We start from the raw sequence: 113,145 nt of genomic DNA on the forward strand, positions 1-113,145 counted from the left end.
TGGGATGGGAAGAAGGCAGCAAGGAGAAGGTGATCCTGCACGGCATTGTGGGCGCGGCCATTGCCGCACTGGGCGGTAGCGATGCGTTGTCGGGCCTGGCCGGTGCGGCGGCCAACCAATTGGCGTCAAAGGCGATGCAGGACTACCTGCGCGGCAATGACATCGACCCCAATTCAGTGGAAGGTCGACTGCTGATGGAGTTGGGCAGTGTGGCGGTAGGCGCTGCGGTCGGTGGAGGAAGTGGTGCGGCGTCTGCGTTGGCTGGGGAGCAGTTCAATCGGCAGCTGCACTGGGACGATTTTTTGGAAAAGTTCGAGGCTTGCCAGTCAGCTCCTGGGGAATCCGGCTGTGCGGCTATTTTGGAAATGGGTCAGGATACTGAGAGCTACCCAATATCGATGGCTTCGGATGCTGCAAAATATGGCGTTGTTGCAAATAAAAATAAAATAACAGGAGAGGTTGTTAGTTACACTATATTGGACGAGGCGGGGGTGCCTCGTTTAATAATGCAAAATGATGAGTGCAACTCATTTGTGGTGTCTGGTGTTGGGCCTTTGACGCATAGCTTTGCACCAAGCTATGGGTTGGATTATGGGTCGGCCTTCTTGCATGCGCTTAATGGTAATTATTCTGAGGCTGGTGCGGATCTAAAAAACGTTTTTTCCAGTGGGGATTACTGGAGGGATATGGCTATTTCCTTGACCATGAGCGCCGCGGCAATAAAGCCAGTCAAGGAGATAAAATTGGTGGGTGGCGCATATGAGGGGGGTGGGTTCAGGATAAGTAAGTCGTATTATGAAAGACTTTGGGGCGAGGGGCGGCCTGCTCCATTCCTGCAGGCAAAGGAGATATTGAATTCATCACCAAAGATTTCGCCTGATCCCAGAGGAATGACTGGATATTATAAGTTTGAATCATCTGGGTTGGAGATGACATATAATCCAAAAACAGGTGATATATGGCATATTCAGCCGGTAAGAGGGAAGTGATTGTGGATATTTTTGTTGAATTTTCGGAGAGCTTGGAACGGTATGTGAGTTCCCGGCTCTCTGTGAATCGGATTTTATGCGGTTTTAGGAGTGGGTTGGATAGAGAGTTTGATTTCATAAAGAAAAGTAGTGATTTTGATTCATGCGCTCAGTCTTTCGATGTGATTTTTTCTATTCAGAGGGCGCTTTCGACTGCTAAGTATAAATATAACTTTGAGTTAAGCGATTTTTTTGATGAGTTCGTATATAAATTCGATAGGGATGACTTGCCAAGCAGGGGGTATATCTATGGGGTGATAAAGGATAGTGCGGGAATAGAGGATGCTGTTTCTAAGGTGATGGTCTAAACAGAAGCTGTCGTGGGTGAAGGCTGGGTTAAGGCCTTTGAATGGCTTGGTCTGCTGTGGATTAATTAAAGAAGACCACCACCGCGCTGTGCCGCAGGTGTACCTGCGGGTGCACCCAGGCGACTTGGCCGACACTGCTGGCCGGCACCAAATCGCCTTGGTTGCCGGGCGCGATCCCACGCTCACCGCCGCCGGCGTGTACAGCTAGGACGGCGCCTCACCGTCACCGGCAGCCGCATCGAAGGCGACAACGTGACGCTGGCGGCGGCCAACGATCTGGTGCTGAAGTCCCAGCAGGAAACGCGCGAGCAGGTCGAGCGCAACAAGGCCAGCAGCGGCGAGGTCGGCGTGACCATCGGCAGCGAGGCCGGCATTGGCGTCTATGTCAGCGCCAGCGTGGCCAAGGGCAAGGGCGACGGCAGCGGCACCACCCACGCCGAAACCACGGTGGAAGCGGCCAATACCCTCACTCTGGCCGATGGCAGCACCACTGCCGCGCTGGTGCCGCAGGTGTACCTGCGAGTGCACCCGGCGACCTGGCCGACAACGGCGCCCTGCTGGCCGGCACTAAATGCCTTGGTTACCGGCCGTGATCCCTGTCCACCAACCGCAATAACGCACTGCGCGTCGCCTGCTCGGACAGCGCCAGTCCGGCATGTGCCACTGAACTCCAAAAGGCATATGCAGCCTTGGAGACGCAGCAGGTGGGGCAAGGCGAGTATATGGAGTGGTCGAGCAATAACCCTCTGGATCGCAGTCTTTGAGACAAGGGATGAATAGTCTGCTCGTCCCTCAATCTTCAGGAAAACGGGACATGGCGGACGCAACCAACGAGCCATCAAACAATAAACGGAAGGACTCTTTTTTCAATGTCGTGCTGACTTCGGGTGTGGTAATCGCCTTCGTGGCCTGGGTCTTCCAGATGCAGGGCATGACTTATCGTGCTGCATATCTCCGTTATTTCGGGCTGGACTATAACGATTTCCCCGCTTCGACCGTGGACCTTCAGTGGCTGGCCCTGCATGGATGGATGAGGATTTCGGTGCGTTGGTTGGAAGGGGTCGGGGCGGCCATGCTCAAGGTCATGTTGAACCCGGGGATTGCTGTCTTTGTCATTCTCTTGTTTGTTTTCTGGGCTTTTCTTTTCTTCTGGCGCTATCGGTTTTCTTTGAGGAGCGTATTTTCCGAACGGCTGTCTTCGAGGCTTGATTCCTTCCCGGCTGGGATCTTTTGGTTGGGGCGGCGATGCAAGGAGGTTCTGATCGTTGCGGCAGGAGTGGTTTTCGCATGTTCTGCGGTTCCGGTGCTGCTCAGCATCGTGCTGCTCGCCTCGGTGCTGATAGTGCTTTGGCTGATCGTGCCGTTTGAAAATGTGGGGCGCGACGCGGCGCAAGAGGTATGTGCCAGTGGGTTGCAGTCGTTGAATCGGCTGCATCTGTCCGGGGAGTCCGGGGTGTCGGGTGAGGTGCGGCAACTGGAGTGCTCGACCGAACGTTGCGCGGTTATCCACGATGGCGAGTTGTGGGTGATTCCGCGCGACTTGGTGGTGGCTGCCGAGGTCGTTCATGAAAAGGCAGAGGGAAGCCAGGCCGCAGACAACAGTTCAACGGATTTCTGCCGCTCCTGGCAGAGGGAGGCTACTCCGGAATCAGCTGGGACCGGTAAATAGAAGCTTGGACGGAATCACTTCCCCATAGGTGCGGCGCACGATGCTGCATTGCTGAAATGGAGGGATGGGGGCTCGGTCATGGCATCCCATGGCCGAGTCTTCGGTACAGGTTCATGGCGGTGGGGGCAGGGATGGTTGCAACCGCTACAATCAGGGCTTCCATTCTCTGGGGAAACCTGCATGCGTCTGAATCTTCTCGCTTTTTCCGTCGTCGCCGGGCTCGGCCTGGCGCAGACGGCCACCGCTGCCGAGGGCATGTGGGTGCCGCAGCAGCTGCCGCAGATCGCCGGGCCGCTGATGAAGGCCGGGCTGAAGCTGGACCCGCTGCAGCTGAGCAACCTGACCGGCGACCCGATGGGCGCGGTGGTGGCGCTGGGCGGCTGCACCGCCAGCTTCGTCTCGCCGCAGGGCCTGGTGGCGACCAACCACCACTGCGCCTATGGCGCCATCCAGCTCAATTCCACCGCCGAGAAGAACCTGATCAAGGATGGCTTCAGCGCGGCCAGCTTCAAGGATGAGTTGAGCGCCGGCCCGAACGCGCGCATCTACGTGCTGGACGACATCACCGATGTCACCCAGCAGGCCAGGGCCGCGATTGCCAGCGCCGGCAACGACCCGCTCAAGCGCACCGAGGCGCTGGAAGCGCTGGAGAAGAAGCTGGTGGCCGGGTGCGAGGCCGACGGCAGCTACAGCTGTACGCTGTACAGCTTCTCCGGCGGCAACACCTACCGCCTGTTCAAGAACCTGGAGATCAAGGACGTGCGCCTGGCGTACGCGCCCCCGGGCAGCGTCGGCAAGTTCGGCGGCGACGTCGACAACTGGATGTGGCCGCGCCATACCGGCGATTTCTCGTTCTACCGCGCCTACGTCGGCAAGGACGGCAAGCCGGCCGCGTTCTCGGCCGACAACGTGCCTTACCAGCCGAAACACTGGCTGAAGCTGGCCGACCAGCCGCTGGGCGAGGGCGATTTCGTGATGGTGGCCGGTTACCCGGGCCGCACCGACCGCTACGCGCTGGTCAGCGAGTTCGAGAACACCGCCGGCTGGACGTACCCGACCATCGCCAAGGCCTACAAGGACCAGATCGCGCTGGTCGAAGCGGCCGGCAAGGACAACAAGGACATCGCGGTGAAGTACGCCGCCAGCATGGCCGGCTGGAACAACACCAGCAAGAACTACGACGGCCAGCTGGACGGCTTCAAGCGCAACAACGTGCTGGCGCAGAAGCAGAAGGAAGAAGCCGCGGTGCTGGAATGGCTGCGCGGGCAGGGCGCCAAGGGCAAGCCGGCGCTGGACGCCTACGCGCAGCTGCAGGCGCTCGGCACCCAGGCGCGCAGCACCCAGCAGCGCGACATCACCCTGGGCATGTTCAACCGCACCGGTACGCTGGGCACCGCGGTGCGTCTGTACCGCCTGGCGATCGAAAAGGCCAAGCCTGATGCGCAGCGCGAGGACGGCTACCAGGAACGCGACCTGCCGGCCATCGAAGGCGGCCTGAAGCAGATGGACCGCCGTTACGTGCCGGCCATGGACCGGCAGTTCCAGCAGTACTGGCTGCAGCGCTATGTCGCGCTGCCTGCCGGCCAGCGCGTGCCGGCGTTCGATACCTGGCTGGGTGGCAGTGATGCCGCGGCCGTGGATGCCGCGCTGGCACGCCTGGATGGTTCGCGCCTGGGCGACCTGGCCGAGCGCATGAAGTGGTTCAAGGCCGACAAGGCCGCGTTCGAGGCCAGCACCGATCCGGCAATCCAGTACGCGGTGGCGGTGATGCCGGCGCTGCTGCAGATCGAGCACCAGAACAAGGTCAAGCGCGGCGAGGAACTGGTGGCGCGTCCGCTGTTCCTGCAGGCCATCGCCGATTACAAGCAGAGCAAGGGCGAGTTCGTCTATCCGGATGCCAACCTGTCCCTGCGCATCACCTTCGGCAACGTGAAGGGCTACACCGGCCTGGATGGCAAGGTGCAGCAGCCGTTCACCACCATCGAGGGCGTCGCGGCCAAGGAAACCGGCGTCGATCCGTTCGATTCGCCGAAGGCGCTGCTCGATGCGGTCAAGGCCAAGCGTTACGGCGGCCTGGAAGACAAGCGCATCGGCAGCGTGCCGGTGGACTTCCTGTCCGACCTGGACATCACCGGCGGCAACTCCGGCTCGCCGGTGCTGGATGCGCACGGCCGCCTGGTCGGCCTGGCGTTCGACGGCATCTGGGAGGCGGTGGCCAGCAACTGGGTGTTCGACCCGGTGATGACCCGCATGATCTCGGTGGACCAGCGCTACATGCGCTGGATCATGCAGGAAGTGGCGCCTGCGCCGCAGCTGTTGAAGGAACTGGAAGCCGCGTCGAAGTAAATCGCGCTCCGGTTTGATCGAGGACCCCGGACGGGCAGCCGTCCGGGGTTTTTGTTGCCGCCATCCCGGACGGAAAGCCTTCGGTCCATCGACGGGTCCATCGCGTGGTGCTCGCCCCATGGGACTTCCATGGCGATCATGCAGGGCAAACCCCGTGTCCACGAAGTGCGTTGCGGGAGCGCGCCGAAACGCAGGCGCGTCAGCGGTACGGTCCCGGCCCACGCCAGACCAGTTCGCCACGCCGGTACACGTACATCACCGTGACCACATCGCGTGCATCGCCGATGGAGCGCAGTTCCGGCGCGTCGGGCGCGAGCAGGCGGCATTTGCTGGAGCCGCGCCTGAGCGCGACTTCCGCCGGGCAGACCATCAGGTAGCTGGTGCCCGGCAGCGGGATGGACAGTTCCTTCATGCCCTGTTCCATCCACGTACGCAGCCGTGTCTCGGCCAGCAGGTCGTAGATGATCTGGTAACCGCCCACTTCCATGGCCGGCTCGCCGGCGGCCGCGTCGTTGCGATAGCCGTTGCGGTTGACCGGTCCGGAGGAGCGCCCGTCGTCGGGCGCGGTTTCCTTCGGCTGCCAGCCCGGCGGGCGCCCGGTCCAGGTCTGCGGCCGACGCTGGACGCTCTCCGGCGGGCTCGTGGCCGAAGCCTGCGCGGATTCGGCGGCTGGTTGCTCCTCGCTCCTGTCCTGCTTCTGTTCCGGTTCGGCCGGGGGCTCGATGTACCTGGCCTCCGGCACCGGCTTGCGTGTATCGGCCTGCCGGCGCGCCTTGGGTTTGGAGGGCTGCTTGCGGTCATCCACCGGCTTCGGCCCCGGCGGCTGGCGCGTCGTGGGCGGAGAGGGCGGTGCTTCGCCGACGAAATCCACTTTGACCCGGCCGCCGCCAGCCGTTCCCTGCGGGGTGGTCACCACCGGCGGGGTGGAGTTCAGCAGGAGCAGCAGCACCAGCAGATGCAGCAGCGCGCTCAGGACGGCGGCCGCCCACGGTTGCAGGCGTTCGTTCCAGGGGCGGCGGTTGGAATGGACGGAAACCGGGTCGCTGCTCATGCCACGTTGCGGGCGGAGGAAGTGCTGGCCCTCATGTGGGCGTCATGCCATGCGGCCGATGGGGTCGCCATGGTAACGCCTGTTGTTGGCCGCCACGCGTGCGTTGCAGGCGGCATCGGCGCGTTGCGTTCATTCGGGCATGCGCATCGCCCGCGGCGGCGTGGTGTCGCTGCCTTCCATCCAGCCGATCCAGTGGCCTGCTCCTGCGCGCGTGTCGGGTACCGCCAGGCCACGGGCGATGCCGGCGGCATCGACCAGCAGCAGGCGCGCATCGCTGCCGGCCGCATCGGTGGCGAACCGCACGCGCCTTGCCGGTGTTTCCAGCAGGTTGTCCACGGTCTCGGCCTGCAGGTCGCGCACGGCCAGCGGTTCCGACGGCGGGGTGCGGCCAAGCCAGTGCGTCTGCGGCCAGGCGAACATCTCGACCTGGGCCTGCCGCTGCAACGGCAGGGCGGCGGCGATCTCGGCGGGCACGTTCTCTCCCAGCGGCATCGCGCGATCCACCACGCCGATGGTGGCGGCCGCGGCGGTGTGCAGGGCTGCCTGGCGCATGCTGCCGGCGAGTTTCCCCGTCCAGGCCTGGCTCGGCAGCAACGCCAGTGCAGCGACCAGTACCATCGACAGCGCCCGGCGCGGGGACGACGCGCGCGTCACCGCTGCCAACAGCAGGCCTGCCCAGAACAGGCTGGACCACACCAGATAGCGTGGCGCCAGCAACTGGTCCGGATATGTCTGGAAATACGCATCCCGCACCACCGCCACCAGGGCACCGGTGGCGGCGGCGAACAGGGCGATGCCGATGCCCAGCCGTTGTGCGGGTGCCCATGGCGTCCGTGGCGCCTGCCATGCCTTGAGCAGTTGCCACGCCAGCACGGCCAGGCCCGCGAAGGCGATGGGGATGTGGGGAAACCCTGCCAGCATCACCGGCCCGAAACGCGCGTGGTATGCCGACGCGATGGGCGCCAGCAGCCCGCCCAGTGCAGGCGGCATGCGCCCGGCCAATGCAGGGTCCAGCGCCGGCCACACGGCATGGATCCAGGGGCCGGCCAGCCAGCGCAGCCAGGACGAGATCCATGAAAGTGGAGCGAACACCGGAGTACTGGCGCTGCTTCCGGTCAACTGCAGCGTCGCCAGCGTGAACAGGAGCCCGATGGAAAGCGCGGCCCACGCCGAGGGGCGCGCGCGGGTCAGCGCCAGCATGGGGAAGAAGGCCGCGAATGTCGCCACGCCACTGCCGAACGAGAACGCCGCGATGAAACCGCACAGCGCGGCGCCCATCGCCGCATGCGCACCGGGCTGCATGCGCCGCCCAAGCAGGTGCAGGCCGACCAGCAGCATCGCGGTCACGCTGTAGGCATGCACGGTTTCGTTGCCATGCCCGAGCGCGCGCTGGTTGCCCAGCCAGCACAGGCCCAGCACGAGCGCCAGCCAGGCCGCCTGGCGCTGCGTGGCGGGCAGTCCCGCCAGTTGCCGCCAGCACAGGGCCAGCGTGGCCAGCAGCAGCGCGATGCCGATGCCGATCTGCAGCCACTGTCCTCCCTGCAGCCACTGCAGTTCGGCCAGCCGCACCAGGCTGGGCAGCAGTTCGTGGTGGCCGTTGTCGGCGGTCATCACGTTCTGCGGGAACGGCGTGGACAACAGATGCGCCTGGAAGCGCCATTGGTCGGCATAAGGCACCTTGGGTGCCCACAGCATCACCATCAGTGCAGGCAGGAGGAACGCCGCCGCCGCGAGCCAGGGAGCGGCGCGGCGGACCTGGTCGGCCACGTTTTTCATGACGCCTGTCCCCGTGCCTCGCCCGTCGGTCGGCTTTGCCGCAAAAAGCGGCTGTCCTGCGGTTTTTTCATGCGCGCAATGCTAGCAGGCGGCCAAACGCCGCCACGGCCGCGGAACAGGAAAGACGGTGTCGTTGCGCCGCATCCCGGGGTGGTTGTTGCTGCGGCCTTGGAAACAGAAGGCCTGCATGACGGTGTGGCGTCCAGCAACGGGCGTCGCGCGGCAGGGTATCGGCCAGCCAGGGTTCCATGCGTCTTGATTCCCGGGAACATGCAGGGCGCCGCGGATTTCGTAACGCAGGCAACCGTACCCTGCGCCGCGGCGGCGACAGGCTATGATGCGTGCCCCGCCACGGACTCCCAACTGCATGCGCATCCTGCTTGCCCGCCACGGCGAAACGCCGTGGAACGCCGAAGGCCGCTATCAGGGCCAGATCGACATTCCCCTCTCGCCGGTGGGCGAGGCGCAGGCAAGGGCGCTGGGCGAACGCCTGCAGTCGATCGAGATCGCGCGCGCGGTGGCCTCGCCGCTGTCGCGTGCGCAGAGCACCGCGCGTGCCGCGCTGGGCAGCGCCCGCGAGTCGATGCTGCAGACCGATGCGGACCTGCAGGAAATCGCCCACGGCGAATGGGAAGGGCTGCTCGCCAGCGAAATCAACGACAAGGATCCGGCGCGCCTGCGCGCCTGGCGCGAGGAGCCGGATACCGTGCTGATGCCGGGCGGCGAATCGCTGCGGCAGGTCCTGGACCGCAGCTGGCGCGGCCTGGCCAAGGCCGCCGAAGGGCTGGGCGAGGACGATACCCTGCTGGTGGTCGCGCACGACGCGGTCAACCGCGTGATCCTGTGCAAGGTGCTGGGCCTGCCGATCGGCAAGCTGTGGACCTTCCGCCAGGCGCCGACCACGCTGAACCTGCTCGAAGGCCCGGATGTTGAACATCTGGAAGTGGTGCGCCTGAACGATTGCGCGCACCACACCCCGTTCTTCGGCGAGGCCAAGCACCGGGCGCTGTGATGGCGCGCCCACGGGCATGGGGACGCTGGTTGCCCGCCGCGCTGTTCGCGCTGCTGCCGTTGCCCGCGGTGGCGCAGCAGCCGGCCGATGCCTGCCCGCCGTTTCCCGCGCAGGAAAACCGCGCGCCGCACTATCTGCCGTCCGAGTTGTGGCGGCTGCTCGGTTACACGATCAATGTGATCATCGAGACCGACGCCTGCGGGCGGGTGACGGGCGCGCGCGTCGAACAGGCCTCCGGCGTGGCGGCATTGGACGCGGCGGCGCTGGCGGCGGCCCACGCCTGGACCGTGCCGCCGGCATACCGCGGCCAGCCGCGCTACCGGTTGCCGTTCGCATTCGAACCGTTGCCCGGGGACATGCCGGCGCGGACAGGGACGCGGCCACGCGATCCCTTCTTCGACGAACGCAGCGGCGGCCAGGTGCCGATGCCGGCGTTGGATGCCGATGGCATGCTGCCCGGCTACATCGCCGATCCGTATCCGATCGGCTTCCTGCAGATCCCCGAAGCGATCGCCGTGATCGGCCCGCTGGCGCTGTTCCGCCGGTACGGGCGGCAGGCGAATTTCTGGCTGCGCGATGAAGAAGGCCTGAGCCTGTTCCAGCTGGAAGGCGCGATGATGGTGCGCAACCGGCTGGTCAGCGATGGCCGCCATCGCTTCGTGGTCACCAGCGTGCTGTGCGGCAATGACCTGGAAGCCTGCCGCCAGTCGCTGGCGGAACTGCGCGCCGGCCGCGGTCCGCAGCGGCCGCAACCGGTCGCTGCGGGCCGGCCCTAGGCGCGGCATCCGGGGTCGCCGCGGCGCGGCTGTATCATGTGCGCCCCATCCGCGCCGCACGCACCCTGCGCCGGCGCGTGTCATCCGAGAGTTCCGCATGTCCTCCGTACGCCCCGCCACGCTCGAACAGTGGCTCGCCCATATCGACCGCCAGCATCCGCAGCCCATCGCGATGGGGCTGGAGCGCGTGCGCGAAGTGGCCGGGCGCATGGGCCTGGAGCGTCCGGCCCGGCACTGCATCGTGGTCGGCGGCACCAATGGCAAGGGCTCGACGGTGGCCTTCATCGAGGCCATCGCCCGTGCCGCCGGCTGGACGGTGGGCGCCTACACCTCGCCGCACCTGCTGGCCTACAGCGAGCGCGTGCGCATCGACGGCGCCGACGTGGACGATGCCGCGCTGGTGGCGGGCTTCAACGCCGTCGAGGACGCGCGCGGCGACACCGCGCTGACCTATTTCGAATACGGCACGCTGTGCGCGCTGTGGGTGTTCGCGCGCGCCGGGCTGGATCTGGCCGTGCTGGAAGTCGGGCTGGGCGGGCGCCTGGACGCGGTCAACATCGTCGATGCCGACGTATCGGTCATCACCACCGTGGACATCGACCATGCCGACTGGCTGGGCAGCGAGCGCGAGGCCATCGGCGCGGAGAAGGCCGGCATCATCCGCGGCTGGAAGCCGGTGATCCTGGGCGAGATCGATCCGCCGTCCAGCGTGCTGCGCCGCGCCTACGTGCTGGGCGCCAATGCGATCCGTTTCGGCAGCGATTTCTTCGCCGAGGCCGTCGATGCCGATACCTGGTACTGGCGTGACGTGTCCTTCCGCATCGAATTGCCACAGCCGGCGCTGTGGGCGCCGGTGCAGCGGGCGAACGCGGCCGCCGCCATCGCCGCGCTGCGCGCGCTGGACCGCCCGGTGCCGCGCACGGCATGGGCGCAGGGCGTGGCCGCGGCGCAGATCGCCGGGCGCCTGCAGCGCTTCGAGCGCGACGGGGTGGAAGTGCTGGTCGACGTCGGCCACAACCCGCAGGCTGCCGCGGCCCTCGGCGCCGCGCTGCAGGCCCGCCCGGCCACCGGACGCACCCTGGCGGTGTATGCCGCATTGGCGGACAAGGATGCGCCTGGCGTGGTCGCGGCCCTGCAGGCGCGCATCGACCGCTGGTACCTGGCCGGCCTGGAAGGCGCACGAGGGCAGAGCGCCATGCAATTGCGCGAGCGTCTGGCCGGCACCGCTGCCGCCAGCGCCGCCACCTGCGCCGATGTCGAACAGGCGCTGGCCGCCGCGCTGGAGCAGGCCCGTCGCGGCGACCGCGTGCTGGTGTTCGGCTCCTTCCATACCGTGGCCGAGGTGCTGCCGCTGCTGCGGCGGTGACCGGAAACCGCAGGAGCGCGCTTGTAGGAGCGCACTTCAGTGCGCGAAGCGGCTCTACCGGGAAGGCCTCATCGCGCACTGAAGTGCGCTCCTGCCTCCTACCTGTTCAGCTGCGGCGGCGTTGCCCGGCGATGGCGCCGCATATAATCGCCGGACTTTCCGCCCTGCCGCCCATACGCCTTGCCGTGGATACTCCCCTGAAACAGCGATTGATTGGCGCCATCGTCCTGGTGGCCCTGGCCGTGATCTTCCTGCCCATGCTGGTCAAGGGGCCGGCGCCGGACAGCGGCGTGCAGGACGTGCCGCTGCGCGCGCCAGACGCACCTGCCGATGGCCAGTTCGAAACCCGTGAACTGCCGCTGGTCGCGCCCAACGCGCCGGCCTCGGGCAGCGCCACCGGCATGCCGGCCGCGCTGCCTACGGCCGAAGCCGCATCCCCGGCAGTGGAAGCAGGGGCGTTGCCGCCGACCGCGGCCGCCGGCAATTACGTGGTGAATTTCGGTGCCTTCGCGACCGAGGCCGATGCCGATGCGGTGATCGCCCACCTGAAGAAGTCGAACCTGCCGGGCTTCCGCCAACAGGACACCATCAATGGGCGCCCGGCCTGGCGCGTGCGCATCGGTCCCTATGCCGACCGTGCGCAGGCCGAGCTGATCCGCCTGGAAGCGGGCAAGGTCCGCAGCGACGTGAACGCGCAGGTGGTGGTGCTCGACGCCGACAAGGAACCCGCCGCGCCGGTGGCCGCCCAGCCCGCTCCGGCAACGACGCCCGCACCTGCCGCGGCGACGCCGGCGGTGCGCAGCGAACCGCTGCCGCCTGAACCCGCCAGGCCGGTGGCCGCTGCGCCCAGGCCGGAAGCCCAGCCCAAGCCTGCCGCGCCGAAGCCGGAAGCACCCAGGCCCGCCGCGCCCGAGCGCACCGCGACCACCGTTTCCACCGCGCCGGCGGCCAGCAATGTCGGCTTCGCCGTGCAGCTGGGCGCGTTCGGCCAGCCGGCCGACGCCAACGCGCTGCGCGACAAGGTGCGTGCGGCCGGCTTCAGCGCCTTCGTCGAGCAGGTGCGCACCGACAACGGTGTACTCAACCGCGTCCGCGTCGGGCCGGTGGCCAACCGTGCCGAGGCTGAACAGCTCAAGGCGCAGGTCGCGGCGAAAGTCGGCATCGCCGGCATGGTCCGGCCGCATCCCTGATGCGGTTCCACGCCTGATGCCCCGGCAGCGCCGCCCGTGATCGACCTGCTGTTGCTGGGGCTGATCGTCGTATCGGCCCTGTTCGGGCTGATGCGCGGCCTGCTGGCCACCGTATTCGGCGTGCTGGGCTGGCTGCTGGCCGGCTGGGCCGCGTTCCGCTTCGGCCACGTCGCCACGCTGATGCTGAGCGGTGGCGCCGTGCCGACCATGGGCCAGTACGCCGCCGGCCATGCCATCGTCTTTTTCGGCGTGCTGCTGGGGGTTTCGGCCATCGGCATGCTGCTGCGCGGGGTGGTTGATTCCACCCTGCTGCTCAAGGGGCCGGACCGTCTGCTCGGTTTCGGCCTGGGTATCGTCCGCGGCGTGCTGCTTGCCGTGCTGGCAGTGCTGGTGCTGGGCTTCACCCCGATGGCCGATGGCGAGCAATGGCAGCGTTCGCAGGTGGCCTCGTGGCTGCGCCCGCCGGCCGACTGGCTGCGCGGCCGCCTGCCCGAATTGCCCGCCATGCCGGATCATCCGCTGCTGGACTTGGGCAAGGCGGTGCTGGCAGGCGATAATGCCGCGCTCAGCGAACATGAAGCGGGCAGCGGACTGCCGCAAGCGATGCCGGAAGGGGCCGAAGACGCCCGGCCGGCCGCGAACGGAGGCAGCCGCCAGGACCCGGCGAAGGCGTGGCCTTCCAACATCGATCCGGCGCAGGTGCGCCCGGATCACCCCGGTCCGGCGCGGACCGGGCCATCGGGCCAGGCACGGCCTCCTTCACGTTAACCGGGCCACGGCCCAGCGGAGATCGCGCAACATGTGTGGCATCGTCGGAATCGTCGGCAACCAGAACGTCGCCGGGCAGCTCTATGACGGCCTGACCGTCCTCCAGCACCGCGGCCAGGATGCGGCCGGCATCGCCACCGCGCACGGCACCCGCCTGCGGGTGGAAAAGGCCAATGGACTGGTGCGCGACGTGTTCGACGAACGCCGCATGGAGGTCCTGCAGGGCCGCATCGGCATCGCCCACGTGCGCTACCCGACCGCCGGTTCGGAAGGTACCGACGAGGCCCAGCCGTTCTACGTCAACTCGCCCTACGGCATCGCGCTGGCGCACAACGGCAACCTGATCAACACCGAAGCCCTGCGCCAGCAGGTGTTCGAGGCCGACCGCCGCAACATCAACACCGATTCGGACAGCGAAGTGCTGCTGAACGTGTTCGCCTACGAGCTGGACGCGCAGCGCATGCTCACCCCGGAAGCGGCGATCCGCGCCGTGGCCGGCGTGCACCGCCGCTGCAAGGGCGGCTATGCGGTGGTCAGCGTGGTACTGGGCCTTGGCCTGGTCGCTTTCCGCGACCCGCACGGCATCCGTCCGCTGGTGCTGGGCAAGCGCAACCATGCCGAAGGCGTCGAGTATGCGGTGGCCTCCGAGTCGGTGGCGCTGGACGTGCTCGGCTTCGAGCGCATGCGCGACGTCGCCCCCGGCGAAGCCGTGGTCATCACCGAGCGCGGCGAGCTGTTCACCGAGGTGTGCGCGACCAACACCCAGCAGACGCCGTGCATCTTCGAGTACGTGTACTTCGCGCGCCCGGACTCGATGATGGACAACGTGTCGGTGCACAAGGCGCGCATGCGCATGGGCCAGAAGCTGGGCGAGAAGATCCTGCGCCTGCGCCCGGACCACGACATCGACACCATCATCCCGATCCCGGACACCTCGCGCGACGCGGCGCTGGAGATCTCCAACGTGCTCGGCGTGAAGTACCGCGAGGGCTTCGTCAAGAACCGCTACGTCGGCCGGACCTTCATCATGCCGGGGCAGGGCGAGCGGGTGAAATCGGTACGCCGCAAGCTCAACCCGATCCATCTCGAATTCCGCAACCGCGTGGTGCTGCTGGTGGACGATTCGATCGTGCGTGGCACCACCAGCCAGCAGATCGTGCAGATGGCGCGCGACGCCGGCGCGCGCAAGGTCTACCTGGCCAGCGCCGCGCCGCCGGTGCGCCATCCCAATATCTACGGCATCGACATGCCGGCGGCCGAGGAACTGGTCGCGCACGAACGCAGCGTCGAGGACATCGAGAAGCACCTGGGCTGCGACTGGCTGGTCTACCAGGACCTGGAAGACCTGGAAGCGGCGGTGCGCGAAGGCAACCCGGAGCTGAAGGCGTTCGATTCGTCCTGCTTCGATGGCCACTACGTCACCGGCATCGAACCGGGTTACTTCGAGCGCATCCAGCAGCTGCGTTCGGACGAAGCCAAGAACAAGCGCCGCGCCTGATCCATGCAGGCGGCGGCCGCGGAGGCCGGCGGCATGCCGGCGGTGGATGACCTGCTGCATGCCGCGCAGTTGTGCCTGGCCGAGGCCGACCCGCTGCGCAAGGTGGCGCTGACCCGGCACTGCGCCGCGTTGTTCCGCGCCGGCACGCTGAAGCTGCCGGCGCATGCACCCGATCCCGAGCCGATCCGCATGCCCGGCCGGCCCGCGCGGCTGGTGCTGGTGCATCCGCGCGACCTGCCGCGCCGTGGCCTCGGCAGCGTGGAAGGACGCGCCGCCTTCATCCATGCCATCGCTCATATCGAACTGAACGCCATCGACCTGGCCTGGGACGCGGTGTACCGCTTCCGTGGCCTGCCGGGCAGCTTCCACGCCGACTGGGTGAGCTGCGCCGACGACGAGTCGCGCCATTTCCTGCTGCTGCGCGAGCGCCTGCTGGCGCATGGCCATGACTACGCCGATTTCCCCGCCCACAACGGCCTGTGGGAAATGTGCGAGAAGACCGCGCACGATGGCCTGGCACGCATGGCGTTGGTGCCGCGCGTGCTGGAAGCGCGCGGGCTCGACGTGACCCCGGCGATGATCGCCAAACTGCGTTCGCTCGGCGACGACGCCACCGCCGACGTGCTGGACGTGATCCTGCGCGAGGAAGTCGCGCACGTCGCCGCGGGTTCGCGCTGGTACCGCTGGTACTGCGAGCGCGCCGGCGTCGAGCCGCGCGCGCGGTTCAAGGAACTGCTGCGCGAATACGCCGGCGGCTACCTGCATGGCCCCTTCAATCTCGAAGCCCGCCTGCTGGCCGGTTTCGACGCGGACGAACTGGCAGATCTGGTCGAACAGGCGGGATGACGAAGCCGGACAGGGGCGATGCCCTGCCTGGCGCGGCGCATGATCGTGCTGCGCGGATCGCACGGTGTTTACCCGGTGCATGCGACGATGGCCGCCATCGTGTCCCGCCGCCCTGGAGAATCGCATGCATCCCTTCCGCCTCCTGTCGATGGCCTTGCCGATGGCGACGTTGATGGCCTGCAGTCCGGCCACGCCGGACGCCAATACGCCAGCACGTATGCCTGCACGCGAAGCCGCCGCCGCGCAGGCGGATACGGGCATGGCGGTGTTTCCGGCAAACCTGCAGGCGGCGGGCGTCGAGCCGTTCTGGGGTGTGAAGGTGGAAGGGGCGGCGTTGACCTACACAACGCCGGAAACGATGGAGGCGCCGCGCCGGCTGCAGGCCACGCGCAGTATCGATGCCGACGGCCTGCATCTGGCGGGCGCGGATGGCGGCATGCCGTTCCGGCTGGACGTGCGTCGCGAACCCTGTTCGGACGGCATGTCCGACCAGGAATATCCGTTCAGCGTGTCATGGCGGCTGGACGGCAGGACGGCGAAGGGGTGCGCTTTCGACCCGGCGTCGCCGCCACCGCCGCAGTGAGCCGCCGCATGTCCGGGCAGGCCGGGTGAAGGATCGGGTATGGTCGTGCCTTCCGTACACGCAGGGGGACATATGCGGCAACGTGAACTTGGTTATGGCCAGACGGGCGTGCTGGTGACGTTGGGGGTGATCGCGCTGGTCCTGGTCGGCGTGGGCTGGGGCGGGCCGCGGTACCGGGTGTACGCGCAGGAACTGCGCGGCAAGGCCGCGCTGGTCGAAGCCGAGAGCAACCGTCGCATCGCGGTGCTTGAAGCCGAAGCGGCACGCGACGCCGCCGTAGCGCTGGCCGCCGCCGAGATCGAGCGGGCCAAGGGCGTGGCCGAAGCCAACCGCATCATCGGCGACAGCCTCAAGGGCAATGAGGGGTATCTGCGCTACCTCTACATCGACGCGCTCAAGACCACGCCGAACCAGACCATCTACATTCCCACCGAGGCGGGCCTGCCCATCCTCGAAGCCCAGCGCAAGGCGTTGCCGGCGCAATCGGTGCAATAAGCCGCCTGTCGGGCCAGGGTGCGGGGCGATTTCAGCACCTACGGTGCCAATGCTTCCAGTCGGTATCCATCGGCATCCACGCGCAGCACAGATCCCTGTTCGTACCAGTCGCCGAGCACGATGCGGGTGCAGGTGGTTCCGCCGGCCTGCACGCTGTGCACGGCCGGGCGATGGGTGTGGCCATGGATCATCGTGTCCACGCCATAGCGGCGGAACGTGGCGACGACTTCGGCCGGGGCCACGTCGGTGACGGTTTCGAACTGGGCGCGGTCGCCTTCCTTCATCTCCGACTGGCGCGCCTGACTGGCCGCGCGCGCCTTCTGCGCGAAGGCGATGCGCGCTTCCAGCGGTTGCGACAGGAACTGGGCGATGAAGGCCGGGTCGCGGGTCTGCGCGCGGAATGCCTGGTAGGCGATGTCGTCGGTGCACAGCAGGTCGCCGTGCTGCAGCAGTACCGGCTTGCCGTACAGCGTGACCACGCAGGGGTCGGGCAGGATGCGCATGCCGGCGCGGCGGGCGTAGTCCTCGCCGACCAGGAAGTCGCGGTTGCCGCGGAGGAAGAACACCGGTACGCCGGCATCGGCCAGCTCGCGCAGCGCGGTCGCGACCGCATCGGCGGCGGTGGAGGGGGTGTCGTCGCCGATCCAGGCTTCGAACAGGTCGCCGAGGATGTACAGCGCCTCGGCCTGCCGCGCCTGCCCGCGCAGGAAATCCAGGAACAGTCCGGTGATGGCTGGACGGCTCGGGTCCAAGTGCAGATCGGAGATGAACAGCGTGGTCATGGCGGCCATTGTAGGGCAACGCCGCCGCCTCACCGGCGGGATGCGGCACGGGTCCGTGCAGCGTCCTGCGCCGGATGGGCGAGGCCAGCCAGCGGTTGGCCGGCGCTCCAGGTCAGAACGGCAAAGGCATCAACTGCAGCGAGGCGGTACCCAGCAGCAGGGCGATACCGGTCGCGGCCAGCACGTCGCTGGGATAGTGCAGGCCGAGCACGACGCGCGACAGCGCCACGCCGGCGGTGAACGGCAGCAGCAGCGGTGCCAGCCACAGGTAATAGGCCAGGGCGACCACGGTGAAGGACACCGCGTGCAGGGTGTGGCCGGAGGGAAAGCTGTACTCGTCCAGCGGCGCGACCCAGGCGCGGATGCGCAGGTCGGTGGCGAACGGGCGCGGGCGCCGGGTCCAGCGCTTGAGGGCCTTGTAGAGCGTGAGCGCGACCACGCCGGTGGCGGCCATGTGCGCCGACGCGCGCAGGCCGTCCATGCCGTCGGCCAGCACCAGCGCGCCCATCAGCAGGTACCAGAACACGCCATCGCCGAGGCGGCTGATGACCGCGAACAGGGTGCGGATGCGGCGACGGCGGCAGTAGTGGTTCGCCCGCCGGCACCAGCGGGTTTCGCGGGCGAGCAGGCCGTCAGGCGGCAGCAAGGGCATGGGCACGTCTCCGTTGCGACAGTTCGTGCAGCAGGGCCTCGAATTCGGCGACCACGTGGTCCGGGTGCAGCCGCTGCATCGCCAGGCTGGCGTTGGCGCCGAGCGGCGTGCGCAGGGCGTCGTCGCCGGCCAGGCGCAGCGCCGCGTCGATGAAGTTCTCGTCGTTGTCCACGGCCACGCCGCTGTACCCGCTCTGCAGATGTTCACGTGCGGCGCCATAGTCGAAGGCGACCGTGGCCACGCCGCTGGCCATGGCTTCCAGGGTGACGTTGCCGAAGGTCTCGCTGCGGCTCGGGAACAGGAACAGGTCGCCGCTGGCGAAGTGGCGGGCCAGTTCCTGTCCGCGCTGGATGCCGCAGAAGACGAAGTCGGGATTCTCCTGCGCCATGCGCTCGCGCAGCGGCCCGTCGCCGACCCAGACGAAGCGCGCGTCCGGGCGCTGCTGCTGGATCCGGCGGAACGCCTGTATCGCCAGGCCGAGGTTCTTCTCCGCGGCGATGCGGCCGACATGGATCACCGCCAGCCCGCGCGCGTCCAGTCCCCATGCCCGGCGCAGTTCCGCATTGCGTTGCCGCGGCGTGAACTGCGAGGCATCCACGGCGCGCGCGAGCAGGCGCGGGTGATGGAAGCCACTGTTTTCCAGGAAGCCCTGCAGCTCGCGGGTGGGCACCAGCGTGGCGTCGCCCTGGTTGTGGAAGCGGCGCATCCAGCCCAGCGCGACGGGCTGCAGCCAGGCCGCACCGTAGTCGGGCAGGTAGGTGTCGAAGCGGGTGTGCAGGCCGGTGGCGACCGGGATGCCGAGCCGCCGCGCGGTGCGCAGCGCCGACCAGCCCAGCGGGCCCTCGGTGGCGATGTAGACCGCGTCGGGACGCTGCCGGCGCCAGTGCCGCGCCAGCCGGTAGGGCAGCGGAAGCCCGAAGCGCAGGCCGGGATAGCGCGGCAGCGCCACGCCGCGCACCAGCAGTTCGTGCGGTTGCGCCGCGTCCTGCGGCTGGCGGGGACGCACCACGTCCACGTCGTTGCCGCGGGCGCGCAGGCCGCGCTCAAGGCCCTGCACGGTCAGGGCGACGCCGTTGACCTCCGGCGGATAGGTCTCGGTGACGATGGCGTAGCGCATGGCTCCTCCGTTTTGCCGGCAGCGTGCGCGCCGGGGGTGACCGGTGCATGTCGTGGCGATGACCGGCGGATGACTCCGTCGGCGCCCTGGGCCGGTTCGTCCTCGCGATACAGGCTTTCGTCGAAAGGGGCTTGACGCTTCGCCATGTATTAACTGTACTATTTCAAATAGTACAGATGGCGGAGGTGAACATGGCACGGACACGAGCGTTGATGATCCAGATCGCCACCGGCGATCCACGCCCGATCGGCAGGCAGATCGTGGATGCGGTGCGGATGAAGATCGCCACCGGCGAGCTCGATCAAGGCGACCAGTTGCCCAGCGTGCGCGGCCTGGCGCAGCAACTGATGGTCAACCCGAACACCGTGGCCAAGGCCTACGCCGAGCTGACCACCGAAGGCTGGCTGGAGTCGCGACAGGGCATGGGGCTGTACGTGGCCGCGCCCCGCCAACGGCTGTCCGACGCCGAACGCGGGCGCCGGCTGGACGACGCCATCGGTCGCTTCGTCAACGATGTGATCCCGTTGGGTTTCCCCCCCGACGAGGTGCAGACGCGGGTGGCCCGTGAACTCGAGCAACTGGTTCCGCGAAAGACCGCCTGAGCGCGGTTTCCCTCATCTGCGTTGCCCTGAGCGCAGCGAAAGGCCTGTTTGTCGAACTGCGATGAAGCAGGCTTTGCGGCGCCCGGGAAGACAACTCCAAGAGAGTTTTCCCATGCCCACCGAATTCGTCATCGAAACCCGCGCGCTTTCCCGGCGCTACGGCAACAAGCTGGCGCTGGACCGGCTGGATCTCGCCATCCCTCGCGGCCGCATCCACGCCATCGTCGGCGCCAATGGCGCCGGCAAGTCCACCCTGTTCCGCATCCTGATGGGCTTCATGCCGCCGAGCGCGGGCGAGGCGCGCATCCTCGGCAAGGACAGCCAGTCGCTGACCCCGGAGGATCGCGCGCGGATAGGTTTCGTCAACGAGGAACACACATTGCCGAACTGGATGCGCGTGTCGCAGGTGATGGCGATGCAGAAGCACCAGTACCCGCGCTGGAACCAGCAGGCCTTCGACGGCGTGATCGGCCACTACAACGTGCTGCCGGAGCAGAAGGTCGGCCAGCTCTCGCGCGGCGAGCGCGCCGGCTTCAACCTCGCGCTGGCGCTGGCGCAGGGCCCGGAGCTGCTGGTGCTGGACGAGCCGACGCTGGGCCTGGACGTGGTCGCCAAGCGCGCCTTCCTCGAATCGCTGCTGTATAGCAACGCCGCCGACGACTGCACGGTGATCTATTGCTCGCATCAGATGGAGGAGATCGAGCGCATCGCCGACAACCTGATCATCCTCGAACGCGGGCAGCTGAAACACATGTCCGTGCCGGAGGAGTTCACCGCGCGCGTCAGCCACTGGGTAGCCGATGTGCCGTTCAAGGGACCGGAGCCGCATACCGTGCCCGGCCTGCTGGAAGTACAGCGGCTCGACGGCCTGCACCACTACCTGGTGCTGGACCAGGACGCCGGCTTCGAGCGCTTCCTGCGTGCGGCCGGAGCGCGCAGCATGCAGTCGATGCCGGTCAGCCTGGACCGCGCCGTCAACGCCTTCCTGGCCAAGAACCACGCCGCGCCGCCCGCGGCCTGAGCGCGTCCCAGACAACGAGGACAACACGATGTTCGATTTCTTCAAAAGCGAGCTGCAGCGCTTCCGCCTGTGGGCTGCCGTCGCCGGCATCGTCAATTTTGCCGTGCTGGCCTTCCTGAGCCGCATGGTGGACATGGCGCAACAGCCAACCTTCGTCTACCAGGTGTTCGGCGCGGCGTACGTGGTGGTCGGCGCTGCGTTCGGCCTGTACCAGATGGGCAGCTACCGAAAGCCGAATCATTGGCTGAACCTGTTGCACCGGCCGTTGCATCGCTTGCGGATCGCGGGCGCGTTGACTGCCGCGGTGACGCTGCTGTTGCTGCTGGCGGTGGCGTTGCCGATCTTCCTGGTCGCGGCGTATCAGGACACGATGACCGCGCGCGTGGTCGATGCCCGCCACTGGCTGCTGGCGGTCGCCGGCGGGCTGATCGCAGTGTCCGGCTATCTGGCCGGGGCATATGCGATGGTCGGCAATCGCCGCTATTCGTTCGCCGGTTTCCTGCTGCCCAACCTCTTCCTGTACGCGCAGGCCACCGGCGTTGCGATGCTGGGCGTGCAGTGCGTGGCCGTCGCGTTCCTGGCTGTGTTGCTGGCGATCGCGTTCAAGCCGGATCCCGCCGCGCCGTCGCGCAATCCCGCCGCCGTGCTGGCAGTCGCATTGCCGGTGCAGGTGGGTGCGTATTTCCTGGTGTGGATGCTGGGCTACGGTGCCGAAGTGCTGTGGACGGTGGCAGGCACGCATCCGCTCAACATGTCGAAACCGCCTGCGGGCGGCTACATCGAGGCCGACCGCGCCGAAGGCAAGGACATTCTGCTGATGGGCATCGCCGGCAGCCGCGACCCGCAGGCGGCGCTGTGGCGCGAGCAGATCGCGTTGTCCGATGTGTACACGACCAATCCGCTGCGCAACCTGCCGGTGCAGGGCAGCATGACCAACCTGTCGCCGCTGGAGCTGGGCGACGACGAGAACAATCTGTGGATGGTGTACAGCCACGACCGCGCGCGCTTCGTCACCCGCGGCCTGCGCGACCAGCGCCGGATAGGCGAAATGGGCGTGGGCGAGGAACAGGCCGCGTTCCCTGCGCCGACCATGCCGTACGGCGCCACCTACCTGTACAACGCGCACGCGGCCTACCAGTACGACAGCGAGCAGCAGCGCATGTTCGAGCGCATCCGCCTGCCGCAGGGCGAGGTGATGGCCAGCCCGCCGGAGCCGGCCGGCGACAACCTGCTGGTACTCAGCGATCGTGCCGCCTATTTCTATCCCGGCCGCGAGGCGGGCAATGGGCTGGAGTTGCTGCAGCCGCTGATGCGCGTGCCGATGCCGGCAGCGGTGGGCAAGCTGGGCCGGATGGACGTGGTCGAACTGTTGGACGGCTACCTGGTGTCGTACACCTACACCTGGGGCGTGTGGAGCGGCGAACTGCAGCATCCGTTCCAGCAGGTGCTGCGCGTGGACGGCAAGGGCCATGCGCGGGAAGTGGCGCGCCGCGCCCTCTCGATCGATCTGCCTTCGATCTATACCAACCGCAACACCTGGCTGTCGCCGGTGATCCGTGCACTCTGCCTGGGCGCGGCGGACCTGTTCGCGGCGAAGGACCCGCTGCGTGCCGCACCCGAGCCGATGCCAGCGCCGATCCTGTGGCTGGCCGCCGCCTGCTGCCTGCTGTCGTTGCTCGGTGCGGTGTGGCTGACCGGCCGGCAGTCGCATTCCCCGCATGGCCGCTGGGGTTGGGTGCTGCTGTGCGGCGTGGTCGGCCTGCCGGCGCTGGCCAGCCTGTGGCTCATGTACCCGCGTCGCGAAACCCTGTCGATGGCCGCGCCTGGCGCGCAGCCGGTCGCCGCCTGAGCCGGAACGGAAAGGAACCAGACGATGACGACGTTCCGGACCCTGTGCGGCACGCTGGCGCTGTGCGCCCTGTTGCTTGCTCCTCGCACGCTGCCCGCGCAGGAGGCCGAAAGCCTGCGCGCCGCGGAAGCCGCGCAACGCACGCTGCCGCGTGCACCGCGACTGCCGCGCACGGCCTTCCTCGAGAATCGCACCCTGGTGGCCGCCGAGCTGTCGCCGGCCGGCGATGCCGTGGCCTATCTGCGCGAGCAGAAGGAGTCGCGCGCGCTGTGGCTGCTGCCGGCGAATGCCGGGAGCGGCAAGGCGCGCGTGCTGGTGGGCAGCACGCAGGCCGGGCAGTTGATGTGGTCGCGCGATGGTCGCTGGCTGTTCCTGCGCGCCTCGCGCGTGCTGACCATCGTCGGCGTCGATGGCCGCGGCGGCGTGCGCGTACCGCTGGGCGGCCCCGAACGGCGGCGGGTGATCAAGCTCGATCCCTCGCAGCCGGCCGCCGTGCTGCTGGGCGAGCGCGTAGCCGCCGGCAAGGGCGAGCGCTGGCGGGTGGTGCGCATGGATGCGCGCGGCAAGCGCACCCTGCTGCATGAGGATGCACGCTGGATACACGACGTCGCGCTGGACGCGCGGGGCCGTATCGTCGCGCTGGCGCGTTTCGAGGGCGACCACGACGCGCTGTACCGGGTGCGCGCGGACGGAGCGCTGCGCGAAGTGCTGCGCCTGCAGCCGATGGAGCGGCTGGACCTGCTGGCCGTGCACGCGGATGGCAGCCTGCTGATGACCGGCAATCCAGACAGCACGTCGCCCGGCGGGAATTTCCGCCGGGTAATGCGGCTGGATGCGCACGACAGACTGCAAACGCTGCACCAGGACCCGCGCGGCGAAGCCGACCTCGACGAAGTCGTGGTCGATCCGGGTACGCAGCAACCACTGGCGGCGAGCTATCGCAGCACCGTTGCCGCGACCTACGGCATTGGCGATGCGCGGGAGGTGGTTGCGGATATCGTGCGCAGGTTCCCGGGCCGCGACATCGGCCTGCAGGCCGGCGGCGGTCCCTCCGCGCTATGGCTGGTGAGCGAGCGCGCGGCGACGTTGCGTGATCCGCGCTGGTACCTGTACAACCCGCGTGACGGCGGGCTACGGCGCATCCTCGATGATCCCGGCATCACCAACGGTTCGCCGGAGGAAGCCGCACTGGCGCGCAAGATCGCCGTCAGCTACGTGGCCTCCGATGGCCTGCGCGCGCGCGGCTTCCTGGTGCTGCCGCCGGGCGTGGACGCCGCGCGCGCACCGCTCATCGCGCAGGTGCATGGCGGGCCGATCAACCATTTCCGCGACGGCTACGATGGCGTGGCGCAGTTCCTCGCCAACCGCGGCTATGTGGTGTTCCAGTCGAACTTCCGCGGCTCCACCGGCCATGGCCGCGCGTACACGTTCGCGTCGAATGGCGACTACGGCAATGGCCGCGTGCAGCGCGACATCGTCGAAGGCGTACGCTGGCTGCTGGCGCAGGGCATCGGCGACCAGGGCCGCGTGGGCATCGTCGGTCATTCCTTCGGCGGCTATTCCACGCTGCTTGGCCTGACCTTCCAGCCGGAACTGTTCAAGGTCGGCGTGGCTGGCGCCCCGCCGGCCGACCTTGGCTGGGCGATGCGCTGGCTGGTCGCGGCCGGCGAGCAGGGCGACCTTCCCGACCGGTCGCTGCAGCAGACCTTGCGCGCACTGTCGCTGGACGCCACCGAGCCGGCGGTGTTCGCGCGCCTGCACGCGCAGTCGCCGCAACTCAACGCCGCGAAGATGCGCCAGCCGCTGCTGGTGATGGCTGGTGGCGCCGACCGCACGGTGGCGATCCGCCAGGTGACGGACTACGTGGCGACGCTGAAGGCGCAGGGACGTCCCGTCACCCTGCTGGTCGAGCCGGGCGGCGGGCATTCGCCGGTCGATCCGCTTCCGCGCGAAGCCTATCTGTTCGGCATGGAGACCCTGTTGCAGGCGCATCTCGGCGGCCCGGCGCCGGAGCCGCCTGGCCAGCGCCTGCGCGCCTATCTGCGCGGGAACCTGCGGTCGGCGGGGCCGGAGTTCAGGACATGGGCGGAGAAGTCCAGCCCGGGCCAATGAGTCGCGCCGGTGAACGCACGGGCAGCGCTGCTGCGTGATGGGATCCATGTGGCCCGTGGAGGCATCTGGAGGAAGACCCCGCGGGACGATGCGCCGATCGCGCGCGGGCTCCGGATTTCATGCGATCCGGATGATCGCGCCGACCAGCGGCCGGCATCTGTCCGCAGTCGGTGCCGGTGCTGCCGGATCAGGCGACGAATGGGCGGAACGCGATGCCCAGGCCGACCATGCCTTCGTTCTCGCCGACGAGGTCGGCGCGCAGCAGCGGGCGCGCGTCGATGAAGGTCTTGTCCAGTACCAGCGACAGGGCGTTGCCGTCCACGCTCAGTTCCAGCGTGGGGATCGGGTCGTCCTCGTGCGAGCGGTGCAGCAGCACTGCCAGCCGCAACAGCGCGGCGGTACGCCGGGCCGGCAGCAGCAGGCGGTCGGGCAGGGCATCGAAGGCGGTCTTGGGCACGCCGCGGCGGTGGGTGCGGATCAGCGCGGCCAGCATCTGCTGTTCCTGGCGCGAGAAGCCGGCGATGTCCGAGTGCTCGATCACGTAGCTGCCATGGGTGTGGTAGCCGCTGTGGGCGATCATCAGCCCCAGTTCGTGCAGGCGCGCGGCCCAGCCCAGCATGCGGGCGTCGTCCGAATCCAGTTTCCAGCTCTCGGCGACCTGTTCGAACAGGCGCAGGGCGGTGGCCTCCACGCGCAGCGCCTGGGCGGCGTCGATGTCGTAGCGGCGGGTCAGCGCCGCCACCGATTCGTCGCGCGGGTCGTTGTCGCTGGCGCGGCCCATGATGTCGTAGAGGATGCCCTCGCGCATCGCCGCCTTGCTGACCAGCAGTTTCTGCAGGCCCAGTGACTGGAAGGCGGCCTCCAGCACCAGCACGCCGCCGGCAATGATCGGCCGGCGCTCGCTGGACAGGGTGGGCAGGTTGATGTCGTCGATGTGCCGGGCGCGCAGCAGCTCCTCGCGCAGCTGCGGCAGCGCCTGCGCGGTGATCGCGCCCTTGCTCAGCTTCATCGCCGCGCAGATCTCGCTGATCGCCTTGTGGGTGCCGGACGAACCCAGTGCCTCGTCCCAGCCCAGCGCCCGGTATTTGGCCGCGAACGGCTGGAACTCGGCGCCGATCTCGGTGAGCGCATCCTTCCAGCGCTTCTTGCTCAGCTTGCCGCCGGGAAAGAAGCGGCGCGTGCTGGCGATGCAGCCGGCCTGCAGGCTCTCGCGTTCCAGCGGTTGCATGCCGCTGCCGATGATGAATTCGGTGGAGCCACCGCCGATGTCGATCACCAGCCGGCGCTGGCCGGGCTTGGGCGGCTGTGCGTGGGCGACGCCCAGGTAGATCAGGCGCGCTTCCTCGCGGCCGTTGACCACTTCGATGGCGTGGCCCAGTGCGGTCTCGGCCGGCATCAGGAACGACAGCGGCGAGCGCAGCTGGCGCACGGTGTTGGTGGCCAGCGCACGCACGCGGTAGGGCGGGATGTTGCGGATGCGCTGGCCGAAGCGGGCCAGGCATTCGAGCGCGCGCTGCCGCGCCTCGGCCGACAGCCCGCCCTTGCCATCGAGCCCGTCGGCCATGCGCACGGTCTCGCGCAGGCGGTCGACCACCCGCAGCTGGCCGAGCAGATAGCGGGCGATGACCATGTGGAAGCTGTTGGAGCCCAGGTCGATGGCGGCCAGCAGATCGCCGTCCTGCAGGGGGGGGAAGGTCGGGGAGGACTGGGGCATGGCGGAATGGTAGTGGATGGCCGGGGGCGCGTGTCACCTTGCGCGCGAATCCGCGCGCAAGGTGCCTTCGTGGGAGCGGCTTCCGCCGCGAAGGGGCACTCCGGCAAAGCCCGGCGCGGGAGGCCGGGGTGATTGGCCGGGAAGCCCCTTTGCGGCGGAAGCCGCTCCCGCGGATGCGGCCGACGCCTACAGCGCTTCGAGCAGCGCCTGCTGCGCCGAGTGCGGCGGCTGGCCGGGTTGCGGCGTGCACTTGCGGTAGCGGCCGTCGGCCTGCAGTTCCCAGGCGTTGAGGTTGTCGTCCAGGTAGTTCTGCAGCACCTCGCGGTAGATGCGCCGCGACAGGTCGCTGTCGAGGATCGGGAAACAGGTCTCCACGCGCCGCAGCAGGTTGCGCTCCAGCCAGTCGGCACTGGCGCAGAACAGTTCCGGCGCGCCGTTGTTGCCGAACCAGTAGACGCGGCTGTGCTCCAGGAAGCGGCCGACGATCGAGCGCACCCGGATGTTGTCCGAGACCCCTTCCACGCCCGGGCGCAGGGTGCAGGCGCCACGCACGATCAGGTCGATCTGCACGCCGGCCTGCGATGCCGCGTAGAGGGCGCGGATCACCTGCGGCTCGTTGAGCGCGTTCATCTTGGCGATGATGCGTCCCGGCTTGCCGTCCAGCGCCAGCTGGGTCTCGCGCTCGATCCGCTGCAGCAGGCCGGCATGCAGGGTGAAGGGCGACTGCAGCAGGCACTCCAGCTTCATCTTCGAGGCCAGCCCGGACAGCTGCTGGAACAGCTGGTGCACGTCGTTGCCAATATCCGGATCGGCGGTGATCAGGCTCAGGTCGGTGTAGGCGCGCGCGGTGCCGCTGTGGTAATTGCCGGTGCCCAGGTGCACGTAGCGGCGCAGCTTGCGGCCCTCGCGGCGCACGATCAGCAGCATCTTGGCGTGGGTCTTGTAGCCGACCACGCCATAGACCACCTGCACGCCGGCATCCTGCAGGCGGTCGGCGAGGCCAAGGTTGGCTTCCTCGTCGAAGCGCGCGCGCAGCTCCACCACCACGGTCACGTCCTTGCCGTTGCGCGCGGCCTGGATCAGCGCCTCGACGATCCCCGAATCCTTGCCGGTGCGGTACAGCGTCTGCTTGATCGCCAGCACGTTCGGGTCCACCGCCGCTTCGCGGATCAGTTCCAGCACGGTGCTGAAGGAGTCGAACGGGTGGTGCAGCAGCACGTCGTCGCGCGCCACCATCTCGAAGATGCCCTCGGGTGTCTTGAGCACGCGCGGCGTCATCGGCGGGTACTTCAGGTCCGGCCGCTGCACCAGGTCATAGACCTGGATGACGCGGTTGAGGTTGACCGAGCCGTCGATGCGGTAGGCGGCGTTCTCGGACAGGCCGAAGTTCTGCAGCAGGGTCTGCACGATCGCGCGCGGGCAGTCGTGGGCGATCTCCAGGCGCACCGCCGGCCGGTAGCCGCGGTCGACCAGTTCATCGCGCAGTGCCAGCGCCAGGTTCTCCACTTCTTCCTCGTCCACCACCAGTTCGGAGTTGCGGGTGACGCGGAACTGGTAGGCGCCGCGCACGTCCATGCCCGGGAACAGTTCGTTGACGAAGGTGGACAGCACCGCCGAGAGCAGCACGAAGTTCTGCGTGCCACCCAGCGATTTCGGCAACTGGATGATGCGCGGCAGCGAGCGCGGCGCACGCACCAGCGCAAGGTGCCCGGCGCGGCCGAAGGCATCGGTGCCCTTGAGCACGACGACGATGTTCAGCGATTTGTTGAGGATCTTCGGGAACGGATGCGAGGGGTCCAGCCCCAGCGGCGAGAGCACCGGCATGATCTCGTTGCGGAAATAGGCGCGCAGCCAGCGGCGCTGGCGCGCGGTCCAGGTCGAGGGCGAGAGGATGCCGATGCCTGCTTCCTGCAGGGCTGGGCGCAGCACTTCGTTCCAGCAGCGGTACTGCTGCTCCACCAGTTCGGCGGCGCGGTCGTGGATGGCGGTCAGGATTTCCTGCGGGCTCAGCCCGTCCGGTGCCGGCGGCAGGCCGAATTCCTGCGCGTGGCGCACCGCCGCCGCGCGGATCTCGAAGAACTCGTCCAGGTTGGTGCAGGAAATGCAGAGGAAGCGCAGCCGCTCCAGCAGCGGCACCTGCTCGTCCATCGCCTGCGCCAGCACGCGGAAATTGAAGTCCAGCTGCGACAGTTCGCGGTTGATGTACAGCGCCGGCTCGCGCAGCGGATCGTTGCTGGAGGCCGCGGGTGCTGGGGACGGAGCGGGAGCGTTCATGCCGGGAAGTCTTCCGTGGACGGGGACGAGGGGAGGGCGCTGCGAGGGCGCACGTGTTCGGCATCGAAATGACAGGCGAAGGTGCTGCCCTGGCCGACTTCGCTGCGGATTTCCAGGCGCGCCTGGTGCAGGCCGAGGATGTGCTTGACGATGGACAGGCCCAGGCCGGTGCCACCACTCTCGCGCGAACGGCTGCTGGATACGCGGTAGAAGCGTTCGGTCAGGCGCGGCAGGTGGTTGGCGGGAATGCCGTAGCCGGTGTCGGTCACCGCCAGCACCGCACCCTTGCCTTCGCGCGCGAAGGTCAGGGTGATGCGGCCGCCGGCCGGGGTGTAGCGCACCGCGTTGGTGACCAGGTTGGAGAACGCGCTGTGCAGTTCCTTGTTGGAGCCGGCCAGGTCGATGCCGGCGCTGTCCTCGACGAGGATCGCATGGCGGCCCTGGCTGTGCGCCTCGGCCTCGCGTCGCAGCGAGGCGAGCATCGAGGTCATCGCCACGGTTTCCAGTTCGGTGTGCTGCTGCGATTCAAGCCGCGACAGGGTGAGCAGGTCTTCCACCAGCTGCGCCATGCGCTGGGATTGCTTGCGCATCTCCGCCAGCATCGGCCCGGTATCGGGGAAATCTTCCGGGTCCATCATGTCCAGGTAACCGTGCACCACGGTGAGCGGCGTGCGCAGCTCGTGCGAGACGTTGGCCACGAAGTCGCGGCGCACCTGTTCCAGGTGCAGCAGCTTGGTGACGTCGCGCGCCACCAGCAGCCAGTGATGGTCCGAGTACGGGATCAGGCGCAGGTGCAGGCGGATGCCAGGATCGACCGGCGAATTGGCGTCGAGGATCGGTTCGGCGTTGCGGCCGCCAGCCAGCCAGTGCGCCAACGGCAGCGGCAGCAGGCGTTCGACCAGCGGTGCGTCCATGTCGGCCGGATGCTGCAGGCCGAGCAGCGCGGTGGCCGCTTCGTTGAACCACTGCACGCGCTGGGTGTTGCGGTCCACCACCACCACCGCGTCGGGCAGCGCCGCCGCGGCGGCGCGGTAGCTGCGCAGCATGTCGATCAGGCGTCGCTTGCGCGCGCGCATTTCCTGCTGGTTGCGGTGGAGCAGGCGATCCAGTTCGTTCCACACGCCGGTGCCGCTGGCCGTTTCCCAGCGCTGGCGCGCGGTCAGCCGCAGCAGCACCTGGCGCAGCCGCCAGTAGTGCCAGGCCAGGACGCCCAGCGCCGCCAAGGCCACCGCCAGCGAGGGAAAGCCGAGCAGGGTGCCGATCAGCAGGGCCGACAACAGCAGCACGGCCACGGTGGCCAGTGTCTTCAACCAGGCGGATCGGAATTGGCGGGGCATTGCGCTCTCGGGTGTTGCGGATGGATCCATCGGAACTGTGACCGGTTATAGCAGGAAGCATCGGGGCCGGCCGCGGCCCGGAACTCAGATCGAGGCCGAGAAGCGGTAGCCGGCGCCACGCACCGTCTGCACCATGTTTTCAGCGCCGAACGGTTCCAGCGTCTTGCGCAGGCGGCGGATGTGCACGTCGATGGTGCGTTCCTCCACGTACACGCTGCCGCCCCACACGTGGTCCAGCAGCTGCGAGCGGGTATAGACGCGCTCCGGGTGGGTCATGAAGAAGTGCAGCAGGCGGTACTCGGTCGGGCCGATCGAGACCGGTGCGTCGCCGGCGAACACCCGGTGCGCGGCGCCGTCGATGCGGATCGGGCCGATCGCCACGCTGCCGTCCTCGTCGTCGTCGCGGGTGCGGCGCATCACCGCGCGGATGCGCGCCAGCAGTTCGCGCGCCGAGAATGGCTTGACCACGTAATCGTCCACGCCGGCTTCCAGGCCGCCGACACGGTCGTTCTCCTCGCCGCGGGCGGTGAGCATGATGATCGGCACGTCGCGGGTCAGCGCCTCCTTGCGCCAGCGGCGGGCCAGTTCCAGCCCGCTGGTGCCGGGCAGCATCCAGTCCAGCAGGATCATGTCCGGCACGCGGTCGGCGATGGCGGTCTGCGCCTCCAGCGCGTCGCCGGCATGCACCGGCTCGTATTCCCCCTTGCGCAGGGCGAAGGCGACCATGTCGCGGATCGCCGGTTCGTCATCGACGATAAGGATGCGTTTCTGCACGAGTTGCCTGCCGTAAAGCCCATCAGGACCGGGATGTGCCCAGTAGACTACGGTTTGATGACGGGTTTGTGACAGCGTGCCGGCGGTTTCGCTGGCCTGGTTGCCTGATACGGAGTCCGGCGCGGAGGGGGGAACCCGTTTGCCGATGCTGGAGAGGGGCTGGGTTTGGGATACGGTAAGCGCTCGCCGACGTCGGAGCTGGGGGCTCGCATGCGGATATTGGGACAAGGTGGGGTGCTGTTGCTCGTGCTTGTGGCGGCATCTGCCGCAGCGCAGTCATCCGACAGGAAGCCGCTGGACAACTGGAAGCCGAAGCTGCAGGGAACTGTGTCGATGGAGGCTCTGGCTGGCATGCCTGATTCTTCCGCAGGCTGCTTGCTGGTGGGATACCACATCCTCATGGATGGCTCGGTCGCGAAGGTACGGGTGATGCAGGGGGCCTATACCTCGGACGTGCCACCACAGGCCCGGGACGTGTTCTCCGAGCGGGCGGTGGCGGCGGTTGCCGGATGGGCTTTCAGCCCTAAGCAGCGTTCCGCGGTTGCCATGTTCGGCTGGGAGGTGGTGGGGTTTGCGTCGATCGATGGGCGTCTGGCTCCGGTGCTCGGGGCGGAATCCCAGGACCGCCGGGTGCGCGCCCAATGCGAATTCGCCGACCTGGCATCATGGGGGGAGCGCAACGCTCTGCCGGTGGATTCCCCCGGGATCGTCCGCGACGGTCGCACCTTGGTCCCGTCGCCCGGTGAGCCCAACGGCGCTTTCTGGCTTGTGAAAGGCGAGGCTTCGCCGCCGCGCTATCCCCGCCAGGCTGTGGTAGAGGGGGCGCAGGGCTGCGTCGTGGTCGGGGCCGTGATTGGAAACGATGGCCGGCCCGATCAGTTCAGGGTCATGCGATCCCGCTTGAGTCTCAAGGGGCCGGCGGCCAAGGCGCTTGAAGATGCCGCGTTGTATGCGGTTTCGCAGTGGAGGTTTTCTCCCGGGCCGGACAATCCGCGGCGCATGCCGGCGCTGCTGCAGTTCCCTGTGACCTATTCGCTCGACGGCGGCTCGATCAGCAGCAGTTGCGAAGCCATCGAAGTAAGGAGCCCGTCGTGATTCCAATGCTCAGCGGCGCTGCATGTCCGGGTCGCGCTCGCCCAGTCGGCGCATCTCCAGCACGGTGGGCATGATCGCCTCGATCCGTGCATCGACCCGGGAGCGGCTGATGTAGTCCAGGTCCGGCTGCTTGAGCAGCGCCTGGAACTGGAGCAGCGCCTGCTCCGGGCGCCCATTCAGGTAGGCGGCCTCGGCATAGGCTTCGCTGGCGCGGACGGTGTCGCCGGCCAGTTCGCAGGCGCGGGCGAAGGTGCGCTGGAACACCGGGTCGTCGCCGGCGCGGGCCAGCAGCGGTCGCAACATGGCCTGGGCGCGCTTGCCGGCCTCCACGCCGCCCTGCTCGTTGAGCACCTGTGCGTAGGTCAGCGCTACCGGCCGGCTCTGTGGCAGTTTCTGCAGCAGGGCGTCGAAGCGGCGGTTGGCCTCTGCGTGGTGGCCGGTGCGCGACTCGGCCTCGCCCAGCGCCAGGTTCACCCACAGGTTGTCGGGGTGCTCGGACTGCAGCTGCTGCAGGTCCTGCAATGCCTGCTGGACCGCGTTGCCGCCGTCGCGCAGCTGGGCGATGGCCACGCCGTAGCGCTGCGGATCGCTCAGGCCGTTCTTCTGGCTGCGGCGCAGGTCCTGGTATTCGCGCACCAGTTCGGACGGGGTGGGGGCACTGAGCACGCGCAGGCGTTCGCGCGCCCAGTCGAACTGGCCGCTGGGACCGCGTGGCAGGCCGAGCGAAGGCAGCGACAACTGCATCGAGCCGGGCAGCAGCGGGTTGCCGCTGGCCTTGATCGGGTCGGCACTGGGCTCGGTCGGGTTCACCCGTTCCTGGCGTACGCCGGTGGGCGTGGCCGTGGTCAGCAACACCGTGTCCTTCTTCATCTGCTCGGCACGGGACTTGGCTTCACTGATGCGGGTGACGGTGACCGGATGGGTGCGCAGGAAATCCGGCGTGGAATAGCCGCCCTCGTTGCCACGCATCGCCGCCGACATGCGCTCGAAGAAGCCGGCCATCGCATCGACGTCGTAGCCGCTGCGCGCCAGCGTGCGGATGCCGAGGCGGTCGGCTTCCGATTCGTTGGAGCGGGTGAAGTCGATCTGCAGCTGCTGCATCAACCCCATGCCCGAAGTGATCGCCGCCATGGTGGCGTCGCCGGAGGAGTTGCCGCCGGCCTGCTGTGCGGCGATCACCGCCGCCAGCATGCCCAGCAGGATCGGGATCTGGTCGCGCTGCGCCTTCTCGACGCTGCGCAGCACGTGCTGCTGGGTGACGTGCGAGATTTCGTGCGACAGCACCGCCGCGACCTCGTCCTCGCGCTCGGCGGTCAGTACCAGGCCCGCGTTCATGCCGATATAGCCGCCCAGGGTGGCGAAGGCGTTGATCTGCCGGTCCTTGAGCATGAAGAAGGTGAATTTCTGCTGCGGCTGGGCACTGTTGGAACCCAGCCGGGTGCCCATGGCCTGCAGCCAGTCGTCGACCAGCGGATCATCGACCAGGTAGCCGTAATTGCGCAGCTCACGCAGCATCATGCCGCCATACTCGGCCTGCCGCGCCGGGGTGAGCAGTTCGCCGGCTGACGAACCGATGTCCGGCAGCCTGCTTTCCTGGGCCCGGGACAGGGGCGTGGCCAGGGCCAGGGCGACGGCGGTGGCAAGCAGCAGGGTACGCAAGCGTGAAGCTCCGGTAGGGCTGGGCGGAGGATGACGGGGAAGCAGGGGGCGGGTGTGAAGCACAGGTTAACCCGCAGTGTTCCAGCGTTGGCCGGTGTGATCCGGCGCGCAGCTACCATATAGGGACAATATTTCCCGCGCGGAGTTTCCCGTGAGCAGCCAGACCCCCGAGATCACCCTCTATTCCACCGCCGTGTGCCCGTACTGCGTGGCGGCCAAGAACTTCCTCAAGAGCAAGGGCAGGACCTGGAACGAGGTGCGCATCGACCTGGACCCGGCCGAGCGCGAGAAAATGATGGCGCTTACCCGCCGCACCAGCGTGCCGCAGATCTTCGTCGGCGATGTCCACGTCGGCGGCTACGACGACATGATGGCGCTGCACCGCGCCGGCAAGCTCGAGCCGCTGCTGGCGGGCGAGGGCGCATGAGCGGCGGCGACAAGGACCGCCTGGCCGAATTCACCGAATTCCGCCAGCGTATGAACCAGCGCATCCTGGCCGAGCCGAACCAGGTCGTGCGGCGCTTCTTCGCGCTGGACACCCAGACCTACCAGGCTGGCGCGCTGGATGTGAAGACCAAGGAGCTGCTGGGACTGGTGGCGTCGCTGGTGCTGCGCTGCGACGACTGCATCAGCTACCACGTGGCCCAGTGCAAGGACGCCGGAGTCAGTCGCGAGGAGTTCTTCGAGACCTTCTCGGTGGGCCTGGTGGTCGGCGGCTCGATCGTGATCCCGCACCTGCGGCGCGCCGTGGACTTCCTGGACCAGCTGGAGTCCGGGGCCGCGGAGGCACCGGCCGGGCACGACCACGGCTGAACCTGCGACCTTGGTCCAGTTGGGGCGGGGCCGGCGGATCAGGCATAATTGACAGTTGAAACTTTTGCATGCGTCTGATCCCGGGCAGCCGGCCGGCGTGCGCTCCCCCCTCACTGTTCGGAACCCAAATCATGACGCAGACAATCACCGTCATCCGCGGCGATGGCATCGGCCCGGAAATCATGGACGCCACCCTGTTCGTGCTGGACAAGCTCGGCGCCGGGCTGTCCTACGAGTTCGCCGACGCCGGCCTGGCCGCGCTGGAAAAGCACGGTGAGCTGATCCCGGCCGGCACGCTGGAATCGATCAAGAAGAACAAGGTGGCGCTGAAGAGCCCGCTGACCACGCCGGTCGGTGGTGGCTTCAGTTCGATCAACGTGGCCCTGCGCCGCCAGTTCGACCTGTACGCCAACGTGCGCCCGGCCATCTCGTTCCCGAACACCAAGTCGCGCTACGAGAACGTCGACCTGATCACCGTGCGCGAGAACACCGAAGGCGCCTACCTGTCCGAAGGCCAGGAAGTGTCGGCCGACGGCGAGACCGCGTTCTCCGGCACCCGCATCACCCGCAAGGGCTCCGAGCGCATCGTGCGCTACGCCTTCGAGCTGGCCCGCAGCACCGGCCGCAAGAAGGTCACCGCCGTGCACAAGGCCAACATCATCAAGTCGACCTCGGGCCTGTTCCTGAACGTCGCCCGCGAAGTGGCCGCGAACTATCCGGAGATCGAGTTCCAGGAAATGATCGTGGACAACACCTGCATGCAGCTGGTGATGCGCCCGGAACAGTTCGACGTGATCGTCACCACCAACCTGTTCGGCGACATCATTTCCGACCTGTGCGCCGGCCTGGTCGGCGGCCTGGGCCTGGCCCCGGGTGCGAACATCGGCGAGGGCGCGGCCATTTTCGAAGCTGTGCACGGCACTGCGCCGGACATCGCCGGCAAGGGCATCGCCAATCCGTGCGCGCTGCTGCTGGGTGCGGCGCAGATGCTGGACCACGTCGGCCAGCCGGAGAACGCCGAGCGCCTGCGCAAGGCCATCGTCGCCACCATGGAAGCCAAGGATTCGCTGACCGGCGACCTGGGCGGCACGGGCGGCACCATGGACTTCGCCAGGGCCATCGCCAGCCGCCTGTAATCGGCGGCCGATGGGTCAACAGGAAGAAGGGCGCCGATGGCGCCCTTCTTCATTCATGCCTGTCGCTTTCTGTTCTATCCGGTCGCGATCTGCGTCGCTTCTGCAGGAGCCGCCGGGCAATCAGTTGCGCGACTGCAGCTTGGACAGCAGGCGCAGGAATTCGATGTACAGCCACACCAGCGTGACCATCAGCCCGAACGCGCCATACCACTCCATGTACTTCGGTGCGCCGGCTTCCACGCCGCTCTCGATGAAGTCGAAATCCAGCACCAGGTTCAGCGCAGCGACCACCACCACGAACAGGCTGAAACCGATGCCGATCAGTCCGGAGTCGTGGATGAAGGGAATGCGCACGCCGAACAGGCCCAGCACGATGGTCGCCAGGTAGACCAGTGCGATGCCGCCGGTAGCCGCCACCACGCCGAGCTTGAAGTTCTCGGTGGCCTTGATCAGCCCGCTGCGATAGGCGAACAGCAGTGCGAACAGGGTGCCGAAGGTCAGCAGTACCGCCTGGAACACGATGCCGTGGAAGCGCGCTTCGTAGATCGCCGAGATCGTGCCCAGGAACAGGCCTTCGGCCAGCGCATAGAGCGGCGCGCTCACCGGCGCCCAGGTCTTCTTGAAGATGGTGACCATCGCCAGTACGAAGCCGCCGATCATGCCGCCCCACAGATACAGCCGCGCGCCGCTGGCGAGTTCGCCGGTATCGGTCAGCGTGTGGTTCCATGCGAAGGCCGCGGTCAGCACGGCCAGCAGCAACAGCAGGCCGGTCTTGTTGACGGTGCCGTTGAGGGTCATCGCATCGGCGCGGCGCGAAACCACGGTGCCGCTGCCGAGGTCGAGGAAAGTGGAGTCGGAAAGAGCGGGATTGCCGCTGCGCATGAGGGGCTCCTGGAGAGGGCGGGAATGCCGGCAGCATAACCAACCGCTGTTGCGATGAAATCCGCCGTTGACAGACTGCTCCACAGTTCCGACAATAGCCGACCTTTCGGGGGGAACCTCGGGAGATTCACCGCCGGGGTATAGCGCAGTCTGGTAGCGCGCCTGCTTTGGGAGCAGGATGTCGGGGGTTCGAATCCCTCTACCCCGACCATCCGATGCGACCAGCGCGTGTTGGAGTGCGACGATCCGGTCAGAGCGCCCGTAGCTCAACTGGATAGAGCACCGGCCTTCTAAGCCGGCGGTTACAGGTTCGATTCCTGTCGGGCGCGCCAATCGGCGCAAGCGGTGGGTTGCAGGTTTTCAGTGGTGGCTGTAGCTCAGTTGGTTAGAGTACCGGATTGTGATTCCGGTGGTCGGGGGTTCGAATCCCCTCAGCCACCCCACTGAACAGAAAAACGCCGGGATGTGCATTCCGGGGTTGAAAGAACTAAAGGGTGCAGGTAACATTCGCCCCCTGATTTTCAGGGCCGTTAGCTCAGTTGGTAGAGCAGTTGACTCTTAATCAATTGGTCCAAGGTTCGAATCCTTGACGGCCCACCAATCGAGACAGCCACCTGGTACGCCGGGTGGCTGTTTTCCTCTCTAAGTGAGGATCCTGCGTTTTCAAGCAGGAGTCCGGTGTTGCAGGCAGTAGTGCGCACCGTTGTTTCAGGGCTGTTAGCTCAGTTGGTAGAGCAGTTGACTCTTAATCAATAGGTCCAAGGTTCGAATCCTTGACAGCCCACCAGACAAGGGCATCCGCTATGGCGGGTGCCCTTTTCTTTGCCTCACCGCCTGGCGAGGCGGCCTGAGCCGCAGATGCGATCCGCTGCCTGGCAGTCGGCGCTGCCATTCCTGGCGGGTTGCCTTGTGGGTCATTGCCTGCGCCGCGAAGGTTGTTCAGGGAGTTTTTTGCCCGCAGGTCTGCAACAATGCCGGCCGGACGCGAAAGTGGCGGAATTGGTAGACGCCCTGGATTTAGGTTCCAGTGCCGCAAGGCGTGGGGGTTCGAGTCCCCCCTTTCGCACCATCCGTGAGTCGGCCGGATGGTCCTCGGGCATACCTGTCCGGCGGCAGGCTGGAAGCGCCAGCCGGAATCGGCGAAACTACAGGGCTGCGGCGGAATCATGTCCGTCGGAAACCGTTCATCTTCCACATCGTACCGGGGCCTGGGCGCCACCGGTGGCAGGAGTCCACATGCAAGCTTCGATCGAATCCACCGGCAACCTGGAACGCCGTCTGACCTTCTCCCTGCCGGAGGAGCGCCTGCAGAGCCACATCAGTGGCCGACTCGGCGAGATCGCCCGCACCGTGCGCATCAAGGGTTTCCGTCCGGGCAAGGTGCCGGCCAAGGTGGTCGAGCAGCGTTTCGGCCAGCAGGTGCGCGCCGAAGCGATGGACGGCCTGCTGCGCGAGACCTTCGATGCCGCGCTGCGCCAGCATGAACTGCGCATCGCCGGCAACCCGCGCATCGACAAGGCCGGCGAAGGCGAGTTCGATTTCGTCGCCACCGTCGAACTGGTGCCGGATTTCGGCGATGTCGACGTGACCAAGCTGACCGTGGTGCGCCACACCGCCGAAGTCACCGATGCCGACATCGACCAGATGATCGAAAACCTGCGCCAGCAGCGCCGCAGCTGGAAGGCGGTCGCGCGGGGCGCGCAGGAAGGCGACCTGGTCGCGCTGGAAACCTGGTCGCAGGCCGGTGACGAGCGCCTGCCGGCCGAAGGCGCCGAGCAGGGTACGATCATTGTTGGCCAGGGCATGATGTTCGAGCAGATCGAGAAGGGTCTGGTCGGTCTGGCCAAGGGCGAAGAGAAGACGCTGGACGTCGAGTTCCCGGCCGATTGGCGCGTACCGGCGCTGGCCGGCAAGAACGTCAAGGTCACGGTCAAGGCCACCGAGGTGTCCGAGCCTGTGGTGCCGGAGGTCGATGCCGCCTTCATCAAGAGCTTCGGCGTTAAGAATGGCGGACTGGAGCAGTTCCGCGCCGACATCCGTTCGAACCTTGAGCGCGAGCTCAAGGGCGCGCTGATGAACCGCCTGCGCCGTGAAGTGGGCGAGCAGCTGATCGCCGCCTATGCGTCGGTCGAACTGCCGCCGCGCCTGGTCGAGAACGAAGCCCGCGCCATGCTGGCCCAGCAGATCGATGCGATCCGCCGCCAGGGCGGCAACCCCGGCAACGTGCCGGCCGATGCGCACGAAGGCTTCAAGGACGCTGCCTCCAAGCGCGTGCTGGTCGGCCTGCTGGTCGGCGAAGTCGCCCGCAAGAATGATCTGCGCCTGGATCCCAAGCGCCTGAACGAAACCATGCGCCTGATCGCCTCGACCTACGAAGAGCCGGAGCAGGTCATTGAGATGTACCGCAACGACCCCCAGTTGATGGGTGGCCTGCAGAACCGCGTGATGGAAGAGCAGGTGATCGACTGGATCGCCGAGCGTGCCCAGCACACCGGACAGGCGCTGTCGTTCCAGGAAGCGATCCGCCCGTAAGGCGGTCGCTCATCCGCCCCGCGCTCCGGCGCGGGGATGTTCCCCGTCAAACACAGGTGCCTCACATGGACAACCGAACCACAGCCTTGAACATGGTTCCGATGGTGGTCGAACAGACCAGCCGCGGCGAGCGCGCCTACGACATCTATTCGCGCCTGCTCAAGGAACGGATCATCTTCCTGGTCGGCCCGATCGACGACCACGTCGCCAACCTGGTGGTCGCGCAGATGCTGTTCCTCGAGGCGGAGAATCCCGAGAAGGACATCCACCTGTACATCAACTCGCCCGGCGGCGTGGTGACGGCGGGTCTGGCGATCTACGACACGATGCAGTTCATCAAGCCCGACGTCAGCACGATGTGCACCGGCCAGGCATGCAGCATGGGATCGTTCCTGCTGATGGCCGGCGCCAAGGGCAAGCGTTTCGCGCTGCCGAACTCGCGGGTGATGATCCACCAGCCGTCCGGCGGTGCGCAGGGGCAGGCGACCGACATCGAAATCCACGCGAAGGAAATCCTGTACCTGCGCCAGCGCCTGAATGGGCTGTACGCCCAGCACACCGGGCAGCCGCTGGATCGGATCGAGCGCGACATGGAGCGCGACCGTTTCCTGAGCGCGGAAGCGGCGAAGGAATACGGCCTTGTCGACCAGGTCGTGGACCGTCGTTCGGAAGAGTCGATCCAACCGGCGTGACCGGTACAAGTAGCCGAAAACACGGCGTTTTCTGCAGGGTCGGAACTGGACTGGCGTCCATCCGGCCCTGTGCTATTCTCGAAATCGAACCCCCTGTTCATGGGGGGGTAACTGGGTAAGCGAAGCATGAGCGAAGACCGGCAAGGTCGTTCCGGAGACAGCGGCAAGATTCTTTACTGCTCGTTCTGCGGCAAGAGTCAGCATGAAGTACGCAAGCTGATCGCGGGTCCGAGCGTGTTCATCTGCGATGAATGCGTGGAGCTGTGCAACGACATCATCCGCGAGGAACTCGAGGAAAAGGCGCAGTCGGCGCGCAGTTCGCTGCCCAAGCCGCGCGAGATCCTCGAAGTCCTGGACCAGTACGTGATCGGCCAGAATCGCGCCAAGCGCACGCTGGCGGTGGCCGTGTACAACCATTACAAGCGCATCGAGAGCCGTCAGAAGAGCGACGACGTCGAGCTGTCCAAGTCCAACATCCTGCTGGTCGGCCCGACCGGCTCGGGCAAGACGCTGCTGGCCGAGACGCTGGCGCGCCTGCTCAACGTGCCGTTCACCATGGCCGACGCCACCACGCTGACCGAAGCCGGTTATGTGGGCGAGGACGTGGAGAACATCATCCAGAAGCTGCTGCAGAAGTGCGACTACGACGTCGAGAAGGCGCAGCAGGGCATCGTCTACATCGATGAGATCGACAAGATCTCGCGCAAGAGCGAGAACCCCTCGATCACCCGCGACGTGTCCGGCGAAGGCGTGCAGCAGGCGCTGCTGAAGCTGATCGAAGGCACCGTGGCCAGCGTGCCGCCGCAGGGCGGGCGCAAGCATCCGCAGCAGGAATTCCTGCAGGTGGACACCAAGAACATCCTGTTCATCTGCGGCGGCGCGTTCGCCGGGCTGGACAAGGTGATCCAGGCGCGTTCCAGCGACGCCGGCGGCATCGGCTTCGGCGCCAAGGTCAAGAGCAGCGAGCGCAAGCAGGAAGTGGGCAAGGTGCTGGCCGAGGTCGAGCCCGAGGACCTGATCAAGTTCGGCCTGATCCCCGAGTTCGTCGGCCGCCTGCCGGTGGTGGCGACCCTGGAGGAACTGGACGAAGCGGCGCTGATCAAGATCCTGACCGAGCCCAAGAACGCCATCACCAAGCAGTTCAAGAAGCTGTTCGAGATGGAGAACGTCGAACTCGAGTTCCGCCCGGACGCGCTGTCGGCGATCGCCAAGAAGGCGCTCAAGCGCAAGACCGGCGCCCGTGGCCTGCGCACCATCGTCGAGTCGGTGCTGCTGGACACCATGTACGACCTGCCGTCGCAGGAGAACGTGAGCAAGGTGGTGGTCGACGAGTCGGTCATCGAGCACAAGTCCGAGCCCTACGTGATCTACCAGACGCCGCCGGCCAAGGCCGCCTCCGGCGACTGAACAGGCGGCATGGAGCGCCCGGTCGAAGGTATGTGAAGTCCGGTTCAGGCGCCCCTCTCGACGCCACTTGCATCACCCAGCCGATGGCCCCATAACGGGGCCATCGGCTTTTTTCATGGCCGCCCCGAATCCAAGTGGAGCCCCCCATGGCCAAGTCCCAAACCGAAGTCCTCGACCTGCCGGTCCTGCCGCTGCGCGACGTGGTGGTGTTCCCGCACATGGTCATCCCGCTGTTCGTCGGGCGCGACAAATCCATGCAGGCGCTGGAGCGGGCGATGGAGGCTGACAAGCGCATCCTGCTGGTCGCGCAGAAGTCGGCCGAGACGGACGACCCCACCGCCGCCGATCTGTACACCGTCGGCACGCTGGCGCAGGTGCTGCAACTGCTGAAGCTGCCCGACGGCACCATCAAGGTGCTGGTCGAGGGCCTGGCGCGCGTGGCCGTGGAGAAGATCCGCGAGCAGGACGGCGCACTGCAGGGCGCCGGCACCGAACTCGAATCGGACGAATCGCGCGAGCCGCGCGAGATCGAGGCGATCGCGCGTTCGCTGATGTCGTTGTTCGAGCAGTACGTAAAGACCAACCGCAAGCTGCCGCCGGAACTGCTGCAGACCCTGAACGGGATCGAGGAACCGTCGCGGCTGGCCGACACCATCGCCGCCCATATCGGCGTGCGCCTGGCCGACAAGCAGAAACTGCTGGAAACGCTGCAGGTCGGCGACCGGCTGGAAATGCTGGTCGGCCTGGTCGATGGCGAGATCGACGTGCAGCAGCTGGAAAAGCGCATCCGCGGCCGCGTGAAGTCGCAGATGGAGAAGAGCCAGCGCGAGTACTACCTCAACGAACAGATGAAGGCCATCCAGAAGGAGCTGGGCGACCTGGACGACGCGCCGGGCGAACTGGACGAACTGGCACGCAAGATCGCCGAGGCCGGCATGCCGAAGGCGGTCGAGACCAAGGCCAGGAACGAACTCAACAAGCTCAAGCAGATGTCGCCGATGTCGGCCGAAGCGGCCGTCGTGCGCAACTACCTGGAGTGGCTGCTGGGCGTGCCCTGGAAAAAGCGCACCAAGGTCCGCAAGGACCTGAAGGCCGCCCAGGACACGCTCGATGCCGATCATTACGGCCTGGACAAGGTCAAGGATCGCATCCTTGAATACCTTGCAGTGCAGTCGCGGGTGAAGCAGATGAAGGGCCCGATCCTGTGCCTGGTCGGGCCGCCGGGCGTGGGCAAGACCTCGCTGGGCCAGTCCATCGCCAAGGCGACCAACCGCAAGTTCGTGCGCATGAGCCTGGGCGGCGTGCGCGACGAGGCCGAGATCCGCGGCCATCGCCGTACCTACGTCGGCTCGATGCCGGGCCGGATCGTGCAGAACCTCAACAAGGTCGGCAGCAAGAACCCGCTGTTCGTGCTCGACGAGATCGACAAGATGTCGATGGACTTCCGCGGCGATCCGTCGTCGGCGCTGCTGGAGGTGCTCGACCCCGAGCAGAACAACGCGTTCAACGACCACTATCTGGAAGTGGACCTGGACCTGAGCGAAGTGATGTTCGTGGCGACCTCGAACTCGCTCAACATCCCGGGCCCGCTGCTGGACCGCATGGAGGTGATCCGCATCCCCGGGTACACCGAGGACGAGAAGCTCAACATCGCCGCGCGCTACCTGGTGCCGAAGCAGCTCAAGGCCAATGGCCTGAAGGTTGAGGAGCTGGCCATCGAGGAGGATGCCATCCGCGACATCGTGCGCTACTACACGCGCGAGTCCGGCGTGCGCAACCTCGAGCGTGAAGTCGCCAAGATCTGCCGCAAGGTGGTCAAGGAAATCGCTTTGGCCGGCCCGCAGCCGGCGAAGAAGGTGGCCAGGAAGAATGCGAAGAAGCCGAAGGCGCTGGTGATGGTCGACGCGGCGAACCTGGACAAGTATCTGGGCGTGCGTCGCTTCGACTTCGGCCGTGCCGAGGAAGCCAACGAGATCGGCCTGGTCACCGGCCTGGCCTGGACCGAAGTGGGCGGCGACCTGCTGCAGATCGAATCGACGCTGATCCCGGGCAAGGGCGCGGTGACGCTGACCGGCCAGCTGGGCAACGTAATGAAGGAGTCGGCGACGGCGGCGCTGTCGGTGGTGCGCGCGCGTGCGCAGACGCTGGGCATCGACGTGGACTTCCTGCAGAAGCACGACGTCCACCTGCACGTGCCCGATGGTGCCACGCCGAAGGACGGCCCCAGTGCCGGCATCGCGATGGTCACCTCGCTGGTGTCCACGCTGACCAAGGTGCCGGTGAAGGCCGATGTCGCCATGACCGGCGAGATCACCCTGCGCGGCCGCGTCACTGCGATCGGCGGCCTGAAGGAGAAGCTGCTCGCCGCACTGCGTGGCGGCGTCCGTACCGTGATCATCCCGGAGGAGAATCGCAAGGACCTTGCTGACATCCCGGCCAATGTGACCCGCGACCTGGACATCATTCCGGTGAAGTGGATCGACGAGGTGCTGGACATCGCCCTGGAGGCGCCGCTGGCGCCCAAGAAGGCGAAGAAGAACGGCCAGCGCGTCGCGGTGCGGGGGCGGCCGAAGGCAGCCCCGGCGGCGCGCGTCAAGCATTGATGATGAACGCAAAACGCCTTGAAACCCGCGTCGTTATTGGCTTTTCGGCTTGCGTGGGTAGGGGGGCGCTGGTATAAAAGTGCGACTCACGCGCCCGCTCGACGAGCGGGCGACGTGTTTGCAGGATCTTACGGTTGCCGCCGCTGCTGTAACGGGCGACGACCAACCCAATCTATTCCGCGGGTTGCCGCATAGGGAGTTTTACATAATGAACAAGACCGAATTGATCGATGGCGTTGCCGCTGCTGCTGACCTCTCCAAGGCCGAGGCCGGCCGTGCGGTCGATGCCGTCGTCGCCGAGATCACCAAGGCGCTGAAGAAGGGCGACGCCGTGACGCTGGTCGGCTTCGGCACCTTCCAGGTCCGCGAGCGCGCCGAGCGCACCGGCCGCAACCCGAAGACCGGCGACACCATCAAGATCGCTGCTTCGAAAAATCCGGCTTTCAAGGCTGGTAAAGCCCTGAAGGACGCTGTAAACTAAGCGGCTCACCGGGGGTGCTTAGCTCAGTGGTAGAGCGTCTCCCTTACAAGGAGAGGGTCGGGGGTTCGAAACCCTCAGCACCCACCACGTAGAAGCACCGTCGAGCAGTATTGAAAGTGGAGCGGTAGTTCAGCTGGTTAGAATGCTGGCCTGTCACGCCGGAGGTCGCGGGTTCGAGTCCCGTCCGCTCCGCCAGTTTCAAGAAGGCCCCTGAGCGATCGGGGGCCTTGCTTTCTCTCCATTCATTGAGTGGGATGAAAGCGAACAATCAAGTGCGGAGCGGTAGTTCAGCTGGTTAGAATGCTGGCCTGTCACGCCGGAGGTCGCGGGTTCGAGTCCCGTCCGCTCCGCCAGTTCCACCCGTCATCGCATGCGATGGCGGTCGGTCGAGAAAGTCGGCCGGCAACAGTTTCAATATGCGGAGCGGTAGTTCAGCTGGTTAGAATGCTGGCCTGTCACGCCGGAGGTCGCGGGTTCGAGTCCCGTCCGCTCCGCCATTGATTCGAAGCCCCGGGCCAGAAGCCCGGGGTTTTTTTTTGCCCCTGGGACAGGGCATGGCCGGCGCATCCGGGATGTCGCCGGCACGGCAGGAGGTTTCCGCCGCCACCGGTGCACGCCCGGGCCGGCTGGGAGTCAGGCGGGAAGCGGGTTACACTGCCCGGCTCGCCAATCAGGCCTTGATTTTTCCCATGCTGCAGAAACTCCGCGACAAGACCTCGGGCTGGATCGTGACCGTGATCCTGGGGCTGCTGATGATTCCGTTCCTGTTCGTGATCGACAACAGCTATCTCGGCGGTGTCGGCGCGCAGAACGTCGCCAAGGTGTCCGCACCGCCGTCATGGTGGCGCTCGGCGCCGTCGTGGTGGCCGATGTCCTTCCTGTGGAACCACCACGAGATCAGCGTCGAGGAATTCCGCACACGCTTCGAGCAGGCGCGCATGGAAGCCCGCGAGCAGCAGGGCGACAACTTCGATCCGCGTCATTTCGAGACGGCCGAGAACAAGCTGGCCGTGCTCGACCAGATGATCGACGAGCAGGTGGTCCGCCTGGCCGCTGACGATGCGCGCATCGTGGTCGGCGACGCGGCCGTGCGCAGCTACATCGCCAGCATCCCGGCGTTCCAGCGCGACGGCAAGTTCGATCCGGAGCAGTACCGCCTGGTGCTGGCGCAGAGCCAGCCGCCGCGTACGCCGGCGATGTTCGACCAGGTGGTGCGCACCAGCCTGCAGCAGTCGATCATCCCGACCGCGCTGGCGCAGTCGGGTTTCGCCACCAAGGGCGAGAGCGAGCGGTTGCTGAAGCTGCTGGGCGAGACGCGCGACGTGGAATTCGCGATGCTGCCGGCGCCGGAAGCGGATACCTCGGCGGTGGACGACGCGCAGATCAAGCAGTGGTACGACACGCACGCGCGCGATTTCCTGCAGCCGGAAAGCGTGTCCATCGAATACGTCGAACTGGATGCCGCGCACATGCCGGCGGCCGCGCCTGCGGACGAGGCGGCCCTGCGCCGCCGCTATGAAGAAGAGAAGGCGCGCTTCGTGAAGCCGGAGCAGCGCCTGGCCTCGCACATCCTGATCAGCGCCGGCAGCGATGCCGCTTCGCAGAAGGCCGCCGAAGCCAAGGCCGCCAAGCTGGCCGAAGAGGCCAAACAGCCGGGTGCCGACTTCGCCGCGCTGGCCAAGGCCAACTCCGATGATCCGGGCTCCAAGGCCGAAGGCGGTGATCTGGGCTGGGTCGAACACGGCCTGATGGTGAAGCCGTTCGAGGATGCGCTGTTCGCCATGCAGCCGGGCCAGATCAGCGGCCCGGTGAAGACCGAGTTCGGCTATCACGTGCTGAAGCTGCGCGAGGTCAAGGGCGGCGAGGGCCGTCCGTTCGAGGAAGTGCGCGACCAGCTCTCGGCCGAGCAGATGCAGGCCGACAACGAGCGTGTGTTCAACGACCTGAGCGGCCGTCTGGTGGACCAGGTCTACAAGAACCCGACCGTGCTGGACTCGGCGGCCAAGGAGGTGGGGCTGCCGGTGCAGACGCTGGGGCCGTTCACCCATGCGACCGCCAGCGGCATCGCCGCCAACCCGGCGGTGCTGCGCGCGGCGTTCTCCGATGCACTGAAGGAAGACGGTACGGTCAGCGACCCGATCGAACTCGGCCCGAACCACAACGTGATGATCCGCGTGACCGCGCATACGCCGGAGCAGGCCATCCCGCTGGCGCAGGCGCGCGAGAAGGTGATCGCCGCGGTGCATGCGCATCGCGCCGAGGAAGCGGCGAAGAAGGCCGCCGATGCGCTGCTGGCCAAGCTGCAGGGCGGCCAGACGCTGCAGGCGCTGGCCGAGGGCGAGAAGCTGCAGCTGCTGCCGATGCCGGGCCTGCCGCGTACTGCGCCGATGCCGACTGCCGCCGCCAACCGCGCCGTGTTCAGCGTGGCGCCGCCGGCCGATGGCAAGCCCAGCTACGGCAAGGTGGAACTGGACGACGGCCGCTATGCGGTGTTCGCGGTGACCAAGGTCACCCCGGGCGACCTGAAGGAAGTGCCGGAGCCGCAGCTGGCAATGCTGAAGCAGCAGCTGAGCCAGATCGACGGCGCGGCGGCGGCCAAGGCCTTCGTGGACGGCCTGCGCAAGCGCTTCAAGGTGCAGGTGCAGGAATCCCAGCTCTGAAACGCAGACCGAACCCGGGCCTTCCATGAGGGATCCCCGGTTTCCATGAAGCAGAAAGCCCGGTTCGCAGCCGGGCTTTCCTGTTTCTGGCCCCTGGAGAGCCTGAGCCGCGTCAGCGGCCTTCTTCGTAGCGCAGCACCATGCCGGGCTTGAGGACCGCGTTGGCGTCCAGGTTGTTGCGGGAAAGCAGGGTCTTGACCGGGATGCCATAACGGCGCGCGATCGACCACGCCGATTCGCCGTTGCGGACCGTGTGGCGGCGCCCGGCGCTGCCGGTGCCGGCGGCCGCCACGGTGGTGATGGCGACATCGACCGCGGCAGGAGCCGGGAGTGCAGCCACGCTGGTGGATGTCGCCATGGCCAGGTTTTCGGTGTCGATGCCCGTATCCGGCAGGGCCGGCGCCAGCACCCGCGTGCCGGCACGCTTGCCGGTGACCGCGGGGTTGAGCCGGGCGACGCGCGCCGGGTCCAGCGCGTTGCGCGCCGACCAGTCGGCCAGGGTGGTGCCGGCGGGCAGCGCATGCCCGCGCAGGACCGGCACCGGGCGGTCAAGCGCCGCCATCAGGTCAGGCTCCTTCTCCGCCTGTTCGAGCACGCAGGCCAGGGCGTGCAGCTTCTCGACATAGGCGTGGGTGATCGGAGACAGGCCCGGCAGCTCGGCCGGGCGTGCATTCTGTGCGTTCATGCCGCCGCGGCGCAGGGCCTGGAGAATGCGGTACTCGCCGGCGTTGTAGGCCATGACCGCCAACTGCCAGTCGCCGCCGAACATGCCGTACAGCGTCTTCAGGTAGCGCACCGCGGCGCGGGTCGAATCCACTGCCGAAAGCCGGCCGTCGTAGCCGCTTTCCATCGGTACCCGGTGGTTGCGCGCGGTGGTGGCGATGAACTGCCACAGCCCGGCCGGACCGCTGGCGTTGCGCGCGCCGGGGCGGTAGCCGCTTTCGACGAAGGGAATCAGCGCGAACTCGGTGGGCAGGCCGGCGCCGCGCAGTTCGTCCACCACATAGCCGAACAGCGGCAGGGCGTCATCCTCGACATTGCCCAGTCGCGACGGCGCGTGCGCGAACTGCTTGCGCCAGCGCGGGCTGGTCGCGTCCGCATCGCATTGCGCCACGGCCAATCCCTCGCGGAAGCTTGCGAATATCTGGTGGCCGTTGCGGGTAAGCGGTGCCGGCAGCGTGGCCGGGTCGGTCGGCAGGGCCGCGAGCGAGGCGATGTTCTGGGTCAGGCCGGCGCTGGCCGGCAGCGACTGCGCCCCGGCGGTGACGCCGGCACCGGCGCCGAGCAGCAGCCCCAGCGCCAATGACAGGCTGCGCCGCTTCACGCGCGGAAACCGTCTTTCCAGCGCCGTAATTCGGCGAACACTTCCACTTCGTCCACCGGCGCGCGGCCCAGCCGCGCGGCAACGGCCTGGCGCACGGGTTCGGCATGCGTGCGCAGGAAGGGATTGCATTCCAGTTCGCTGGACAGCAGCGAGGGAACGGTCGGGTGGGAACGGCTGCGCATGTCCATGGCTTCCTGTTGGCGGCGGTGCAATGCCGCGTTGGTGGGATCGACATGCCGCGCGAACACGGCATTGCCCAGCGTGTACTCATGCCCGCAGCAGACCCGTGTCTGCGCCGGCAACGCCGCCAGCCGCTCCAGCGAGGCCAGCATCCGGGCGGGCGTACCTTCGAACATGCGTCCACAGCCCAGGCTGAACAACGTGTCGCCACAGAACAGATGACCGTGGCCATGGAAGGCGATATGGCTCCGGGTGTGCCCGGGAACGGACAGCACGGTGAAATCGAAGCTGGCGGATTGTACCCGGTCGCCTTCGCCGACTCTTTCACACTTCAGATGAATTCGTTCATCTTCCGGGGCGAAAACCGGCAGGGCCGGCCACCGTTCCCGTAGTTCCGCCACACCGCCGATGTGGTCGTCGTGGTGGTGGGTGAGCAGGATCGCCGCCGGCTGCATGCCTTGTGCGGCCGCATCGAGCACCGGCTGCGCCTGGCCGGGATCGACGAAAAAGGTGCCTCCATCGGGCGCCTGCAGCGCCCAGATGTAGTTGTCCTGGAATGCAGGCAGGGCGGTCAGTCGCATAGAATTGGACCATGCCTGCCGCCCCGTTCCCCCGTCAAGCTGCAGTCTCGGCCTGGTTTGAGAAGGCTGGAGCAGAGGCGATGCGGGTCGCGGAGCAGCGCCATCTGCTCGATCAGGTGCGGAGTTTCCCCGCGCAGCCCTGGTTGTGGCTGGCTCCCTGTGCGACCTGGGTGCCGGAAGAAGCGCCCAGTGGGCGCGGGGTACGGCTGCATCGTGCCGCCGATGGGAAGGGGTGGGGAGGGGATGTGTGCTGCGCCTTGCCGCTGCCGCTGCCTTCGGAGGCGGTCAACGCCATTGTCCTGCAGCACGTCGCCACGGTGGAACTGGAGCCGCTGTTGTCCGAATGTGCGCGCGTGCTGATGCCGGGCGGCCGGCTCTGGATGACTCTGCTCAACCGCTACAGTCCCTATCGCGCGCGCTGGCAATGGCAGGGAGCACGGCCGCCATCGGCCACGCACTGCCAGCTCCAGCTGCAGCGGGAGGGGCTGCGGGTCCGCTCGGTACGCCACTTCGGGCCGCTGTGGAGCGAGTCCGGGCATGCCGGCGGCAAGGCGTTGCCGGGATTGCGCGCGATCTGCGTGCTGGAATTCGAGAAGCGTGCCCCGGCCTTCATCGGCCCGGAAGCCGCCCGGCCGGTCGGCTGGCGTGGGCCGGTGGCGACCTGACGCTTCATTCAACGGAACGACATGAAATCGATTGAAATACATACCGACGGCGCCTGCCTCGGCAACCCGGGACCGGGCGGCTGGGCGGCGCTGCTGCGCTACAAGGCGCATGAGCGCGAACTGTCCGGTGGCGAAGCCCATACCACCAACAACAGGATGGAACTGATGGCGGCCATTGCCGGACTGGAGGCGCTCAGCGAGCCCTGCGAGATCATGCTGCAGACCGATTCGCAGTATGTGCGCCAGGGCATCACCGAGTGGATGTCCGGCTGGGTGCGGCGCAACTGGAAGACCGCAGGTGGCGACCCGGTGAAGAACCGCGACCTGTGGGAACGCCTGCATGCCGCCACCGGGCGGCACCAGATCGAGTGGCGCTGGGTGAAGGGGCACAATGGCGACCCGGACAACGAGCGCGTGGACCAGCTGGCCCGCGATGCGGCAATCCGCGTGCGCGACGGCGCCGCGAGCAACTGAGGCAGGTCATGCGCCAGATCGTTCTTGATACCGAAACCACCGGCCTGGAGTGGAAGAAGGGCAACCGCGTGGTCGAAATCGGCTGCGTGGAGCTGCTCGAGCGTCGTCCCAGCGGCAACAACTTCCATCGCTACCTCAAGCCCGACTGCGAGTTCGAAGCCGGCGCGCAGGAGGTCACCGGCCTGAGCCTGGAGTTCCTGGCCGACAAGCCGCGCTTCGAGGAGGTCGTCGACGAGTTCCTGGCTTATGTGGACGGCGCCGAGCTGATCATCCACAACGCCGCGTTCGACATGGGCTTCCTCGAAAACGAGATGACGCTCCTGGGCCGGAGCAAGCTGGCCGAACGGGTGACGGTGACCGATACGCTGGCGATGGCGCGCGAGCGCTTCCCCGGCCAGCGCAACTCGCTGGATGCGCTGTGCAGGCGCCTGGGCGTGGACAACTCGCACCGCCACCTGCACGGCGGCCTGCTCGATGCGCAGATCCTGGCCGATGTCTATATCGCGCTGACCTCGGGACAGGAGGAAATCGGCTTCGGCCTGCCTGAGGCCGAGACCGCGGGCGCTGCGGGCGTGGTGCAGGCTTTCGATGCCGCGGTCCTGTTGCCGCGCCCACGGGTGGTGACCACCGCGTCGGAACTGCAGGCGCACGAGGCGCGCCTGGAGCGCCTGCGCAAGAAGGCCGGCCATGCCTGGTGGGATGGGGAGAAGCAGGAGGAAACGGTCAGCGCGTAGATGCGGGGCTTGCCCCGCATGTTCGTGGCAGGCGACGCCAGGACGGCCCCGTACCGGGCGAGCCCCGCACCTGCGGAGCGGGCGCCGGCATGACCGGGTTGCTCAGTGGCAGCGGACCAGGATGGCGGTGATGTTGTCCGAGCCGCCGCCGTCCAGTGCCGCGGCCACCAGCGTATCCACGCATTCCTGCGCGCTGCTGTCGGCCTGCGCCAGCGTCTGCGCCAGGCTGTGGTCGTTCACTTCCTCGGTCAGGCCGTCGCTGCACAACAGCAGCTGCATGCCCGGTCGCAGTTCTCCGGTCATGGTGGCCACGTTGAGATGGGCCGGGTCGGTCACGCCCAGTGCCTGGGTGACGACGTTGCGGTGCGGGTGGGCGCGGGCCTGCTCGGCGGTCAGCGAGCCCTGGGCGATCAGTTCCTGCACATAACTATGGTCCTGGCTGAGCTGGGCCAGCTTGCCGTCGCGCCAGAGATAGGCGCGGCTGTCGCCGACCCAGGCCACTTCGAAGCGGTTGCCCTGTACCCGCGCGGCGACCACGGTGGTGCCCATCGGCAGGCTGTCGTTGCGCCGGCGCGAGGCGCGGATGATCTCCTCGTCGGCGATGCGGATGGCCTGCGGCAGCGCGGTGCCGCTGCGGACCTCGCGCACGATGGTCTCGCGCGCCAGCGCGCTGGCGACTTCGCCGCAGGCGTGGCCGCCCATGCCATCGGCGACCAGCCACAATCCCAGTTCGCCGTCGCCGTAATAGGTGTCCTCATTGAGCTGGCGGCGCAGGCCGACATGGCTGAGGTGTCCGAATTCGATCATGGGCGCCCGCAGGGGGCCGTTTCCAGCGGAAAGGTTTTTCATGATCGCGTTCACGCAGGTGCACGGCAAGAGCCGGCGCGTGCCGGCCGGGGCGGCCGATCAAGGGGCGGGGCAAGGGAGCGGGAGGGCAGCAGGCCGGCGTGGCACAAAAAAACAACTTGTCCGCGTTGCCAAGGCCTCGTATCATTCGCAGCCCGGTTCGCCGGGAACCACCGGGAAGGTGGCAGAGTGGTTGAATGTACCTGACTCGAAATCAGGCATGCGTTTATAGCGCATCGGGGGTTCGAATCCCCCCCTTCCCGCCAGATTTGAAAACGGCCCCGATGGGGCCGTTTTCGTTTCCGGGCTCATGGGCGGCACCGCGCCGCTGTGCCGGCTGTCCGCCCCCGCCGCTACACTGCCTCTTCCGCTCCCCTGGTGTCCGTCATGTCCGAAATCCTGGTGCCCGTTTCCTTCGGTGAACTGCTCGACAAGATCTCGATCCTCCAGATCAAGTCCGAGCGCATGAGCGATGCGGCCAAGCTGGCGAACGTGCGCAACGAACTGGCCGCGCTGGAGCGCACCTGGAGCGCGCACCCGGCCGCGGCGCGGGAGATCGATGGCCTGCGCGCGGAGCTGAAGGCGGTGAACGAGCGGCTGTGGGACATCGAGGACGACATCCGCCTCAAGGACAAGGCCCAGGCCTTCGACACCGGTTTCGTCGAGCTGGCGCGCAGCGTGTATTTCCAGAACGACGAGCGCGCTCGGATCAAGAAAGCGATCAACCTCGCCTTGGGTTCGGGCTACGTGGAAGAGAAGTCCTACGCGGATTACCGCGCCCGCTGAGTCTTGGCACCAGGTCGAGCGAAGCCGTCGGGAGCGATTTTCCGGTAGAGCCGCCATCGCGGCTGGAGTCGCTCCTGCGGTCCTTGCCGCCATGCGCTTCAGCCGGGCCGGTCGGCCACGTAACGCTCGAACGCGGCGATGGCATCGTCCACGGTGATCAGTTCCATCACCCCGTCGAACTCGATCTTCGTGCCCCATTTCAGCCCGGCGGCGGGCTTGTGCAGGAAGCGGCGCGCCGCGTCGTCGTAGCGGTCCACGCAGTAGCGGCGGTCCGAGTACGGGCCGCTGCGCTCGGGGTTGCTGGCCGCGTGCAGGCCCAGCACCTTGGTGCCGACCGCGTTGGCGATGTGCATCGGACCCGAATCGGGCGTCACCAGCAGATTGGCGCGGGCCAGCAGGGCGGGAAGCTGCTTGAGCGTGTCCCGGCCCACCAGGTCCAGCGCCGGCGTGCGCATCGCCGCCAGGATCGCGTCGGCGGTGCGGCGTTCCAGATCGCTTCGGCCGCCGCACAGCACCACCCGCCAGCCGCGCGCGGCGGCATGGTCGGCGACCGCCGCGTAGCGGTCGGCGTACCAGTTGCGGCGTTCGTGGCTGGAGCAGGGCGAAATCATCAGTACCGGGCGGCCGTCGTCGTCCCATTGCGCGCGCGCCCAGTCGTGGGCGTCGGCGGGCGTGGCCAGGTCCCAGCTGACCGTGGTCTGTTTCATCCCCAACGGCTCGCAGAAGCTGCCGATCGCGTCGAGCACATGGATGCCGGGGCGGTCGGGGATGCGCTCATCGATGAACAGCCCGTGCAGATCCTTGGAGCGCGAGCGGTCGTAGCCGATGCGGCGCTGGGCGGGGATGAAGGCCGACAGCACGTTGGCGCGGAAGGCGACCTGCATCTGCAGCAGTGCGGCGAAACCCGCGGCGGGCAGCTCGCGGCGCAGCGCGCGCATGCCGGCCAGGCCGGACTTCTTGTCGTAGACATGAAACGTTACGCCGGGCAGCCCTTCGAGCAGGCGATGCCCGGCCTTGTCGATCACCCAGTGCAATTCCACGCCCGGCCGGGCCTGCTGCAGCGTCCGCACCAGCGGGACCACGTGGGTCACGTCCCCGAGCGCGGACAGGCGCAGGAGACACAATGGGGAGGACGCTGAAGGCATGGTGTTGTTAGACTCGCGGTGAATGGTCGCTTTCGACGCCACTGAAGCGCTGACGCCTTGCCGCGAAGGCCGCGGCTATGGCGCCATTCTGTTCGACCGCCAACATCTGCGGCAAGCCGAAACCACCTTGTTTTCGCCTGCGCACTGGGGCGGCAGGGCGCGCCCGGTGGGCGAGGGCGGGCGTGGCGGGGCGTGGTTCGTGGATGCGCCGTTCGGGCACTGCGTGCTGCGCCACTACCTGCGCGGCGGTGTCGCCGCCCGGCTCAGTCGCGACCGCTACCTGTGGCAGGGCGCCCACCGGACCCGCAGCTTCGCCGAGTTCCGGCTGATGCGGAAGCTGATCGCGTTGAAACTGCCGGTGCCGCGGCCGCTGGCGGCGTTCTACATGCGCCAGGGTGCGACCTACCGCGCGGCGATCCTGATGGAGCGGCTGGACGGCGTGCGTTCGCTGGCCGACCGGGCGCTGGTTGCCGGGCGTGGTGCGCCGTGGGAGGAAACCGGACGCCTGATCGCGCGCTTCCATCGTGCCGGGCTGGACCACGCCGACCTCAACGCACACAACATCCTGTTCGACGCCAGCGGTCACGGCTGGCTGATCGACTTCGACCGCGGCGTGCTGCGCATTCCCGCCACGCGCTGGCGCGAGCGCAACCTCAAGCGCCTGCTCCGTTCGCTGCTCAAACTGCGCGGCGAGCGCAGCCGCGAGGACGTGGAGAAGGATTTCGCGCGCCTGCGCCGCGCCTACGATCTGGCCTGGAACCGGGGCGTGTGATGGCGTGGTCCCTGCGTTTTCTCGGCGTCGGCAACGCCTCGGCGGTCGAACTCGGTTCGCCGATGGCGGTGATCGAGCGCGATGGCCAGCCGTGGCTGACCATCGACTGCGGCGGCGAAGGGCTGACCGCCTACCAGGCCCGCTATGGGGCGATGCCGGACGCGCTGTTCGTCACCCATGTGCACCTGGACCATGTGGCCGGGTTCGAGCGCCTGTTCGTCGATGCGTATTTCAATCCGCGGCGGCGCGGGCGGGTGCGGCTGTACGTGCCTGCGCCGGTGGTGCCGCTGCTGCACCGGCGCGTCGGCGACTACCCCAACGTACTGGCCGAGGGCGGCGCCAATTTCTGGGATGCGTTCCAGCTGATCGTGGTCGGCGAGGCGTTCTGGCATGACGGTGTGCGCCTGGAGGTATTCCCGGTCCGCCATCACTGGCCGGAGACCGCCTGGGGCCTGCGCCTGCAGGGCGCGCTGGTCTGGAGCGGCGACACCCGGCCGATCCCGGAAATGCTGGCCCGCCATGCGGACGATGGCGAACTGGTCGCCCACGACTGCGGCCTGCATGGCAACCCATCGCATACCGGCGTGGACGACCTGGAGCGCGAGTACCCGGCCGAGCTGCAGGCGCGGATGGTGCTGTACCACTACGCCAGCGCGGCCGATGGCCAGGCGCTGCGCGCGCGCGGCCACCGTGTGGCCGATCCGGGGGAATGCGTGCTGCTGGCCGAGCCGACCGCGCCGCGGGCGGTGCCGTTCCCGGGCTGAGCCGCTGCCGGGCTTGCCCGTGGTTGCCGGCATCCGTCCAGCAGAGGGTTCCCATCGAATCGCCGTGAAGCGGGACGCGCTGTCATGCGTATACGGCCTGTGCTGCCGTCGGCGAGCCCTGTGGAAGGCGTGGAATGCAGAAAAGGCGGTGGCCCCGCCGGCTGACCTCGGCGCCCGCGTCGATCGATACCGTTGCTGCCTTCCGGCCCTGGCGGGATTTTCGACCTAGCGTCGCGAGGGGCCGACGGGGCCACCATAGACGCGGGCCGCGCATCGCGCGGCCCGGGTTTCTCTGTTCCGGGCGGAAGCCGGAATCGTGAATCTGGCGGAGAGAGGGGGATTCGAACCCCCGAAGCGCGGTTTAGACGCTTACACACTTTCCAGGCGTGCTCCTTCAACCACTCGGACACCTCTCCGTGACCTGCCGCCACCCGAAGGCGCTGCAGGGGCGCAGATTCTATAGGGCCGGCGCGGCGGCCACAAGTCGAATCTGCCCACGCCGGACGCGGAAGGGCATCCGGCGTGGGGTGGGCGCGTCAGTGCAGGCGGAACACCGCCACCATCCGCGCCAGTTCATCGGCCTGCTCCTGCAGCGAACGCGCCGACGCGGCGGCTTCTTCCACCATGGCCGCGTTCTGCTGGGTGGCACCGTCCATATGCACGACGGTCTGGTTGATCTGCTCGATGCCGGCGCTCTGCTCCTGCGATGCGGCCGAGATCTCGGCCATCAGGTCGTCGACGCGCCGTACCGCGGCCACGATCTCGCGCATGGTGTCGCCGGCGTTGCCGGCCAGGGCCGCACCCTGTTCCACCCGCTGCGCCGAATCGCCGATCAGGACCTTGACCTGCCGCGCCGCGTCGGCCGAGCGCTGGGCCAGTGCCCGCACCTCGCTGGCGACCACGGCGAAGCCGCGCCCCTGCTCGCCGGCGCGGGCGGCCTCCACCGCGGCGTTGAGCGCCAGGATGTTGGTCTGGAAAGCGATGCCGTCGATCACGCCGATGATGCTTTCGATCTGCCGCGAGGCGGCGGTGATGCCGTCCATCTGCCCGACCACCTGCGCCACCACGTCGCCGCCGCGGGCGGCGACATCGGCCGCGCCGGTGGCCAGTTCGCGCGCCTGCTGCGAGGACATGGCATTGCTGCGCACGGTGGAGGTCAATTCCTCCATCGAGGCGGCGGTTTCTTCCAGGCTGGCGGCCTGCTGCTCCGAGCGCGCCGACAGGTCGTCGTTGCCGGCGGCGATGTCGCGCGCGGCGCTGCCGATGGCGTCGACCGCGCCACGCACGCCCTGCATGATGCCGGTCAGGCGTTCGACGGTGGCGTTGGTGTCATCGCGCATGCGCCCGAACACACCGCGGTAATCGGCAGTGATGCGCTGGGTGAGGTCGCCCTGCGCCAGTGCGCCGAGCACGCGTTGCACGTCGCCGATGGTGCCGGCATTGGCATCGAGCATGCCGTCCATGCCCTCGGCCAGCCGTCGGAAGAAGCCGGTCTTGCCCTCGATGCCGACGCGCTGCGACAGGTCGCCGGCCGCGGCGGCGTCGATGACGCTGGCCACTTCCGTTTCCACCGCCACCTCCTGGCTGCGGTCGCGCCATTCCACCACCATGCCCAGCCGTTGGCCCTCGGCCGAGATCACTGGAGCGATGGTCTGGGCGAATACCGCGCTGCCGAACACCAGTTCGGATTGCTGCTTGTCCGTGGCAATGCCGCCATCGCCGGCCCGCGCCTGCAGGCACGACAGTGGCTGGCCTTCGATCCGTTCCAGATCGGCATGGGGCAGGTGACCGGCGAGCTCGGCGCGATGGCGCGCCAGCAGGCTGCGCATGGCCGGATTGGCATAGGCGACCTGGCCGTGCGCGTCGGCGATCAGCATCGCGGTGCCGGCATTGTCCAGGGCGATGCGCACGCGCAGGTTCTCGGCGGCGATGGCGCGTTCGGCGTCCAGGCGCGCCTTCAGGTCGGCCTGCATCTTGCGCAGTGCGCGCGAGACCTGGCCCACCTCATCGTCGCCGCCGCTGGCGATCGGGTAGTCCAGCTGCCCGGCCGCCACCGCATCCACGCCCTGCACGATGCCGCGCAGCGGCGTGCCGACCAGGCGGCGCAGCAGCAGGGCCACCACCGCTACCAGCAGGATCACGCTGACCACGCCCACCACGATCACCCGGTTACGGATCTGCGCCACGCCGGCCATCACCACGTCGACAGGGGCCGAGACCATGAGGGCGAAGGCATCGGACGAGCGCCCCACGGTGACCGGCACGTAGATGCGGAACACCTCTCCGCCGACAGCTGCGTCAACGGTGCGCTGGTGCACGCTTTCACCCTTCGCCAGTCGCGCCAGCACCGGCGCCAGGTCCGCGGCGAACGGCTTGCCCAGGCTCTGCTGCTCCGGCGCGGCGAGCACGGCGCCGGTGGGCGAGAGCAGGCGCACCACGCCACGCTCGTAGGGACGCACCTTGGCAAGGTTGGCCTGGATCGCGTCCAGGGTGATGTCGGCGCCGGCAACGCCGAGGAGGCGGCCGTCGCGGACTACCGGCACCATCAGGCTGGTCATCAGTACATCCGCGCCGGTTTCGTCCAGGTACGGCTCGTACATAAGTTCGTCGCCACGCTTGCGCGCGGCCACGTAGTAGGGCTCGGCGTTCTCGCCCTGCAGCTTGAGGTCCTGCGCGCTGCCGACCGGTTCGTGCAGGGAGGTGCTGCCGGAGGCATCGCGGGTCCAGTAGATCGAGACGCGCCCGGAGTCGTTGCTGGCCAACTGGTCCGGGTCCAGGCCGGCGATGACGGCCTGCAGCCCGGCGGCGTCGGGTTCGCCATGGGGCCACGGGCGTGCGAACTGGGCATCGCGACCGTCGAAGGCTTCCGGCTCGAATTCCAGCCAGTAGCCCAGCACCGAGGGATCGGCACCGGCGTAGCGCCGCACCAGGCCGGAAACCGCGCCGCGGCTGGCATGGGCGCCGTCCATCAGCGACAGGGTGGCGTCGCTCAGCCCACGTACCCGGGACAGGGTCTCGGTCGCGTTGCCGCGCACCTTGGCGGCCTCGGCCCGCGCCAGTTGCTCCAGCCCGTCCAGGGCCGTGGCTTCCTGCACCGCGGCGGCCTTCTGCTGGATCAGCCAGGCCGCGCCGGTGAAGCAGGCTGCGGCCACCAGGCCCAGCACCAGCGCGGTGCGCGCCACGATCGATTTCAGCCCTGTCGCCTGTGCCCGCATGATCCTGTCTGTCCCCGGTGGAGTGGATGCCCGCCCGCCTGCAGGCGTGGACCTGTGGCTTGCCCCATCCGTTCATATATCGCCATCGCCGCCCGAACCTTGAGCCAGCCGGCGTGGGGCGGGCGCGGCAGGGGCATGGCACAATGGCGGCTCAGATGAAGACGGTTGCCTGATGTCCTATCTCGTCCTCGCCCGCAAGTGGCGCCCGAAGCGTTTCGCCGAGCTGGTGGGCCAGGAACACGTGGTCCGCGCGCTGAGCAACGCGCTGGACAGCGGCCGCGTCCACCATGCCTTCCTGTTCACCGGTACCCGTGGTGTCGGCAAGACCACCATCGCCCGCATCTTCGCCAAGTCGCTGAACTGCGAGCACGGCACCAGCGCCGACCCCTGCGGCCAGTGCGCGGCCTGCCTGGACATCGACAGCGGCCGCTACATCGACCTGCTGGAGATCGACGCCGCGTCCAACACCGGCGTGGACGACGTGCGCGAGGTGATCGAGAACGCGCAGTACATGCCTTCGCGCGGCAAATACAAGGTCTACCTGATCGACGAAGTGCACATGCTGTCCAAGGCGGCGTTCAACGCGCTGCTGAAGACGCTGGAGGAGCCGCCGGAGCACGTGAAGTTCCTGCTGGCAACCACCGACCCGCAGAAACTGCCGGTCACCGTGCTGTCGCGCTGCCTGCAGTTCAACCTCAAGCGGCTGGACGAGGAGCAGATCCGCGGGCAGATGACGCGCATCCTCGGCGCCGAGCAGATCGAGTTCGAAGACGGCGCGATCGCGCAGCTGGCGCGCGGCGCCGACGGTTCGCTGCGCGACGGCCTGTCGCTGCTGGACCAGGCCATCGCCTATGCCGGCGGCGCGTTGAGCGACGACGTGGTGCGGGCGATGCTCGGCACCGTCGACCGTACCCAGGTGGCGGCCATGCTCGATGCGCTGGCGGCCGGCGACGGTGCGCGCCTGCTGCAGGTCGTCGCCACCCTGGCCGATTTCTCGCCGGACTGGAGCGGCGTGCTCGATGCGCTGGCCGAAGCCCTGCACCGCATCCAGGTGCAGCAGCTGGTGCCGGGCGCCGCGGCGCCTGGCGATGGCGTCGATGCGGCGGCGTTCGCCTCGCGGCTGCGCCCGGAAGTGGTGCAGCTCTGGTACCAGATGGCGCTCGGCGGTCGTCGTGACCTGCATCTGGCGCCGAGTCCGCGCGCCGGTTTCGAGATGACCGTGCTGCGCATGCTGGCGTTCCGCCCGGCCGGCGCGGTGCCGGCGGTACCGGAAGGCGAAGGTCCGGGAACGGGGGCGCTCTCGCCATCGGCTGGCGGTTCCGCGCCTGCCGTGGCGGCGGCTGCCATGGCCGCACCGGTGCAACTGACGGAGGTTGCACCGACATCCGGATCAACTTCCGCTTACACCGTTTCGAAGCGGGAAGGCGCCGTGCCTGTGGAGGTGCGCGAGCCGCAGGTCGAACCGAAGCCGCTTTCCCCGCCGCTGGCAGCAGAGCCCATGCAGGCCCGCCGCGACGACGATCTGCCGCCGTGGATGGAGGAAGAAGCCGCCGCCATGCCGGCGCGCGATGACGTTGCCGAAGCGATGTCACCGCCGCGCCAGGCGCCGCCGTCCCCGTTCCGTGCCGAAGGCATCGCCATCGCACCGCCAGCGCCTGCTGCGGTACCGGCTGGTAAACCGCCGCGTGCGCTGGAGAACGCCGAACAGTGGCTGGACCTGATCGCCGCCAGCGGCCTGTCCGGGCCGTCGCGCGAGCTGGCTGCCAACGCCGCCTTCGTCGGCTATCGCGACGGCGTGCTGCGGCTGGCGTTGTTGCCGGGTTTCGAATACCTGCAGTCCGAGCGTTCGCTGGGCGCGTTGGCGCAGACCCTGGCGCAGGCGCTGGGCAGCGCGCCCAGGATCGTGATCGAGACCGGCAACGCCGAGGCCGAAACGCTGCACGAGCGCGCCGACCGCCAGCGCGGCGAACGACAGAACGCGGCCGAAGCCGTTTTCATGGCCGACCCCCAGGTGCAGCACCTGCTTGCGCAGGGCGCCCGGGTCGTGCCCGATTCCATCCGTCCCTTTGAAGAGTAAGCAAGCATGCGCGGCAACATCGCCCAACTGATGCAACAGGCCCAGAAGATGCAGGAAAACCTGCAGAAGGCCCAGGAAGAACTGGCCAAGCTGGAAGTCACCGGCAGCGCTGGCGGCGGCATGGTCAGCGTGACCCTCACCGGCACCAAGGAGTGCCGCAAGGTACGCATCGACCCGTCGGTGCTGTCCGACCAGGAAATGGTCGAGGACCTGATCGCAGCGGCGTTCAACGATGCCTCCAACAAGATCGACAGCGAATCGCAGAGCCGCATGGGCTCGGCCACGGCCGGCATGAAGCTGCCGCCGGGCATGAAGCTGCCGTTCTGATGACGGCGCGCCGGCCTTGCCCGGCCGCCTGTTCCACCCACGCCGCGAAGCCCACGGGCTTCGCGCGTTCGTTTCGACGATGAGCACGACGCGATGAGCCTGCCGCTGCTGGAACAACTGATCGAAGCCTTCCGGGTGCTGCCCGGCGTCGGCCAGAAGACCGCCCAGCGCATGGCCTACCACGTGCTCGAGCGCGCGCGCGACGGCGGCCTGCGCCTGTCGCAGGTGTTGGCCGAATCCATCGAACGGATCGGTCATTGCGCGCAGTGCCGCGATTTCAGCGAGACCGGTATCTGCCCGCTGTGCGCGAGCGCCAGCCGCGAACGGCAGACGCTGTGCGTGGTGGAATCGCCGGCCGACCGCCTGGCCATCGAGCACGCCACCAGCTATCGCGGCGTGTACTACGTGCTGCAGGGCCGGTTGTCGCCGCTGGACGGCATCGGTCCGCGCGAACTCGGCCTGGACCAGCTGGAGGCGCGGCTGGCGCAGGGCGAGGTCGCCGAGCTGATCATCGCCACCAACTCCACCGTCGAAGGCGAGGCCACCGCGCACTATCTGGCGCAGCTGGCACGCCGCCACAAGGTGCGTCCAAGCCGGTTGGCGCAGGGCCTGCCGCTGGGCGGCGAACTGGAATATGTGGACCGCGGCACGCTGTCGCACGCCTTTGGCAGCCGCAGCGAAATCGCCGAGTAGCGTCCGGGACGAGGCGGTAAGCTGTAGGCCGTTTCCCGCAACGAGCCGCCGCATGACCGACACGATTTTCGGCAAGATCATCCGCCGCGAGATTCCCGCCACCATCGTCTACGAGGACGAAGACGTGCTGGGCTTCAAGGACATCGCGCCGCAGGCGCCGGTGCATGTCCTTTTCATCCCGAAGAACGAGGTCATCCCGACCCTGGACGACCTGCAGCCGGCGCAGGCGCACCTGATCGGCAAGCTGGCGCTGGCCGCGGCCGAATATGCGCGCCGCGAAGGTTTCGCGCAGGACGGCTACCGCATCGTGATGAACTGCCGCGAGAACGCCGGGCAGACGGTGTTCCATATCCACCTGCACCTGCTGGCCGGCGCGCCGCTGGGGCATTTCGGTGCGGCCTGACCGGCCCATTGCCGGTGCGGAACGCTGGTTCCGCCTGATGGGAGAACTGACGATGCGGCGATCTGTCCGCGGATACCTCTGCCTGGCGCTGTCGATGGCCGCATCGGCTGGCGCGATGGCCCAGGCACCGCTGGAACCGGTCGTGGCGACGGCGGCATTCCAGCGCATGCAGGCGCTGTGCAAGGCCGATGCCGGGAAGGCCTGGGGCGTGGACTTGTGCGGTCCCACCCTGTTGGCGGACCCGGCTACGCGGCGATTCATGGCGAACATGGACGGATTGGAAACTTCCTTCGAGCGGGACGGGACGATCTTCCGCGGGCATCTGCCCGATACGGTTCCGCTCGCCAACACCGCGGTGAAATGGAACGGGCGCACCTGGACCATGCTGATGCTGCCCCTGCCGCAAGGGGAGCCGGCGCTCTCCATCCTGCTCATGCACGAAGCCTGGCATCGCATCCAGGGGCAGGTCGGCCTGGCGGCGGTCCACGCCGACCAGGAGCAACTGGAGACGGAGCAGGGACGGTTGTCGCTGCGCCTGGAGCTGCGCGCGCTGGCGGCAGCTGTCGCCGCCACGGATCCGCAAGACCGGCTCCGCGCGACACGTGATGCACTGACCTTCCGCGCTTGGCGGCAGGCGCGGTTCCCGGAGGCGCAGCAGGCCGAGGACGCGATGGAGCGGCACGAGGGCATCGCCGAATACACCGGCCGGCTCCTGTCGCAGGATGCCGCGATGGCCGCGCATCTGGCCGATCACCTGCGCAAAGGCGACGGCGTCGCCGCCTACGCCCGTTCCTTCGCCTATTACACGGGCCCCGCATATGGGGTACTGCTGGACAGCGCGTCGCCGGGCTGGCGGACAGCCTGGAACCGGCGCGATGGTTTGCCGGCGATGCTTGCATCGGCCTTTGGCCTGATGGTTTCTCCCGACGATGCGGCCTTCGCGCAGAGCGGAGCGCGTTACGGCATGGACGGGATACGGGCCGAAGAAGACGCCCGGGCCGTCAGGCAGGCCACGGTCGTGGCGGCATTGCGCGCCCGCCTGGTCGATGGACCGGTGCTCGTGGCGCCGGTGAACGGCGCCAGTTTCAGCTTCGACCCCAACAAGGTGACGCCGCTGCCACCGGAGGGCGCGGCCTATGCAACCATCCGCGCGGCAACGGCCTGGGGAGTGCTGGACGTCGAGAAGGACGGCCTGCTTTCGGCGGACTGGTCGCGCCTGTCCGTGCAGTACACGGGCGCGGAGGCGACTGCCGGTGGCCTGAAGGGGGATGGCTGGTCGTTGGTCTTGAAGCCGGGCTGGGCGCTGGTGCCGGGCGCGCGGGCTGGCGACTGGACGATCCGCGCGCAGGACTGATCCAGGGCCAGGGTCTGTCCTCCTGGATGCGCATCGCCGATACAAGAACAGACGCCGCCCGGGGGCGGCGTCTGTTCTTCGTCACGCATGCGGGATCAGGCCCGGCCGGTCACCACCAGCCGCCGCGCCAACCCCAGCCCCAGCCGGGACCCCAGCCCGGGCCCCATGGGCCATACGGGTAGGCCGGCACCACTTCGACCTCGCGCTGCACCGGCCACAGGTACACCACGTCGGCGGCGATCTTCGGCAGCGGGTAGTCGTAGTCGCCGATCTTGGTGGTCTGGTAGCCGTCGATGCGGCCGATGAAGGTCACGTCGCGGCCCGGCTCGAACACCGCCGGATCGTAGAAGCCGGCGCGGCAGGCGAGGAAGCGGCCGTCGCTGGCATCGGCGGAGGTGCTGCTCGGGCGGCCATTGCCGTTGAGCGGGCGGGCGATCATCTGGAAACAGGTCTCGCCCTGGCCGGGAAGCGTCTCGATGATGCGGCCGCCCCAGCGTACCGGCGTGCCGGTCTGCTTCTGCGCGACGGTATCGCGCGGGGACACGGTGCTGAACTGTCCCTGCAGCGGCTTGGGAGCGGTGGCACAGGCGGCCAGGGCCAGGCTGGCGGCGATGGTGAGGAGGATGCGGGTCTTCATGTTCGTGCTCCGGTTCGTACTCCGGGTTGAGGGCGGTGCCTGTGCAGGTCACGCAATAATGAAGCGAGGTCCGACGAGGCGCCAGCGTAGCGCGCCTCGCTGAAACGCTGGCTGAGTGCATTCAGGCCGCTGCCGGGCCGCACCGCTTCCACGCGCGCGGCCCAGTCGCCCGCCGGTTCGTGCGGTTGGCGGCCCAGGCCGAGACGGGCATAGCGGCGATCGAGCCGGTGCCAGGCACGCAGCAGCGGATCGCGTTCGCGCTCGCCCCGCGCGAGCAGCCAGGCCATGGCGGCGACAGCGATGAGCGCGAAGGCGGCGAGCAGCCCGGCCAGTTGCGCCGGCTCCAGGTGCTCGATGCCGAAGGGGCGCAGCAACTGCTGCTGGCGCCGCGCATCGAAGGACAGGACCATGCCGTTCCAGTTGCGGCGCAGCCAGTCGCCGGCCTGCGCGAGCTGCAGCCAGCGCGTGCCCATGTCCAGCCCGCCGCCGGCGGCATCGCCCCGTGCCAGGCGGTCTTCCAGTGTGTCGCGGATCCGTTCGGGCGCCACCGCCGCGGTCGGGTCGACGCGGGTCCAGCCACGCTGCGGCAGCCAGACCTCGGCCCAGGCGTGCGCGTCCATCCTGCGCACCAGCCAGTAGCCGCCATAACGGTTGCGGGTGCCGCCGGCATAGCCGGTGACCACGCGCGCAGGGATGCCGGCCCCGCGCATCAGCACCACGAAGGCCGAGCTGAAGTGCTCGCAGAAGCCGGCTTTCCAGTCGAACAGGAACTCGTCGGCGCCGTGCCGGCCGGGCAGTGGCGTGCTCAGGGTGTAGCTGAAATCACGGCTGATCCATTGCATCGCGCGGCGGACGATGGCCGCATCGTCGGTGCCGGCCTCAAGGCGCCATTGCCGGGCCAGCGCCAGCGTGCGTGGATTGAAGCCGGCGGGCAGTTGCAGCGCCTGTTCGCGCAGGGCGTGCGGCAGGTCCGGCTGGAAGCGCGCCGGCGGCGCGGAGCGAAGATGCCAACGGGTCAGCGCGTTCAACGGACGGGCGCTCACCAGGGTGTAGTCGGCATCCAGGCTGGTTTCGTCGGGTGCGGCCAACGGCAGGTCCAGTGCCACCAGTTCACGCCGCTCGGTGGGTTCGTACTCGATCTGGTAGTCCCACTGCAGGGGTGCCGCGGCGACAGGTGGCGGTGCTGTGCGGCGCTGGCTTTCCAGTCGCGTCCAGGTACGTCCATCGAAGCGGGTCAACACCGGCCCACGCCAGTAGCGCTGCTCGGGCATGGGCACCGCGCCAGCGAACTGCACGCGCAGCGCGGGGCTGTCGTCAGCCATCAGGTCCAGCCACTGTCCCGGTGCCATCGTGTCCGACAGGCCGGGTTGCCCCACCGCCCGCTCCGGGATGCCCCACAACGGTGTCGGCAGGCGCGGCAGCAGCCAGAAGGCGGACAGCGCCAGCGGCAATGCGACCACCAGCAGCCGGCCGACCGTCCGCAGCTGGAAGGCGACCGGCCGCGGCGCCGTGCCGGTTTCGGCGTCGGCCAGGCGTTGCAGGCCGAGCAGGGCGCAGGCCACCGCCGCCAGCGACAGCAGCAGGGTGCTGGGCCCCTGGTCGAGCAGGAAGGCGGCGAACGGCGCGAACAGGGCGAAGCCGAGCAGGCTGCGCGCATCGCGCAGGGTGCGCAGTTCGCTGGACTTGATCGCCAGCATCGCCGCCAGCAGCGCGCAGCCGGTGTCGCGGCCCGGCGAGGCGCCCATCTGCCAGTAGATCGCCACCAGCATGGTGACCACCAGCAGCAGGCGCAGCGGCATGGGAATCCGGCGTTGCCAGGACAGCGCCGCCACCAGCAGCGCCGCGATGGCGAACACGCCGGCCAGCGTACCGGGCAACTGCAGCAGCAGCGGCAGCAGGGCCAGCGCGGTGGTCAGCAGCGCCCAGCCGCGTGCGGCCGGATTCAGTGGCGGAAGAGCGGGGTCGTCGTTCATGGCGCACATCCATGTGCGCCACCCTTCGGGCGGCTTTGCCGTGAAAAACGCCTGTCCTGCCGTTTTTTCATGGCGCACATCTGACCGCCATGGATGGCGGGAATGCCGGTTTTGCAGGAGCAAAAACCGGCCCTGCGCCACCCTTCGGGCGGCTTCGCCGTGAAAAACGGCTGTCCTGTCGTTTTTTCATGCGTCGGGCATCAGCGCCAGCGCGCGCAGGCACTGGTGGCGGTGGGCATCGCCGGTGCCCGGCCCCAGCGGCGGCTGGCCCGGTAGCAGCAGACGATAGCGGCGGCCTTCGCGTTCGGCCTCGTCCACCCAGCGCGCCAGTCGCGCGATGCGGCGCTCATGCGGCAGCGGGCCGAGCGCGTGCCAGTCCAGCAGCAGTTCGGAGCCGGTGGGACGTTCGTATTCGCGCACCAGCAGGGTGTCGCGGCGGGCGGAGTGCTTCCAGGCGATGGTGCGGCGCGCATCGCCCTGCCGGTAGGGGCGCAACTGCTGCAGTTCGTCGCCGAGCGGATGTTGGCGGGTACGGGTGGAGGCGCTGCCGGTGTCGGGCAGCGGCGGAGCTGGATGTTCCGGGGCGGGATAGACCAGTGCCGGTGCCGCCGGCCAGACCCAGCTCCAGGCGCGTACCAGCCCCAGCGGCTGGGTGGTGGACAGGCGGATCCGCTGCAGGTCGAGCCAGCCGCGGCGGGTAGTGGGCAGCCACAGGTCGACCTCCGTGCGGTCGGTCTCCGCGAGGTCGGCGCAGGCGTTGGCCGGGCCACAGGCCACCTGCAGCCCGCGACGCGGTCGGCGGTCGTCGCGGGCCAGCGCCAGCCGCAACCGCAGCGGTGTGCCGGCGGCCACCGGTTCGGCCGACGCGGCGTCCATGCGCAGTCCAGCCAGCTGCAGGTGCGCCTGCAGCGCGCTGGCAAGCGCCGTGGCGGCGAGCAGCAGGGCCAACAGCAGCGCCGGATTGTTGTTGTAGTTCAGCGCACCCAGCAGCATCGCCGCCAGCAGCGTGGCGAGGAACAGGCCGAAGCCGGTGGGCAGGACATAGATGCGATGGCGGTCGAGCGTGACCGGCAGCGACTCGGGCCGGCGCGGTCGCGCGAGCCGTTGCAGGGCCAGCAGGCGGGCGCGCAGCCAGGCGGGCACGTCAGTCGACCTGGACGCCATGCAGGATCATGCCGGCCAGGGCGGCGCCCGAGGACGACTCCGCTTCGGCGACGAGTCGATGCCCGGCCACGGCGACGAAAAGCGCCTGCACGTCCTCCGGCAGTGCATGTTCCCTGCCGGCCAGCAGTGCATGCGCCTTGGCTGCGCGCAGCAGGGCGATGCCGGCGCGCGGCGACAGGCCGACGCGGACGCCCGCCTGCTGGCGGCTGCGCGCCAGCAGGCGCTGCACGTAGTCGACCAGCGCGTCGCTGGCATGGACCTGTTCGACCGCCATGCGCAGGTCGCGGATGTCCTGTTCGGCCAGGCTGGGCAGCGTCTGTGCGATCAGCTCGCGACGGCTGGCGCCGGCCAGCAGGGCGCGTTCGGCGCCGGCGTCGGGATAGCCGAGGGTAAGCCGCAGCAGGAAGCGGTCCATCTGCGAGTCCGGCAGCGGGAAGGTGCCGGACATGTCCACCGGGTTCTGCGTGGCGATCACGAAGAACGGATCGGGCAGCACGTGGGTGGTGCCGTCCAGCGTCACCTGCTGTTCGGCCATGGCTTCCAGCAGCGCGCTCTGCGTGCGCGGCGGTGCGCGGTTGATCTCGTCGGCCAGCAGCACGTTGCTGAACACCGGCCCCGGATGGAAACGGAAACCGCGGCTTTCCGCCTCGTAGATGGAAATGCCCAGCACGTCGGCGGGCAGCAGGTCGGAGGTGAACTGCACGCGCTGGAACTGCAGCCCCAGCGTGGAGGCCATGGCATGGGCGAGGGTGGTCTTGCCCAGACCGGGCAGGTCCTCGATCAGCAGGTGCCCGCCGGACAGCAGCGCGACGAACGCCAGCCGCACCTCGGCGCTCTTGCCCAGCAGCAGGGCGTTGACCTGGTCCTGCGCCTGCTGCAGAGCCTTGAAGGCGACATCGGTTAGCATTCTTCGCGACGGCATCGGCGCCATGGTCGTCTCGGATCTGGGGTCGAAGGGAGTGTAAGCGGCAATGCAGGTGGGTCAGCGTGCGCGCAATGCGTTCGTCGTGCTCTGGGTGGCGATCACGGCGCTGAAGGCGGTAGTGGCCGCGCGCCTGCCATTGTTCGTCGACGAGGCGTTCTACTGGCAGGAAGGCCGGCATCTGGCGGCCGCCTATTCGGACCTGCCGGGGCTGACCGCATGGATGACGCGGCTCGGCGAGGAACTGGCCGGCCATCACGCCTTCGGCGTACGCCTGCCGTTCCTGGCAATGGGCGCGCTCCTGCCGTGGATGGTCGTGCGGATATCGACGCGCTGGTTCGGAGCGCGGTTCGGCTGGCAGGCCGGCTCGCTCACGCTGCTGATGCCGCTTTCGGCGACGCTGGGCATCCTGGCGGTGCCCGACGTGCCCATGGCGTTCGCCGCCGTGCTCTGCCTCGGCGCCGGCGCCCGCCTGCTGCGCACTGTCGATGCCGGCAGCGCGTTGATGCTGGCGTCCGGACTGGTGCTGGGGGCGTTGAGCCACTATCGCTTCATCGGCGTGATCGGGGTCGGCTTCATCGCGCTGCTGCTGTTGCCGGAAGGACGGCGCGCGCTGCGCGATGCGCGGATATGGATGGCGCTGACGGTCGGCATCGTCGCCTGGTTGCCGCTGCTGGCCTGGAACCTGGACAACCAGGACGCGGGCCTGAAATTCCAGCTGGTCGAACGCCATCCCTGGGCGTTCCAGGGCAGCGGGCTGTGGTTCCTGGCCATCCAGCCGCTGCTGGCGACACCGCTGTTGTGCATCGCGATGTGGCAGGCGTGCGTGGCCGGCATCCGTCCGGTGCCGGCAGGCCAGCATCGCGTGCAATGGCGCTATTTCGCGCTGGTGGGCGGCGTCTCCACGCTCGCCATCTTCCTGCTCGGGTTCTTCACCGACGTGGAACGCATCAGTTTCCATTGGCCGTTGCCGGGCTACTTCGCCCTGCTGGTCGCGGTGCCGCTCATCCTTGGCCGCTGGCCACGCCTCTGGCGGCGGCTCGCCTGGGCACTGGCGCTGGCGGGCGTCGCCTGCGCGTTCGGCTATTACCTGACGGCTGCTTCGCCGGCGCTGCGCGAACAGCTGGCCGGCAACAAGTTCTACCCGCGCAATTTCGCCGGCTGGCAGCCCTTGGCCGATGCGGTGCGCGAAGAACTGGCCGGCATGCCTGGGGATGCCCAGTTGGTGGCCGGCAGTTTCAAGGTCGGTGCCGAACTGGGATTCCTGCGCGACGATGCGTCCATCCATGTACTGCCGCATCCGCTCAACGACAAGCACGGGCGCACCGCGCAGTTGGCGTTGTGGAAACTGATCGGAGAAGACCACCCGAATCCGCGGCTGCTGGTGCTGGCAACAGGCGACCAGCGCTATCGCGACCTGCTGGCGCGCTACCACCAGGTATGCGCCCTGGTCGGGCCGCTGCCGCCACCGCGCGTCGTGTCCACCGACCATGGCTATCAGCGTTTCCTGCTGTTCCGGCTGCCGGCCGGAAAACAGCCGGGTTCCTGCGTCACGCCGGCGATGGCGTGGGTCGATGCGCCGCTTCCCGATGCCGTCGCACGGGGTGTCATGGACGTGAGAGGGTGGGCGTTCAAGGATGGCGTCGGATTGAGCTCGGTCGAAGTGCTGGTGGATGGCAGCGTGGTGGTCCGGGCCGATTACGGGTTGGACTATGACGTCACCGGTTTCTGGAACATCTCCACCGATCCGAACCATCCCCGCGTGGGCTTCGGTGCGCGCCTGGAAACGGACGGCATGTCCCCGGGCAGGCATTGGCTGGGGCTGCGCCTGCACGGCGCCGATGGCAGTGTCGAGGATTGGTGGGAGCAGCCTTTCGACGTCCCGGACCGCTGAGTGTGGCCGTCGCGTGCTGTCTTCAGGGCAGGATGCGACCCGCTTCGCGCAGCAGCCGGCACAGGGAAATCAGCGGCAGCCCCACCAGCGCGGTGGGATCCTTGCTATCGATTGCCTCGAACAGCGTGATGCCCAGTCCCTCGCACTTGAAGCTGCCGGCGCAGTCCAGCGGCAGTTCCGTATCGACGTAGCGTTCGATCTCGTCCGCGTGCAGCGTGCGGAAAAGGACCCGGGTCAGGTCGGTGGCCTGCAGGTGCCGTTCGCCGTTGCTCATGCAGACCGCGGTATGGAACAGCACCTCGCGGCCCGACATCGCGGCAAGTTGCGCGCAGGCGGCTTCGCGGGTGCCGGGTTTGCCGAGCGGCGCGCCCTCCAGTTCGGCAACCTGGTCCGAGCCGATGGCCCACGCGCCCGGGTGGCGCGCGGCGACGGCGGCTGCTTTCGCCCGTGCGAGCCGTACGGCCAGTGCGGAAGGCGGTTCGCCGGGAAGCGGGGTTTCGTCCACCTCGGGGGCCGCGCAGCTGAACGGCACCCGCAGTCGGGACAGCAGTTCGGCCCGGTAGCGGGAAGTAGAGGCGAGGATCAGGGCTGACATGCGAGAATACCGGCGTGGAAGCCGCCGCCGAGTCTGCGTTGCCGGTGCCGCCGTGGCAATGGCCGGCGGGGTGGATTTGACAGCGGGTAGGCCTGTCCTTAACATTCTGCAGCTTATGTCCGCGAACGTGCCCGAATTGCTGGATGCTTGGCGGATGGTCGCAGCGCGCAGGCGCTTCGAAGGCCGTGTGCCGTTGTCCGCACTGGCACGCCTGCAGGGGCTGGTCGCCGATGCCGAAGGAGAGTGCAGCTATGCGCTGGAATTCGGCCGCGACGAGGTCCTGCGGGTCGCCTATGTCGAACTGACCATCGATGCCGCGCTGCCGCTGGTCTGCCAGCGCAGCATGCAGCGTTTCCTGCTGCCGGTGAACATGGTGCAGCGGCTGGGCCTGGTCCGCGACGAAGACGAGGAACAGGCGCTTCCTCCGGATTACGAAGCGCTGCTGGTGCCGGAAGACGGCAACCTGCGGCCGCTGGATCTGGTGGAGGACGAGCTGGTGATGGTGGTGCCGGTGGTGCCGGTGGCGCCGGGAAGCGAGGCGGTCGAACGCGACTTCTCCGCGACCAGCGAGGAGCTGGGCAAGGCCAATCCGTTCGCGGCATTGGCGGCACTGAAGAAACAATAGCAGCCGGTTGTCGTCGGCGGCTGCGGCGAAAGCAAAACCAGTGCCGGATGTCCGCATCCCGCGCACTGCAACGACGAAACGAACGAACCGAGTTTGGAGCAATCCCATGGCTGTGCAGAAATCCCGTGTTACCCCGTCCCGCCGCGGCCAGCGCCGTTCGCACGATTCGCTGAGCGCAAAGCAGCTGTCCACCGACCCGACCACCGGCGAAGTGCATCTGCGTCACCACATCACCGCCGACGGCTTCTACCGTGGCAAGAAGGTGATCACGACCAAGACCTCGGTCGTCGAAGAAGATTGATTCGCGTCGGGCCGCCACCGCGAGGTGGCGGCCCCGCACCGATTTCTTCCGGGGCCGCCGCAGCGCGGGCCCGCGCAACAGGAACCAGCATGAGCAAGCGGATCTACTCGAGGATCGCGGGCACCGGTAGCTATTTGCCCGAAAAGGTGTTGACCAATGAGGATCTGACCAAGATCGTCGACACCAGTGACGAGTGGATCCAGTCGCGAACGGGCATCCGCGAGCGGCATGTGGCGGCCGATGGCGAGACCACCGGCGACCTCGGCTACAACGCCGCACTGCGCGCGCTGGAAGCAGCCGGCATCGAGCCGTCGCAGCTGGACATGATCGTCGTGGGCACCACCACGCCGGACCTGATCTTCCCGTCCACCGCCTGCCTGATCCAGGCGCGCCTCGGCGCGGCCGGCGCGGCGGCGTTCGACGTCAATGCGGCATGTTCGGGCTTCCTGTTCGCCCTGAGCGTGGCCGACAAATTCATCCGCAACGGCGATGCCAGGCATGTACTGGTGATCGGTGCGGAAACCCTGACCCGCATCGTCGACTGGAACGACCGCACCACCTGCGTGCTGTTCGGCGACGGTGCCGGCGCCGTCGTGCTCAAGGCCGACGAGGACACCGGCATCCTCAGTACCCATCTGCATGCCGATGGCAGCAAGAAGGAGCTGCTGTGGCATCCGGTCGGCGTATCCACCGGGCTGGACAAGCCCGGCAAGCTGACCATGAAGGGCAACGACGTATTCAAGTACGCCGTCAAGGCGCTGGACTCGGTCGTGGACGAAACCCTGCAGGCCAACGGCCTGGACAAGTCCGACCTGGACTGGCTGATCCCGCATCAGGCCAACCTGCGCATCATCGAAGCCACGGCCAGGCGCCTGGAGATGTCGATGGAGCAGGTGGTGGTGACCGTGGACAAGCACGGCAACACCTCGGCGGGCTCGGTGCCGCTGGCGCTGGATCACGCGATCCGTTCCGGCAAGGTCGAGCGCGGCCAGCTGCTGCTGCTGGAGGCCTTCGGCGGTGGTTTCACCTGGGGTTCGGCGCTGCTGCGCTATTGATATGCCGGATTGGCCGGGGGCATGAGGCTCCCGGCGCGGCCCGATGGCCGCTGTTTCCGGGAGGTGCCGTCATGGCTGAACCCATTCTCATCGAAGGGCAGCGCGCATGGCTCAAGCATTATGGTGAAAGCAGCCGGGCACTGGCCCTTGGGCTGCTGAGCTTCGTCGCGCGCGGTTTCCAGCTTGATGCCCTGCGGCCGCCGCCGCATCGTGGTGGTGCGCAGGCGCGCGAGATCGAGGCGCGGCGTCTGGTCGAGCTCAAGACGCAGGGCGTCAATGTTCCCGACGTGATCGGGCAGGGCAAGGCCGCGCTGGTGCTCGAGCATACCGGCGCTTCGTTCAATACCTGTCTGCGCAAGGCCGATGTGGCCGGGCGTGACCGCCTGGTGGCCGCCGCCATCGACGCCATCGCCCGGGCGCACCGTGGTGGCGCGTATTTCGGCCAGCCCTTGCCGCGCAACATGACCTGGGACGGGCAGCGCGTGGGCTTCATCGACTTCGAGGAAGATCCGCTGGAGGTCATGGACCTGGACCAGGCGCAGGCGCGCGACTGGCTGATGTTCGGTTACGGCGTGGCCCGGTATTACGAGAGGCGCCCGCAGGTGCTCAGGGCGATGCTGGCTGACGCGATGGAAGGAGCGGACCGGCCGGTGGTCGAGCATGCGCATGAGGTGACAGGTCGCCTGCAGCGGCTGGCCGGCCTGCTGCGGCGTGCCGGCAGGTCGGGGCGCGCGCTGGCCCGTGCCATCCTCGTCGTGCACGGGGCCACCGCCTCCGGTCTGGTCGCCTTGGCGGTGCTGTCGCTGGACTGGCTTGCCGACGGCGAACTGGACCTGCTGGCACTGCTTGCCTGAGCGGGTCGGGAACGGCCTGCATACGCGCCAGTACAGACGGGCGGGGGCATTCACGCTTATGATGCGCCGCTTCGATTCATGCAGCAGATGACCGCGTGACTGACTCCCGACTTGCTTTCGTATTCCCCGGCCAGGGTTCCCAGTCGCTGGGCATGCTTGCCGAACTGGCCGAATTGCATCCGCAGGTGCGCGATACCTTCGCCGAAGCGTCGGATGGAGCAGGCGTCGACCTGTGGGCGTTGTCGCAGGGCGGCCCGGAAGAGCAGCTCAACCGCACCGAATACACCCAGCCGGCCCTGCTGGCCGCGGGCATCGCGGTGTGGCGGCTGTGGAGTGCGCAGGGGGGGGCGAAGCCGGCGCTGTTGGCCGGGCACAGCCTGGGTGAGTACACCGCACTGGTCGCGTCCGGCGCGCTGTCGCTGCGCGACGGCGCGCACCTGGTGCGCCTGCGTGGCCAGCTGATGCAGGAAGCCGCGCCGGCCGGCGTCGGTGCCATGGCCGCGGTGCTCGGCGCCGAGGACGCGCTGGTGCAGGAGGTCTGCGTGCAGGCCAGCGGCAGCCAGGTGGTGGTGCCGGCCAACTTCAATTCCCCTGGCCAGATCGTGATCGGCGGCGACGCCGGGGCGGTGGATCGTGCGCTGGCGCTGCTGGCCGAAAAGGGCGTGCGCAAGGCGGTCAAGCTGGCCGTGAGCGTGCCCTCGCATACCCCGCTGATGCGCGAGGCCGCCAACCGGCTGGCCGAGGCCATGGCCGGGCTGGACTGGCGGATGCCCTCGCTGCCGGTGGTGCAGAACGTCGATGCGCAGGCGCATGAAAGCGTCGAGGCCATCCGCGACGCGCTGGTGCGGCAGCTGTACCTGCCGGTGCAGTGGACCGGCTGCGTGCAGGCGCTGGCCGCGCGCGGCGCGAGCCGCGTGGCCGAATGCGGCCCGGGCAAGGTGCTGACCGGCCTGGTCAAGCGCATCGACAAGAGCATCGATGGCCGTTCGCTCGCCACCCCGGCCGATTTCGCCGGCGCGCTGGAAGAGTGGGCCGCCTGACCCTACGATACGGCCGCCGGCGTCCGCGCCCGGCCCCGACCTGCAGCCGCGACGTGTGGCTGCACCAAGAGGAAACCGCATGAGCAAGCCATTGCAGGGTGAAATCGCGCTCGTCACCGGCGCCAGCCGCGGCATCGGCGCCGCCATCGCCGACGAACTGGCCGCGCAGGGCGCGACCGTCATCGGCACCGCCACTACCGAGTCCGGCGCTGCCGCCATCGGCGCGCGCCTGGCCGCGCAGGGTGGTCACGGCCGCGCGCTGAATGTCACCGAGCCGGGCGCGGTCGACGCGCTGATCGATGCGGTGGCCAAGGAATTCGGCGCCATCAGCATCCTGGTCAACAACGCCGGCATCACCCGCGACAACCTGCTGATGCGCATGAAGGACGAGGACTGGCAGGCCATCCTCGATACCAACCTGACCAGCGTGTACCGCACCTCCAAGGCGGTGATGCGCGGCATGATGAAGGCGCGCAAGGGCCGCATCGTCAACATCGCCTCGGTGATCGGCGTGACCGGCAATGCCGGCCAGGCCAACTATGCCGCGGCCAAGGCCGGCATCATTGCCTTCTCCAAATCGCTGGCCAAGGAAATCGGCAGCCGCGGTGTGACCGTGAATGTCGTCGCGCCGGGCTTCATCGATACCGACATGACCAAGGATCTGCCCGAGGACGCCAAGACCGCGATGCTCGGCCAGATCGCGCTGGGCCGCCTCGGCGAGCCGGCGGACATCGCCCACGCGGTGGCGTTCCTGGCCGGCCCGTCGGCCAGCTACATCACCGGCGAAACCCTCCACGTGAACGGCGGCATGTACATGCCGTAAGCGTGCGGCGCAGGGACTGCGCCCAAGTGGTTGATCGCCGTGGCTTTTTGCCAGAATGCAAGGCTCCGGCGCTTTCCACTACACTATCCCACGGCCATCGCTTCCGATGGCGCCTTTTGAACCACTACTCCATCTGGAGCGATATCCAATGAGCACCATCGAAGAACGCGTCAAGAAAATCGTCGTCGAACAGCTTGGCGTCAAGGAAGAAGAAGTCACCAACAGCGCATCGTTCGTCGATGACCTGGGCGCTGACTCGCTGGACACCGTTGAACTGGTGATGGCGCTGGAAGAAGAGTTCGAGTGCGAGATCCCGGACGAAGAAGCCGAGAAGATCAGCACCGTGCAGGCCGCGATCGATTACATCAAGGCCCACGTCAAGGCCTGATGACCGGCGGCTGATGCGTGGCGGCGGCATGGCCGCACGCCGCGCACGGCAAGCCCATGGGGCCGCGACAGCGGCCCCATCCCATTCGGGTGCCGGCCGCGCAATGGCCCCATCCCATTCGGGTGTTACATCCTCAAGGGGCGGCCGCACGGCGGTCTGGTCCCTGAAATCTGAAATCGGGCCGCAAGCGGCCACGTGCATCCAAGCGTCCCCCGCGCCATACCCGCATCGAGCACCGGGTCAGGAGAAACCGCAATGAAGCGTCGCGTCGTCGTTACCGGCCTGGGCATGGTCTCGCCCCTGGGCAATGATCTGGCCAGCAGCTGGCAGGGCATCACCGAAGGCCGTTCCGGCATTGGTCCGCTGACCCACATCGCCGACGCCTACCTGGAGCGCTTCACCACCAAGATCGCAGGTGAGGTCAAGGAGTTCGACATCACCGCCGACAACGAACAGTTCGGCAAGTACCGGGTCAGCGGCAAGGATGCCAAGAAGATGGACCCGTTCATCCACTACGGTCTGGGCGCGGCGTTCATGGCCCTGCACGACTCGGGTCTGGAGATCACCGAGGCCAACGCCGAGCGCGTCGGCGCCATTGTCGGCGCCGGCATCGGCGGCCTGCTGGGCATCGAAGAGCAGACCATCGAGTTCCACGAGGGCAGGAAGATCTCGCCCTTCTACGTGCCCAAGACCATCATCAACATGCTGCCGGGCCAGCTGAGCATCATCGCCGGCCTGAAGGGGCCGTCGTTCTCGGCGGTCTCGGCCTGCGCCACCTCCAACCATTCCATCGGCACCGCCATGCGCATGATCCAGTATGGCGATGCGGATGTGATGGTGGCTGGCGGCGCCGAACGCGGTTCCTCGCCGACCGCCGTGGGCGGCTTCTGCGCGATGAAGGCCATGTCCACCCGCAACGATGATCCGACCCGCGCCTCGCGGCCGTGGGACAAGGACCGCGATGGCTTCGTGCTGGGCGATGGTGCCGGCATCCTGATCCTCGAGGAATACGAGCACGCCAAGGCGCGCGGCGCGAAGATCTACTGCGAACTGGCCGGTTTCGGCGCCAGTTCCGACGCCTACCACATGACCGCGCCGAGCGAGAACGGCGAGGGTGCCGCGCGCTGCATGGTCGCGGCGATGAGGGACGCCGGCGTCACCCCGGAACAGGTCGGTTACCTCAACGCGCACGGCACTTCGACGCCGCTGGGCGATCTGGGCGAGACCATGGCGATGAAGGCCGCCTTCGGCGACCACGCTTACAGGATGATGGTCAGCTCCACCAAGTCGATGACCGGACACCTGCTCGGCGCTGCCGGCGGCGTGGAGGCCATCTTCTCGGTGCTGGCGCTGCGCGACAACGTGATCCCGCCGACCATCAACCTGGACGAGCCGGGCGAAGGCTGTGACCTGGACTACGTGCCCAACACCGCGCGCCAGGCCAGGGTCGACGTGGTGATGTCCAACGGCTTCGGCTTCGGCGGCACCAACGGCACGCTGGTGTTCAAGCGCGTCTGATGCTTCTGCTTCAGTCCCTCTCCCGGCAGGAGAGGGGTTGGGGTGAGGGGCAGCGGCAGTCCGGGCAGCTTGGACATCGCTGGCCCTGTTCGCCCCTTCGGGGCACCTGCATTCGGCACATCCCTGTGCCTCACCCTCCGGGCGGCTTCGCCGTGCAGCCCGGCAATCCTGCCGGACTGTCTCCCACCGGGAGAACGGCTGGCTCTCCTGGACTCTCCTGGGGCGACGATGCACCTCTTCCCCCTGCACGCCGACACCGACCTGCTGGCGCTGCATCGGCTCGCTCCGCAGCGCTATCCGCTGCTGCTCGAATCCACCGCCGCTGGACGCCAGGGGCGCTGGGACCTGCTGCTGGTCGCCGATGGCGGCCAGCTGCGACTGGACCCCGATGGCCAGGTGCGGCGCGAGGACGGCGTGCCGGTCGAAGGCGGTTTCCTCGACGCGCTGGACCGCGATTGGCAGGCATCGCGCATCGTGCGCGACCCGGCCGATGCGGGCGTCCCCTTCCGTGGCGGCTGGGCACTGCTGTTCGACTACGAACTGGCCGCGCAGGTCGAACCCGTATTGCGGCTGCCACACCGCAGCGATGGCCTGCCCTCGGCACTGGCCCTGCGCTGCCCGGCTGCGGTGCTGCGCGACCGCGGGAACGGGCGATGCGTGGCCGTGGCCGAAGACGGGCATGACGCACTGCTCGGGCAGCTCCAGCAGGATCTGCAGGCGTCGCGGCACCTGCCGGCCCTGCCGGCATGGCAGCCGCCGCTGGCCATCGACGAGGACGCCGATGCGCGCTTCATCGATGGGGTGGGGCGTGTCATCGACTACCTGCATGCCGGCGACGTGTTCCAGGTCAACCTCTCCCGCGGCTGGCAGGCCCGTTTCGGGCAGTCGCTGCCACCGGCGGCGCTGTATGCGCGTTTGCGCCAGGCCAATCCGGCGCCCTTCGCCGGGCTGTTCGACGCGGCCGGGCGAGCGGTGGTCAGCTCCTCGCCGGAGCGGCTGGTGTCGGTGGAGGGCGAGGTGGTGCAGACCCGGCCGATCGCCGGCACGCGCCCGCGCTTCGAGGGCGACGACGATGTCGCGCGCATCCGCGAACTCGTGGGTCATCCCAAGGAGCGCGCCGAGCATGTGATGCTGATCGACCTGGAGCGCAACGACCTGGGCCGCATCGCGATGCCGGGCAGCGTCGAGGTGGACGAGCTGATGACGGTCGAAAGCTATGCCCACGTGCATCACATCGTCAGCAACGTGCGTGCGTTGCTGCGGCCGGAAGTGACGCCGGGGCAGGTGATCGCGGCCACGTTCCCCGGCGGCACCATCACCGGCTGCCCCAAGGTGCGCTGCATGGAGATCATCGCCGAGCTGGAGCGGACCGCGCGCGGTGCCTACACCGGCGCCTTCGGCTGGCTCAACCGCGACGGCGACATGGACCTGAATATCCTGATCCGCACGGCGGAAGTGCAGGGCGACACGGTGCATTTCCGTACCGGCGCCGGCATCGTGGTCGATTCCGATGCGGCCAGGGAACTGGACGAAACCCGCGCCAAGGCGCGCGGCCTGCTGCGCGCGCTGTAGCGGATGCGGGCATTGGTTTGTTGCCACCGTCCCTGGCGGCAACCCTCCGGGCCATCGACAAGCGATGGCAGGAATCGCTCCAGGCGATTCCTTTGTTGCCACCGTCCCCGGCGGCCACCCTTCGGGCCATCGGCAGGCGATTCCTTTGGCGGGTGCAAGGCGGCGCGCGGTATCCTGCACGGCAGGATCGGACTCAGAGGTAATCCATGGCGCTGGGCAAACGCGGCTGTCTTCTGGCGGTATTGATGCTGCTGCTGACGCTGGCTGGAATCGTGGCTGGCGTGGGCGGCTGGTTCTACTACCGGCAGGTGCAGTTCGCCGATGTCCGGCTTGCGCCGAGCGAGGAAAGCGTGGTGATCGCCAGTGGTGACGGCTTCAATGCCGTACTGGGCAAGCTGCGCGGGGCCGGCATCGTCGAGGGCAAGAACTACCAGTGGCAGCTGCTGGCCCGTGAGCTCGACGCCGCCGGCAAGCTCAAGGTCGGCGAATACGCACTGGACGACACGCTCACCCCGCGCGAACTGCTGCTGCGCATGCGCCAGGGCAGGGTGCTGCAGCATCGCGTGACCATCGTCGAAGGCTGGAACATCCGCCAGCTGCGCGCCGCGTTGCAGCGCGCCGAGCCGCTGCTGCACGAGACCGATGCGCTGGACGATGCCGAACTGATGCGCCGCCTCGGTTTCCCCGACCAGCATCCGGAGGGACGCTTCCTGCCGGAGACTTACGTCTACCAGCGTGGCGACAGCGACCTTGACGTGCTCAAGCGCGCCCACGCGGCGATGGAAAAGGAGCTGGCCGCCGCCTGGGCCGCGCGCAGCGACGACCTGCCGCTGGCCTCGCCCTACGAGATGCTGATTCTGGCCTCGATCATCGAAAAGGAGACCGGCCTGGCCGCGGAACGCCCGCAGATCGCCGGCGTGTTCGCGCGCCGCCTGAAGCAGGGCATGCGCCTGCAGACCGACCCGACCGTGATCTACGGCATCGGCAGCGCCTACGACGGGAACATCCGCAAGGTGCACCTGACCACCGACACGCCGTACAACACCTACACGCGCGCCGGACTGCCGCCCACGCCCATCGCCATGCCCGGCAAGGACGCGCTGCTTGCCGCGGCACGGCCGGCAGCGGGGGACGCGCTGTATTTCGTCGCGGTGGGCGACGGCAGCGGCGCCCACGTGTTCTCGGCCACCTATGCCGAACACAACGCCGCCGTCGCGCGCTACCTGCGCCAGCTGCGCGAGAACCGCGCGCCGGAGGCCCGGCAGTGAGCAGTGGCTTCGCCCCCTGGCAGCAGCGCGCCTACGAACAGACGGTGGCCGCGCTGGATGCCGGTCGCCTCGGCCACGGCCTGCTGCTGTGCGGGCCGGCCGGCATGGGCAAGCGCGAAGTGGCGATGGCACTGGCCCGCCATGTGCTGGACAACGGCATGGATGCGGCTGGCCGCGGGCGCAATGCGCAGCTGATCGCCGCCGGTACCCACCCGGACCTGCAGGTGGTCTCCTTCATCCCGAACAAGACCGGCGACAAGCTGCGCACCGAGATCGTGATCGAGCAGGTGCGCGAAATCTCGCAGAAGCTGGCGCTGACGCCGCAGTATGGAGTGGCGCAGGTGGTGATCGTCGATCCGGCCGATGCCATCAACCGCGCGGCCTGCAACGCACTGCTCAAAACGCTGGAAGAGCCTGCGCCGGGTCGCTACCTGTGGCTGGTGAGTGCCGACCCGGCGCGCCTGCCGCAGACCATCCGCAGCCGTTGCCAGCGGCTGGAGTTCCGCCTGCCGCCGCGCGAGGAGGCGCTGGCCTGGCTGCAGCACCAGGGACATGGCGAAAGCGCGGCGCGCGAGGCGCTCGACGCCGCGCGCGGCCATCCCGGCCTGGCCGACCGCTGGCTGCAGGGCGAGGGCATGGCGCTGCGCCGGCAGGTCGCCGACGAACTGGACAAGCTTGCCGCCGGCCGCGTCGGCGCAGTGGAACTGGCGCAGCGCTGGAGCGGCGACGAAAACGCCGACCTGCGGCTGCGTCACGCCGCCGACCTGGCCCTGCACAGGGCCACGGACGGCTTGACCGATCCGGACCGATTGAACAAGCTGGCCGCCTGGTTCGATGCCGCCAACCGTACGCGCGACCTGCTGCGCACTACGGTGCGCGCCGATCTGGCCGTAGTGGAACTGCTGCTGGGTTGGGCCGCGGCCAACCAGGTGCCATCCAAAGGAAACATCCGATGAGTGCGACGAACGCCCGCCAGGGCATCCTTTCCCTGGCGGTCAAGGACAAGGCCGCGCTGTACAGCGCCTACATGCCGTTCGTGAAGAACGGCGGCGTATTCGTGCCGACGCCCAAGCGCTACTTCCTGGGCGACGAGGTGTTCCTGCTGCTGACCCTTCCCGATTCCAGTGAACGCCTGCCGGTGGCCGGCAAGGTCGTCTGGGTCACGCCGCTGGGCGCGCAGGGCAACCGCCAGGCCGGCATCGGCGTGCAGCTGGCCGATGGCGCGGACGGCGAGGCGATCCGCAGCCGGATCGAGACGCTGCTGGCCGGTACCTCCGGTTCGGACAAGCCGACCCATACCATGTGAGCCTTCCGGACGCGCCGCAAGGTCCGGAAAGTGCCCGCATGGATGTCGCCATCGACATGCTCATGGCAGCTCGCGGAAGAGGCGACAGAAAGTTGCATCAATCCGTTGACGTCGTCGCGATTGCCCCTATAATGAGCGGCTCGCAACACGGGCGGTTAGCTCAGCGGTAGAGCATTGCCTTCACACGGCAAGGGTCGCAGGTTCGAACCCTGCACCGCCCACCAAGCGAAGAAAAAAACCGGCCCGATGGCCGGTTTTTTTGTTCCCGCCATCCATGGTCCGGAACCCCCGGTGCCTTCGACAGGGGATGTCAAAAGCCGCTCCCGAAGGCTTTTTGTGGCCATCTCCCTGGTGAAAAATGGCCGCGCCTTCCGGGTAATGCGCGAGCCGCCCTGATGGTTCGGTGCCTGCGCTCCGCGCCATGTCGTTGCCACGGAGTGGCCGGCGCTCCGGGTTCCGTAGGCGGGCATCGCTTCACTCGGCTTTTGTCGGGCCGCACGCTATCGTTGCGCCGCCGAAAGGGCGGAGCAGGAGGGAGTGAGCGTGATGGCAGCGGGTGACGGTGCGGCATGTCGGTGGGGAAGGTGCGGCCACGGCCTGCCGGCTGGATGTGGAGGCGTGCTTGGCGACAACTGACGGAGGAATCCTGCGCCGGGTGGTGCGCGGGACCGGTGGCCTTGGGCTGATGTTCGCCTGCCTGGCGATGGGGATCTGGGGCGGGCTGGCGCTGTGGTTCCAGTTCCCGGGCAATGCCGTCGCGCGGGTGGCGGCGATCCTGGTCTGGTGCATCCCCTGCATATGGGCGCTGCGTGCCAGCTTCGCGCGGAGGCGGCGCTGGCATTCGCTGGCGGTGTTCGGCGCGGGCTTCGTCCTGCTGCTTGGCTGGTGGGCGACGATCCAGCCGCGGCAGGACCGGCAATGGGCCGACGACGTCGCACAACCGCTGCACGCCCGCATCGAGGGCAACCGCCTGCTGCTGGACAACGTGCGCGATTTCCACTGGCGCGGCGAGGACGATTACGACGTCCGCTGGGAGCGGCGCGAATACGACCTGTCGCAGGTGCGTTCGGTCGACCTGATCCTTTCCTACTGGATGGGGCCGGCGATCGCGCACACGCTGGTCTCCTTCGGTTTCGCCGATGGTCGGCAACTGGTGTTCTCGCTGGAAATCCGCAAGGAGCGCGGCGAATCGTTCTCCGCACTGGGGGGTTTCTTCCGCAGGTTCGAGGCGGTGCTGGTGGCCGCCGATGAGCGCGACATCGTGCAGGTGCGCACCAACGCGCGCGGCGAGGATGTCTATCTCTACCGGCTGCAGGGCCTCAGCCAGGACGAGATGCGCGAGCTGCTGCGTTACTACGTCGTGCAGGCGCAGGCGCTGGAACGCGCGCCGGCGTTCTACAACACGCTGACCAGCAACTGCACCACCATCGTGTACGAGCTGATGCACCGGATCGTGCCGACGCTGCCGCTGGACTACCGGTTGCTGCTCTCCGGCTACCTGGCCGAGTACGTCGCCGACGTGGGTGGGCTGGCGCCCGGCGTTCCATATGCGCAATTGCATGACCGCGGCCGCATCACCCTGCGCGCGCGCGAAGCGGGGGACACGGCCGATTTTTCCCGGAGGATCCGCGAGGGCATCCCCGGCATTCCCGAAGGAGACGTCCCATGACGCAGGGACTGCATGTGCGCATGCGCCGCTGGCTGATTCCGTTGATCGCCGCATCGCTGCTGCTGTCCAGCGGCTGCGCGATGGTGAAGCTCAAGCAGGTCACGCCTGCCGACTACGCGATGCTCAAGCGCGACGACATCCTCAACAGTGGCCGCCTGAGCGCGCTGTCGCAGGAATCGCTGAGCGTCATCGGCCTCACCGCTGCGCAGTGCGCCAAGGACCTGCCTACCTGCCGGCAGACGGTCGCCACCATCGACGGGCTGCAGGCCGAGCAGCGGCTGTCCACGCTGGCGGAGCTGTGGATGCAGCAGGCGCTCGCATTGACGCCCAAGGCCAGGGTGGGCGAGGCGACACCATTGTCGGACGCCGCGCTCGATGCCTGGCTGGAAACCGCGCGTTACTCCTATGCGTACCTGTTCTTCAGCGGCCGTACGCCGGCCGAGCGCGCGCTGGAGGATCGGCTCACGCAGGTGCGCGACTACTACAACTACGCGGCCGAGCAGACCGCGTCGGTCGTGTTCCAGTACACCCGCGCCCGCGCGCTGGAAGGCGCCGACTACCGCAGCCCGGTGCAGGTGGACCGCTGGACGATCCGTTCCGATTTCGACCGGCTGCAGCTGAACGGCATCCCGCGGCAACTGGTGTCGGCCACTGCGGTGAGTTTCGCCGGCCTGCGCAGTACCTATCGCCGCGATGGTTTCGGCGCCGAACTGGTGGTGGTGATGGACGCGCCTGCGTTGGCGATCCCGGTGGAAGGGGAGAGCCGGCCCGCTTCGCCGGGGTTCAGCGAGATGCCGGCGATCAATGCCACCGCGCTGCTGCGCTTCAGCGGAAGCACCCTGGACGAGGTGCTGGCCACGCGCGACATCCGACTGGAGGCCTGGTCGCCGGATACCGCCACCACCATCCAGCTGGAAGGCCAGCAGGTGCCGCTGGCGGCCAACTTCACCGCGGCCTATGGCCTGTGGATGGCGCAGTCCGGGTTCGCCACCGAGTCGCTGCGCACCCTGTTCGGCCGCGGCCAGGGCATCCGTGAACCGCACATCTACCTGATGCAACCCTACGACCCGGACCGCCGCATCATCTTCATGCTGCATGGCCTGGCCAGCAGTCCGGAAGCCTGGGTCAACCTCGCCAACGAGATCATGGGCGACCCGGAAATGCGCCAGCACTACCAGATCTGGTCTGTCTACTACCCGACCAACGCACCCATCGCGCTGAACCGCTACACGATCAGCAGGGCGTTCAACCAGACGCTGGACCACTTCGATCCGCAGCGCACTGCGGCGGCGACGCACGACATGGTGTTCATCGGCCACAGCATGGGCGGGGTGATCGCGCGGCTGATGCTCAGCGAATCGGGCGACACGCTGTGGAATGGCGCGGTGGAGCGCTTCAATCTGCGCGGGGAGCGGTTGCGGCGGGTCGAGGCGCGGCTGGGGCCGCTGGCGCGCTTCTCGCCGCAGCCGGATGTCGGTCGCGCGATCTTCATCGCCTCGCCGCATCGCGGCACCGACATCGCCGGCGACCGGCTGGGGCGCCTGATCGGCAAGCTGGTGCGCCTGCCGCTGACCATCCTTGGCAAGTTCGAGGAAGTGTTCCTGGCCATGCAGGATGCCGGCGAGCCGGGCGGCAAGCCCAAGGCGCCGCGCATCGGCACCAGCATCGACAACCTCAAGGCGACCGACCCGTTCATCCGGGCGTCGTCGGCGCTGCCGATGGCGCCGCAGGTGAAGTACCACTCGATCATCGCCAAGCGCAAAGCGGACATGCCGCTGGCCGAATCCGACGATGGGCTGGTGCCGTACTGGAGCGCGCACCTGGATGGCGTGCTGTCGGAGAAGGTGATCGTTTCCGGGCACAGCGTGCAGGAAACGCCGGATGCCGTGCTCGAAGTGCGCCGTATCCTGCGCCAGGACCTGCGCGAACACGGGGGCGGTGCGGGTCGCTGAACGAGAGCGGCCGCCGGCAGGCGGCCGTCAAGGGGAGCCGAGGGAGCGGTGGATCATCGTGCGATGCGGTATCGCGATGGATGGGCCGGTGTCAGCTGGCGCCCGCGAGTTCCCGGCCACGCTGCGCCGCCGCAGCCACGGCGTTGCCCACCAGTTCGTGGAAGCCGCCAGCAGCCAGCGTTTCGAGCGCGGCCTGGGTCGTGCCGTTGGGTGAGGTGACCGCCTGGCGCAGGGCGCCTGCGCTCTGCCCGCCCTCGGCGAGCATGCGTGCCGCACCGAGGATCGTCTGCACCACCATCTGCCGTGCGGCTTCGTCCGGCAGCCCCTGCGCGCCGGCGGCGTCCTCCATCGCCTCGGCGAGCGCGAACACATAGGCCGGGCCGCTGCCGGAAACCGCGGTGACCGCGTCCATCAGGGCCTCTTCATCGATCCAGCGGGTCTGCCCGGCGCCGGCGAGGATCGCCTGCGCGGCCTGCCGGTCGGCGCTTCCGACCTCGGTGCCGGCGTACAGGCCGGTCATGCCCGCCCCCAGCAGGGCGGGGGTGTTGGGCATGGCGCGGACCAGGACGGCGCCGGTCCCTAGCCAGTCGCGCAGGGCGGCGAGGGTGATGCCGGCGGCGATGGACACGACCAGGGTGCCGGCGGCGAGCCGCGGCGCCAGTTCAGCGCAGACGGCGGTCATCACCTGCGGCTTGACCGCCAGTACCACGACCTGTCCGTCCAGCGCCGCCGAGGCGATGGCGCTGGCCGTGCGCACACCGTGCTCCTGCTGCAGGGTCTGGCGCAGGGCGACCTGGGGTTCCACGACCTCGATCGAGGCGGCGGGCACGCCGGCCCGGGTCACGCCGGCGATCAGGCTGCGGGCCATGTTGCCCCCGCCGACGAAGGTGATGCCGGAGGGAAGGGAAGACGTCTGGTGATTGCCGCTCATGCATGCCTCGATAGCGATGGGATGGCCGGTTTGCCGGGTATCCGGCGGAAAGCTGCCGCCCGGCCCGCGGACAGTGTAGCCAGCCCGGCAGGAGAGGGTGGCCGGCAGGCTGGGCGAGGGGGCGCTTGAGCAGGGGGCGGCCGTTCCGCCACCGGCCGCGGAGCGGCTGTGACGCGCTGCCTGCAATCGGCGCAGGCGGATCGACCTCTTACGCCGGAGGGCTATACTGCGCGGCAGGGGAAACACCTTCCAGCCATCCGCAACCTCGGGGAAACACAGCGCATGGACATCGCTGAACTTCTGGCGTTCTCGGTCAAGAACAAGGCCTCGGACCTGCACCTGTCCGCCGGCCTGCCGCCGATGATCCGCGTCGACGGCGACGTGCGCCGCATCAACATCCCGGCACTGGACCACAAGCAGGTCCATGCACTGGTGTACGACATCATGTCGGACAAGCAGCGCCGCGATTACGAGGAATTCCTCGAGGTCGATTTCTCCTTCGAGATTCCCTCGCTGGCGCGTTTCCGCGTCAACGCGTTCAATCAGAACCGCGGCGCCGGCGCGGTGTTCCGTACCATTCCCTCGGAAGTGCTGACCCTGGAAGACCTGGGCTGCCCGCCGGTGTTCCGCCAGCTGATCGAACAGCCGCAGGGGCTGATCCTGGTTACCGGCCCGACCGGCTCGGGCAAGTCGACCACGCTGGCGGCGATGGTGGACCACGTCAACAAGAACGAATACGCCCACATCCTCACCGTCGAGGATCCGATCGAATTCGTGCACACCCCGCAGAAGTGCCTGATCAACCAGCGCGAAGTGCACCGCGACACGCATGGTTTCAACGAGGCCCTGCGTTCGGCGCTGCGCGAGGACCCGGACTACATCCTGGTCGGCGAACTCCGCGACCTGGAAACCATCCGCCTGGCGCTGACCGCCGCGGAAACCGGCCACCTGGTGTTCGGCACCCTGCACACCAGTTCGGCAGCCAAGACCATCGACCGCATCATCGACGTGTTCCCGGCCGGCGAGAAGCCGATGGTGCGCTCGATGCTGTCCGAGTCGCTGCGCGCGGTGATCTCGCAGGCGCTGCTGAAGAAGGTCGGCGGCGGCCGCATCGCCTCGCACGAGATCATGGTGGCCACCCCGGCGATCCGCAACCTGATCCGCGAGGACAAGGTCGCGCAGATGTACTCGGCCATCCAGACCGGCCAGCAGGTGGGCATGCAGACGCTCGACCAGAACCTGCAGGACCTGGTCAAGCGCAGCCTGATCACCCGCAACCAGGCCCGCGAATACGCCAAGGACCGGCGCCTGTTCGAATAAGGCACGGCGCCGGCGCGGGAAGCCGCGTCGCCGTCGCGCCGGCGAAGGCGTACAGTCCGTACCGGCAGCGCCGTCATCCAGGGGGAGGGCGGCGTCGGCATGCAGATCACGGTTCCACAGGAGCCCGTTATGAGCACCATCGATTTCACCTCGTTCCTCAAGCTGATGGCGCACCAGAAGGCGTCGGACCTGTTCATCACCGCCGGCATGCCGCCGTCGATGAAGGTGCACGGCAGGATCAGCCCGATCACGCAGACGCCGCTGACCCCGCAGCAGAGCCGCGACATGGTGCTCAACGTGATGACGCCGGCGCAGCGCGAGGAGTTCGAGAAGACCCACGAGTGCAACTTCGCCATCGGCCTGTCCGGCGTGGGCCGCTTCCGCGTCAGCTGCTTCTACCAGCGCAACCAGGTCGGCATGGTGCTGCGCCGGATCGAGACGCGCATCCCGACGGTGGACGAGTTGAGCCTGCCGCCGGTGATCAAGACGCTGGCCATGACCAAGCGCGGCATCATCCTGTTCGTCGGCGCCACCGGCACCGGCAAGTCGACCTCGCTGGCGGCGATGATCGGCTACCGCAACCAGAACTCGACCGGGCACATCATCACCATCGAGGACCCGATCGAATTCGTGCACAAGCACGAGGGCTGCATCATCACCCAGCGCGAAGTCGGCATCGACACCGACAGCTGGGAAGCGGCGTTGAAGAACACCCTGCGCCAGGCGCCGGACGTGATCATGATCGGCGAGATCCGCACCCGCGAAGGCATGGATCACGCCATTGCCTTCGCCGAAACCGGCCACCTGGTGCTGGCCACGCTGCACGCCAACAACGCCAACCAGGCGATGGACCGCATCATCAACTTCTTCCCGGAAGACCGCCGCAGCCAGCTGCTGATGGACCTTTCGCTCAACCTCAAGGGCGTGGTCGCGCAGCAGCTGGTGCCGACGCCGGACGGCAAGGGCCGCCGCGTGGCGATGGAAATCCTGCTGGGTACGCCGCTGGTGCAGGACTACATCCGCGACGGCGAGATCCACAAGCTCAAGGAAGTGATGAAGGACTCGGTGCAACTGGGCATGAAGACCTTCGACCAGAGCCTGTTCGAGCTGTATCAGGCCGGCGAGATCAGCTACGACGACGCGCTGCGCTACGCCGATTCGCAGAACGAGGTGCGCCTGCGCATCAAGCTCTCGCAGGGCGGCGATGCCAAGACCCTTTCGCAGGGGCTGGACGGCGTGGAGATCGCGGGTACGCGCTGATGCCGGGGCTTCCGGTGTCAGCGGCCAACTGCATTCCCTGAAAGACCGGTACGGCGGCGCAGCTGTCGACCGTGGCTTTGCCGAAGCGGCTTTCCGCTGCGGACGCGATGACTCCTTGCGGGTTGGCGTCCGTGGTGGGAAGCCGCTTCGCTTTTCCGGCTGTGGATCGGATTACCCGTCGAGGCGGCCATGCATGGTGCCGGACGTGGATTTCTCCCCCTCCATCGGCGGGGGAGACTGATGAGAGCATTTGTGAGTGTTGCGCGGCCTCTCCATCGCTAGAGTTTGTCCGTGGCCGCTGCCGGCCCCCTCATTCCCGGCTGCCGGAGAGCCAGGGCTTGTGTCCGGGCATGGTCAATCCTGGTGCTCCGGGACAGCTGGATCTGGCGGGCGTGCATCCGTTGTAATTCTGTGAAAGTTGCGTGAAAATGTGATGCATACAGGAATTGTGCTGTGGGGGATCGCACAATTCTGAACAGGGGGCTTCTGGTTTTCGTGGACGCGCTGCTGCCGTAAGGCGGGAGGCGCGGGCTGGTGCGTGGGAGCGGTACTTCATGTCCTCCCCGGCGACGGACAGCGGCACAGACGGCATTGCTTTGAAGATGGGGGGCTTGATGGTTCCAGTGTCTGAAGATGCTGCCCAGGGCGTGCCTGCCGGCTCGCCGGGCAGACCGTTTCCGCGTCGCGTCTGCCGGTGGCGCTTGTCGATTCCATTCTTCCTGCTGTTCCTGCTGCCCTGCATGGCAGTTGCAGGTCCCTCGGCCAAAGGTCCATCCGGTTCCGCTTCGCATCTGCCGGCGCGCAAGGCTGGGCTGTGGGAGATGACGCTGGCTGCGCATGCATCGCAGGGGCCCGGCAGTGCGATGCAGCCCGAGGTGACGGTGCAGCAGTGCACCAATGCCGCCGCTGAGCCGGTGATGCTGCTGGCGTTGCTGCCTGCGCAGGAAAGCTGCACCGAAATCCGTGTTGCCCGGCGCAGCGGTCACGGCGGCGGCTACGACATCCGGACCGAATGCAGCTCGGATGGCCGACCGGTGCGGGGGCGCGTGTCGCTGTGGGGCGACATGCAGGACATCTACGGCGGCGAATACAGCGTCAGCTTCCCGCAAACCCCGCAGAACAATGTCGGGCCGGTGGCTTTCCAGGGGCGATGGCTGGGCAGTTGCAGGGCGGGCCAGAAGCCGGGCGACATGGTCCTGCCCAACGGCATCACGGTGAACGTGGTGGACGATGCCGCGCGCATCAGGGCGCATGCCCATGAATGACATGGATGGCATCACCCGTTCCGGCCGCAGTGTCGCGGGAGCGTCCGAACCGCGGCCAGGGGTTGGCCGCTTCTCCAATCCACACGCCGCATTCGAGTCACGGGTACCGCCCATGAAGGTTTCCAGTCTTTCCGCCACCACCACAGGACGGGTCATGCAGATTGCCAAGACGTTGCAGCGCTGGTGCGTGGACTTCAGCGGCTGGCAGAAGCGCATGGGTAGCGCGCTCGCGGCGCTTTGCCTTGTAGTCATGTTGGCGGTCGCTCCATCGGCACAGGCGCAGATCAAGAACGGTGGCTTCGAGACCAGCACGTTCTCCGACTGGACGCTGAAGGACTACCGGCGCAACCAGGGTGCATTGGCTGGAGATACCGGTCCCAACGATCCCAACGCGCCGACCAACCTCAGTTTCGTCGCGCCGACCGACTTCAGCCAGCTCAAGCTGACCTACAACAACAACCAGTCGGTGAGTGGCGGTGCGAACCAGAATGCGCTGTATCGCTCCCAGATCCTGACGACGGCGGGAACCGCGCCCAATACCAGCGGCATCGTCAGGTATCCGTTCTCGGGAAATGCCTCGGCTCGCGTGGGCGGTGGCACGTCCGATGGCGGTCTTGATACGGGATACGGGGCCACGGAGCTCACCCAGACGGCCACGATGTCGTTGGCGGACGTCGATCCGATCGATGGCAAGGTGCATATCCGCTTCGCGATGGCGCCGGTGCTGGTCGATGCCGGACACAATTCGTGGCACCAGCCGTTCTTCTTCATCGAGGTGAGGAACATCACCAAGGGCGACAGGCAGATATTCACCACCTTCAATTTTTCCACCCAGTCGGGCATTCCGTGGACGAAGGTGGGGAGCTACCGATCCACCAATTGGCAGGGGTTCGACATTTCCCCCGGCAATGGTCAGCTGGATCCGGGTGACCAGGTGCTGTTGCGGGTGGTGGCGGCCAATTGCTCGGATGGCGGCGCGTCGCATACCGCCGCGATCTACATGGACGTGTTCGGATCCAAGATGCCGGGCCTGAGCGTGGCCACCGCCGGCCCGTCCACCACCAAGCCGGGTGAGCAGGTCACCTATACCTACAACTACATCAACAACAGCGGCGTCTACGCGCTTGACTCCCGGGTGCGCGTGGCTGCGCCGGTCACCCTGGACGGCAAGTACCTGACCTTCGTACCCGGCTCGTACCCGGCGTCATGCACTGGCATCCACAGTGGCATATCCCCCCGCGCCGACTATATCGATTGCCCGGTTGGCGATCTGGTGAACGGCGCCGGCGGCAGTTTCCCGGTCACTTTCACCGTACCGGCCGACGCGGCCACCAGCGGTCCCAACAACGTCATCAACAACGGCGACTACGACATCCGCGCCAGTTCGGTGAGTCCCTACATCGGCCCGCTGGTCAAGGCCAATATCGTTGGCGGCACTACCCTGGTCGATCTGGGCATCGCGATCGGCAATGGCGGCGTGCCGTCCCATGCGGTGGGAGGTGCTGTCACGTACACGGTGACGGTGACCAACCACGGCCCCGTCGACGTCGCAGGCGCGATCATCAAGCAGACCACGCTGAGTGGCGTGACCAATGCGGCGGCGGCCACCTGGACATGCGCCGCGCCGGGCACCGCCACCTGCGGCACCGCCAGCGGCACCGGGATGCTGGACACCGTGGGCGATCTGCCCGTGGGCCAGAGCCTGGTCTACACCATCACCACGTTGAACGCGCAGGCCGCTGGTACGCCGGTCGTCACCCTCGTCAGCGTGGCCGCGCCGGCGGGCATGACCGACAGCGTGGCGGCCAACAACACCGCCGGATTGAGCACGCCGGTCAGCGCGGCCCAGCAGACGCTGACGGTGAATACCGCAGGCCTGGGCATCGGCGCGGTGAACGCGGTACCCGCCGCGGCGGCCTGCGCATCGGCCGCCGTGCCGGCGGCGAACTGCAGCGTGCAGCAGTTCGGCCAGAACGAGGATGTCTACCTGACGGCGGTTCCCGGTGCGGGAACCCTCTTCAAGGCGTGGACGGGGCAATGCACCGGCATCACCGGCAACGAGTGCCACGTGAACATGGGAACCGCCGACAAGAACGTCACGGCGGAGTTCGTCCGCGCCTGGGTGGTGACGCCCACCGTCGTCGGCGGTACCTGGAGCGGGCAGCCGCAGGTGGAGGAGGGGCAGACCGGCGTCTTCACGATCATTCCTCCTTCGCCCGGCGCGGTCCCGACGCTGGCCAGCACGACCTGCGGCAGCACGTTGACCGGTCCGTCCGCGGGCAACTACACCTTCACCACGGATGCGATGCACGCCGACTGCGCCTTCACGGTGACGTTCCCGGCGCCGCAGCTGCAGGTCGAGAAGAGCGCCTCGGCAGCGAGTGCCGCGATCGGCGTCGACTACACCTATACCGTCAAGGTCACCAACATCGGCAGCGTGGCCACCACCGACGTGACCACGATGGCCGACATGGTGCCGGTCGGGCTGGGCAACATCTTGGTGGCGGTGACGCCGGCAGTGGCCGGGACAAGCTGTGCCACCGCGGTTGGCCAGCTGGTGAGCTGCACCATCAATGCCGGCTTGTCGGCGAATGACAGCCGGACGTTCACCATCACCGTGAGGCCCGCGGCCACCGGTACCGCGAACAACACCGCGACCGTGAGCGGCGGTGGCGACACCGCCTGCCCCGTGGCCACGCCGTGCCGCAGCAACACCGTGACCACCTCGCTCGGCAGCCTGCCGGACCTGGCCATCGCCAAGAGCGCCTCGGTGACCACCGCGGTGGTCGGGACGGCATTCAGCTACACCCTCACCGTGACCAATTCCGGCACGGGTCCGACGACGGCAGCCGCGACGGTCACCGACGTGATCCCGACAGGCCTGACGATCGGCAGCCCGCCGCCCGGTTGCGCCGTGAACCCGGCCGGCAGCCAGACCGTTGTCTGCACCATCGCCTCTGGTCTGTCCAACGTAGTGGCGTCGGGCAATACGGCGACCTTCGTGATTCCGGTGACGCCGACGGCCACCGCGGGTGCCAGCGTCAGCAACACCGCCAGCGTGAGCGGCGGTGGCGACCCGGACTGCACGGCAGGCTGCGCGAGCAACGCCGTGCCGACCACGATCACCGCGCCGGCGCTGGCGATCAGCAAGAGCGGCCCGGCGAGCGCGGTCGTGGGCGTGCCGTTCGACTACACCCTCACCGTGAGCAATACCGGTTCGGCGAACACCACCGCCGCCGCGACGGTGACGGACGTGATCCCGGCGGGCCTGACGATCGGCTCCCTGCCGGCCGCTTGCGCGGTGGATCCGGCCGGCAGCCAGACCGTGGTCTGCACCATTGCCTCCGGTCTGTCCAGCGTGGCGCCGGGCAACACGGTGCCCTTCGTGATTCCGGTGACGCCGACGGCCACCGCCGGCGCCAGCGTGAGCAACACGGCCAGCGTGAGCGGTGGTGGCGACGCGGCCTGCGCGGCCGGCTGCGACAGCAACGCCGTGTCGACCACGATCACCGCGCCGGCGCTGACGATCAGCAAGAGCGGGCCGGCGAGCGCGATCGTGGGCGTGCCGTTCGATTACGTCATCACGGTGGAGAACACCGGAACGGCGGATGCGACCGCCGATGCGACGGTCACCGATGTGGTGCCCGCGAGCCTGGTGATCAATTCCGCCGCCGGTTGCGGCATCAGCGGCCAGACGGTGACCTGCACCGTGGCCCGGGCCAGCCTGGTGATGAACGGCACGGCGACGATCACGATCAACGTGTCGCCGATCATCCATGGCAGCAATGCGGTTAACACGGCTTACGTGGCGGGCGGTGGTGATCCGGCCTGTCCGGTGGGCACGCCGTGCGCCAGTACTCCGACGACCACCGCGCTCATCGCGCAGAACCCGGTGCTGGACCTGGTCAAGAAAGCGGGCACGCCGACCGGCTATGGTGCTGGCGAAATGGTGGCCTACACCTTCGTGCTGACCAACGCCGGCAACGTGGCGCTGACCGGCATCGTGTTGAATGATCCGCTGCTGGGCGGGCGGGTGGCCTGTCCCGGCAATACGCTGGCAGTGGGAGCATCGATGACCTGCGGTCCGCAGGTCTACAGCCTGACCCAGGCGGACGTGGACGCTGGCGTGCTGGTCAATACCGCCACCGCGCGCGGCCTGCCGCCGTCCGCGGCACCGGGCGTACCTTCGAAAGCGGTGACGGGAAGCAGCAGCACCAGCACGCCCATCACCCATGCACTGGACCAGACGCTGAGCAAGGCTGTGACGGCGGACAGCACTGGTGGCGATGCGGCCGTGGGCGATGTACTGACCTATACGGTGACGCTCACCAACAGGAGCAATGCGACGCTGGCCAACGTCGAGGTCAGCGACGCCCTGATCACGCCGCACAGCATCGTCTGCGCGAGCGTGGCGCCGGGTGGGACCTGCCAACTCGTGGGTACCTATACGGTGACCCAGGCCGACGCCGATGCAGGCCTGATCCGCAACACGGCGCTTGCCGGTGGCCCGCTGTGCCCGGCCGGAGGCGTGGACCCCCGCTGCACGACCACGATCAGCACGCCGGTGGTGTCCCTCCGCGCCAACGATGACGGCGCCACCACCAAGGTCGGCACGCCGGTGACCACACCGGTGCTGGGCAACGACACCCATGTCGGTGGCGCGATCGACCCGGCCAGCGTGACGGTGACGACGGCCTCGCCGGACGGCACGCTCGCGGTCGATCCGGCGACGGGGGCGATCACCTTCACTCCTGCTCCTGGCTTCGCCGGCACGACCCACTATTCCTACCGGGTGTGCCTGGCCGCGCCCAACGCGACGGTGTGCGACACCGCTACGGTGACGGTGTCGGTGACCCTGCTGGTGATCATCGCGGTGGACGATGCGCTGCCGGCAGTGGATGGCAGCCTCGGCTCGTCTTCGGTGGGCAATGTCTATGGCAACGACACGATCGACGGTGCGCCGGTCGATCCGTCGAAGATCACCGGCACGGTGACCTCGCCGGCCAAACCGATCAACGGCGGCCCGGTGCCGACGCTGGATCCGGCCACGGGCGAAGTGAGCGTGCCGCCGGGAACGGCGGCGGGTGATTACAGCATCGGCTACCGGATCTGCGAGGTGCTGTATCCGGGCAACTGCGCCGAGGCGAGCGTGACGCTGACGGTGACGGCACCGGCGTTCGAGCCGGTGGGCGATACCTCCGAGCCGCTTTCCGGTGATGGCGGCGGCACCACGCCGAGCGTGCTGGATAAGCACACGCTGGGCGGCCGTCCGATCCGTCCGGGCGAAGTCACGGTGACGCCGGGCGTACCGTCGCACCCGGGCCTGAAGATGAACCCGGATGGCACGATCCGCATCGGGACCTCGATCCCGACCGGTACCTACACCTATCCGTACACGATCTGCGAGGTATTGAATCCGACCAACTGCATTTCGGCCACCGCGACCGTGATCGTCGCCGGCCAGGTGCAACTGCGCGTGACCAAGACCGCCGGCACGCGCGAGGTGCGGCTGGGCGATCTGGTGCGCTACACCCTGACCGTCGAGAACAGCGGCAACGTCGGTCTGGTCGGCGGCAGCGTCGTCGATACGCCGCCGGCGGGCTTCAGCTACGTGGAAGGCTCGCTGCTGGTCGAGGACGGCGACAACGCCGCCACCGTGGCCGGCCAGCGTCCGCTGCGCTTCGACGGCCTGGACGTCCAGGCTGGCGGCAAGGCCCGGCTGGTGTACCTGATGCGCGTGGGGGCGGGCGTGCGCGCCGGCACCCTGGTGAACCAGGCCCAGGCGCGCTCGCTCGATGGCGAACCGCTGTCCAACGTGGCCACGGCCGAGGTGACCCTGGCGGCCGATCCGCTGCTGGACGACAGCCTGGTGTTCGGCACGGTCTTCAACGACCGCGACGGCGATGGCTGGCAGGACAGCGCCATGCTGAGCGGCGTGACGGTGCAGGGCGGCTTCGCGCCGGGCGCCTACGTGGCCCATTCCACCACCGTGGACCGGGGCGCCGGCATGCAGCCCGAGGCGGATGCGAGTTCGCCGCTGCTGCATGGCATCGCCGTGGGCGCGATCGGCGGGCGCCAGTCCGAAGCCGATCCCGTTGATGCCCGCCAGGTGGTGATCCGCCAGCGCCTGCGGGAACTGGACTTCACCGACGACTTCGTGCTGACCAGCGACCAGGGCGTGAGCGTGCGCATGGACCGCGAAGGTGGCACCACGGTCGAGAAGCGCGGCGAAGCGGCCAAGGGCATGAACGCGGCGGCGCCGACCGTCGAGCGTCGCATCGCCCGCGGCGAGAGCGATTATGTGGTCGATTACGTGATCGGCAATGCGGGCATCGACGAGCGTGGCATCCCCGGCGTGCGCATCGCATCGGTGGAGGGCCTGCTGATCGAAACCGACCAGCATGGACGCTACCACCTGGCTGGCATGCCCGGCGGCGCATGGGAGCGCGGCCGCAACGTCATCCTGAAGGTCGATCCGTCCACCCTGCCCATCGGTGCGGAATTCAGCACCGACAATCCGCTGCTGCGGCGGGTCACGCCCGGCATGCCGGTCCGTTTCGACTGGGGCGTGAAGCTGCCGGTGCAGCCGCTCGAGGCAGGCGGGCGGCAGGTGGAACTGGAAATGGGCGAGGTGTTCTTCGCTCCGGGCAATGCCGAGGTGCCCGCGCGTTACCTGCAGGTGGTGGAGGCCATGGCCGCGAAGGTGCGCGAGCATCCGGGCGTGGAGGTGGTGATCCAGGCCGATGCCACGACCGAAGCGCTGGCATTCGAGCGCGCCGCGGCCGTCAAGGCCGCCCTGCTGGCACAACTGGATGGCGCCGCTGCGAAGGGGCTGAGCGTCGTGGCCAGGGCGAAGGTGGACGACATCGCGTCGCTGGTGGCGGGCATGGACGGCGAAGGCGTGCTGCTGGGGACCGTGCTTTTCGATACCGGGAAATCGGCGATCCGGCCCGAGTTCGGCCCGCTGCTGGACAAGGTGGCCGCCACCCTGGAGCAGTTGGGGGGCGGACGTGTCTCCATCGTCGGGCATGCCGACGTACGCGGCTCCAATGCCCATAACGCCGCCCTGGGGTTGGACCGCGCCAAGGCCGTGTCCGATGCACTGGGCAGGCGCCTGGGAGCGGAAGCGCGAAGCAGGCTGAGGGTGGACATCGCAGACGATCCGGCCGCGCCGGTTGGCGTGCGGAAATGAGGGGGCCGGTCATGGACAAGCGAATGAAGATGAAGGTGCTGGACTACACGTTGCTGTGCCTGCTGACCGGCGCCGCAGCTCCCCTGGCTGCCGCCGACGAGCAGGCGGAAGGCACCGTGCCAGGGCAGGAGGGCACGACGACGCAGGCGGCTTCGCCGGTGGACTGTGGCGCCGATGCCTGCGCCGGTGAGGAAGGCCTGTTGTTCCGGTTGCATACGCGCAGCCACGCTGCCCCGGTGACCCGGGGCACCGACGCGCGTTCGTCCTCCGCTGCCCTGCAGCCCGATCGCCGGGTCGAGGTATCGGTCCAGCCGCAGGGCAAGGCCGTGGCGACCGGCAAGTACTCCATCGACCTGCCCGGTGGCGGGGTGGTCTGGGCGACCGAGGATCCTGCGCTCGGTGCGCCGGAACTGTCGGTGTCGGCGCCGACGATGGTGGCGTTCGACGGCGAGCGTGTCCTCAAGCCGGTGCAGTTCTATGTGCGCGGCAACTATCCGGCGTTCATCGAGCGGATGGAGGTGCGCCTGTACCGCGCCAGCGATGCCGATCTGATCGAACCGCTGGCGACCGTGCCGCTGGACGTGGCGGCGGTCAGCCATGCCGATTGGGATGGCGCATTGCCGGGCAAATACCGTTTCCGCAAGGGCGACGAACTGGTCTACGTGCTGCGCGCCACCGGCGCCAACGGGCAGTTCGACGAGACCTCGCCGCGCACGCTGCAACTGGTGTCGCCGGAAGACGCCGAGCGTGGCGCCAGCGCGCTGCGCAACAGCACCGAGAAGCGCCTGGGCAATGCCCTTAGCGCCGAGCAGGCGCAGACGCAGAGCCTGATCGACGATGTCTTCGCCGAAAGCGGGCTGCGCCAGCAGAACATCCCGTTGTACGGCTCGCGCATCCGCATCCAGGGCCGCGACATTCCGGCCGCGATGGCGCTGACCATCAATGGCGAGAGCTATCCGGTGGACATGGAGCGCAAGTTCGTCGCCGAGTACCTGATGCCGGTCGGCCAGCACCGCTTCGACATCGGGCTGGGCGGCGAGGGCAGGCCTGCCCATGCCCTGAACGTGGATGTCACCGGGCGCTATTTCTTCGGCGTCGCCCTGGCCGACGTGACCATCGCCCAGAACAAGGTCGGCGGTTCCAGCGAACCGTTCCGTGGCGACGCCAACTACAGGGACGACGTCATCAGCGACGGCCGCCTGGCGTTCTACGGCAAGGCCAAGCTGCGTGGCAGGTATCTGCTGACGGCGCAGGCCGATACCACCGAGCGAGACCTGGACCGCCTGTTCAATGGCTTCGGCAAGGCCGATCCGCAGGACATTTTCCGCCGCCTCGATCCGGACCTGTATTACCCGGTCTATGGCGACGATTCCAATACCCATCGCGACGTGGACACGATGGGCCGCTTCTACCTGCGCGTGGACTGGGACAAGAACCAGGCGCTGTGGGGCAACTACGCCACCGGCCTGACCGGAACCGAGTTCGGCCAGTACCAGCGCTCGCTGTACGGCGCTGCGCTCAACTGGCGCTCCAATGCCAGCAACCGCTGGGGCGATGCCGGCAGCGAACTGCGCGTGTTCGGTTCGCAGGCCGAAACCGCACCGGGCCACAACGAGTTCATCGGCACCGGCGGCAGCCTGTACTACCTGCGCCATACCGACCTGCTGCCCGGTTCGGATGTGGTGACGCTGGAGATCCGCGACCGCAGCAGTGGCCGCACCGAGAACCGGGTGGTGCTGCAGCGCGGGGCCGACTACGAGATCGACGAACTGCAGGGCCGCATCCTGCTGACGCGTCCGTTGGCGCAGATCACCCGCGACAACAGCCCGACCCTGACCCGCGATGCGCCGCTGGACGGCTTCGAGCAGCGCCTGCTGGTGGACTATGAGTGGGTGCCCGCCGGTTTCGACCCGGACGACGTGACCCTGGGTTTCCGCGGCAAGCACTGGATGGGCGACCACGTCGGCCTCGGCGCGACCTGGGTCGAGGAGAACCGCGCCGGCGAGGACTACACGCTCAAGGGCGCCGATCTCACCCTGCAGGCCGGCAAGGGCACCTACCTGAAGGCCGAGTACGCCCGGACCGAATCCTTCGGCGTGCCGGCATTCTTCTCCGACAACGGCGGCCTGAGTTTCATCCAGCAGAACGACACCGCGTTGAACCGCAAGGGCGATGCCCGCTCGGTCGAAGCCCGCGCCAATTTCCGGGAGCTGGGCTGGACCGAACAGGATTGGGCCGCCGGCGCATGGTGGCGCCGGACCGATGCCGGCTACTCCGTATCCCGCTATGACAATGGCCTGCCGGTGACCGAGTACGGCGCCGAAGTGCTGGGGCAGTTCACGCCCAATCTCGGGTTGTATACCCGCTACACCCGCGCCGAGCGCGGTGTAGGCACGCTGACCCAGGCCCAGGCTTCGCTGCAATGGCAGGTCAGCGACGACGGTACCTTCAGCGCGGAACTGCGCCGCGTCGATCAGCAGGGCGGGTATCTCGACGCCATCGGCACGCTGGCGGCGGTCAAGTACCTGCACCGTTTCGGCGCCACGATGGAGCTGTATGGCGTGGCCCAGCTGACCGTGGACGACGACGGCGGCAAGTACGCAGGCAACGATGCCTGGACCCTCGGCGCCAAGCACCTGTTCGGCAACAATTCGTCCGTCGGCGCGGAAGTGACCGACGGCGACCGCGGCCATGCGGCCACGCTCAACGCCGAATACCGGATCAACCCGGAGCATTCGTTCTACGGCGCCTACACCTACTCGGCCGATACCACCGAACGCGACCCGCTGTTCAACCCGCGCGGGCAGAACGGCTGGACCCTCGGCCAGCGCTGGCGCGTTTCCAACCAGGTCAACGTGTTCAACGAAAGCCAGTTCCTGAAGGAGCGCGGCGAGGCCGGCCTGGCCCATACCTTCGGCATGGATTTCTATCCGGCGCAAGGCTGGAACACCGGTTTCACCCTGTCCAACGGCGAACTGGAGAACGCGCAGGGCGGCGTGGTGGAGCGGCGTGCGGTCAGTGTGTCCGGCGGGCGCACCTCGCCGGATACCGATTGGCAGAGCAAGCTGGAATGGCGCGAGGACAGCGGTGCCGAGCGTCGTGAGCAGTGGGTCAGCACCACCCGCCTGACCCACCGCATCAACGACAGCTGGCGCATCGCCGCGCGCTTCAACTACGCCGATACCGACGACAAGCTCAATCCAGGCGAAGGCGCCCGGTTCGTCGAAGGAAATTTCGGCTTCGCCTATCGTCCGTGGAACAGCGCCCGCTGGGGCCTGTTCGGCCGCTACACCTACCTGTACGACCTGGCGTCGATGGGCCAGCTGGGCGGTGCGCAGTACGACCAGCGTTCGCAGATCGTCTCGTTCGAGGGCGTCTACCGGCACGACCAGCACTGGGAGTTCGCCGGCAAGCTGGCCCGTCGCGAAGGCGAGGTGCGGATGGGGCGCGGGGCCGGTGCGTGGCTGGATTCGGCCACCACGTTCGGCGCCCTCCAGGCCCGCTACGAGCTGCGCGCGCAGTGGCATGCGCTGGGCGAGTACCGCCAGCTGGAAGTGAAGGACGGCGGCACCCGGCGCGGCTTCCTGGTCGGCGTGGATCGCGACCTGACCGGGAATTTCCGTATCGGCGCCGGTTACAACTTCACCGAGTTCAGCGACGACCTGACGGACTTCGATTACGACCACAAGGGCTGGTTCGTCAACCTGACCGGTCGTTATTGATCCTGCCGGAAAGCATCTGCCGGGGTTCGCGGAAGGCGCCCGACCGGGCGTCTTCCGCCAAGCGCGGGTGGGGGCGCGCGGTCAGGCCCCGGTCCCGCGCAGCCAGGGCGGCGACATGGCGCGGATATCGGCCATCACCGGGCAATCGTCGCGGTGCGCGCCGGGCAGATAGCCCAGGCTCATCAGGAATTCACCGGTGATCTCGCCGCCGGTGAAGCGGAAGGTCTTCTTGAACAGCTTCACCCAGTCGGCCTTGGGTCGCGGGTGGTGCGCGTCCAGCCAGTGCGCGAAACCGCCATGCGAATCGCGCAGGCCGCGGATCACGTTGGCGTTGTGGATGGCAGCCAGCACCTTGAGCCGGTTGCGGATGATGCCGGCGTCCTCGAGCAGGCGGGCGATGTCGGCCTCGCCATAGGCCGCAACAGTGTCCACGTCGAAGCCATGGTAGGCACGGCGGAAACCCTCGCGCTTGCGCAGGATGGTCTCCCAGCTCAGGCCGGCCTGGTTGATCTCCAGCAGCAGGCGCTCGAACAGCTCACGCTCGTCCCGTTGCGGAAACCCGTATTCGTTGGCGTGGTAGGAGGCGTGGACGGGATGCCCGGGGGCGATATCGCAGTAGCGGGACATGGACAGTGCCGGAGCGGGCCAGGCGTGATTATGACTTCCCCGCCCCGGGCTGGCGCCAGCCGCTAGAATATGGGCATGTCCGAGTTGTCGCTTCCCCTCGCCAATCACCTGCTGGTCGCGCTGCCGTCGCTGGCGGACTCGGGCTTCGCGCGCAGCGTTGCGCTGGTCTGCCAGCACGACGACAACGGCGCGATGGGCGTGGTGGTCAACCAGCCGTCGGAATACACGCTGGGCGAAGTGCTCTCGCAGATGGAGATCGACACCGGCGACGAGCGCCTGCGCGCCGTGCCGGTGCTCAATGGCGGCCCGGTGCATACCGGCCGCGGCTTCGTGATCCACGACGACGCCCGCGACTGGGATTCCAGCCTGGAGGTGGGCGAGGGCCTGTACCTGACGACCTCGCGCGACATCCTCGAGGCGATGGCCCGCGGCGATGGCCCGCGCAACGCGCTGGTCACCCTGGGCTGCGCCGGTTGGGGCGCGGGGCAACTGGAGCAGGAACTGGCCGAGGACAGCTGGCTGACCGTGCCGGCCGACCCGGTGGTGCTGTTCGGTGCGCCGCTGGACGAGCGCTGGCAGCTGGCCGCCTCGCGCATCGGCGTGGACCTGTTCCGCATGGCCGGATACAGCGGCCATGCCTGATCCGGCAGCGCTTTCGCCCGACAGCACCGTGCTCGGTTTCGACGTCGGTTCGCGCCGGATCGGCGTGGCCATCGGCAGCGCCTTCAGTGTCGGCGCCCGCGCCCTGGCGGTGATCGACGTGCGCGCCGACGGTCCCGACTGGGCCGCGCTGGACCGGCTGCACAAGGAGTGGCGGCCGCATGGCCTGATCGTCGGCGATCCGCTCACTCTCGAAGGCGACGACCAGCCCAACCGCAAGCGCGCCCACGCCTTCGCCCGCCAGCTGCATCAGCGCTACCGGCTGCCGGTGCTGCTGGTGGACGAACGCTCCAGCTCGGTGGAAGCTGCGCGCCGGTTCGCCACCGAGCGCGCCGAAGGCCGCAAGCGGCGCCGCGACGCCGCCAACCTGGACGCGGTGGCCGCCGCGGTCATCATCGAACGCTGGCTGTCCGCCCCGGGCGACGCCACTCCTGTTTCCTGACCCCAAGACCTGCCATGACCGCCTCCCAACTCGATGCCGACGGACGCCTGCGCCACCTGTTGACCCTGGAGGGCCTGCCGCGCGAACACCTGCTGCAGCTGCTGGACCGCGCCGGGCAGATCCGCGACGCGGCGGTGGGCCGCGTCGGCAACAAGCGCGGCGTGCTGGCCGGCACCGCGGTGTGCACGCTGTTCTTCGAACCCTCCACCCGCACCCGCAGTTCGTTCCAGTTGGCCGCGCAGCGGCTGGGCGCGGACGTGCTGAACTTCGATGCCTCGACTTCGTCCACGCGCAAGGGCGAGACCGCCTGCGACACGCTGCGCAACCTGGAGGCGATGGGCGTGCGCGGCTTCGTGGTGCGCCACCCCGATGATGGCGCCGTGGCCGAACTGGCGGCTGCCGCAGGCGAAGGCACCGCGCTGGTCAATGCCGGCGATGGACGCAGTTCGCACCCCACGCAGGGCCTGTTGGACATGCTGACCCTGCGCCAGGCCAAGGGTGCCGACTTCTCGAAGCTGAAAGTGTTGATCGTCGGCGACGTGAAGCACTCGCGCGTGGCGCGTACCGACCTGCATGCGCTGCGCACGCTGGGCGTGGGCGAGATCCGCGTCTGCGGCCCGCAGTCGCTGCTGCCGGATGACGAGACGCTTCGCGGCTGCGTGGTCGGGCAGGACTTCGACGCCATGCTCGAAGGTGCCGACGCCCTGATGATGCTGCGCCTGCAGCGCGAGCGCATGGAAGAAGGGCTGGTGCCGTCGCTGGAGCAATACCACGACGAATACGGGCTGACCGCAACGCGCCTGCGCCGTGCCGCCGCCGACGCGGCGGTCCTGCATCCGGGGCCGATCAACCGCGGCGTCGAAGTCACCGACGAAGTGGCCGACGGCCCGCAGTCGTGGGTGCTGCGCCAGGTCGCCAACGGCGTCGCGGTGCGCATGGCGGTGCTGGAGACATTGCTGGGCTGACCTGCTTCCGGCAAGTGCCGGCCGTGGCCGGCACTACCGCATCAACGCTTCTGCGCGAACAGCCAGCGCCACATCGCCGGATCGGCGTAGGTGGCGTCCCAGGCATTGTGGTTGCCCTGCGGATACTCGGTATAGCGTGCGTCGCGGGCACCGACCGCCTCGAAGGCGGCACGCAGCCTGCGATCGTCGTCCGGCCGCACCACATCGTCGCGTGCGCCATGGAAGATCCAGACCGGCATGTCCTTCAGGCGTCGGGCAATCGCCATATAGGGGTCGGCTTCCTGCGCCACGGCCTCGACCAGCAGGCCCGGCCGCTCGCTGCGCGGGGCGCGCACCGCGCCGCAGACCGGCACGACCGCGGCGAAGCGCGCCGGTTCGGCCAGGGCGATGTTCCAGCTGCCGTAGCCGCCCATCGACATGCCGGTCAGGTACTGGCGTTTCGGATCGGCGCCGAACTCGCGGATCGCCGCATCGAGCGCGGCGATCGCCAGGCGATTGTTGCGCCCGCTCCATTCCCCGCCCCCGGCGACCTGCGGCAGCACGGCCAGCGCGGGGAAGTCCGCCGCGTGGGCGCGCAGGTAGGGGCCCAGTCCGGCCTCGGTCTGGCGGACGCCGTCGTTGCCGCGCTCGCCCGAGCCATGCAGGAACAGCACCACCGGTGGGGCATCGGGCCCGCGCGCGGACGCGGCGGGGACGAACACCTGATAGGGCATGCGCACGCCATCGAGCGCGACAGTGCGGGCGACGAAGCGACCATGGCCAGCATCGGGGAGCGAGACGCAGCCGGCGAGGACGGTCATCAGGACGAGCAGGGGAAGGCGATGCAGACGGGGGAAGGCCATGGAACGCTCCGCGCCGGGAATGCCGCCATCGTAGCGGCGACGCCGCATCCCTGCCGGTTGCGGCACCTCATCAGGGACGCGGCGCGCTGGCGAGGATCGCCAGCTGTTCGCTCGCCTCGGCGTTGCCGGCCGCGGCGGCGGCCTGGACCTGCGCCAGATCGGGGTGGAGCACCACCAGCAACGGGAATTCGCACTGCGGGCAGGCGTACTCGCTCTGCTCGTCGTGCAGTTCCATTTCCATCTGCCGGGAAGTGCCCTGCCATCCGCAGGCGGGGCAGGTGTGGTCGTGTTCGCGCCAGCCGGGCTGGTAGTAATCGGTGATGGTGGTGGTCATGGTCGTCAGCGCAGCAGCACCAGCGTTGCCAGCCCCAGGAAGGTGAAGAAACCCATGGAGTCGGTGATGGCGGTCAGGAAGATGCCGCTGGCCAGTGCCGGGTCGAAGCCGAGCCGCTTGAGCGTCATCGGGATCAGCACGCCGGCCGATGCGGCCAGCAGCAGGTTGCAGGTCAGGGCGATGAAGATCACCAGCGACAGCCCGGGGTTGTGGAACCAGACCAGCACGATCAGCCCCAGCACCGCGCCCATCAGCAGGCCGTTGAGCAGGGCCACGCGCAGTTCCTTCCACAGCAGCGCCTTTACGTTGGAGGCGCCGACCTGGCCCAGCGCCAGGCCACGGACCATCAGCGCCAGCACCTGGGTGCCGGCGTTGCCGCCGAGGCCGGCGACCATCGGCATCAGCACCGCCAGCGCCACCAGTTCGTTGATGGTGCCTTCGAACTGTCCCACCACGTTGGCGGCGACGAAGGCGGTGCACAGGTTGACGAACAGCCACACCAGCCGCCGGCGCATCGCGCGCCAGACCGGACTGAACAGGTCTTCGTCCTCGTCCAGGCCGGCGGCGCCCAGCGCCTGGTGCTCGGCCTGTCCACGGATGATGTCCACCACGTCGTCGATGGTGATGCGCCCGATCAGGATGTTGTTGTCGTCCACCACCGGCGCCGATACCCAGTCGTGGTCGGAGAACTGCCGCGCGACCTCGTCGGCGCTCTCGCCCACGTCGATGGCCGGTTGCTCGTCGTCGACCAGGCGGTTGATCGGGGTGCTGTCCTCATGGGTGACCAGCGAGGCCAGCGACACCCGGCCCAGGTACTGGTGGCGGCGGCTGACCACGTACAGGTAGTCGGTGTGGTCGGGCAGTTCGCCGCGCAGGCGCAGGTAGCGCAGCACCACGTCGATGTTGACGTCGGCGCGCACGGTGACCACGTCCGGGTTCATCAGGCGCCCGGCGGTGTCTTCCGGATAGGACAGCACCTGCTCCAGCCGCTCGCGGTTCTCGCGGTCCATCGACTTGAGGACTTCGTCGATGACCGTGTCGGGCAGGTCCTCGACCAGGTCGGCCAGGTCGTCGATGTCCAGGTCTTCGACCGCGGCGATGATCTCGTCCGGGTCCATGTCGGCCAGCAGGCTTTCGCGCACTTCCTCGCCGACGTGGACCAGCACCTCGCCGTCGTCTTCCTGGTCGACCAGTCCCCACACCACTTCGCGCTTGCCCGGCGGCAGCGATTCGAGCAGGTTGCCGATCTCGGCCGGTGCCAGGGTGTTGACCAGCCGCCGCACCGGTCCCAGCCGGCCGCTGTCCAGCGCGTCGGAAAGCATGCGCAGCTGGCGTGCGGTCTTGTCGTGGCGTACGGCTTCGGCCATCGGGACTCCGGATAGGGGAGGGCCGCGATGCAGGATGCGGCAGGGGAAGTGTCGGGCGCGTCATTATCACGCGCGGATGTTTCAGTGCACACCCTTCGCGTTGATGTGGCGCGGGGGGCGGATGCCGCATGGGTCTGGGGTGTGCTTGGTGAAGCCGGGGCGATCCTCCGCAGAGCTCCAGCGCAGCAAGCCGTGCTCTACGGGCGCATTGCTGGCTGAAGCATCCGCCAGCGAAGCCGGCTGTCGTATCTGCAAGACCCTGCCGGCTGCATCGGTAGGAGCGCACTTCAGTGCGCGATGGGGCTTTCCCGGTAGAGCTTCTTCGCGCACTGAAGTGCGCTCCTATGGTGAGGCCATGGTCAGGGCGGGGTGGCGTTTGCGATCCAGCGCTCGATGCCGCGGCGGTCGCGTGCCTGCAGCAGCTTGCCGGCGCGTGCGCGCAGTTCGCCGTGGTTGCAGTCGCGGATCGCACGGCGCACTTCCAGCAGCGTGGCCGGGTGCAGGCTGAATTCCGCCAGGCCCAGGGCCAGCAGCAGTGGCGTCATGCGCGGGTCGCCGGCGATCTCGCCGCATACCGACAGCGGCGTACCGTGTGCCTGCGCGGTACCGATCACCTGCGCCAGCAGCTGCAGCACCGCCGGGTGCAGCGGCGAGTAAAGCTCGCCCACCGCCTCGTTGTTGCGGTCGGCCGCCAGCAGGTACTGCACCAGGTCATTGGTGCCGACGGACAGGAAGTCGACCTGGTCGATGAAGGTCGGCAGGGCGATGGCCGCGGCCGGGACCTCGATCATCGCGCCGACCGGCACATGTTCGGCCAGGGCGTGGCCCTCCTCGCGCAGTGCCGCCACCAGCCGTGCCATGCGGCGCTTGAGCGCGAGGATTTCCTCGCGGGTGCTGACCATCGGTACCAGGATGCGCACCGGGCCATAACCGGAGGCGCGCAGCAACGCGCGCAGCTGGGTGTCGGCCACCCTGGGGTGTGCCAGCAGCAGGCGGATGCCACGCAGGCCCAGCGCCGGGTTTTCCTCGCGGCCCAGCACCAGCCCGCTGCGGTCGGCCTTGTCCGCACCCAGGTCGAGGATGCGGATGGTGACCGGCCGCCCGCTCATGCCGAGCACGGCGTCGCGGTAGTGGTGGAACTGCTCTTCCTCGTCCGGCAGGCCGTTGCGCTGCAGGAACAGGAATTCGGTGCGGTACAGGCCCAGCCCGTGCGCACCCAGGGCATGCGCGCGCGCCACGTCCTCGCGCGATTCGGCATTGGCCAGCAGGGTGACGTCCACGCCGTCCACGGTGCGGCTCGGCTTGGAGCGCAGGTGGCCGAGCTCGCGCTGTTCGCGCGCCAGGTCGCGCAGGCGCTGGCGATACTGGCGCAGGTCGTCGGCGGCCGGTTCCAGCACCACCTCGCCGCTGCCGCCGTCCAGGATCAGCACGTCGCCGTCGTTGATCCGGTGCAGCACGCCGCTGGCGCCGACCACCAGCGGCAGGTGCAGGCTGCGGGCGAGGATGGCGCTGTGCGACAGCGGGCTGCCGGCGCTGGTGACGATGCCGACCACGCCCTGAGACTGCAGCTGGGCCAGTTCCGAGGGGGCCACGTTTTCGCAGACCAGGATCTCGCCGGCCAGCCCCTTCATGCCGGCCGGGCGCTTGTGCAGGAAGGCGTTGATGCGGCCGATGACGTGGTCCAGGTCGTCCAGGCGGCTGCGCAGGTAGTCGTCTTCCATGCCCTCGAACACCTGGGCCAGGGTGTCGCGCTGCAGGCGCAGGGCATAGGCCGCGCTGTAGCGGTGGCTGCGGATGCGCTCGTCCAGCGCCAGCAGCAGTTCGGGATCGTCCAGCAGCATGGCGTGCAGGTCGAGGAACTCGCCGACCTCGGCCGGCAAGGCACCCTGCAGGCGCTGGCGCAGTTCGCGCATCTCCGCGCGGGCCGACTCGATGGCCTGGTGCAGGCGCTGCAGTTCGGCTTCGACCGCGCTGGCGGGAATGCGCTTTTCGGTGACTTCCTGGGCATGCGGCAGGCGTACGCGGGCGCGGCCGAGCGCGCTGCCGCGCGAGGCGCCATGGCCGTTCAGGCGCAGCGCCGTCATGCCGCCGCGCCTCCCGGCGCGGTGCTGGCAGGGGCCGACGCTGCGTCCGGCGCCATCAGCTGTCCTCGTCGAAACGACGCTCGAACAGGTCCACGACCGCCGCCATCGCGTCGGCCTCGTCCTCGCCCTGTACCCGCACCGTGACCGGCGTGCCCTGGCCGGCGGCCAGCAGCATCACGCCCATGATGCTCTTGGCGTTGACCTCGCGGCCCTTGGCCACCAGTGTGGCGTTGGCGCGGAAGCCGGACAGCAGCTGCACCAGCTTGGCGGTCGCGCGGGCATGCAGGCCCAGGCGGTTGGATACGGTGAGTTCGCGTTCAAGCATCGTCGATGATGGCTCCATTGCGGGCGCCCGCCGCGGCGGTGGCGGGCAGTTGGTCCAGTCCCTGTTCCGGATAGTTCATCACCCGCAGCAGCATCGGCAGGCTCAGCGCCGACACCCGTCGCACCGGCGTTCCCAGCCGCGCCAGCCGCGCCGCCAGGTTGCTCGGGCTGGCCCCGTACAGATCGGTCAGCACCAGCACGCCGCCTTCGCCCTCCACCCGCCGCATGGCCGCCGAGGCCAGAGGCAGCTGCGCGTCCAGGTCCGCGTCGAACGGCACCTCGAAGGCCTCGGCCTTGAGTGGAAGCTGGCGCAGCAGGCGCGTGGCGACTTCCAGCAGGGAAGAGCCGACGCCGGGATGGGTCACGAGGAGAATGCCGCAGGTCATTACTGAACGTTAACAGGTCAGGCGCAGTCCGCGATAGCGCCCGGATCGTGTCTTCAGTGCGTCATTCAGTCCTGTTCCCGGTGGAACGTGGCCACGTCCTGCCAGCCCTGCGCGCGGGCATGCCGGGCCAGGCGCTCGGCCAGGTAGACCGAGCGGTGCTTGCCGCCGGTGCAGCCGAAGGCGACGGTCACATAGCTGCGGGTATCGCTGCCCAGCTTGGGCAGCCAGGTGTCGAGCAGGTCTTCGAGCTGGGCCGCGTAGCGCACCACCTCCGGCTGCGCGTCCAGATACTCGCGCACCTCGCGGTCGCGGCCGGTCAGCGAACGCAGTTCCGGATCCCAGTGCGGGTTGGGCAGCACCCGTGCATCGAACACGAAGTCGGCCTCGGCCGGCACGCCGCGCTTGTAGGCGAAGGATTCGAACAGCAGCGACAGGCCGCCGCCATGGCCAAGGGCGAACTCGGTGATGAGCTTGCGCCGCAGCTGGTGCACGTTGAGCCGGCTGGTGTCGATGACGGCGTCGGCCTCGCGGCGCAGCGGTGCGGTCAGCTCGCGCTCGCGGACGATGGCCTCGGGCAGGGACAGTCCCAGCTGGCTGAGCGGATGGCGCCGCCGCGTATCGGCGAAGCGCGCCAGCAGGGTGTCGTCGTCGGCTTCGAAGAACAGCAGGGTTGCCTCGATGTCGTGGTCCCTGGCGCTCTGCCGCCATTGCCCGAGCTGGCTCAGGTCGCTGCGGCCGCGCACGTCGATGCCCAGCGCCATGCGCCGCGGGCGTCCCTCGTTGCGTTCGCCGAGCACGCCGCGCACGAATTCCGGCAGCAGGTTCACCGGGATGTTGTCCGAACAGTAGTAGTCCAGGTCCTCGAAGGTCTTCAGCGCCACCGACTTGCCGGAACCGGACAGGCCGCTGACGATGACCAGCACCGGGGACGGCGTAGTGTTCATGGGATGCGTTGCTCCAGCAGGTTGCTGTGGCGGGCGATGAACATCGCCGCCGGGTCGATGCCCTTGGTGCGCAGGATGTGCAGGCGCGTGGCGGCCTCGGTCAGCACCGCCAGGTTGCGGCCGGGCATCACCGGCAGGGTGATCAGCGGCACGTCCAGATCGAGCACGTGGCGCTTGCCGGAGTCGCCGGTCAGGCGCTCATAGCCATAGCTGGTGGGTTCGGTCATCGGTTTGGTCAGGTGGACGATGAGGCGAAGGTACTTGTTCTTCTTTACAGATGTGTCACCGAACATCTGGCGCACGTTGAGCACGCCCAGGCCGCGCACTTCCAGCAGGTCCTGCAGTAGTTCCGGGCAGGTGCCGTCGAGCACGTCCGGGGCGATCTGGGTGAATTCGGGGGCGTCGTCGGCCACCAGCCGATGGCCGCGGCTGAGCAGTTCCAGCGCCAGTTCGCTCTTGCCTGATCCGGCTTCGCCGGTGATCAGCACGCCGATGGAGTAGATCTCCATGAACACGCCATGCAGGATGATCCGCGGCGCCAGCGTGCGCGCCAGGTGGTAGGACAGGTGGTTGAGCAGTTCGTGGCCGCGCCGCGGCGAGACCCACAGCGGGGTCTGCGACTCGTCGGCCGCCGCGCGAAGGTCTTCCGGGCAGCCATGGCTCTTGGTGATGACCAGCGCCAGCGGCCGCGCCTGGATGATGCGTTCGATCACTTCCCAGCGCTGGCGCGAATCCAGCGAGTCCAGCCAGGTCAGCTCCTCGGTGCCGAGGATCTGCACCTTGTTCGGGTAGATGGTGTTGAGGTAGCCGGCCAGCGACGGGCGCCGCGCGACAGTGTCGCCGGCTTCCAGTTCGCGGTTGCCGCCGGCCTGGCCCGCGGCCCAGCGCAGGTCCAGTTTCTCGCGCTGCTGGTCGAACAGTTCGCGCGCGGTGATGCGGGTGTTCATGAGGGACGGATCCGCTGCGGATGGTCGAGGATCTGCTTGAGCGCGCTGCCGTCGTTGGCAGCGCGCAGGGCGTCGCGGACATGGGCGTCGGAGAAGATCTCCGCCAGTTCGGACAGCAGCATCAGGTGCTGGTGGGTGTAGTGCTCGGGCACGGCCATTGCGAAGACCAGGTCGACCGGCTCGGTGCCGCCGAAATCGATGGGCTGCAGCAGCCGCAGGAAGGCGCCGCGCGGGCGTTGCAGGGTGGGAGAGCGGCCGTGCGGGATGGCGATGCCATGGCCGATGGCGGTGCTGCCGACGTTCTCCCTGTCGCACAGGCTTTGAAAGATGCTTTCGGCGCCGGCTTCGCGGCAGGCGAGCAGGCCGGCGGCGGCGCGCAGGGCGCTGTCGCGGTCGGCGGCCGCGAGTACCCGGGTACTCACGGCCGCCATCAGGTCATTCAGGGGCATGACTGCAACGGACGGTGGCGGATGTCAGCCATTGTCGCGCAGTGCATGGGAGGCGTGGGGAAGATGCTTTTCCTTGTGCTTGATCACCAGCCGGTCGAGCTTGTCGGCCAGCAGGTCGATCGCTGCGTACATGGTCTGGCCGCCGGCCTCGGCATGCAGGGTCTGGCCGGGAAGATTGGCGCTGGCATCGACATGGTGCTCGTTCTTCTGCAGTGACAGGGTCACCCTGACTTCGCAGTGCTGGTCGAAGTGCTTGCCCAGCCGTTGCAGCTTGGTTTCCACGTACTCCTTCAGGGCGGGGGTGACTTCCACGTCTTTGCCAAACGTTTCGATACGCATCGGATGCCTCCTGTGGTTCGGGGTTGCCAATGAACCCTGCCGCCGGCCGCGAGCGTTTCAGACAAGGCGTACGCGTTCGTGGGAGGCGGAGATGTTCATGGCTTCACGATACTTCGCCACGGTGCGGCGCGCCACCGGTATTCCGCTGTCCTTGAGCATGTCGGCCAGCTTGGCGTCAGAAAGCGGCTTGCGCGGGTTCTCGGCGTCGATCAGGCGCCGGATCATCGACTGGATCGCGGTGCTGGAGGCTTCGCCGCCGCCGTCGGTATCGATGCCCGAAGCGAAGAACGCACGCAGCGGCAGGGTGCCGCGCGGGGTACGCACGTGCTTGCGCGCGATGGTGCGCGAGATGGTGGATTCGTGAAGGTCCAGTTCGGCGGCGATCTCGCGCAGGGTCAGCGGGCGCAGCGCCTGCGCGCCGAATTCGAGAAAACCGGCCTGGTGGTGCAGCAGGCTGTTGACCACGCGCAGCAGGGTCTGTCCGCGCGCCTCCAGGCCCTTGAGCAGCCAGCGCGCTTCCTGCAGCTGGGTGCGCAGGTAGCTGGCATCGGCGTCGCCGCAGCGGCGGATCAACTGCTCATAGCCGCGGTGGATCACCACACGCGGACCGGCATGGCCGGCGAGCGCCGCCTTCCAGACGCCGCGCTGGCGCCAGACCACGCAGTCGGGAACGACATAGTCGTCCGAGGACACTTCGCCCAGTTGCCGGCCCGGGCGCGGGTCCAGCGAACGCAGCAGCTGCACGGCCTCCTCGACGGCTTCCACGGGCTGCCGCAGCTCGGCGGCGATACCGGGGACGCCGGCGCGCGGCAGGCGTTCCAGCGGGCCTTCGGCGATCCGCCGGGCCAGGCACAGGCCCGGCGTGGCGGCGGGCAGTGCGTCCAGCTGCAGCGACAGGCACTCGCCCAGCGTGCGTGCGCCCACGCCGGCCGGGTCGAAGCGCTGGATCTGGTGCAGCACGGTGAGGATCTCGTCCTCGCCAGCGGCGATATCCGGGCGCAGGGCCTCGGCGATCGCCGGCAGCGGTTCGCGCAGGTAGCCGTCCTCGTCCAGCGCGTCGATCAGGGTGACGCCGATGGCGCGGTCGCGCGCGCTGAGGTGGGACAGGTGCAGCTGCCACAGCAGGTGGTCGGCAAGCGTGTCGGCTTCGGCGATGCGCTCGCCGGCATCGCCATCGCCGTCGTCGAACGAGCCGCCCTGGCCACCGCTCCATTGTTCGCCCTCGCCGGGCCATTCCGCGCCGTCGTCGCCGCGACGGTCATCGTCGCCGGCCTGCGTGGGCGCGTCCGCGTGTTCGCCGGTGGGTTCTGCCGGTGCGGCGTCCTCGGCCCATTCCAGCAGCGGGTTGGTTTCCACCGCTTCGGCCAGTTCCAGCTCCAGTTCCGTGCTGGACATCTGCAGCAGGCGGATGGCCTGGCGCAGCTGCGGCGTCATGACCAGCTGCTGTCCCAGCGATGTCTGCAGCCGTGCTTTCATCCGGGTTTCCGGCGGAAGGAGGGGCGACCTGCCGCGGCCGGATCAGAGCGTGAAGCTGTCTCCAAGGTAGACACGGCGGACGTCGGTATTGGACAGCAGTTCTTCCGGTGCTCCCTGCGCCAGTACGCTGCCTTCGGCGAGGATATACGCGCGGTCGCAGATTCCCAAGGTCTCGCGGACGTTGTGGTCGGTGATCAGCACGCCGATGCCGCGCTGCTTGAGGTGGGTGACGATGCGCTGGATCTCGCCGACCGAGATCGGGTCGACGCCGGCGAACGGCTCGTCGAGCAGGATCAGGCGCGGCCTGGCGGCCAGCGCGCGGGCGATCTCGCAGCGGCGGCGCTCGCCGCCGGAAAGGCTGGCGCCGGCCTGGTCGGCGACGTGGCCGATCTGCAGTTCGTCCAGCAGCGCGGACAGTTCGCGTTCGCGGCCGTCGGCATCCAGGTCCTCGCGCAGTTCCAGCACCA

The 113,145-nt window shown here is 68.1% G+C and carries 96 protein-coding genes, 13 tRNA genes and 1 other RNA gene (1 of these 110 only partly in view); 73 read left to right on the forward strand and 37 right to left on the reverse strand.

What is annotated here, in order from left to right; genetic code table 11:
- From AC1DGW_RS00005 to AC1DGW_RS00020, 4 genes are all read left to right on the forward strand, one after another.
- A partial coding sequence (locus AC1DGW_RS00005) for a hypothetical protein (protein WP_478018608.1) occupies positions 1-989 on the forward strand: 989 nt, incomplete at its 5' end.
- 599 nt (positions 990-1,588) lie between these two features.
- Positions 1,589-2,116: a hemagglutinin repeat-containing protein gene (locus AC1DGW_RS00010; protein WP_478018609.1), complete on the forward strand. Its 528-nt coding sequence runs from the start codon at positions 1,589-1,591 to the stop codon at positions 2,114-2,116.
- 34 nt (positions 2,117-2,150) lie between these two features.
- A complete protein-coding gene (locus AC1DGW_RS00015) occupies positions 2,151-3,005 on the forward strand; it encodes a hypothetical protein (RefSeq protein ID WP_478018610.1) in 855 nt (284 codons plus the stop codon).
- A 180-nt stretch (positions 3,006-3,185) separates the two neighbouring features.
- Positions 3,186-5,351 (forward strand): S46 family peptidase, encoded by a 2,166-nt coding sequence (locus tag AC1DGW_RS00020; protein ID WP_478018611.1) that lies wholly within the window; start codon positions 3,186-3,188, stop codon positions 5,349-5,351.
- Between the two features lie 199 nt (positions 5,352-5,550).
- On the opposite strand, the gene AC1DGW_RS00025 is transcribed toward AC1DGW_RS00020, so the two are convergent.
- A complete protein-coding gene (locus AC1DGW_RS00025; RefSeq protein ID WP_478018612.1) occupies positions 5,551-6,402 on the reverse strand; it encodes a type II toxin-antitoxin system RelE/ParE family toxin in 852 nt (283 codons plus the stop codon).
- 129 nt (positions 6,403-6,531) lie between these two features.
- Positions 6,532-8,178, reverse strand: coding sequence for a hypothetical protein (locus AC1DGW_RS00030; RefSeq protein WP_478018613.1), 1,647 nt, complete (start codon positions 8,176-8,178; stop codon positions 6,532-6,534).
- 367 nt (positions 8,179-8,545) lie between these two features.
- On the opposite strand from AC1DGW_RS00030, the gene AC1DGW_RS00035 reads away from it, so the two are divergent.
- The 9 genes from AC1DGW_RS00035 (at position 8,546) to AC1DGW_RS00075 (ending at position 16,712) form a co-directional block, all read left to right on the forward strand.
- Positions 8,546-9,190, forward strand: a complete 645-nt coding sequence (locus AC1DGW_RS00035) for a histidine phosphatase family protein (RefSeq protein ID WP_478018614.1) — start codon at positions 8,546-8,548, stop codon at positions 9,188-9,190.
- Entirely contained in the window at positions 9,190-9,966 is a 777-nt protein-coding gene (locus AC1DGW_RS00040) for a TonB family protein (protein WP_478018615.1), read from the forward strand. Before AC1DGW_RS00035 ends, AC1DGW_RS00040 begins: the two co-directional genes overlap by 1 nt.
- A gap of 97 nt (positions 9,967-10,063) precedes the next feature.
- Positions 10,064-11,332 (forward strand): bifunctional tetrahydrofolate synthase/dihydrofolate synthase, encoded by a 1,269-nt coding sequence (gene folC, locus AC1DGW_RS00045; protein ID WP_478018616.1) that lies wholly within the window; start codon positions 10,064-10,066, stop codon positions 11,330-11,332.
- A gap of 185 nt (positions 11,333-11,517) precedes the next feature.
- Complete coding sequence (locus AC1DGW_RS00050) at positions 11,518-12,522, forward strand: SPOR domain-containing protein (RefSeq protein ID WP_478018617.1); 1,005 nt, start codon at positions 11,518-11,520, stop codon at positions 12,520-12,522.
- A 36-nt stretch (positions 12,523-12,558) separates the two neighbouring features.
- Positions 12,559-13,290 carry a CvpA family protein gene (locus AC1DGW_RS00055; protein ID WP_478018618.1) on the forward strand — a complete coding sequence of 244 codons (732 nt, stop codon included), beginning with the start codon at positions 12,559-12,561 and terminating at the stop codon, positions 13,288-13,290.
- Positions 13,291-13,321: 31 nt separating this feature from the next.
- Positions 13,322-14,788 (forward strand): amidophosphoribosyltransferase, encoded by a 1,467-nt coding sequence (purF, locus tag AC1DGW_RS00060; protein WP_478018620.1) that lies wholly within the window; start codon positions 13,322-13,324, stop codon positions 14,786-14,788.
- A 33-nt stretch (positions 14,789-14,821) separates the two neighbouring features.
- Entirely contained in the window at positions 14,822-15,634 is an 813-nt protein-coding gene (locus AC1DGW_RS00065; protein WP_478018621.1) for a ferritin-like domain-containing protein, read from the forward strand.
- Between the two features lie 124 nt (positions 15,635-15,758).
- Complete coding sequence (locus AC1DGW_RS00070; RefSeq protein ID WP_478018622.1) at positions 15,759-16,217, forward strand: hypothetical protein; 459 nt, start codon at positions 15,759-15,761, stop codon at positions 16,215-16,217.
- A gap of 72 nt (positions 16,218-16,289) precedes the next feature.
- Positions 16,290-16,712 carry a hypothetical protein gene (locus tag AC1DGW_RS00075; protein WP_478018623.1) on the forward strand — a complete coding sequence of 141 codons (423 nt, stop codon included), beginning with the start codon at positions 16,290-16,292 and terminating at the stop codon, positions 16,710-16,712.
- 38 nt (positions 16,713-16,750) lie between these two features.
- On the opposite strand, the gene lpxH is transcribed toward AC1DGW_RS00075, so the two are convergent.
- The 3 genes from lpxH to AC1DGW_RS00090 form a co-directional block, all read right to left on the reverse strand.
- Positions 16,751-17,494 (reverse strand): UDP-2,3-diacylglucosamine diphosphatase, encoded by a 744-nt coding sequence (gene lpxH / locus AC1DGW_RS00080; RefSeq protein ID WP_478018624.1) that lies wholly within the window; start codon positions 17,492-17,494, stop codon positions 16,751-16,753.
- Between the two features lie 112 nt (positions 17,495-17,606).
- A complete protein-coding gene (locus tag AC1DGW_RS00085; RefSeq protein WP_478018625.1) occupies positions 17,607-18,146 on the reverse strand; it encodes a phosphatase PAP2 family protein in 540 nt (179 codons plus the stop codon).
- Positions 18,127-19,263, reverse strand: coding sequence for a glycosyltransferase family 4 protein (locus AC1DGW_RS00090; protein WP_478018626.1), 1,137 nt, complete (start codon positions 19,261-19,263; stop codon positions 18,127-18,129). Before AC1DGW_RS00090 ends, AC1DGW_RS00085 begins: the two co-directional genes overlap by 20 nt.
- Before the next feature lie 191 nt (positions 19,264-19,454).
- Between AC1DGW_RS00090 and AC1DGW_RS00095 the strand changes: the two genes are divergently transcribed.
- The 4 genes from AC1DGW_RS00095 (at position 19,455) to AC1DGW_RS00110 (ending at position 24,847) form a co-directional block, all read left to right on the forward strand.
- On the forward strand, positions 19,455-19,865 hold the full coding sequence (locus tag AC1DGW_RS00095) for a GntR family transcriptional regulator (RefSeq protein ID WP_478018627.1): 411 nt from the start codon (positions 19,455-19,457) through the stop codon (positions 19,863-19,865).
- Positions 19,866-19,977: 112 nt separating this feature from the next.
- Positions 19,978-20,886, forward strand: a complete 909-nt coding sequence (locus tag AC1DGW_RS00100) for an ABC transporter ATP-binding protein (RefSeq protein ID WP_478018628.1) — start codon at positions 19,978-19,980, stop codon at positions 20,884-20,886.
- A 28-nt stretch (positions 20,887-20,914) separates the two neighbouring features.
- Positions 20,915-22,735: a hypothetical protein gene (locus tag AC1DGW_RS00105; RefSeq protein WP_478018629.1), complete on the forward strand. Its 1,821-nt coding sequence runs from the start codon at positions 20,915-20,917 to the stop codon at positions 22,733-22,735.
- A gap of 24 nt (positions 22,736-22,759) precedes the next feature.
- Positions 22,760-24,847: a S9 family peptidase gene (locus AC1DGW_RS00110; RefSeq protein ID WP_478018630.1), complete on the forward strand. Its 2,088-nt coding sequence runs from the start codon at positions 22,760-22,762 to the stop codon at positions 24,845-24,847.
- A gap of 187 nt (positions 24,848-25,034) precedes the next feature.
- Here the strand turns inward: AC1DGW_RS00110 and ppx are convergent, their stop codons facing one another.
- From ppx to phoB, 4 genes are all read right to left on the reverse strand, one after another.
- Positions 25,035-26,561: an exopolyphosphatase gene (ppx, locus tag AC1DGW_RS00115; protein ID WP_478018632.1), complete on the reverse strand. Its 1,527-nt coding sequence runs from the start codon at positions 26,559-26,561 to the stop codon at positions 25,035-25,037.
- 186 nt (positions 26,562-26,747) lie between these two features.
- Positions 26,748-28,835: a polyphosphate kinase 1 gene (gene ppk1, locus AC1DGW_RS00120; RefSeq protein ID WP_478018633.1), complete on the reverse strand. Its 2,088-nt coding sequence runs from the start codon at positions 28,833-28,835 to the stop codon at positions 26,748-26,750.
- Positions 28,832-30,172 carry a phosphate regulon sensor histidine kinase PhoR gene (gene phoR, locus AC1DGW_RS00125; protein WP_478018634.1) on the reverse strand — a complete coding sequence of 447 codons (1,341 nt, stop codon included), beginning with the start codon at positions 30,170-30,172 and terminating at the stop codon, positions 28,832-28,834. The genes ppk1 and phoR overlap by 4 nt, the downstream gene beginning before the upstream one ends.
- A gap of 84 nt (positions 30,173-30,256) precedes the next feature.
- The gene (phoB, locus tag AC1DGW_RS00130; protein WP_478018635.1) at positions 30,257-30,946 is read right to left on the reverse strand and encodes a phosphate regulon transcriptional regulator PhoB; all 690 of its coding nucleotides are present in this window, start codon (positions 30,944-30,946) and stop codon (positions 30,257-30,259) included.
- A 246-nt stretch (positions 30,947-31,192) separates the two neighbouring features.
- Between phoB and AC1DGW_RS00135 the strand changes: the two genes are divergently transcribed.
- Positions 31,193-32,041 carry an energy transducer TonB gene (locus tag AC1DGW_RS00135; RefSeq protein ID WP_478019570.1) on the forward strand — a complete coding sequence of 283 codons (849 nt, stop codon included), beginning with the start codon at positions 31,193-31,195 and terminating at the stop codon, positions 32,039-32,041.
- 9 nt (positions 32,042-32,050) lie between these two features.
- Here AC1DGW_RS00135 and AC1DGW_RS00140 read toward each other — a convergent pair whose 3' ends face one another.
- Positions 32,051-33,700 (reverse strand): M48 family metalloprotease, encoded by a 1,650-nt coding sequence (locus AC1DGW_RS00140; protein ID WP_478018636.1) that lies wholly within the window; start codon positions 33,698-33,700, stop codon positions 32,051-32,053.
- A 130-nt stretch (positions 33,701-33,830) separates the two neighbouring features.
- Here AC1DGW_RS00140 and grxC point away from each other — a divergent pair, with 130 nt between their 5' ends.
- The 3 genes from grxC (at position 33,831) to AC1DGW_RS00155 (ending at position 35,649) form a co-directional block, all read left to right on the forward strand.
- Positions 33,831-34,127: a glutaredoxin 3 gene (gene grxC / locus AC1DGW_RS00145; RefSeq protein ID WP_478019572.1), complete on the forward strand. Its 297-nt coding sequence runs from the start codon at positions 33,831-33,833 to the stop codon at positions 34,125-34,127.
- A complete protein-coding gene (locus AC1DGW_RS00150; protein ID WP_478018637.1) occupies positions 34,124-34,513 on the forward strand; it encodes a carboxymuconolactone decarboxylase family protein in 390 nt (129 codons plus the stop codon). Before grxC ends, AC1DGW_RS00150 begins: the two co-directional genes overlap by 4 nt.
- Positions 34,514-34,644: 131 nt before the next feature.
- Positions 34,645-35,649 (forward strand): isocitrate dehydrogenase, encoded by a 1,005-nt coding sequence (locus AC1DGW_RS00155; RefSeq protein ID WP_478018639.1) that lies wholly within the window; start codon positions 34,645-34,647, stop codon positions 35,647-35,649.
- Between the two features lie 120 nt (positions 35,650-35,769).
- On the opposite strand, the gene AC1DGW_RS00160 is transcribed toward AC1DGW_RS00155, so the two are convergent.
- Positions 35,770-36,531 (reverse strand): Bax inhibitor-1/YccA family protein, encoded by a 762-nt coding sequence (locus AC1DGW_RS00160; protein WP_478018640.1) that lies wholly within the window; start codon positions 36,529-36,531, stop codon positions 35,770-35,772.
- A gap of 134 nt (positions 36,532-36,665) precedes the next feature.
- On the opposite strand from AC1DGW_RS00160, the gene AC1DGW_RS00165 reads away from it, so the two are divergent.
- The 16 genes from AC1DGW_RS00165 to AC1DGW_RS00240 all read left to right on the forward strand — a co-directional run bounded on the left by AC1DGW_RS00165 (position 36,666) and on the right by AC1DGW_RS00240 (position 46,906).
- Positions 36,666-36,742 (forward strand) — tRNA-Pro (locus AC1DGW_RS00165).
- A gap of 44 nt (positions 36,743-36,786) precedes the next feature.
- Positions 36,787-36,863, forward strand: a tRNA-Arg gene (locus AC1DGW_RS00170).
- Between the two features lie 34 nt (positions 36,864-36,897).
- Positions 36,898-36,974, forward strand: a tRNA-His gene (locus AC1DGW_RS00175).
- Between the two features lie 81 nt (positions 36,975-37,055).
- A tRNA-Lys gene (locus AC1DGW_RS00180) sits at positions 37,056-37,131 on the forward strand.
- Between the two features lie 111 nt (positions 37,132-37,242).
- A tRNA-Lys gene (locus AC1DGW_RS00185) sits at positions 37,243-37,318 on the forward strand.
- Positions 37,319-37,515: 197 nt separating this feature from the next.
- Positions 37,516-37,600, forward strand: a tRNA-Leu gene (locus AC1DGW_RS00190).
- A 167-nt stretch (positions 37,601-37,767) separates the two neighbouring features.
- Positions 37,768-39,063 carry a trigger factor gene (gene tig, locus AC1DGW_RS00195; protein WP_478018642.1) on the forward strand — a complete coding sequence of 432 codons (1,296 nt, stop codon included), beginning with the start codon at positions 37,768-37,770 and terminating at the stop codon, positions 39,061-39,063.
- A 65-nt stretch (positions 39,064-39,128) separates the two neighbouring features.
- Complete coding sequence (gene clpP / locus AC1DGW_RS00200; protein WP_478018643.1) at positions 39,129-39,755, forward strand: ATP-dependent Clp endopeptidase proteolytic subunit ClpP; 627 nt, start codon at positions 39,129-39,131, stop codon at positions 39,753-39,755.
- Positions 39,756-39,881: 126 nt separating this feature from the next.
- Positions 39,882-41,162 carry an ATP-dependent Clp protease ATP-binding subunit ClpX gene (gene clpX, locus AC1DGW_RS00205; protein ID WP_055767686.1) on the forward strand — a complete coding sequence of 427 codons (1,281 nt, stop codon included), beginning with the start codon at positions 39,882-39,884 and terminating at the stop codon, positions 41,160-41,162.
- A 146-nt stretch (positions 41,163-41,308) separates the two neighbouring features.
- Positions 41,309-43,765, forward strand: a complete 2,457-nt coding sequence (gene lon / locus AC1DGW_RS00210) for an endopeptidase La (protein WP_478018645.1) — start codon at positions 41,309-41,311, stop codon at positions 43,763-43,765.
- A 208-nt stretch (positions 43,766-43,973) separates the two neighbouring features.
- Positions 43,974-44,246: an HU family DNA-binding protein gene (locus AC1DGW_RS00215; protein WP_054663508.1), complete on the forward strand. Its 273-nt coding sequence runs from the start codon at positions 43,974-43,976 to the stop codon at positions 44,244-44,246.
- A 12-nt stretch (positions 44,247-44,258) separates the two neighbouring features.
- A tRNA-Val gene (locus tag AC1DGW_RS00220) sits at positions 44,259-44,333 on the forward strand.
- A 31-nt stretch (positions 44,334-44,364) separates the two neighbouring features.
- Positions 44,365-44,441 (forward strand) — tRNA-Asp (locus AC1DGW_RS00225).
- Positions 44,442-44,522: 81 nt separating this feature from the next.
- A tRNA-Asp gene (locus AC1DGW_RS00230) sits at positions 44,523-44,599 on the forward strand.
- Positions 44,600-44,666: 67 nt separating this feature from the next.
- Positions 44,667-44,743, forward strand: a tRNA-Asp gene (locus tag AC1DGW_RS00235).
- Between the two features lie 192 nt (positions 44,744-44,935).
- Entirely contained in the window at positions 44,936-46,906 is a 1,971-nt protein-coding gene (locus AC1DGW_RS00240) for a peptidyl-prolyl cis-trans isomerase (RefSeq protein ID WP_478018646.1), read from the forward strand.
- Between the two features lie 112 nt (positions 46,907-47,018).
- Here AC1DGW_RS00240 and AC1DGW_RS00245 read toward each other — a convergent pair whose 3' ends face one another.
- Together AC1DGW_RS00245 and gloB are read right to left on the reverse strand one after the other, a co-directional pair.
- Entirely contained in the window at positions 47,019-48,230 is a 1,212-nt protein-coding gene (locus tag AC1DGW_RS00245; RefSeq protein ID WP_478018647.1) for a lytic transglycosylase domain-containing protein, read from the reverse strand.
- Positions 48,227-48,991 (reverse strand): hydroxyacylglutathione hydrolase, encoded by a 765-nt coding sequence (gloB, locus tag AC1DGW_RS00250; RefSeq protein ID WP_478018648.1) that lies wholly within the window; start codon positions 48,989-48,991, stop codon positions 48,227-48,229. Before gloB ends, AC1DGW_RS00245 begins: the two co-directional genes overlap by 4 nt.
- Positions 48,992-49,002: 11 nt before the next feature.
- Between gloB and AC1DGW_RS00255 the strand changes: the two genes are divergently transcribed.
- Genes AC1DGW_RS00255 through dnaQ form a run of 3 tightly spaced genes read left to right on the forward strand, consistent with a single transcriptional unit; the run spans position 49,003 to position 50,864 of the window.
- Positions 49,003-49,656, forward strand: a complete 654-nt coding sequence (locus AC1DGW_RS00255) for a hypothetical protein (RefSeq protein ID WP_478018649.1) — start codon at positions 49,003-49,005, stop codon at positions 49,654-49,656.
- Between the two features lie 21 nt (positions 49,657-49,677).
- Entirely contained in the window at positions 49,678-50,130 is a 453-nt protein-coding gene (rnhA, locus tag AC1DGW_RS00260) for a ribonuclease HI (protein ID WP_273080518.1), read from the forward strand.
- An 8-nt stretch (positions 50,131-50,138) separates the two neighbouring features.
- The gene (gene dnaQ / locus AC1DGW_RS00265; protein WP_478018650.1) at positions 50,139-50,864 is read left to right on the forward strand and encodes a DNA polymerase III subunit epsilon; all 726 of its coding nucleotides are present in this window, start codon (positions 50,139-50,141) and stop codon (positions 50,862-50,864) included.
- 102 nt (positions 50,865-50,966) lie between these two features.
- Here dnaQ and AC1DGW_RS00270 read toward each other — a convergent pair whose 3' ends face one another.
- Positions 50,967-51,671, reverse strand: coding sequence for a PP2C family protein-serine/threonine phosphatase (locus AC1DGW_RS00270; RefSeq protein WP_478018651.1), 705 nt, complete (start codon positions 51,669-51,671; stop codon positions 50,967-50,969).
- A gap of 214 nt (positions 51,672-51,885) precedes the next feature.
- On the opposite strand from AC1DGW_RS00270, the gene AC1DGW_RS00275 reads away from it, so the two are divergent.
- Positions 51,886-51,976: transfer RNA gene (locus AC1DGW_RS00275), tRNA-Ser, on the forward strand.
- 121 nt (positions 51,977-52,097) lie between these two features.
- The gene (locus AC1DGW_RS00280; protein WP_478018652.1) at positions 52,098-52,496 is read left to right on the forward strand and encodes a DUF6165 family protein; all 399 of its coding nucleotides are present in this window, start codon (positions 52,098-52,100) and stop codon (positions 52,494-52,496) included.
- 98 nt (positions 52,497-52,594) lie between these two features.
- Here the strand turns inward: AC1DGW_RS00280 and AC1DGW_RS00285 are convergent, their stop codons facing one another.
- On the reverse strand, positions 52,595-53,641 hold the full coding sequence (locus AC1DGW_RS00285; protein ID WP_478018653.1) for a glycosyltransferase family 9 protein: 1,047 nt from the start codon (positions 53,639-53,641) through the stop codon (positions 52,595-52,597).
- 22 nt (positions 53,642-53,663) lie between these two features.
- Between AC1DGW_RS00285 and AC1DGW_RS00290 the strand changes: the two genes are divergently transcribed.
- Together AC1DGW_RS00290 and AC1DGW_RS00295 are read left to right on the forward strand one after the other, a co-directional pair.
- Complete coding sequence (locus tag AC1DGW_RS00290; protein WP_478018654.1) at positions 53,664-54,413, forward strand: 3-deoxy-D-manno-octulosonic acid kinase; 750 nt, start codon at positions 53,664-53,666, stop codon at positions 54,411-54,413.
- Positions 54,413-55,177: an MBL fold metallo-hydrolase gene (locus tag AC1DGW_RS00295; RefSeq protein WP_478018655.1), complete on the forward strand. Its 765-nt coding sequence runs from the start codon at positions 54,413-54,415 to the stop codon at positions 55,175-55,177. The genes AC1DGW_RS00290 and AC1DGW_RS00295 overlap by 1 nt, the downstream gene beginning before the upstream one ends.
- Positions 55,178-55,328: 151 nt before the next feature.
- Here AC1DGW_RS00295 and ffs read toward each other — a convergent pair.
- From ffs to AC1DGW_RS00310, 3 genes are all read right to left on the reverse strand, one after another.
- Positions 55,329-55,425, reverse strand: an RNA gene (gene ffs / locus AC1DGW_RS00300) — signal recognition particle sRNA small type.
- A gap of 75 nt (positions 55,426-55,500) precedes the next feature.
- Positions 55,501-55,593 (reverse strand) — tRNA-Ser (locus AC1DGW_RS00305).
- Positions 55,594-55,713: 120 nt separating this feature from the next.
- The gene (locus AC1DGW_RS00310) at positions 55,714-58,359 is read right to left on the reverse strand and encodes a methyl-accepting chemotaxis protein (RefSeq protein WP_478018656.1); all 2,646 of its coding nucleotides are present in this window, start codon (positions 58,357-58,359) and stop codon (positions 55,714-55,716) included.
- A 205-nt stretch (positions 58,360-58,564) separates the two neighbouring features.
- On the opposite strand from AC1DGW_RS00310, the gene dnaX reads away from it, so the two are divergent.
- The 5 genes from dnaX (at position 58,565) to AC1DGW_RS00335 (ending at position 63,246) form a co-directional block, all read left to right on the forward strand.
- Positions 58,565-60,469 (forward strand): DNA polymerase III subunit gamma/tau, encoded by a 1,905-nt coding sequence (gene dnaX, locus AC1DGW_RS00315; protein WP_478018657.1) that lies wholly within the window; start codon positions 58,565-58,567, stop codon positions 60,467-60,469.
- 6 nt (positions 60,470-60,475) lie between these two features.
- Positions 60,476-60,796 (forward strand): YbaB/EbfC family nucleoid-associated protein, encoded by a 321-nt coding sequence (locus tag AC1DGW_RS00320; protein WP_055767728.1) that lies wholly within the window; start codon positions 60,476-60,478, stop codon positions 60,794-60,796.
- Positions 60,797-60,889: 93 nt separating this feature from the next.
- On the forward strand, positions 60,890-61,489 hold the full coding sequence (gene recR / locus AC1DGW_RS00325; RefSeq protein ID WP_478018658.1) for a recombination mediator RecR: 600 nt from the start codon (positions 60,890-60,892) through the stop codon (positions 61,487-61,489).
- A gap of 52 nt (positions 61,490-61,541) precedes the next feature.
- Positions 61,542-61,892, forward strand: coding sequence for a histidine triad nucleotide-binding protein (locus tag AC1DGW_RS00330; RefSeq protein ID WP_478018659.1), 351 nt, complete (start codon positions 61,542-61,544; stop codon positions 61,890-61,892).
- Positions 61,893-61,929: 37 nt separating this feature from the next.
- The gene (locus AC1DGW_RS00335) at positions 61,930-63,246 is read left to right on the forward strand and encodes a hypothetical protein (protein ID WP_478018661.1); all 1,317 of its coding nucleotides are present in this window, start codon (positions 61,930-61,932) and stop codon (positions 63,244-63,246) included.
- A gap of 109 nt (positions 63,247-63,355) precedes the next feature.
- On the opposite strand, the gene AC1DGW_RS00340 is transcribed toward AC1DGW_RS00335, so the two are convergent.
- From AC1DGW_RS00340 to AC1DGW_RS00355, 4 genes are all read right to left on the reverse strand, one after another.
- Positions 63,356-63,883 carry a Slp family lipoprotein gene (locus AC1DGW_RS00340; protein WP_478018663.1) on the reverse strand — a complete coding sequence of 176 codons (528 nt, stop codon included), beginning with the start codon at positions 63,881-63,883 and terminating at the stop codon, positions 63,356-63,358.
- Positions 63,880-65,856 (reverse strand): transglutaminase TgpA family protein, encoded by a 1,977-nt coding sequence (locus AC1DGW_RS00345; RefSeq protein WP_478018664.1) that lies wholly within the window; start codon positions 65,854-65,856, stop codon positions 63,880-63,882. The genes AC1DGW_RS00340 and AC1DGW_RS00345 overlap by 4 nt, the downstream gene beginning before the upstream one ends.
- Before the next feature lie 186 nt (positions 65,857-66,042).
- Positions 66,043-67,020, reverse strand: coding sequence for a DUF58 domain-containing protein (locus AC1DGW_RS00350; protein WP_478018665.1), 978 nt, complete (start codon positions 67,018-67,020; stop codon positions 66,043-66,045).
- Positions 67,001-67,951 carry an AAA family ATPase gene (locus AC1DGW_RS00355; RefSeq protein WP_478018666.1) on the reverse strand — a complete coding sequence of 317 codons (951 nt, stop codon included), beginning with the start codon at positions 67,949-67,951 and terminating at the stop codon, positions 67,001-67,003. Before AC1DGW_RS00355 ends, AC1DGW_RS00350 begins: the two co-directional genes overlap by 20 nt.
- A gap of 40 nt (positions 67,952-67,991) precedes the next feature.
- Between AC1DGW_RS00355 and AC1DGW_RS00360 the strand changes: the two genes are divergently transcribed.
- On the forward strand, positions 67,992-69,836 hold the full coding sequence (locus AC1DGW_RS00360; RefSeq protein WP_478018667.1) for an ArnT family glycosyltransferase: 1,845 nt from the start codon (positions 67,992-67,994) through the stop codon (positions 69,834-69,836).
- Between the two features lie 22 nt (positions 69,837-69,858).
- On the opposite strand, the gene AC1DGW_RS00365 is transcribed toward AC1DGW_RS00360, so the two are convergent.
- Positions 69,859-70,431 carry a Maf family protein gene (locus AC1DGW_RS00365; RefSeq protein WP_478018668.1) on the reverse strand — a complete coding sequence of 191 codons (573 nt, stop codon included), beginning with the start codon at positions 70,429-70,431 and terminating at the stop codon, positions 69,859-69,861.
- Between the two features lie 115 nt (positions 70,432-70,546).
- Here AC1DGW_RS00365 and AC1DGW_RS00370 point away from each other — a divergent pair, with 115 nt between their 5' ends.
- From AC1DGW_RS00370 to AC1DGW_RS00440, 15 genes are all read left to right on the forward strand, one after another.
- Positions 70,547-71,056, forward strand: coding sequence for a YceD family protein (locus AC1DGW_RS00370; protein WP_478018669.1), 510 nt, complete (start codon positions 70,547-70,549; stop codon positions 71,054-71,056).
- Positions 71,057-71,162: 106 nt separating this feature from the next.
- Positions 71,163-71,357, forward strand: a complete 195-nt coding sequence (gene rpmF / locus AC1DGW_RS00375; RefSeq protein ID WP_054663666.1) for a 50S ribosomal protein L32 — start codon at positions 71,163-71,165, stop codon at positions 71,355-71,357.
- Between the two features lie 89 nt (positions 71,358-71,446).
- The gene (locus tag AC1DGW_RS00380) at positions 71,447-72,412 is read left to right on the forward strand and encodes a beta-ketoacyl-ACP synthase III (protein ID WP_478018670.1); all 966 of its coding nucleotides are present in this window, start codon (positions 71,447-71,449) and stop codon (positions 72,410-72,412) included.
- A 71-nt stretch (positions 72,413-72,483) separates the two neighbouring features.
- Entirely contained in the window at positions 72,484-73,266 is a 783-nt protein-coding gene (locus tag AC1DGW_RS00385) for a BUD32 family EKC/KEOPS complex subunit (RefSeq protein ID WP_478018671.1), read from the forward strand.
- 95 nt (positions 73,267-73,361) lie between these two features.
- Positions 73,362-74,306, forward strand: a complete 945-nt coding sequence (fabD, locus tag AC1DGW_RS00390) for an ACP S-malonyltransferase (RefSeq protein ID WP_478018672.1) — start codon at positions 73,362-73,364, stop codon at positions 74,304-74,306.
- Between the two features lie 79 nt (positions 74,307-74,385).
- Positions 74,386-75,129 carry a 3-oxoacyl-ACP reductase FabG gene (fabG, locus tag AC1DGW_RS00395; protein WP_478018673.1) on the forward strand — a complete coding sequence of 248 codons (744 nt, stop codon included), beginning with the start codon at positions 74,386-74,388 and terminating at the stop codon, positions 75,127-75,129.
- A gap of 148 nt (positions 75,130-75,277) precedes the next feature.
- Positions 75,278-75,517 carry an acyl carrier protein gene (gene acpP, locus AC1DGW_RS00400; RefSeq protein WP_005415509.1) on the forward strand — a complete coding sequence of 80 codons (240 nt, stop codon included), beginning with the start codon at positions 75,278-75,280 and terminating at the stop codon, positions 75,515-75,517.
- 255 nt (positions 75,518-75,772) lie between these two features.
- A complete protein-coding gene (gene fabF / locus AC1DGW_RS00405; RefSeq protein WP_478018675.1) occupies positions 75,773-77,035 on the forward strand; it encodes a beta-ketoacyl-ACP synthase II in 1,263 nt (420 codons plus the stop codon).
- 228 nt (positions 77,036-77,263) lie between these two features.
- Entirely contained in the window at positions 77,264-78,607 is a 1,344-nt protein-coding gene (locus AC1DGW_RS00410) for an aminodeoxychorismate synthase component I (RefSeq protein WP_478018676.1), read from the forward strand.
- Positions 78,608-78,813: 206 nt separating this feature from the next.
- Positions 78,814-79,875, forward strand: a complete 1,062-nt coding sequence (mltG, locus tag AC1DGW_RS00415) for an endolytic transglycosylase MltG (protein ID WP_478018677.1) — start codon at positions 78,814-78,816, stop codon at positions 79,873-79,875.
- Complete coding sequence (locus AC1DGW_RS00420; protein ID WP_478018678.1) at positions 79,872-80,831, forward strand: DNA polymerase III subunit delta'; 960 nt, start codon at positions 79,872-79,874, stop codon at positions 80,829-80,831. The genes mltG and AC1DGW_RS00420 overlap by 4 nt, the downstream gene beginning before the upstream one ends.
- On the forward strand, positions 80,828-81,181 hold the full coding sequence (locus AC1DGW_RS00425; RefSeq protein WP_478018679.1) for a PilZ domain-containing protein: 354 nt from the start codon (positions 80,828-80,830) through the stop codon (positions 81,179-81,181). Before AC1DGW_RS00420 ends, AC1DGW_RS00425 begins: the two co-directional genes overlap by 4 nt.
- 149 nt (positions 81,182-81,330) lie before the next feature.
- Positions 81,331-81,405 (forward strand) — tRNA-Val (locus AC1DGW_RS00430).
- Between the two features lie 461 nt (positions 81,406-81,866).
- A complete protein-coding gene (locus AC1DGW_RS00435; protein ID WP_478019574.1) occupies positions 81,867-82,850 on the forward strand; it encodes an Lnb N-terminal periplasmic domain-containing protein in 984 nt (327 codons plus the stop codon).
- A complete protein-coding gene (locus AC1DGW_RS00440; RefSeq protein WP_478018680.1) occupies positions 82,847-84,802 on the forward strand; it encodes an esterase/lipase family protein in 1,956 nt (651 codons plus the stop codon). The genes AC1DGW_RS00435 and AC1DGW_RS00440 overlap by 4 nt, the downstream gene beginning before the upstream one ends.
- A 91-nt stretch (positions 84,803-84,893) precedes the next feature.
- On the opposite strand, the gene proC is transcribed toward AC1DGW_RS00440, so the two are convergent.
- A complete protein-coding gene (gene proC, locus AC1DGW_RS00445) occupies positions 84,894-85,733 on the reverse strand; it encodes a pyrroline-5-carboxylate reductase (protein ID WP_478018681.1) in 840 nt (279 codons plus the stop codon).
- A gap of 282 nt (positions 85,734-86,015) precedes the next feature.
- Here proC and AC1DGW_RS00450 point away from each other — a divergent pair, with 282 nt between their 5' ends.
- From AC1DGW_RS00450 to AC1DGW_RS00470, 5 genes are all read left to right on the forward strand, one after another.
- Positions 86,016-87,053, forward strand: coding sequence for a type IV pilus twitching motility protein PilT (locus AC1DGW_RS00450; protein ID WP_055767813.1), 1,038 nt, complete (start codon positions 86,016-86,018; stop codon positions 87,051-87,053).
- Positions 87,054-87,182: 129 nt separating this feature from the next.
- Positions 87,183-88,313 carry a PilT/PilU family type 4a pilus ATPase gene (locus AC1DGW_RS00455; protein WP_478018682.1) on the forward strand — a complete coding sequence of 377 codons (1,131 nt, stop codon included), beginning with the start codon at positions 87,183-87,185 and terminating at the stop codon, positions 88,311-88,313.
- A 554-nt stretch (positions 88,314-88,867) separates the two neighbouring features.
- The gene (locus tag AC1DGW_RS00460) at positions 88,868-89,578 is read left to right on the forward strand and encodes a DUF3617 domain-containing protein (protein ID WP_478018683.1); all 711 of its coding nucleotides are present in this window, start codon (positions 88,868-88,870) and stop codon (positions 89,576-89,578) included.
- Positions 89,579-89,732: 154 nt separating this feature from the next.
- A complete protein-coding gene (locus tag AC1DGW_RS00465; protein WP_478018684.1) occupies positions 89,733-96,770 on the forward strand; it encodes a DUF7507 domain-containing protein in 7,038 nt (2,345 codons plus the stop codon).
- Positions 96,771-96,781: 11 nt separating this feature from the next.
- The gene (locus AC1DGW_RS00470; protein WP_478018685.1) at positions 96,782-100,492 is read left to right on the forward strand and encodes a hypothetical protein; all 3,711 of its coding nucleotides are present in this window, start codon (positions 96,782-96,784) and stop codon (positions 100,490-100,492) included.
- Between the two features lie 81 nt (positions 100,493-100,573).
- Here AC1DGW_RS00470 and AC1DGW_RS00475 read toward each other — a convergent pair whose 3' ends face one another.
- On the reverse strand, positions 100,574-101,119 hold the full coding sequence (locus AC1DGW_RS00475; protein ID WP_478018686.1) for a DNA-3-methyladenine glycosylase I: 546 nt from the start codon (positions 101,117-101,119) through the stop codon (positions 100,574-100,576).
- A gap of 75 nt (positions 101,120-101,194) precedes the next feature.
- Between AC1DGW_RS00475 and AC1DGW_RS00480 the strand changes: the two genes are divergently transcribed.
- From AC1DGW_RS00480 to AC1DGW_RS00490, 3 genes are read left to right on the forward strand one after another with little or no spacing between them, the layout of a single operon-like run.
- A complete protein-coding gene (locus AC1DGW_RS00480; protein WP_478018687.1) occupies positions 101,195-101,761 on the forward strand; it encodes a YqgE/AlgH family protein in 567 nt (188 codons plus the stop codon).
- Positions 101,754-102,221 (forward strand): Holliday junction resolvase RuvX, encoded by a 468-nt coding sequence (gene ruvX / locus AC1DGW_RS00485; RefSeq protein ID WP_478018688.1) that lies wholly within the window; start codon positions 101,754-101,756, stop codon positions 102,219-102,221. Before AC1DGW_RS00480 ends, ruvX begins: the two co-directional genes overlap by 8 nt.
- A gap of 14 nt (positions 102,222-102,235) precedes the next feature.
- The gene (locus tag AC1DGW_RS00490) at positions 102,236-103,186 is read left to right on the forward strand and encodes an aspartate carbamoyltransferase catalytic subunit (protein WP_478018689.1); all 951 of its coding nucleotides are present in this window, start codon (positions 102,236-102,238) and stop codon (positions 103,184-103,186) included.
- A gap of 41 nt (positions 103,187-103,227) precedes the next feature.
- On the opposite strand, the gene AC1DGW_RS00495 is transcribed toward AC1DGW_RS00490, so the two are convergent.
- From AC1DGW_RS00495 to lptB, 12 genes are all read right to left on the reverse strand, one after another.
- Positions 103,228-104,028 (reverse strand): carboxylesterase family protein, encoded by an 801-nt coding sequence (locus AC1DGW_RS00495; RefSeq protein ID WP_478018690.1) that lies wholly within the window; start codon positions 104,026-104,028, stop codon positions 103,228-103,230.
- A 70-nt stretch (positions 104,029-104,098) separates the two neighbouring features.
- Positions 104,099-104,362, reverse strand: coding sequence for a hypothetical protein (locus AC1DGW_RS00500; RefSeq protein WP_478018691.1), 264 nt, complete (start codon positions 104,360-104,362; stop codon positions 104,099-104,101).
- Positions 104,363-104,367: 5 nt separating this feature from the next.
- Positions 104,368-105,729, reverse strand: coding sequence for a magnesium transporter (gene mgtE, locus AC1DGW_RS00505; protein WP_478018692.1), 1,362 nt, complete (start codon positions 105,727-105,729; stop codon positions 104,368-104,370).
- A 359-nt stretch (positions 105,730-106,088) separates the two neighbouring features.
- Positions 106,089-107,813, reverse strand: a complete 1,725-nt coding sequence (ptsP, locus tag AC1DGW_RS00510) for a phosphoenolpyruvate--protein phosphotransferase (protein ID WP_478018693.1) — start codon at positions 107,811-107,813, stop codon at positions 106,089-106,091.
- Positions 107,814-107,868: 55 nt separating this feature from the next.
- Positions 107,869-108,138, reverse strand: a complete 270-nt coding sequence (locus tag AC1DGW_RS00515; RefSeq protein WP_054663755.1) for an HPr family phosphocarrier protein — start codon at positions 108,136-108,138, stop codon at positions 107,869-107,871.
- Positions 108,131-108,523 carry a PTS sugar transporter subunit IIA gene (locus AC1DGW_RS00520; protein ID WP_055768503.1) on the reverse strand — a complete coding sequence of 131 codons (393 nt, stop codon included), beginning with the start codon at positions 108,521-108,523 and terminating at the stop codon, positions 108,131-108,133. The genes AC1DGW_RS00515 and AC1DGW_RS00520 overlap by 8 nt, the downstream gene beginning before the upstream one ends.
- 65 nt (positions 108,524-108,588) lie before the next feature.
- The gene (gene rapZ / locus AC1DGW_RS00525; protein ID WP_478018694.1) at positions 108,589-109,467 is read right to left on the reverse strand and encodes an RNase adapter RapZ; all 879 of its coding nucleotides are present in this window, start codon (positions 109,465-109,467) and stop codon (positions 108,589-108,591) included.
- The gene (gene hprK / locus AC1DGW_RS00530; protein WP_478018695.1) at positions 109,464-110,414 is read right to left on the reverse strand and encodes an HPr(Ser) kinase/phosphatase; all 951 of its coding nucleotides are present in this window, start codon (positions 110,412-110,414) and stop codon (positions 109,464-109,466) included. The genes rapZ and hprK overlap by 4 nt, the downstream gene beginning before the upstream one ends.
- Positions 110,411-110,863 carry a PTS sugar transporter subunit IIA gene (locus AC1DGW_RS00535; RefSeq protein WP_433853916.1) on the reverse strand — a complete coding sequence of 151 codons (453 nt, stop codon included), beginning with the start codon at positions 110,861-110,863 and terminating at the stop codon, positions 110,411-110,413. Before AC1DGW_RS00535 ends, hprK begins: the two co-directional genes overlap by 4 nt.
- A gap of 24 nt (positions 110,864-110,887) precedes the next feature.
- Complete coding sequence (hpf, locus tag AC1DGW_RS00540) at positions 110,888-111,202, reverse strand: ribosome hibernation-promoting factor, HPF/YfiA family (protein ID WP_055767861.1); 315 nt, start codon at positions 111,200-111,202, stop codon at positions 110,888-110,890.
- Positions 111,203-111,259: 57 nt separating this feature from the next.
- Entirely contained in the window at positions 111,260-112,678 is a 1,419-nt protein-coding gene (locus AC1DGW_RS00545; RefSeq protein ID WP_478018697.1) for an RNA polymerase factor sigma-54, read from the reverse strand.
- Positions 112,679-112,720: 42 nt separating this feature from the next.
- Positions 112,721-113,145, reverse strand: the 3' portion of a protein-coding gene (gene lptB / locus AC1DGW_RS00550) for an LPS export ABC transporter ATP-binding protein (protein WP_055767868.1). 295 nt of this gene lie beyond the right edge of the window; the window shows 425 of its 720 coding nt (coding positions 296-720); its start codon lies off the right edge, out of view — the gene reads right to left on this strand; it ends in the stop codon at positions 112,721-112,723.

The sequence above is a fragment of the Stenotrophomonas sp. 05N423 genome, assembly GCF_056397145.1.

Excerpts from the sequence above, each read along its gene's own strand:
- AC1DGW_RS00015 (WP_478018610.1), top strand. The coding sequence starts at position 2,151 with ATGGCGGACGCAACCAACGAGCCATCAAACAATAAACGGAAGGACTCT.
- AC1DGW_RS00020 (WP_478018611.1), top strand. The coding sequence starts at position 3,186 with ATGCGTCTGAATCTTCTCGCTTTTTCCGTCGTCGCCGGGCTCGGCCTG.
- AC1DGW_RS00025 (WP_478018612.1), bottom strand. The coding sequence starts at position 6,402 with ATGAGCAGCGACCCGGTTTCCGTCCATTCCAACCGCCGCCCCTGGAAC.
- AC1DGW_RS00030 (WP_478018613.1), bottom strand. The coding sequence starts at position 8,178 with ATGAAAAACGTGGCCGACCAGGTCCGCCGCGCCGCTCCCTGGCTCGCG.
- AC1DGW_RS00035 (WP_478018614.1), top strand. The coding sequence starts at position 8,546 with ATGCGCATCCTGCTTGCCCGCCACGGCGAAACGCCGTGGAACGCCGAA.
- AC1DGW_RS00040 (WP_478018615.1), top strand. The coding sequence starts at position 9,190 with ATGGCGCGCCCACGGGCATGGGGACGCTGGTTGCCCGCCGCGCTGTTC.
- folC (WP_478018616.1), top strand. The coding sequence starts at position 10,064 with ATGTCCTCCGTACGCCCCGCCACGCTCGAACAGTGGCTCGCCCATATC.
- purF (WP_478018620.1), top strand. The coding sequence starts at position 13,322 with ATGTGTGGCATCGTCGGAATCGTCGGCAACCAGAACGTCGCCGGGCAG.
- AC1DGW_RS00065 (WP_478018621.1), top strand. The coding sequence starts at position 14,822 with ATGCCGGCGGTGGATGACCTGCTGCATGCCGCGCAGTTGTGCCTGGCC.
- AC1DGW_RS00070 (WP_478018622.1), top strand. The coding sequence starts at position 15,759 with ATGCATCCCTTCCGCCTCCTGTCGATGGCCTTGCCGATGGCGACGTTG.
- AC1DGW_RS00075 (WP_478018623.1), top strand. The coding sequence starts at position 16,290 with ATGCGGCAACGTGAACTTGGTTATGGCCAGACGGGCGTGCTGGTGACG.
- lpxH (WP_478018624.1), bottom strand. The coding sequence starts at position 17,494 with ATGACCACGCTGTTCATCTCCGATCTGCACTTGGACCCGAGCCGTCCA.
- AC1DGW_RS00085 (WP_478018625.1), bottom strand. The coding sequence starts at position 18,146 with ATGCCCTTGCTGCCGCCTGACGGCCTGCTCGCCCGCGAAACCCGCTGG.
- AC1DGW_RS00090 (WP_478018626.1), bottom strand. The coding sequence starts at position 19,263 with ATGCGCTACGCCATCGTCACCGAGACCTATCCGCCGGAGGTCAACGGC.
- AC1DGW_RS00095 (WP_478018627.1), top strand. The coding sequence starts at position 19,455 with ATGGCACGGACACGAGCGTTGATGATCCAGATCGCCACCGGCGATCCA.
- AC1DGW_RS00100 (WP_478018628.1), top strand. The coding sequence starts at position 19,978 with ATGCCCACCGAATTCGTCATCGAAACCCGCGCGCTTTCCCGGCGCTAC.
- AC1DGW_RS00105 (WP_478018629.1), top strand. The coding sequence starts at position 20,915 with ATGTTCGATTTCTTCAAAAGCGAGCTGCAGCGCTTCCGCCTGTGGGCT.
- AC1DGW_RS00110 (WP_478018630.1), top strand. The coding sequence starts at position 22,760 with ATGACGACGTTCCGGACCCTGTGCGGCACGCTGGCGCTGTGCGCCCTG.
- ppx (WP_478018632.1), bottom strand. The coding sequence starts at position 26,561 with ATGCCCCAGTCCTCCCCGACCTTCCCCCCCCTGCAGGACGGCGATCTG.
- ppk1 (WP_478018633.1), bottom strand. The coding sequence starts at position 28,835 with ATGAACGCTCCCGCTCCGTCCCCAGCACCCGCGGCCTCCAGCAACGAT.
- phoR (WP_478018634.1), bottom strand. The coding sequence starts at position 30,172 with ATGCCCCGCCAATTCCGATCCGCCTGGTTGAAGACACTGGCCACCGTG.
- AC1DGW_RS00150 (WP_478018637.1), top strand. The coding sequence starts at position 34,124 with ATGAGCGGCGGCGACAAGGACCGCCTGGCCGAATTCACCGAATTCCGC.
- AC1DGW_RS00155 (WP_478018639.1), top strand. The coding sequence starts at position 34,645 with ATGACGCAGACAATCACCGTCATCCGCGGCGATGGCATCGGCCCGGAA.
- AC1DGW_RS00160 (WP_478018640.1), bottom strand. The coding sequence starts at position 36,531 with ATGCGCAGCGGCAATCCCGCTCTTTCCGACTCCACTTTCCTCGACCTC.
- tig (WP_478018642.1), top strand. The coding sequence starts at position 37,768 with ATGCAAGCTTCGATCGAATCCACCGGCAACCTGGAACGCCGTCTGACC.
- clpP (WP_478018643.1), top strand. The coding sequence starts at position 39,129 with ATGGACAACCGAACCACAGCCTTGAACATGGTTCCGATGGTGGTCGAA.
- clpX (WP_055767686.1), top strand. The coding sequence starts at position 39,882 with ATGAGCGAAGACCGGCAAGGTCGTTCCGGAGACAGCGGCAAGATTCTT.
- lon (WP_478018645.1), top strand. The coding sequence starts at position 41,309 with ATGGCCAAGTCCCAAACCGAAGTCCTCGACCTGCCGGTCCTGCCGCTG.
- AC1DGW_RS00215 (WP_054663508.1), top strand. The coding sequence starts at position 43,974 with ATGAACAAGACCGAATTGATCGATGGCGTTGCCGCTGCTGCTGACCTC.
- AC1DGW_RS00240 (WP_478018646.1), top strand. The coding sequence starts at position 44,936 with ATGCTGCAGAAACTCCGCGACAAGACCTCGGGCTGGATCGTGACCGTG.
- gloB (WP_478018648.1), bottom strand. The coding sequence starts at position 48,991 with ATGCGACTGACCGCCCTGCCTGCATTCCAGGACAACTACATCTGGGCG.
- AC1DGW_RS00255 (WP_478018649.1), top strand. The coding sequence starts at position 49,003 with ATGCCTGCCGCCCCGTTCCCCCGTCAAGCTGCAGTCTCGGCCTGGTTT.
- rnhA (WP_273080518.1), top strand. The coding sequence starts at position 49,678 with ATGAAATCGATTGAAATACATACCGACGGCGCCTGCCTCGGCAACCCG.
- dnaQ (WP_478018650.1), top strand. The coding sequence starts at position 50,139 with ATGCGCCAGATCGTTCTTGATACCGAAACCACCGGCCTGGAGTGGAAG.
- AC1DGW_RS00270 (WP_478018651.1), bottom strand. The coding sequence starts at position 51,671 with ATGATCGAATTCGGACACCTCAGCCATGTCGGCCTGCGCCGCCAGCTC.
- AC1DGW_RS00280 (WP_478018652.1), top strand. The coding sequence starts at position 52,098 with ATGTCCGAAATCCTGGTGCCCGTTTCCTTCGGTGAACTGCTCGACAAG.
- AC1DGW_RS00285 (WP_478018653.1), bottom strand. The coding sequence starts at position 53,641 with ATGCCTTCAGCGTCCTCCCCATTGTGTCTCCTGCGCCTGTCCGCGCTC.
- AC1DGW_RS00290 (WP_478018654.1), top strand. The coding sequence starts at position 53,664 with ATGGTCGCTTTCGACGCCACTGAAGCGCTGACGCCTTGCCGCGAAGGC.
- AC1DGW_RS00295 (WP_478018655.1), top strand. The coding sequence starts at position 54,413 with ATGGCGTGGTCCCTGCGTTTTCTCGGCGTCGGCAACGCCTCGGCGGTC.
- dnaX (WP_478018657.1), top strand. The coding sequence starts at position 58,565 with ATGTCCTATCTCGTCCTCGCCCGCAAGTGGCGCCCGAAGCGTTTCGCC.
- AC1DGW_RS00320 (WP_055767728.1), top strand. The coding sequence starts at position 60,476 with ATGCGCGGCAACATCGCCCAACTGATGCAACAGGCCCAGAAGATGCAG.
- recR (WP_478018658.1), top strand. The coding sequence starts at position 60,890 with ATGAGCCTGCCGCTGCTGGAACAACTGATCGAAGCCTTCCGGGTGCTG.
- AC1DGW_RS00330 (WP_478018659.1), top strand. The coding sequence starts at position 61,542 with ATGACCGACACGATTTTCGGCAAGATCATCCGCCGCGAGATTCCCGCC.
- AC1DGW_RS00335 (WP_478018661.1), top strand. The coding sequence starts at position 61,930 with ATGGGAGAACTGACGATGCGGCGATCTGTCCGCGGATACCTCTGCCTG.
- AC1DGW_RS00340 (WP_478018663.1), bottom strand. The coding sequence starts at position 63,883 with ATGAAGACCCGCATCCTCCTCACCATCGCCGCCAGCCTGGCCCTGGCC.
- AC1DGW_RS00345 (WP_478018664.1), bottom strand. The coding sequence starts at position 65,856 with ATGAACGACGACCCCGCTCTTCCGCCACTGAATCCGGCCGCACGCGGC.
- AC1DGW_RS00350 (WP_478018665.1), bottom strand. The coding sequence starts at position 67,020 with ATGGCGTCCAGGTCGACTGACGTGCCCGCCTGGCTGCGCGCCCGCCTG.
- AC1DGW_RS00355 (WP_478018666.1), bottom strand. The coding sequence starts at position 67,951 with ATGGCGCCGATGCCGTCGCGAAGAATGCTAACCGATGTCGCCTTCAAG.
- AC1DGW_RS00360 (WP_478018667.1), top strand. The coding sequence starts at position 67,992 with ATGCAGGTGGGTCAGCGTGCGCGCAATGCGTTCGTCGTGCTCTGGGTG.
- AC1DGW_RS00365 (WP_478018668.1), bottom strand. The coding sequence starts at position 70,431 with ATGTCAGCCCTGATCCTCGCCTCTACTTCCCGCTACCGGGCCGAACTG.
- AC1DGW_RS00370 (WP_478018669.1), top strand. The coding sequence starts at position 70,547 with ATGTCCGCGAACGTGCCCGAATTGCTGGATGCTTGGCGGATGGTCGCA.
- rpmF (WP_054663666.1), top strand. The coding sequence starts at position 71,163 with ATGGCTGTGCAGAAATCCCGTGTTACCCCGTCCCGCCGCGGCCAGCGC.
- AC1DGW_RS00380 (WP_478018670.1), top strand. The coding sequence starts at position 71,447 with ATGAGCAAGCGGATCTACTCGAGGATCGCGGGCACCGGTAGCTATTTG.
- AC1DGW_RS00385 (WP_478018671.1), top strand. The coding sequence starts at position 72,484 with ATGGCTGAACCCATTCTCATCGAAGGGCAGCGCGCATGGCTCAAGCAT.
- fabG (WP_478018673.1), top strand. The coding sequence starts at position 74,386 with ATGAGCAAGCCATTGCAGGGTGAAATCGCGCTCGTCACCGGCGCCAGC.
- acpP (WP_005415509.1), top strand. The coding sequence starts at position 75,278 with ATGAGCACCATCGAAGAACGCGTCAAGAAAATCGTCGTCGAACAGCTT.
- fabF (WP_478018675.1), top strand. The coding sequence starts at position 75,773 with ATGAAGCGTCGCGTCGTCGTTACCGGCCTGGGCATGGTCTCGCCCCTG.
- AC1DGW_RS00410 (WP_478018676.1), top strand. The coding sequence starts at position 77,264 with ATGCACCTCTTCCCCCTGCACGCCGACACCGACCTGCTGGCGCTGCAT.
- mltG (WP_478018677.1), top strand. The coding sequence starts at position 78,814 with ATGGCGCTGGGCAAACGCGGCTGTCTTCTGGCGGTATTGATGCTGCTG.
- AC1DGW_RS00425 (WP_478018679.1), top strand. The coding sequence starts at position 80,828 with ATGAGTGCGACGAACGCCCGCCAGGGCATCCTTTCCCTGGCGGTCAAG.
- AC1DGW_RS00435 (WP_478019574.1), top strand. The coding sequence starts at position 81,867 with ATGTTCGCCTGCCTGGCGATGGGGATCTGGGGCGGGCTGGCGCTGTGG.
- AC1DGW_RS00440 (WP_478018680.1), top strand. The coding sequence starts at position 82,847 with ATGACGCAGGGACTGCATGTGCGCATGCGCCGCTGGCTGATTCCGTTG.
- proC (WP_478018681.1), bottom strand. The coding sequence starts at position 85,733 with ATGAGCGGCAATCACCAGACGTCTTCCCTTCCCTCCGGCATCACCTTC.
- AC1DGW_RS00450 (WP_055767813.1), top strand. The coding sequence starts at position 86,016 with ATGGACATCGCTGAACTTCTGGCGTTCTCGGTCAAGAACAAGGCCTCG.
- AC1DGW_RS00455 (WP_478018682.1), top strand. The coding sequence starts at position 87,183 with ATGAGCACCATCGATTTCACCTCGTTCCTCAAGCTGATGGCGCACCAG.
- AC1DGW_RS00460 (WP_478018683.1), top strand. The coding sequence starts at position 88,868 with ATGTCCTCCCCGGCGACGGACAGCGGCACAGACGGCATTGCTTTGAAG.
- AC1DGW_RS00465 (WP_478018684.1), top strand. The coding sequence starts at position 89,733 with ATGCAGATTGCCAAGACGTTGCAGCGCTGGTGCGTGGACTTCAGCGGC.
- AC1DGW_RS00470 (WP_478018685.1), top strand. The coding sequence starts at position 96,782 with ATGGACAAGCGAATGAAGATGAAGGTGCTGGACTACACGTTGCTGTGC.
- AC1DGW_RS00475 (WP_478018686.1), bottom strand. The coding sequence starts at position 101,119 with ATGTCCCGCTACTGCGATATCGCCCCCGGGCATCCCGTCCACGCCTCC.
- AC1DGW_RS00480 (WP_478018687.1), top strand. The coding sequence starts at position 101,195 with ATGTCCGAGTTGTCGCTTCCCCTCGCCAATCACCTGCTGGTCGCGCTG.
- ruvX (WP_478018688.1), top strand. The coding sequence starts at position 101,754 with ATGCCTGATCCGGCAGCGCTTTCGCCCGACAGCACCGTGCTCGGTTTC.
- AC1DGW_RS00490 (WP_478018689.1), top strand. The coding sequence starts at position 102,236 with ATGACCGCCTCCCAACTCGATGCCGACGGACGCCTGCGCCACCTGTTG.
- AC1DGW_RS00495 (WP_478018690.1), bottom strand. The coding sequence starts at position 104,028 with ATGGCCTTCCCCCGTCTGCATCGCCTTCCCCTGCTCGTCCTGATGACC.
- AC1DGW_RS00500 (WP_478018691.1), bottom strand. The coding sequence starts at position 104,362 with ATGACCACCACCATCACCGATTACTACCAGCCCGGCTGGCGCGAACAC.
- mgtE (WP_478018692.1), bottom strand. The coding sequence starts at position 105,729 with ATGGCCGAAGCCGTACGCCACGACAAGACCGCACGCCAGCTGCGCATG.
- ptsP (WP_478018693.1), bottom strand. The coding sequence starts at position 107,813 with ATGACGGCGCTGCGCCTGAACGGCCATGGCGCCTCGCGCGGCAGCGCG.
- AC1DGW_RS00515 (WP_054663755.1), bottom strand. The coding sequence starts at position 108,138 with ATGCTTGAACGCGAACTCACCGTATCCAACCGCCTGGGCCTGCATGCC.
- AC1DGW_RS00520 (WP_055768503.1), bottom strand. The coding sequence starts at position 108,523 with ATGACCTGCGGCATTCTCCTCGTGACCCATCCCGGCGTCGGCTCTTCC.
- rapZ (WP_478018694.1), bottom strand. The coding sequence starts at position 109,467 with ATGAACACTACGCCGTCCCCGGTGCTGGTCATCGTCAGCGGCCTGTCC.
- hprK (WP_478018695.1), bottom strand. The coding sequence starts at position 110,414 with ATGAACACCCGCATCACCGCGCGCGAACTGTTCGACCAGCAGCGCGAG.
- AC1DGW_RS00535 (WP_433853916.1), bottom strand. The coding sequence starts at position 110,863 with ATGCCCCTGAATGACCTGATGGCGGCCGTGAGTACCCGGGTACTCGCG.
- hpf (WP_055767861.1), bottom strand. The coding sequence starts at position 111,202 with ATGCGTATCGAAACGTTTGGCAAAGACGTGGAAGTCACCCCCGCCCTG.
- AC1DGW_RS00545 (WP_478018697.1), bottom strand. The coding sequence starts at position 112,678 with ATGAAAGCACGGCTGCAGACATCGCTGGGACAGCAGCTGGTCATGACG.